Annotated in this window: 111 protein-coding genes and 1 tRNA gene (2 of these 112 only partly in view); 49 read left to right on the top strand and 63 right to left on the bottom strand. The window is 65.6% G+C overall.

Features of this window, described 5'->3' with window-relative positions:
- The 3 genes in view from ctaC to AC4EEV_RS01295 are tightly spaced (at most 10 nt apart) and all read left to right on the top strand, a layout consistent with a single transcriptional unit that may run on beyond the window.
- Positions 1-186 carry the final stretch of an aa3-type cytochrome oxidase subunit II gene (ctaC, locus tag AC4EEV_RS01305; RefSeq protein WP_026264471.1) on the top strand. Its footprint begins 687 nt before the window's first position, so the window shows 186 of its 873 coding nt (coding positions 688-873); its start codon lies off the left edge, out of view; its stop codon occupies positions 184-186.
- 10 nt (positions 187-196) lie between these two features.
- The gene (gene ctaD / locus AC4EEV_RS01300; protein ID WP_018761375.1) at positions 197-1,924 is read left to right on the top strand and encodes an aa3-type cytochrome oxidase subunit I; all 1,728 of its coding nucleotides are present in this window, start codon (positions 197-199) and stop codon (positions 1,922-1,924) included.
- Positions 1,921-2,322: a cytochrome c oxidase subunit 4 gene (locus tag AC4EEV_RS01295; protein WP_018761374.1), complete on the top strand. Its 402-nt coding sequence runs from the start codon at positions 1,921-1,923 to the stop codon at positions 2,320-2,322. Before ctaD ends, AC4EEV_RS01295 begins: the two co-directional genes overlap by 4 nt.
- A 62-nt stretch (positions 2,323-2,384) precedes the next feature.
- Here AC4EEV_RS01295 and AC4EEV_RS01290 read toward each other — a convergent pair whose 3' ends face one another.
- Positions 2,385-2,687, bottom strand: a complete 303-nt coding sequence (locus AC4EEV_RS01290) for an HPr family phosphocarrier protein (RefSeq protein WP_491329972.1) — start codon at positions 2,685-2,687, stop codon at positions 2,385-2,387.
- Positions 2,688-2,847: 160 nt separating this feature from the next.
- Between AC4EEV_RS01290 and AC4EEV_RS01285 the strand changes: the two genes are divergently transcribed.
- Positions 2,848-3,618 (top strand): GntR family transcriptional regulator, encoded by a 771-nt coding sequence (locus tag AC4EEV_RS01285; protein WP_018761372.1) that lies wholly within the window; start codon positions 2,848-2,850, stop codon positions 3,616-3,618.
- Between the two features lie 108 nt (positions 3,619-3,726).
- Here AC4EEV_RS01285 and qcrB read toward each other — a convergent pair whose 3' ends face one another.
- From qcrB to ctaE, 4 genes are all read right to left on the bottom strand, one after another.
- A complete protein-coding gene (gene qcrB, locus AC4EEV_RS01280) occupies positions 3,727-5,397 on the bottom strand; it encodes a cytochrome bc1 complex cytochrome b subunit (RefSeq protein WP_018761371.1) in 1,671 nt (556 codons plus the stop codon).
- The gene (gene qcrA, locus AC4EEV_RS01275) at positions 5,375-6,445 is read right to left on the bottom strand and encodes a cytochrome bc1 complex Rieske iron-sulfur subunit (protein WP_026264469.1); all 1,071 of its coding nucleotides are present in this window, start codon (positions 6,443-6,445) and stop codon (positions 5,375-5,377) included. The genes qcrB and qcrA overlap by 23 nt, the downstream gene beginning before the upstream one ends.
- Before the next feature lie 99 nt (positions 6,446-6,544).
- On the bottom strand, positions 6,545-7,333 hold the full coding sequence (qcrC, locus tag AC4EEV_RS01270; protein ID WP_018761369.1) for a cytochrome bc1 complex diheme cytochrome c subunit: 789 nt from the start codon (positions 7,331-7,333) through the stop codon (positions 6,545-6,547).
- 86 nt (positions 7,334-7,419) lie between these two features.
- Positions 7,420-8,058 (bottom strand): aa3-type cytochrome oxidase subunit III, encoded by a 639-nt coding sequence (gene ctaE / locus AC4EEV_RS01265; RefSeq protein WP_196803315.1) that lies wholly within the window; start codon positions 8,056-8,058, stop codon positions 7,420-7,422.
- A 148-nt stretch (positions 8,059-8,206) separates the two neighbouring features.
- Here ctaE and trpD point away from each other — a divergent pair, with 148 nt between their 5' ends.
- Complete coding sequence (gene trpD / locus AC4EEV_RS01260) at positions 8,207-9,262, top strand: anthranilate phosphoribosyltransferase (RefSeq protein ID WP_491329971.1); 1,056 nt, start codon at positions 8,207-8,209, stop codon at positions 9,260-9,262.
- Positions 9,263-9,268: 6 nt separating this feature from the next.
- Here trpD and AC4EEV_RS01255 read toward each other — a convergent pair whose 3' ends face one another.
- A complete protein-coding gene (locus AC4EEV_RS01255; protein ID WP_018761366.1) occupies positions 9,269-9,550 on the bottom strand; it encodes an Lrp/AsnC family transcriptional regulator in 282 nt (93 codons plus the stop codon).
- 129 nt (positions 9,551-9,679) lie between these two features.
- A complete protein-coding gene (locus AC4EEV_RS01250; RefSeq protein WP_051083435.1) occupies positions 9,680-10,081 on the bottom strand; it encodes a DUF3054 domain-containing protein in 402 nt (133 codons plus the stop codon).
- A gap of 995 nt (positions 10,082-11,076) precedes the next feature.
- On the opposite strand from AC4EEV_RS01250, the gene AC4EEV_RS01245 reads away from it, so the two are divergent.
- The 3 genes from AC4EEV_RS01245 to AC4EEV_RS01235 are packed head-to-tail and all read left to right on the top strand — an operon-like array spanning position 11,077 to position 14,135.
- The gene (locus AC4EEV_RS01245) at positions 11,077-12,276 is read left to right on the top strand and encodes a type III polyketide synthase (protein WP_491329970.1); all 1,200 of its coding nucleotides are present in this window, start codon (positions 11,077-11,079) and stop codon (positions 12,274-12,276) included.
- 22 nt (positions 12,277-12,298) lie between these two features.
- The gene (locus tag AC4EEV_RS01240; protein WP_491330925.1) at positions 12,299-12,985 is read left to right on the top strand and encodes a class I SAM-dependent methyltransferase; all 687 of its coding nucleotides are present in this window, start codon (positions 12,299-12,301) and stop codon (positions 12,983-12,985) included.
- Positions 12,978-14,135 (top strand): FAD-dependent oxidoreductase, encoded by a 1,158-nt coding sequence (locus AC4EEV_RS01235; protein WP_491329969.1) that lies wholly within the window; start codon positions 12,978-12,980, stop codon positions 14,133-14,135. The genes AC4EEV_RS01240 and AC4EEV_RS01235 overlap by 8 nt, the downstream gene beginning before the upstream one ends.
- 23 nt (positions 14,136-14,158) lie before the next feature.
- Here AC4EEV_RS01235 and AC4EEV_RS01230 read toward each other — a convergent pair whose 3' ends face one another.
- Positions 14,159-14,569, bottom strand: coding sequence for a nuclear transport factor 2 family protein (locus AC4EEV_RS01230; protein ID WP_018761361.1), 411 nt, complete (start codon positions 14,567-14,569; stop codon positions 14,159-14,161).
- A 53-nt stretch (positions 14,570-14,622) separates the two neighbouring features.
- Between AC4EEV_RS01230 and AC4EEV_RS01225 the strand changes: the two genes are divergently transcribed.
- From AC4EEV_RS01225 to AC4EEV_RS01205, 5 genes are all read left to right on the top strand, one after another.
- Positions 14,623-15,303, top strand: a complete 681-nt coding sequence (locus AC4EEV_RS01225) for a peptide deformylase (RefSeq protein ID WP_491329968.1) — start codon at positions 14,623-14,625, stop codon at positions 15,301-15,303.
- 68 nt (positions 15,304-15,371) lie between these two features.
- Positions 15,372-16,253 (top strand): putative RNA methyltransferase, encoded by an 882-nt coding sequence (locus AC4EEV_RS01220; RefSeq protein ID WP_018761359.1) that lies wholly within the window; start codon positions 15,372-15,374, stop codon positions 16,251-16,253.
- A gap of 128 nt (positions 16,254-16,381) precedes the next feature.
- Complete coding sequence (locus tag AC4EEV_RS01215; protein ID WP_018761358.1) at positions 16,382-16,855, top strand: NfeD family protein; 474 nt, start codon at positions 16,382-16,384, stop codon at positions 16,853-16,855.
- 22 nt (positions 16,856-16,877) lie between these two features.
- A complete protein-coding gene (locus AC4EEV_RS01210) occupies positions 16,878-17,822 on the top strand; it encodes an SPFH domain-containing protein (RefSeq protein WP_109044588.1) in 945 nt (314 codons plus the stop codon).
- A 237-nt stretch (positions 17,823-18,059) separates the two neighbouring features.
- Positions 18,060-18,407 (top strand): RNA polymerase-binding protein RbpA, encoded by a 348-nt coding sequence (locus tag AC4EEV_RS01205; protein ID WP_018761356.1) that lies wholly within the window; start codon positions 18,060-18,062, stop codon positions 18,405-18,407.
- Positions 18,408-18,480: 73 nt separating this feature from the next.
- Here the strand turns inward: AC4EEV_RS01205 and AC4EEV_RS01200 are convergent, their stop codons facing one another.
- The 18 genes from AC4EEV_RS01200 to AC4EEV_RS01115 all read right to left on the bottom strand — a co-directional run bounded on the left by AC4EEV_RS01200 (position 18,481) and on the right by AC4EEV_RS01115 (position 38,922).
- Positions 18,481-19,224 (bottom strand): polyprenol monophosphomannose synthase, encoded by a 744-nt coding sequence (locus AC4EEV_RS01200; protein WP_018761355.1) that lies wholly within the window; start codon positions 19,222-19,224, stop codon positions 18,481-18,483.
- Positions 19,225-19,319: 95 nt separating this feature from the next.
- Positions 19,320-20,969, bottom strand: a complete 1,650-nt coding sequence (locus AC4EEV_RS01195; protein ID WP_285318073.1) for an amidohydrolase — start codon at positions 20,967-20,969, stop codon at positions 19,320-19,322.
- Positions 20,970-21,026: 57 nt separating this feature from the next.
- Complete coding sequence (locus AC4EEV_RS01190; protein ID WP_109044590.1) at positions 21,027-23,951, bottom strand: DEAD/DEAH box helicase; 2,925 nt, start codon at positions 23,949-23,951, stop codon at positions 21,027-21,029.
- A 20-nt stretch (positions 23,952-23,971) separates the two neighbouring features.
- Positions 23,972-24,766, bottom strand: coding sequence for a twin-arginine translocase subunit TatC (tatC, locus tag AC4EEV_RS01185; RefSeq protein ID WP_018761352.1), 795 nt, complete (start codon positions 24,764-24,766; stop codon positions 23,972-23,974).
- Between the two features lie 48 nt (positions 24,767-24,814).
- The gene (gene tatA, locus AC4EEV_RS01180) at positions 24,815-25,087 is read right to left on the bottom strand and encodes a Sec-independent protein translocase subunit TatA (protein WP_109044591.1); all 273 of its coding nucleotides are present in this window, start codon (positions 25,085-25,087) and stop codon (positions 24,815-24,817) included.
- A 32-nt stretch (positions 25,088-25,119) separates the two neighbouring features.
- Positions 25,120-25,467 carry a hypothetical protein gene (locus tag AC4EEV_RS01175; RefSeq protein WP_018761350.1) on the bottom strand — a complete coding sequence of 116 codons (348 nt, stop codon included), beginning with the start codon at positions 25,465-25,467 and terminating at the stop codon, positions 25,120-25,122.
- Between the two features lie 9 nt (positions 25,468-25,476).
- Entirely contained in the window at positions 25,477-27,462 is a 1,986-nt protein-coding gene (locus AC4EEV_RS01170; RefSeq protein WP_491329967.1) for a helix-turn-helix transcriptional regulator, read from the bottom strand.
- A 103-nt stretch (positions 27,463-27,565) separates the two neighbouring features.
- The gene (locus AC4EEV_RS01165) at positions 27,566-27,961 is read right to left on the bottom strand and encodes an FKBP-type peptidyl-prolyl cis-trans isomerase (RefSeq protein ID WP_018761348.1); all 396 of its coding nucleotides are present in this window, start codon (positions 27,959-27,961) and stop codon (positions 27,566-27,568) included.
- A 66-nt stretch (positions 27,962-28,027) separates the two neighbouring features.
- Complete coding sequence (locus tag AC4EEV_RS01160; RefSeq protein WP_491329966.1) at positions 28,028-28,996, bottom strand: FKBP-type peptidyl-prolyl cis-trans isomerase; 969 nt, start codon at positions 28,994-28,996, stop codon at positions 28,028-28,030.
- A gap of 113 nt (positions 28,997-29,109) precedes the next feature.
- Complete coding sequence (pafA, locus tag AC4EEV_RS01155) at positions 29,110-30,474, bottom strand: Pup--protein ligase (RefSeq protein WP_018761346.1); 1,365 nt, start codon at positions 30,472-30,474, stop codon at positions 29,110-29,112.
- Positions 30,475-30,483: 9 nt separating this feature from the next.
- Entirely contained in the window at positions 30,484-31,194 is a 711-nt protein-coding gene (gene prcA, locus AC4EEV_RS01150) for a proteasome subunit alpha (protein ID WP_491329965.1), read from the bottom strand.
- A 1-nt stretch (position 31,195) separates the two neighbouring features.
- Positions 31,196-32,017, bottom strand: a complete 822-nt coding sequence (prcB, locus tag AC4EEV_RS01145) for a proteasome subunit beta (protein ID WP_491329964.1) — start codon at positions 32,015-32,017, stop codon at positions 31,196-31,198.
- A gap of 80 nt (positions 32,018-32,097) precedes the next feature.
- Positions 32,098-32,301: a ubiquitin-like protein Pup gene (locus tag AC4EEV_RS01140; RefSeq protein WP_018761343.1), complete on the bottom strand. Its 204-nt coding sequence runs from the start codon at positions 32,299-32,301 to the stop codon at positions 32,098-32,100.
- A gap of 84 nt (positions 32,302-32,385) precedes the next feature.
- Positions 32,386-34,005 carry a depupylase/deamidase Dop gene (gene dop / locus AC4EEV_RS01135; protein WP_491330924.1) on the bottom strand — a complete coding sequence of 540 codons (1,620 nt, stop codon included), beginning with the start codon at positions 34,003-34,005 and terminating at the stop codon, positions 32,386-32,388.
- A 50-nt stretch (positions 34,006-34,055) separates the two neighbouring features.
- On the bottom strand, positions 34,056-35,807 hold the full coding sequence (arc, locus tag AC4EEV_RS01130; protein ID WP_018761341.1) for a proteasome ATPase: 1,752 nt from the start codon (positions 35,805-35,807) through the stop codon (positions 34,056-34,058).
- Between the two features lie 82 nt (positions 35,808-35,889).
- Complete coding sequence (locus tag AC4EEV_RS01125) at positions 35,890-36,954, bottom strand: tRNA (adenine-N1)-methyltransferase (protein ID WP_018761340.1); 1,065 nt, start codon at positions 36,952-36,954, stop codon at positions 35,890-35,892.
- Positions 36,955-37,055: 101 nt separating this feature from the next.
- Positions 37,056-38,246 carry a site-2 protease family protein gene (locus tag AC4EEV_RS01120; protein ID WP_491329963.1) on the bottom strand — a complete coding sequence of 397 codons (1,191 nt, stop codon included), beginning with the start codon at positions 38,244-38,246 and terminating at the stop codon, positions 37,056-37,058.
- Positions 38,239-38,922 (bottom strand): HAD family hydrolase, encoded by a 684-nt coding sequence (locus tag AC4EEV_RS01115; protein WP_491330923.1) that lies wholly within the window; start codon positions 38,920-38,922, stop codon positions 38,239-38,241. The genes AC4EEV_RS01120 and AC4EEV_RS01115 overlap by 8 nt, the downstream gene beginning before the upstream one ends.
- Before the next feature lie 199 nt (positions 38,923-39,121).
- Between AC4EEV_RS01115 and AC4EEV_RS01110 the strand changes: the two genes are divergently transcribed.
- The gene (locus AC4EEV_RS01110) at positions 39,122-40,027 is read left to right on the top strand and encodes a PAC2 family protein (RefSeq protein ID WP_018761337.1); all 906 of its coding nucleotides are present in this window, start codon (positions 39,122-39,124) and stop codon (positions 40,025-40,027) included.
- Positions 40,028-40,105: 78 nt separating this feature from the next.
- Here the strand turns inward: AC4EEV_RS01110 and mshC are convergent, their stop codons facing one another.
- Positions 40,106-41,383, bottom strand: coding sequence for a cysteine--1-D-myo-inosityl 2-amino-2-deoxy-alpha-D-glucopyranoside ligase (gene mshC, locus AC4EEV_RS01105; RefSeq protein ID WP_491329962.1), 1,278 nt, complete (start codon positions 41,381-41,383; stop codon positions 40,106-40,108).
- Between the two features lie 15 nt (positions 41,384-41,398).
- Positions 41,399-42,232, bottom strand: coding sequence for an undecaprenyl-diphosphate phosphatase (locus AC4EEV_RS01100; RefSeq protein ID WP_018761335.1), 834 nt, complete (start codon positions 42,230-42,232; stop codon positions 41,399-41,401).
- 51 nt (positions 42,233-42,283) lie between these two features.
- Here AC4EEV_RS01100 and AC4EEV_RS01095 point away from each other — a divergent pair, with 51 nt between their 5' ends.
- Positions 42,284-43,213 (top strand): aldo/keto reductase, encoded by a 930-nt coding sequence (locus AC4EEV_RS01095; protein ID WP_491329961.1) that lies wholly within the window; start codon positions 42,284-42,286, stop codon positions 43,211-43,213.
- 48 nt (positions 43,214-43,261) lie between these two features.
- Here AC4EEV_RS01095 and AC4EEV_RS01090 read toward each other — a convergent pair whose 3' ends face one another.
- A complete protein-coding gene (locus tag AC4EEV_RS01090) occupies positions 43,262-43,525 on the bottom strand; it encodes a hypothetical protein (RefSeq protein ID WP_018761333.1) in 264 nt (87 codons plus the stop codon).
- 40 nt (positions 43,526-43,565) lie between these two features.
- On the opposite strand from AC4EEV_RS01090, the gene AC4EEV_RS01085 reads away from it, so the two are divergent.
- The gene (locus AC4EEV_RS01085) at positions 43,566-43,799 is read left to right on the top strand and encodes a DUF5703 family protein (RefSeq protein WP_018761332.1); all 234 of its coding nucleotides are present in this window, start codon (positions 43,566-43,568) and stop codon (positions 43,797-43,799) included.
- A 63-nt stretch (positions 43,800-43,862) separates the two neighbouring features.
- Here the strand turns inward: AC4EEV_RS01085 and AC4EEV_RS01080 are convergent, their stop codons facing one another.
- Together AC4EEV_RS01080 and AC4EEV_RS01075 are read right to left on the bottom strand one after the other, a co-directional pair.
- Positions 43,863-45,023, bottom strand: a complete 1,161-nt coding sequence (locus tag AC4EEV_RS01080) for an acyl-CoA dehydrogenase family protein (protein ID WP_491329960.1) — start codon at positions 45,021-45,023, stop codon at positions 43,863-43,865.
- Between the two features lie 9 nt (positions 45,024-45,032).
- Complete coding sequence (locus tag AC4EEV_RS01075; RefSeq protein WP_018761330.1) at positions 45,033-46,337, bottom strand: M20/M25/M40 family metallo-hydrolase; 1,305 nt, start codon at positions 46,335-46,337, stop codon at positions 45,033-45,035.
- A 169-nt stretch (positions 46,338-46,506) separates the two neighbouring features.
- Between AC4EEV_RS01075 and AC4EEV_RS01070 the strand changes: the two genes are divergently transcribed.
- Both AC4EEV_RS01070 and AC4EEV_RS01065 read left to right on the top strand, forming a co-directional pair.
- A tRNA-Leu gene (locus AC4EEV_RS01070) sits at positions 46,507-46,589 on the top strand.
- A 119-nt stretch (positions 46,590-46,708) separates the two neighbouring features.
- Entirely contained in the window at positions 46,709-47,626 is a 918-nt protein-coding gene (locus tag AC4EEV_RS01065) for an NmrA family NAD(P)-binding protein (RefSeq protein ID WP_491329959.1), read from the top strand.
- Between the two features lie 129 nt (positions 47,627-47,755).
- Here AC4EEV_RS01065 and AC4EEV_RS01060 read toward each other — a convergent pair whose 3' ends face one another.
- Entirely contained in the window at positions 47,756-48,268 is a 513-nt protein-coding gene (locus tag AC4EEV_RS01060; protein WP_491329958.1) for a DUF805 domain-containing protein, read from the bottom strand.
- Between the two features lie 369 nt (positions 48,269-48,637).
- Between AC4EEV_RS01060 and AC4EEV_RS01055 the strand changes: the two genes are divergently transcribed.
- A complete protein-coding gene (locus tag AC4EEV_RS01055; protein ID WP_491329957.1) occupies positions 48,638-50,089 on the top strand; it encodes a phospholipase D family protein in 1,452 nt (483 codons plus the stop codon).
- Positions 50,090-50,216: 127 nt separating this feature from the next.
- Complete coding sequence (locus tag AC4EEV_RS01050) at positions 50,217-51,236, top strand: NADPH:quinone reductase (RefSeq protein ID WP_491329956.1); 1,020 nt, start codon at positions 50,217-50,219, stop codon at positions 51,234-51,236.
- Between the two features lie 36 nt (positions 51,237-51,272).
- Here the strand turns inward: AC4EEV_RS01050 and AC4EEV_RS01045 are convergent, their stop codons facing one another.
- Together AC4EEV_RS01045 and AC4EEV_RS01040 are read right to left on the bottom strand one after the other, a co-directional pair.
- Positions 51,273-51,464, bottom strand: coding sequence for a three-helix bundle dimerization domain-containing protein (locus AC4EEV_RS01045; protein WP_491329955.1), 192 nt, complete (start codon positions 51,462-51,464; stop codon positions 51,273-51,275).
- A 167-nt stretch (positions 51,465-51,631) separates the two neighbouring features.
- Entirely contained in the window at positions 51,632-51,853 is a 222-nt protein-coding gene (locus tag AC4EEV_RS01040) for a hypothetical protein (RefSeq protein WP_018761324.1), read from the bottom strand.
- 162 nt (positions 51,854-52,015) lie between these two features.
- Between AC4EEV_RS01040 and AC4EEV_RS01035 the strand changes: the two genes are divergently transcribed.
- The 5 genes from AC4EEV_RS01035 to AC4EEV_RS01015 all read left to right on the top strand — a co-directional run bounded on the left by AC4EEV_RS01035 (position 52,016) and on the right by AC4EEV_RS01015 (position 56,639).
- Positions 52,016-52,318 carry a DUF4193 domain-containing protein gene (locus tag AC4EEV_RS01035; RefSeq protein WP_018761323.1) on the top strand — a complete coding sequence of 101 codons (303 nt, stop codon included), beginning with the start codon at positions 52,016-52,018 and terminating at the stop codon, positions 52,316-52,318.
- 160 nt (positions 52,319-52,478) lie between these two features.
- The gene (locus AC4EEV_RS01030; RefSeq protein ID WP_491329954.1) at positions 52,479-53,219 is read left to right on the top strand and encodes a M50 family metallopeptidase; all 741 of its coding nucleotides are present in this window, start codon (positions 52,479-52,481) and stop codon (positions 53,217-53,219) included.
- A gap of 30 nt (positions 53,220-53,249) precedes the next feature.
- Positions 53,250-54,338, top strand: a complete 1,089-nt coding sequence (locus tag AC4EEV_RS01025) for a glutathione S-transferase family protein (RefSeq protein ID WP_018761321.1) — start codon at positions 53,250-53,252, stop codon at positions 54,336-54,338.
- Between the two features lie 46 nt (positions 54,339-54,384).
- Positions 54,385-55,494 (top strand): serine hydrolase domain-containing protein, encoded by a 1,110-nt coding sequence (locus AC4EEV_RS01020; protein ID WP_491329953.1) that lies wholly within the window; start codon positions 54,385-54,387, stop codon positions 55,492-55,494.
- A gap of 92 nt (positions 55,495-55,586) precedes the next feature.
- Complete coding sequence (locus AC4EEV_RS01015; RefSeq protein WP_491329952.1) at positions 55,587-56,639, top strand: FUSC family protein; 1,053 nt, start codon at positions 55,587-55,589, stop codon at positions 56,637-56,639.
- Between the two features lie 21 nt (positions 56,640-56,660).
- Here AC4EEV_RS01015 and AC4EEV_RS01010 read toward each other — a convergent pair whose 3' ends face one another.
- From AC4EEV_RS01010 to AC4EEV_RS01000, 3 genes are read right to left on the bottom strand one after another with little or no spacing between them, the layout of a single operon-like run.
- The gene (locus tag AC4EEV_RS01010; RefSeq protein WP_491329951.1) at positions 56,661-57,572 is read right to left on the bottom strand and encodes a MaoC family dehydratase; all 912 of its coding nucleotides are present in this window, start codon (positions 57,570-57,572) and stop codon (positions 56,661-56,663) included.
- On the bottom strand, positions 57,569-58,909 hold the full coding sequence (locus tag AC4EEV_RS01005; protein ID WP_491329950.1) for a 3-oxoacyl-ACP reductase: 1,341 nt from the start codon (positions 58,907-58,909) through the stop codon (positions 57,569-57,571). The genes AC4EEV_RS01010 and AC4EEV_RS01005 overlap by 4 nt, the downstream gene beginning before the upstream one ends.
- A 9-nt stretch (positions 58,910-58,918) precedes the next feature.
- Positions 58,919-60,274, bottom strand: a complete 1,356-nt coding sequence (locus AC4EEV_RS01000) for an acetyl-CoA C-acetyltransferase (protein ID WP_491329949.1) — start codon at positions 60,272-60,274, stop codon at positions 58,919-58,921.
- A gap of 61 nt (positions 60,275-60,335) precedes the next feature.
- Between AC4EEV_RS01000 and AC4EEV_RS00995 the strand changes: the two genes are divergently transcribed.
- A complete protein-coding gene (locus AC4EEV_RS00995; RefSeq protein WP_491329948.1) occupies positions 60,336-61,064 on the top strand; it encodes a TetR/AcrR family transcriptional regulator in 729 nt (242 codons plus the stop codon).
- Position 61,065: 1 nt separating this feature from the next.
- Complete coding sequence (locus AC4EEV_RS00990) at positions 61,066-63,180, top strand: acyl-CoA dehydrogenase family protein (protein WP_491329947.1); 2,115 nt, start codon at positions 61,066-61,068, stop codon at positions 63,178-63,180.
- Between the two features lie 93 nt (positions 63,181-63,273).
- Here the strand turns inward: AC4EEV_RS00990 and glgA are convergent, their stop codons facing one another.
- Positions 63,274-64,479, bottom strand: a complete 1,206-nt coding sequence (glgA, locus tag AC4EEV_RS00985; RefSeq protein ID WP_491329946.1) for a glycogen synthase — start codon at positions 64,477-64,479, stop codon at positions 63,274-63,276.
- A 101-nt stretch (positions 64,480-64,580) separates the two neighbouring features.
- On the opposite strand from glgA, the gene glgC reads away from it, so the two are divergent.
- The 3 genes from glgC to AC4EEV_RS00970 all read left to right on the top strand — a co-directional run bounded on the left by glgC (position 64,581) and on the right by AC4EEV_RS00970 (position 68,021).
- Positions 64,581-65,993 (top strand): glucose-1-phosphate adenylyltransferase, encoded by a 1,413-nt coding sequence (gene glgC / locus AC4EEV_RS00980; protein ID WP_491329945.1) that lies wholly within the window; start codon positions 64,581-64,583, stop codon positions 65,991-65,993.
- Between the two features lie 87 nt (positions 65,994-66,080).
- A complete protein-coding gene (locus tag AC4EEV_RS00975; RefSeq protein WP_133831539.1) occupies positions 66,081-67,532 on the top strand; it encodes an SDR family NAD(P)-dependent oxidoreductase in 1,452 nt (483 codons plus the stop codon).
- A gap of 18 nt (positions 67,533-67,550) precedes the next feature.
- Positions 67,551-68,021: a pyridoxamine 5'-phosphate oxidase family protein gene (locus AC4EEV_RS00970; protein ID WP_026264461.1), complete on the top strand. Its 471-nt coding sequence runs from the start codon at positions 67,551-67,553 to the stop codon at positions 68,019-68,021.
- A gap of 47 nt (positions 68,022-68,068) precedes the next feature.
- Here the strand turns inward: AC4EEV_RS00970 and AC4EEV_RS00965 are convergent, their stop codons facing one another.
- The 3 genes from AC4EEV_RS00965 to AC4EEV_RS00955 are packed head-to-tail and all read right to left on the bottom strand — an operon-like array spanning position 68,069 to position 71,460.
- Positions 68,069-68,920 (bottom strand): transglutaminase family protein, encoded by an 852-nt coding sequence (locus AC4EEV_RS00965; RefSeq protein ID WP_491329944.1) that lies wholly within the window; start codon positions 68,918-68,920, stop codon positions 68,069-68,071.
- Positions 68,917-69,843, bottom strand: coding sequence for an alpha-E domain-containing protein (locus tag AC4EEV_RS00960; RefSeq protein ID WP_018761308.1), 927 nt, complete (start codon positions 69,841-69,843; stop codon positions 68,917-68,919). Before AC4EEV_RS00960 ends, AC4EEV_RS00965 begins: the two co-directional genes overlap by 4 nt.
- Positions 69,844-69,903: 60 nt before the next feature.
- Positions 69,904-71,460 (bottom strand): circularly permuted type 2 ATP-grasp protein, encoded by a 1,557-nt coding sequence (locus AC4EEV_RS00955; protein ID WP_018761307.1) that lies wholly within the window; start codon positions 71,458-71,460, stop codon positions 69,904-69,906.
- A gap of 113 nt (positions 71,461-71,573) precedes the next feature.
- On the opposite strand from AC4EEV_RS00955, the gene AC4EEV_RS00950 reads away from it, so the two are divergent.
- A complete protein-coding gene (locus tag AC4EEV_RS00950) occupies positions 71,574-72,632 on the top strand; it encodes a YeiH family protein (protein WP_491329943.1) in 1,059 nt (352 codons plus the stop codon).
- Positions 72,633-72,665: 33 nt separating this feature from the next.
- Entirely contained in the window at positions 72,666-75,302 is a 2,637-nt protein-coding gene (gene pepN, locus AC4EEV_RS00945; RefSeq protein WP_491329942.1) for an aminopeptidase N, read from the top strand.
- Between the two features lie 11 nt (positions 75,303-75,313).
- Here the strand turns inward: pepN and lplAB are convergent, their stop codons facing one another.
- The 5 genes from lplAB to AC4EEV_RS00920 all read right to left on the bottom strand — a co-directional run bounded on the left by lplAB (position 75,314) and on the right by AC4EEV_RS00920 (position 79,336).
- Entirely contained in the window at positions 75,314-76,408 is a 1,095-nt protein-coding gene (lplAB, locus tag AC4EEV_RS00940; RefSeq protein ID WP_491329941.1) for a lipoate-protein ligase LplAB, read from the bottom strand.
- A gap of 97 nt (positions 76,409-76,505) precedes the next feature.
- A complete protein-coding gene (locus AC4EEV_RS00935) occupies positions 76,506-76,763 on the bottom strand; it encodes a type B 50S ribosomal protein L31 (RefSeq protein ID WP_018761303.1) in 258 nt (85 codons plus the stop codon).
- Positions 76,764-76,927: 164 nt separating this feature from the next.
- Entirely contained in the window at positions 76,928-77,737 is an 810-nt protein-coding gene (locus tag AC4EEV_RS00930) for a TrmH family RNA methyltransferase (protein ID WP_018761302.1), read from the bottom strand.
- A 7-nt stretch (positions 77,738-77,744) separates the two neighbouring features.
- Positions 77,745-78,530, bottom strand: a complete 786-nt coding sequence (locus AC4EEV_RS00925; protein ID WP_109044609.1) for a sulfite exporter TauE/SafE family protein — start codon at positions 78,528-78,530, stop codon at positions 77,745-77,747.
- 20 nt (positions 78,531-78,550) lie between these two features.
- On the bottom strand, positions 78,551-79,336 hold the full coding sequence (locus AC4EEV_RS00920; protein WP_018761300.1) for an ABC transporter ATP-binding protein: 786 nt from the start codon (positions 79,334-79,336) through the stop codon (positions 78,551-78,553).
- Between the two features lie 124 nt (positions 79,337-79,460).
- On the opposite strand from AC4EEV_RS00920, the gene serB reads away from it, so the two are divergent.
- A complete protein-coding gene (gene serB, locus AC4EEV_RS00915; RefSeq protein ID WP_491329940.1) occupies positions 79,461-80,354 on the top strand; it encodes a phosphoserine phosphatase SerB in 894 nt (297 codons plus the stop codon).
- A gap of 72 nt (positions 80,355-80,426) precedes the next feature.
- Here serB and AC4EEV_RS00910 read toward each other — a convergent pair whose 3' ends face one another.
- Both AC4EEV_RS00910 and AC4EEV_RS00905 read right to left on the bottom strand, forming a co-directional pair.
- Positions 80,427-81,179 carry an SDR family oxidoreductase gene (locus AC4EEV_RS00910; protein WP_109044610.1) on the bottom strand — a complete coding sequence of 251 codons (753 nt, stop codon included), beginning with the start codon at positions 81,177-81,179 and terminating at the stop codon, positions 80,427-80,429.
- 140 nt (positions 81,180-81,319) lie between these two features.
- The gene (locus tag AC4EEV_RS00905) at positions 81,320-82,045 is read right to left on the bottom strand and encodes a beta-ketoacyl-ACP reductase (RefSeq protein ID WP_018761297.1); all 726 of its coding nucleotides are present in this window, start codon (positions 82,043-82,045) and stop codon (positions 81,320-81,322) included.
- A 152-nt stretch (positions 82,046-82,197) separates the two neighbouring features.
- On the opposite strand from AC4EEV_RS00905, the gene AC4EEV_RS00900 reads away from it, so the two are divergent.
- From AC4EEV_RS00900 to AC4EEV_RS00885, 4 genes are read left to right on the top strand one after another with little or no spacing between them, the layout of a single operon-like run.
- The gene (locus tag AC4EEV_RS00900) at positions 82,198-82,626 is read left to right on the top strand and encodes a DUF3099 domain-containing protein (RefSeq protein ID WP_018761296.1); all 429 of its coding nucleotides are present in this window, start codon (positions 82,198-82,200) and stop codon (positions 82,624-82,626) included.
- On the top strand, positions 82,623-82,883 hold the full coding sequence (locus AC4EEV_RS00895; RefSeq protein ID WP_018761295.1) for a hypothetical protein: 261 nt from the start codon (positions 82,623-82,625) through the stop codon (positions 82,881-82,883). Before AC4EEV_RS00900 ends, AC4EEV_RS00895 begins: the two co-directional genes overlap by 4 nt.
- Positions 82,884-83,759, top strand: coding sequence for an SURF1 family cytochrome oxidase biogenesis protein (locus AC4EEV_RS00890; RefSeq protein ID WP_491329939.1), 876 nt, complete (start codon positions 82,884-82,886; stop codon positions 83,757-83,759).
- Between the two features lie 2 nt (positions 83,760-83,761).
- Positions 83,762-84,238, top strand: a complete 477-nt coding sequence (locus tag AC4EEV_RS00885; protein ID WP_491329938.1) for a YbaK/EbsC family protein — start codon at positions 83,762-83,764, stop codon at positions 84,236-84,238.
- Here AC4EEV_RS00885 and AC4EEV_RS00880 read toward each other — a convergent pair.
- Positions 84,235-85,833 carry an ABC-F family ATP-binding cassette domain-containing protein gene (locus tag AC4EEV_RS00880; RefSeq protein WP_018761292.1) on the bottom strand — a complete coding sequence of 533 codons (1,599 nt, stop codon included), beginning with the start codon at positions 85,831-85,833 and terminating at the stop codon, positions 84,235-84,237. The two genes, AC4EEV_RS00885 and AC4EEV_RS00880, sit on opposite strands and share 4 nt — an antisense overlap.
- 209 nt (positions 85,834-86,042) lie before the next feature.
- Here AC4EEV_RS00880 and AC4EEV_RS00875 point away from each other — a divergent pair, with 209 nt between their 5' ends.
- Positions 86,043-87,107 (top strand): spore photoproduct lyase family protein, encoded by a 1,065-nt coding sequence (locus AC4EEV_RS00875; protein ID WP_018761291.1) that lies wholly within the window; start codon positions 86,043-86,045, stop codon positions 87,105-87,107.
- Between the two features lie 26 nt (positions 87,108-87,133).
- Here the strand turns inward: AC4EEV_RS00875 and AC4EEV_RS00870 are convergent, their stop codons facing one another.
- Together AC4EEV_RS00870 and AC4EEV_RS00865 are read right to left on the bottom strand one after the other, a co-directional pair.
- Complete coding sequence (locus tag AC4EEV_RS00870; RefSeq protein WP_018761290.1) at positions 87,134-88,138, bottom strand: DUF808 domain-containing protein; 1,005 nt, start codon at positions 88,136-88,138, stop codon at positions 87,134-87,136.
- A 97-nt stretch (positions 88,139-88,235) separates the two neighbouring features.
- The gene (locus tag AC4EEV_RS00865; protein WP_018761289.1) at positions 88,236-88,673 is read right to left on the bottom strand and encodes a VOC family protein; all 438 of its coding nucleotides are present in this window, start codon (positions 88,671-88,673) and stop codon (positions 88,236-88,238) included.
- A 467-nt stretch (positions 88,674-89,140) separates the two neighbouring features.
- Here AC4EEV_RS00865 and AC4EEV_RS00860 point away from each other — a divergent pair, with 467 nt between their 5' ends.
- The gene (locus AC4EEV_RS00860; protein ID WP_491329937.1) at positions 89,141-89,545 is read left to right on the top strand and encodes a VOC family protein; all 405 of its coding nucleotides are present in this window, start codon (positions 89,141-89,143) and stop codon (positions 89,543-89,545) included.
- A gap of 110 nt (positions 89,546-89,655) precedes the next feature.
- On the opposite strand, the gene AC4EEV_RS00855 is transcribed toward AC4EEV_RS00860, so the two are convergent.
- Complete coding sequence (locus tag AC4EEV_RS00855; protein WP_491329936.1) at positions 89,656-90,222, bottom strand: dihydrofolate reductase family protein; 567 nt, start codon at positions 90,220-90,222, stop codon at positions 89,656-89,658.
- Between the two features lie 133 nt (positions 90,223-90,355).
- Positions 90,356-91,288 carry an NADP-dependent oxidoreductase gene (locus tag AC4EEV_RS00850; protein WP_491329935.1) on the bottom strand — a complete coding sequence of 311 codons (933 nt, stop codon included), beginning with the start codon at positions 91,286-91,288 and terminating at the stop codon, positions 90,356-90,358.
- A gap of 89 nt (positions 91,289-91,377) precedes the next feature.
- Between AC4EEV_RS00850 and AC4EEV_RS00845 the strand changes: the two genes are divergently transcribed.
- The 4 genes from AC4EEV_RS00845 (at position 91,378) to AC4EEV_RS00830 (ending at position 94,023) form a co-directional block, all read left to right on the top strand.
- Positions 91,378-91,878 carry a MarR family winged helix-turn-helix transcriptional regulator gene (locus AC4EEV_RS00845; protein WP_109044617.1) on the top strand — a complete coding sequence of 167 codons (501 nt, stop codon included), beginning with the start codon at positions 91,378-91,380 and terminating at the stop codon, positions 91,876-91,878.
- 131 nt (positions 91,879-92,009) lie between these two features.
- Positions 92,010-92,654, top strand: a complete 645-nt coding sequence (locus tag AC4EEV_RS00840) for a biotin transporter BioY (protein WP_109044618.1) — start codon at positions 92,010-92,012, stop codon at positions 92,652-92,654.
- A gap of 11 nt (positions 92,655-92,665) precedes the next feature.
- Entirely contained in the window at positions 92,666-93,403 is a 738-nt protein-coding gene (locus AC4EEV_RS00835; RefSeq protein ID WP_491329934.1) for an energy-coupling factor ABC transporter ATP-binding protein, read from the top strand.
- Positions 93,400-94,023, top strand: coding sequence for an energy-coupling factor transporter transmembrane component T family protein (locus tag AC4EEV_RS00830; RefSeq protein WP_018761282.1), 624 nt, complete (start codon positions 93,400-93,402; stop codon positions 94,021-94,023). The genes AC4EEV_RS00835 and AC4EEV_RS00830 overlap by 4 nt, the downstream gene beginning before the upstream one ends.
- Before the next feature lie 21 nt (positions 94,024-94,044).
- Here the strand turns inward: AC4EEV_RS00830 and AC4EEV_RS00825 are convergent, their stop codons facing one another.
- Both AC4EEV_RS00825 and AC4EEV_RS00820 read right to left on the bottom strand, forming a co-directional pair.
- Complete coding sequence (locus tag AC4EEV_RS00825; RefSeq protein ID WP_109044620.1) at positions 94,045-95,229, bottom strand: thiolase family protein; 1,185 nt, start codon at positions 95,227-95,229, stop codon at positions 94,045-94,047.
- A complete protein-coding gene (locus tag AC4EEV_RS00820; RefSeq protein WP_109044621.1) occupies positions 95,219-96,625 on the bottom strand; it encodes a class I adenylate-forming enzyme family protein in 1,407 nt (468 codons plus the stop codon). Before AC4EEV_RS00820 ends, AC4EEV_RS00825 begins: the two co-directional genes overlap by 11 nt.
- A gap of 58 nt (positions 96,626-96,683) precedes the next feature.
- Between AC4EEV_RS00820 and ypfJ the strand changes: the two genes are divergently transcribed.
- On the top strand, positions 96,684-97,565 hold the full coding sequence (ypfJ, locus tag AC4EEV_RS00815; protein WP_491329933.1) for a KPN_02809 family neutral zinc metallopeptidase: 882 nt from the start codon (positions 96,684-96,686) through the stop codon (positions 97,563-97,565).
- A 97-nt stretch (positions 97,566-97,662) separates the two neighbouring features.
- On the opposite strand, the gene AC4EEV_RS00810 is transcribed toward ypfJ, so the two are convergent.
- From AC4EEV_RS00810 to AC4EEV_RS00785, 6 genes are read right to left on the bottom strand one after another with little or no spacing between them, the layout of a single operon-like run.
- On the bottom strand, positions 97,663-97,995 hold the full coding sequence (locus AC4EEV_RS00810; protein ID WP_018761278.1) for a metal-sulfur cluster assembly factor: 333 nt from the start codon (positions 97,993-97,995) through the stop codon (positions 97,663-97,665).
- A 12-nt stretch (positions 97,996-98,007) separates the two neighbouring features.
- The gene (gene sufC / locus AC4EEV_RS00805) at positions 98,008-98,802 is read right to left on the bottom strand and encodes a Fe-S cluster assembly ATPase SufC (protein WP_109044623.1); all 795 of its coding nucleotides are present in this window, start codon (positions 98,800-98,802) and stop codon (positions 98,008-98,010) included.
- Positions 98,803-98,845: 43 nt separating this feature from the next.
- Positions 98,846-99,202 (bottom strand): non-heme iron oxygenase ferredoxin subunit, encoded by a 357-nt coding sequence (locus tag AC4EEV_RS00800; protein WP_018761276.1) that lies wholly within the window; start codon positions 99,200-99,202, stop codon positions 98,846-98,848.
- Between the two features lie 19 nt (positions 99,203-99,221).
- Positions 99,222-100,463: a Fe-S cluster assembly protein SufD gene (sufD, locus tag AC4EEV_RS00795; protein ID WP_109044624.1), complete on the bottom strand. Its 1,242-nt coding sequence runs from the start codon at positions 100,461-100,463 to the stop codon at positions 99,222-99,224.
- Positions 100,463-101,926 (bottom strand): Fe-S cluster assembly protein SufB, encoded by a 1,464-nt coding sequence (gene sufB, locus AC4EEV_RS00790; protein WP_018761274.1) that lies wholly within the window; start codon positions 101,924-101,926, stop codon positions 100,463-100,465. Before sufB ends, sufD begins: the two co-directional genes overlap by 1 nt.
- On the bottom strand, positions 101,926-102,717 hold the full coding sequence (locus AC4EEV_RS00785; protein ID WP_081624129.1) for a helix-turn-helix transcriptional regulator: 792 nt from the start codon (positions 102,715-102,717) through the stop codon (positions 101,926-101,928). The genes sufB and AC4EEV_RS00785 overlap by 1 nt, the downstream gene beginning before the upstream one ends.
- A 180-nt stretch (positions 102,718-102,897) precedes the next feature.
- On the opposite strand from AC4EEV_RS00785, the gene AC4EEV_RS00780 reads away from it, so the two are divergent.
- The 3 genes from AC4EEV_RS00780 to AC4EEV_RS00770 are packed head-to-tail and all read left to right on the top strand — an operon-like array spanning position 102,898 to position 105,582.
- A complete protein-coding gene (locus AC4EEV_RS00780; protein ID WP_026264455.1) occupies positions 102,898-103,866 on the top strand; it encodes an ABC transporter ATP-binding protein in 969 nt (322 codons plus the stop codon).
- Positions 103,863-104,630 carry an ABC transporter permease gene (locus AC4EEV_RS00775; RefSeq protein ID WP_018761271.1) on the top strand — a complete coding sequence of 256 codons (768 nt, stop codon included), beginning with the start codon at positions 103,863-103,865 and terminating at the stop codon, positions 104,628-104,630. Before AC4EEV_RS00780 ends, AC4EEV_RS00775 begins: the two co-directional genes overlap by 4 nt.
- Positions 104,631-104,637: 7 nt before the next feature.
- Entirely contained in the window at positions 104,638-105,582 is a 945-nt protein-coding gene (locus AC4EEV_RS00770) for a COX15/CtaA family protein (protein ID WP_018761270.1), read from the top strand.
- 91 nt (positions 105,583-105,673) lie between these two features.
- Here the strand turns inward: AC4EEV_RS00770 and AC4EEV_RS00765 are convergent, their stop codons facing one another.
- Both AC4EEV_RS00765 and AC4EEV_RS00760 read right to left on the bottom strand, forming a co-directional pair.
- On the bottom strand, positions 105,674-107,941 hold the full coding sequence (locus AC4EEV_RS00765; RefSeq protein WP_018761269.1) for a SulP family inorganic anion transporter: 2,268 nt from the start codon (positions 107,939-107,941) through the stop codon (positions 105,674-105,676).
- Positions 107,942-108,160: 219 nt separating this feature from the next.
- A complete protein-coding gene (locus AC4EEV_RS00760; protein WP_018761268.1) occupies positions 108,161-109,120 on the bottom strand; it encodes a heme o synthase in 960 nt (319 codons plus the stop codon).
- Between the two features lie 513 nt (positions 109,121-109,633).
- On the opposite strand from AC4EEV_RS00760, the gene tkt reads away from it, so the two are divergent.
- The gene (gene tkt / locus AC4EEV_RS00755; RefSeq protein WP_109044628.1) at positions 109,634-111,751 is read left to right on the top strand and encodes a transketolase; all 2,118 of its coding nucleotides are present in this window, start codon (positions 109,634-109,636) and stop codon (positions 111,749-111,751) included.
- A gap of 25 nt (positions 111,752-111,776) precedes the next feature.
- Positions 111,777-112,286: the beginning of a transaldolase gene (tal, locus tag AC4EEV_RS00750; RefSeq protein ID WP_491329932.1), read on the top strand. Its footprint extends 606 nt past the window's final position; only the first 510 of its 1,116 coding nucleotides appear in the window; it begins with the start codon at positions 111,777-111,779; its stop codon lies off the right edge, out of view.

The following is a 112,286-nucleotide window of genomic DNA, read 5'->3' as shown; positions in this document are numbered from 1 at the left end:
GAGGGCACCTACGACGGCAAGTGTGCCGAACTCTGCGGCGAGTACCACTCCGAAATGCTGTTCCGCGTCAAGGTGGTGTCGGAAACCGAATTCCAGGCACACATGGACCAGCTCAAGGCTGAAGGCAACACCGGCCTGCTTGGTGCTGAGTACGACCGCAACCCGAACCTGAACGAAACCAAGTAAGGGGAGCGACGTGGCTACGTACACCCAATCCGCACCCGCGGGAGCCCTGTCGGCGCCCGTGGTACCAAAATCCAAGGGACGCATCGTCGTCAACTGGATCACCTCCACAGACCACAAAACCATCGGGTACATGTACCTGATCGCATCGTTTGTGTTCTTCTGCCTCGGCGGCGTGATGGCGCTGCTGATCCGTGCCGAGCTCTTCGAACCCGGCATGCAGATCCTGCAGACCAAGGAACAGTACAACCAGCTGTTCACCATGCACGGCACCGTCATGCTCCTGATGTTCGCCACCCCGCTCTTCGCCGGGTTCGCCAACGTGATCATGCCGCTGCAGATCGGCGCCCCCGACGTCGCGTTCCCGCGCCTGAACGCCCTCGCGTTCTGGTTCTTCCTCTTCGGCTCCACCATCGCAGTGTCGGGCTTCATCACCCCCCAGGGTGCTGCGTCCTTCGGCTGGTTCGCCTACGCGCCGCTCTCCGACACCACGTTCACCCCTGGCATCGGCGGTGACCTGTGGGTATTCGGCCTGGCACTGTCCGGCTTCGGCACCATCCTCGGCGCGGTCAACTTCATCACCACCATCATCTGCATGCGCGCCCCGGGCATGACCATGTGGCGGATGCCCATCTTCACCTGGAACACCCTGATCACGGCGATCCTGGTGCTCATGGCCTTCCCGCCGCTGGCCGCGGCCCTCTTCGCCCTCGGCGCGGACCGGAAGTTCGGTGCGCACATCTTCGATCCCGCGAACGGCGGTGCAGTCCTCTGGCAGCACCTGTTCTGGTTCTTCGGACACCCCGAGGTATACATCATTGCGCTGCCCTTCTTCGGTATCGTCTCTGAGATCTTCCCCGTGTTCAGCCGCAAGCCGATCTTCGGTTACAAGGGCCTGGTTTACGCAACCATCGCCATTGCTGCCCTATCCGTGACCGTCTGGGCCCACCACATGTACGTCACCGGCGCAGTCCTGCTGCCGTTCTTCTCGTTCATGACCATGCTCATCGCGGTGCCCACCGGCGTGAAGTTCTTCAACTGGATCGGTACCATGTGGCGGGGGTCGCTGACCTTCGAGACCCCCATGCTGTGGAGCATCGGCTTCCTCATCACGTTCCTCTTCGGTGGCCTGACAGGCATCATCCTGGCTTCCCCGCCGCTGGACTTCCACGTATCGGACTCCTACTTCGTGGTTGCGCACTTCCACTACGTGGTGTTCGGCACTGTCGTGTTCGCCATGTTCGCCGGGTTCTACTTCTGGTGGCCCAAGTGGACCGGCAAGATGCTCAACGAACGCCTGGGCAAGATCCACTTCTGGCTGCTGTTCCTGGGCTTCCACGGCACCTTCCTGATCCAGCACTGGCTCGGCGTCATGGGCATGCCCCGTCGCTACGCCGACTACCTGCCTGAGGACAACTTCACCTGGATGAACCAGTTCTCCACGGTGGCATCCTTCGTGCTCGGCGCTTCCCTGATTCCGTTCTTCTGGAACGTCTACATCACGTGGCGGAATGCCGAAAAGGTCCAGGTGGATGATCCTTGGGGCTTCGGAGCGTCGCTGGAGTGGGCCACGTCCTGCCCGCCGCCGCGCCACAACTTCACGTCCCTGCCCCGGATCCGCTCAGAGCGTCCTGCTCTGGACCTGCACCACCCGGAACTCCGACAGGTACACACCGTCGATTCGCCTGCCCCCGCAGCCGCAGTGCTCGGCAACGCTGACCAGAAGGACACCGCACAGTGAAAATTGAATCCTGGATCTTTGGCTCTGGAGTCTTCTTCTTCGTCCCCGTCGCCCTGGTCTACGGCTTCCTGACCAACTGGAGCGAATGGGTCGGCATCCTGGGCATTCTCCTCGTCGGCGGCCTGGCAGGCATGATCGGCGCCTACCTCGGATTCACCGGTAAGCGGGTTGGGCTGCGGCCTGAAGACCGCAGCGATGCCGAGATCCACGAGGGTGCCGGCGAGCAGGGACACTTCAGCCCCTGGAGCTGGTGGCCCCTGGTTCTCGGGATTGCGTGCGCCACCGGTTTCCTCGGTATGGCAGTCGGTTTCTGGATCGTCTTCATCGCCGGCGGCATTGCCGTCGTGGCCCTCGTCGGCTGGGTCTACGAATACAGCCGCGGTGACCACGCGCACTAGGCCTCTGCAGTAATAACGACGTCGGGCCCCACCTTTCGGTGGGGCCCGACGTTTTGCATTTCCTAGACGCCCTGGGTGGCCCCCTGGGACTCCAGGAGCCTGCAGAGGTCCCTGAGTGCTTCCAGCGCCCGCCCGTGGTCCTGAGCGCCGTCCAAGGCGTCGTCGCTGACCACCAGTTCCACTTCGCAGCCCTGCCGGAAGTCGGCCGCCATCACCTGGAGCAGGGAACGTGCGTCTACAAGCCCGCCACCGTCCTTTCGAATGGCCAGGGGAAACCCTGTGTCGGTAACGGCACGGACGAACACGGCGGCAGAGCGTGCGTGCAGGCCCTCAAGTGCTGTCACAACGGCCTTCAGTGTTGGCAAAGGGGACTCCTTCGTCACGACGGCCCCATCCGTCGGCGGTCAAATTTTCCTGACTAAATATAGCGGGCGGGCAACCCGCGGCACTAAAAAGGACAGCGGTCACCCACTGGTCTAGACCGTCCTAAAATGAGGGAAGACAACCACGGCAGGAAGAGGGACCATGGCAGCTGGCGCCACCGCTATCACCGGCGAAATTGACCGCACCAGCGGCACCGCGATCTATGTGCAACTCCGCGAGATCCTGAGGGCGTACATAGCCGAATCCTGCCTTCCGGGTTCAGCGCTTCCATCTGAGCGTGACCTTGCCGAACGATTCGGACTTGCCCGGATGACCGTCCGGCAAGCCATCGATGCCTTGGTGGGGGAGGAGGTCATCGAACGTGTAGTCGGGCTGGGAACGTTCGTCCGGCGGCCGAAACTCGACCTTCAGGTTAAGCTGACGTCCTACAGCGAAGAGATGCAGCGCCGCGGCATGGTTCCCGCGGCAAAAGTCCTCAGTTTCGAGCAGATAGGAGCCAGTGCCTTCCTGGCCCGCGAACTCCAGCTCGACGAGGGAACACCGGTGGTACGGTTCCGCCGGCTCCTGCTGGCGGACGGGGAGCCGATGAGTGTCGACGAGAACTTTATTCCTGCCCACCGCGTCCCTGGCCTGCTTGACCACGAACCTCCCACGTCGTTGTACAACGTCCTCAGCGAACAATTCGGCCTGGTGATGGAGTGGGGCGAGGACATGATCGAGGCGACGGCTGCATCGCCCTCCACGGCGCGGTTGCTGAACGTGGAGGTGGGGGCGCCATTGTTGAAGATCCAGCGGCATGCGTTTGTGGCGCGCGCCATGGTCGACTATTCCGTTTCGTACTACCGCGCCGACCGGTACAAGCTGTGGGTTCCTTTGCAGCGGCCTGGTGCCCGCAGGACGCGCAACCACTGAAACAGCCCGGGGGAGTACTGCCGGCGGTGTTCAGGGTACAGAGCCCGGACGACAAAACGAAGGGCCCGATCCGGCATGGATCGGGCCCTTCGTTACAGCTGGAGTTTCCTAGTGCGTCAGGCTCTTGGTGCCCTCTGCAGCTTCGACAGCCTCGTGGCCGTGGCCGTGTGCTGCTTCCAGCTCCGCGGGGGTTGCCGGAGCAACGCGGTCCTCGAAGAACCAGCGGGAGAGCAGCGCGCGCCGCTTTTCCTTCCGGGTGACCACGCCGTGCTCGTTCGGCACAGCCGGCTGTACCTGGGGTGATTCGAAACCAACCAGCTTGTACCGCTTGTATTCATCCAGTGGCGCGTGCACCTCGATGAACTCACCGTGCGGAAGCCGAACAATCCGGCCAGTCTCGCGGCCGTGAAGGGCGATTTCGCGGTCCTTGCGCTGCAGGGCCAAAGCCACGCGCTTGGTGACGATAAACGCGATGATCGGGCCGACGAAGAACAGTGCACGCAGCCAGTAGGTGACATCGTTCAGGGAGACACCGAAGTGGGTTGCGATGAGGTCCGAACCTGCGGCCGCCCACATGACGCAGTACCAGACGAAGCCGGCCATGCCGATGGCGGTACGGGTCGGAGCATTCCTCGGACGGTCGAGGACGTGGTGCTCACGGTCGTCCTTGGTCACCCAGCGCTCGATCCACGGGTAGGTGAACATCACGGTGAAGAGGATCCCGGCCGGTACCAGTGCAGGCAGGAGGACGTTGAACGTGAACACGTGACCAAAGAAGATCTGCTCGACGTGCCAGTTGCCAAGCGTCCCGGGCATGAGCCGGAGGGCGCCGTCAACGAACCCGATGTACCAGTCAGGCTGAGTGCCTGCGGAAACCGGGGAGGGGTCATAAGGTCCGTAGTTCCAGATGGGGTTGATGGTGAAGAACGCGGCCATCAAAGCGATCACGCCGAAGACGATGAAGAAGAATCCACCGGCCTTCGCGGCGTACACGGGTCCGAGGGGGTAGCCGACGACGTTGTTGTCGTTGCGGCCGGGGCCGGGGTACTGGGTGTGCTTGTGGACCACGACCATGAAGAGGTGCATAACGATCATCAGCAGGATGAGTGCCGGCACCAGCAGGATGTGCAGCATGTACAGGCGGCTGATGATGGCCGTGCCCGGGAATTCTCCGCCGAAGAGGAAGAACGAGATGTACGTGCCGATGACCGGAATCGACTTGATCACGCCGTCGATGATGCGCAGGCCGTTGCCGGAGAGCAGGTCGTCGGGAAGCGAGTAGCCGGTGAAGCCGGCGGCCATGGCCAGGATCAGCAGGACACAGCCGACAACCCAGTTCATCTCACGCGGGCGGCGGAACGCGCCGGTAAAGAAGACCCGGAGCATGTGCACGGCCACGGACGCCACGAACAGCAGTGCTGCCCAGTGGTGGACCTGGCGCATGAAGAGCCCGCCACGCACGTCGAACGAGATGTTCAGTGACGAGCTGTACGCCACCGACATTTCCACGCCCTTAAGGGGGACGTAGGACCCGTCGTAGTGGGTCTCCGCCATGGACGGATCGAAGAAGAACGTCAGGAAGGTTCCGGACAGCAGCAGGATGACAAAGGAGTACAGCGCCACTTCGCCGAACATGAATGACCAGTGATCGGGGAAGACCTTGCGGCCGAACTCGCGGAGGATCCCCGAACCGCCGACACGCGAGTCGACGAAGTCGGTGATCCGGCCTGTCTTGGTTTTGGCGACGAAAGCCGGCTCAGCTGTTGATGCTGCGCTCATGCGAATCACGCTCCCAGTAACTTGGTCCTACGGGTTCATGGAAGTCGCTGGTAGCGACGAGGTAGCCCTCGTCATCAACTGCGATCGGCAGCTGGGGGAGAGGACGGCTGGCGGGGCCGAAGATCACCTTGCACTCTTGCGTGAGGTCGAAGGTGGACTGGTGGCACGGGCACAGCAGGTGGTGCGTCTGCTGCTCGTAGAGAGCAACGGGGCAGCCAACGTGGGTGCAGATCTTCGAGTAGGCAACGATGCCGTTGTAACCCCACTCTTCGCGGCCCTTGGACGGGTTCAGCGAGGCGGGATCCAGGCGCATGAGCAACACAACGGACTTTGCCTTCTCGTTGAGCTTGCCTTCCTCGAGTTCGTTGAGTCCCTCGGGGATGACGTGGAACGCCGAGCCGATGGTGACATCCGAAGCCTTGATGGGGGTTCCGTCAGGGTCGCGGGTCAGGCGCTTGCGCTTGCCGTCCTGCGGAGCCCACATGGTATGTGCAAGCTTGTCGTCAGGGCGGGGTCCGAGGTCGCCGAAGATCGCGATTGCAGGAAGCGGAGCCAGGGCCACCGCACCCAGGAGGGTGTTGCGGATCAGCGGGCGGCGCTTGATGCCGGTCTCTTCCACGATGTCGTCGACGATGCGGACCGCAGCCTGGCGGTCTTCCTCGTAACGGATCGCGTGACGCTCTTCGGAGACTTCGTGATCGGGCATCAGGGCTTTGGCCCAGTGCACGATGCCGGTTCCGATACCCAACATGGCAAAGGCAGTGCCAATGCCCAGCAGGGCGTTCTGGAGCCGGATGGTGGCGATGCTGGAGTCGTCACCCAGATCGATGGCGAAGTACGCCACCAGGAAGATCAGGGTGCCAACAACAGAAATGCCAAACAGTAAGGCGACCTGCCGTTCTGCCCGCTTTGCGGCTCTCGGGTCCGTGTCAGCCAGGCGCAAACGATGCGGGGGAATCCCAGGATCCTGGAACTTCTCCACCTCATTCTGACCAGCCGTAGCTACGGTGCCCGAGTGGTTCGGACTGCCGTCACTATGGTTGCCCATAATTCGCCTCATCCTTCTCTCGTCCCGGCAGTTGCCGGGTTAGTTTCTAATTTCAAGCTGCTGACAGGGCAGCAGAAGTATTGTGTGTCCTGCGGGACGTCAGGAAGTCCTGGAGGTCAGCCAGATGGTGAAGGCGATGATGACGCCGAGACCGGCAACCCACACGAACAGGCCTTCAGCTACCGGGCCAAGGGATCCCAGGTCGGCTCCGCCCGGGGATCCGGTGGACTCGATCTGCTTCAGGAAGGTGATGATGTCCTTCTTGCCCTCGGGGGTGATGTTGGCGTCGTTGAACACCGGCATGTTCTGCGGGCCCGTGACCATGGCCTCGTAGATGTGCTTGCCGGTTACGTCGGCAAGAGCAGGAGCAAACTTGCCGCGGGTCAGCGCACCGCCGGCGGCGGCGGCGTTGTGGCACATGGCGCAGTTGGTGCGGAACAGCTCTCCACCGGCAGCAGCGTCGCCGCCGCCATTTGTCAGCTCGTCTGCAGGAATTGCCGGGCCGGCTCCCAGGGAAGCGACATAGGCTGCAAGCTGTGAGGTCTGCTGCTCGTTGAACTGGACAGGCTTCTTCATCGCCTGGGGTCCGTTCATCTGCATCGGCATGCGGCCGGTGCCAACCTGGAAGTCAACAGCTGCGGCGCCGACGCCCACCAGCGAGGGACCATCCTTGGAACCGCTGGCACCCATGCCGTGGCAGGTGGCGCAGTTCGCCGCGAAAAGCTTGCCGCCCTCTTCGACGTCGCTTGCGCTTGCCGTGGTGGTGCTCGCCTTGGCCTCGTTCATGCTGGTGGCCACGGCGTAGAGCCCACCAGTGATGAGGAGCCCCATCAGGAGCAGCGCTATTGCTGCAAGTGGGTGACGCCGCTTTTGTGAGAGTGCCTTCACGTGGTGGTTCCTTTATTCGATCCTGCGCCGGCTCCGGGAGCCGCTACCTGAAATTCTGCCTCTTGTAGAAAAAGAATCAAAGCTGGCTACTTGAGTACGTAGATGACCAGGAAGAGGCCGATCCACACGACGTCAACGAAGTGCCAGTAGTAAGAGGTGACGATTGCGGACGTTGCTTCGAAATGTCCGAACTTCTTCGCGGCGAAGGACCGGCCCATGATGAGCAGGAAGGCAATCAGGCCGCCAATGACGTGCAGGCCGTGGAAGCCGGTGGTCATGTAGAAGGCAGAGCCGTAAGCGTTGGAGGAGAGCGAGACGTGCTCGGAAACCAGCATTGCGTACTCGGTGGTCTGGCCGGCAACGAAGAACGCGCCCATCAGGAACGTCAGGGTGAACCATTCGTTCATTCCCCAGCGGGCGAACTGCAGGGCTCCGCCGGCGCGGCGGGGTTGCAGCCGTTCGGCGGCGAACACGCCCATCTGGCAAGTGAAGGAACTGGCCACGAGGACGATCGTGTTGACGAGCGCAAAGGGGAAGTTGAGCTTGGCTGTCTCTTCCGCCCACATCTGACCGCTCGTTGAGCGCAGCGTGAAGTACATGGCAAAGAGACCGGCGAAGAACATCAACTCGCTGGACAGCCACACTACGGTTCCGACAGAAACCATATTGGGGCGGTTCAGCGTGGGGTGCGCCGGGGTACTGGGGGCATGGGTCGCAGATGTCACATAGACATTATGTCTGCAAAAGTCCGTGCTGCCCAACGCAAACCGCCTTTTCGGGGGACTTTTTCTACAAAGACGCGAATTCGTCCCGAAAAGTTCCGGCCGACGTTCATATTGGTCAGCGCGCACCATCGCTCGATAGCATCAGCAGGTGACTTCACAGGCATCTGCAGCGTCCGGCAACACCTGGCCCCGGCTCATCTCGGCGCTGATCAAGGGCGCCGATCTTACGGCCGACAACACGTCGTGGGCCATGGACACCATCATGTCCGGCGAAGCGACGCCAACCCAGATCGCCGGTTTCCTCGTGGCACTCAGCGCCAAGGGGGAGACAGTGGCCGAGCTCTCCGGCCTGGTGGAAGCCATGCTGGCCCACGCCAAGCCGGTGGCAATCTCCGGGGAGAAGCTCGATATCGTCGGCACCGGTGGTGACCAACTTAACACTGTCAACATCTCGACGATGGCCGCCCTGGTAGCGGCGGGTGCCGGCGCCAAGGTCGTCAAGCACGGCAACCGGGCGGCGTCGTCGTCGTCCGGCTCTGCCGATGTGCTGGAGGCGCTCGGTGTCCGCCTTGACCTGCCTATCGACCGGGTGGCACGCAATGCGGAGGAAGCCGGCATCACGTTCTGCTTTGCCCAGGTCTTCCACCCCTCCTTCCGGCACACGGCCGTTCCCCGGCGCGAGCTGGCGATTCCCACCGCGTTCAACTTCCTGGGGCCTCTGACGAACCCCGCCAACGTACAGGCGTCGGCCGTCGGCGTTGCCAACGCAAGGATGGCGCCCCTCGTGGCCGGCGTCCTGGCGCGGCGGGGGAGCAGGGGATTGGTGTTCCGGGGGAACGACGGCCTCGACGAACTGACGACAACCGGTCCGTCGACCGTGTGGGAAATCCGCGACGGTGCCGTCAGCGAGCTCCGTTTCTCACCTGAAGACCTGGGCATCAGCCTGGCCACCGTGGAACAACTGCGCGGGGGAGACGCCACTGCAAATGCCGGTGTGGTCCGGGATGTGCTCTCCGGGAAGCCAGGTCCGGCCCGGGACGCGGTCCTGGTCAACGCGGCCGCCGGCCTGGTCGCCTTCGATCTCGACGCAAGTGGTCCGTTCCTGGCCCGTATGCAGGCGGCTTTCGTACGGGCGGCGGACTCAATCGATTCCGGTGCAGCCGCTGCGGTGCTGGACCGCTGGGTTTCGCTGTCCCGCGCCTAGGTCCGCCTACTGTTCGAAGCCAAGCGAGAATGCGGCATCCAAGTCGTGCTGCGAGTAGGCGCGGAAGGCAATATGCGTGGTGGTGTGGACCACTGCTGGCACCTTGGAGAGCTTGTCAGCGATGACGTCTGCCAGGTCCTCGTGCCTTGGCACCCTCGCCACGGCGATAAGGTCCCATTCCCCGGTGACGGAGTACACCTCGCTGATGCCCTCAATGGCCGATATTTCCTCGGCCGTCTCCGGAATGCGTGCGGCGTCAGTCTTGATCAGAACAAATGCGGTGACCACGTTTGAACCCCTTCAATCAGTTCCGCCGCGGCTAAGCCCGGCAGCTGTTTCCCTGCTGCCAGCCTATTACACGGGCGGGCATCTTCCGGATGCCTTCCAGGCTGGGGATTTCCCCGTTGAGCTGAGGCTTCACCTGCGACGCAGGCGTACCACGCCGGCAAGCAGCAGCCGGTAGCCCACCAGGAAAACTGCCAAGGCCAATGTGGCCACGATGATGAAGGGGAGGACCACGGTCTGGGCGGTGAGCGCCCGGAGGACCATTCCACCGACCAGGCTGCCAACCCATACGGGAACTCCTGCACGGAGTGCTGACAGTGGATTCCTCCATGCCCGTGCTGCCATCCAGCCGGCGGCTGCGCCGGCAAGGAATGGCCACGCTGTGAGCAAGACACCCAGGACCGGTTCTTCCCGGTGGTGGGCATCGCGTCCAATTGCCGCAAATGCCAGGATGAGGATGAGGTCAGCCGCGGCGGCAAGGATAACGGTTCGCGCCACAACTGATGGTGCAGGCTTCGTCTTGAGGGAATCCATGGCTTTCACTCTAGCTGTCCGGGGCAGCATGAGCAGCTGCCGGGCTGGTAGGCAGGGCCAGGGGAGTGGGGTGGTCAGGGTGCCTCCGGAAGGGGGTCGCCGGCAGGCGCTCGGCGCACCTTGCGGACAAGCCAGCTCGCCTCCCAGCTGAGCTGGTACCCGGCGTCACCATCCCACTCAACGAGGACGTCTGTGACTGTATATGCGATGGCGATGGCCCGCAGTGACCGGACCTTAACCGGGGCCGGCCGCAGTAGCAGGATCGGACGTCCCGGAGCCCGCTTCAGGGCTTCCCCCCGCAAATGGCTATGACACGCCTGCCCGTTCGCGGGGCAGGCTGGGCAATGTTGAAGGCAGGCAAATTCTCGCATCGGGCGTCCTGGGAAACGTAGGGGTGTGGGGCGCCGGCGCCAGCTTCATGAAAAGGGCGGCATCCGAGGAACCGCTCCACCGTGTGGCCCGCAGCAGGCCTTTGGGCTTGCCGCCCTGTGCAACAGGATAGGACCGCAAAGAGCCGCCGCACACTGGTCGCAGCTACCTATTTGCTGCAATGGGGGGTGTTGTCTCTTCGAAGCAGTTATGGGGGCATGCAGTAATGTCGGCAGGGATCGACGTCACTCCCTGCATCCGGAGAGATAGTGAACAAACCGTTATGGATCTGCACGCTGGTCGGGGCCGCTATGGGATTCAGCCTGGGCCTGGCCCTGTTTCAGAGCCCTTTCTGGGGTTGCGCCGTGGGGCTCGCGCTCGGAGGCGTGGTTGGGGCCTCCATACGCCGGCGCCACTGAACGTCCGCCAAATTCGGGAGCCGGGAGAGGGCTGCGAAGCGCTCCAGTCCAGGCTCTCCGAAAACTTTACTTTACATAATGTAGATTATCGGCGCTTTGGGAATCTCCGGGAGCGGGGCGGATCTCCAAGGCCCAATCCCGCGGATCGGCTGGTCAATCGGCTTGGGGCCCATTGTCTTTGGTGCGGCGCGCGTCAAGAATGAACCAATGACGGCCTACGTGTGTTCCCTGGAAACTGCAGTCCCGACGACCAAGCTGATCCAGTCCGAAGCCCGCGATGTCTTCGCTGCGCAGCCGGGATTGTCGCGTTTGGGCTCACGGCTGGTGAACACCTGCTTTGACGGTGCAGCCATCGAGACACGGTTTACCGCCGTAGAGGAAATGACGAACGCATCCCGCTCGGTCAACCCGCAGTTCTACGACCAGGAATCCGGACTCCTGCTGAATCCCAGCACCAGGGTCCGCAACGATATCTTTGCCCGGGAAGCCACGAAGCTCTTCATTCAGGCAGCCCGCGCTGCCCTGGCGGCCGTCCCGGATCTTGGTTTACTTGACATAACTCACCTCATCACTGTTTCATGCACTGGATTCTTCAACCCCGGCCCGGACTACAAGGTGGTCCGGGAGCTGGGGCTGAACCCGGCCGTCCAGCGGTACCACTTGGGCTTCATGGGCTGCTACGCGGCATTTCCCGCATTGCGCGCCGCAAAGTTGTTCTGCGAGGCCGATCCCAAGGCCGTCGTCCTGGTTGTCTGCGCGGAACTGTGTTCCCTGCACGTGCGCACGTCCAACGATCCCGATGCCATCATGGGTTCAGCGCTGTTCGCCGACGGAGCCGCTGCCGCCGTCGTCACGGCCCGGCCCGGAGCCCGCGACACCGCTTTGCTCGCCCTGGACCACTTCGAAACGGTCCTCACCCCTGTCGGCGAAGACTCGATGGCCTGGAACATCGGCGACAACGGGTTCGAAATGGTGCTCGGCAACTACGTGCCCCACATCATCGACGAACACATTGTGGGCGCCCTGGAGCCCCTGCTGGCACGGGAACCGGAACTGGCGGCACTCCCCTACACCTCAATCCCCCACTGGGCCATCCATCCGGGCGGCCGCAGCATCCTGGACAAGGTCGAGTCCCGGCTGGACCTCACGGAGGAGCAGCTGGTGCCCGCCCGCGAAATCCTTCGCAACTACGGGAATATGAGCAGCGCCACGGTGCTTTTCGTCCTCAAGCACATCCTGGAACAACCACTCCGGGACGGAACCGGCGGGGGTGAACGCATTTGTTCCATGGCCTTCGGCCCGGGACTCACCGTGGAAACAGGCCTGTTTACCAAGCTCCGTCAGGCCGTTGCAAGACACGGAAAGACGTCGGATGCGGCCACCGCCGAGGCAGCGGCAGTCGGCTGACCGGGTCCGGGCGATGGATTTCATGCTGGCCCGCCGCGCTGCTGCTGCCGTCGAGCAGATGGACCGCGCCGACTGTGATGCCCGGCTTTTGGACAACACCTACCGCCAGTTCGGCGTCATCAACAGAGTCTTGTCCGGTTGGCGGGGACTGTATGCGAGGGAGCTTCGGCCCATCGTTCCGCCACAGCCGCGCCCGCTGACCATCCTGGATGTCGGATGCGGCGGCGGCGACCTCGCCGTCATGCTCTCCCGCTGGGCCGCCCGGGACGGGAAGAAGATGCACATCACGGGAATCGACCCGGATCCCCGCGCCGCCCGCTTTGCCCGGCAGCGTGCTGCTGCCTCCGGTGTGGACTTCCGGCAGGCCCACAGCAGCGACCTCGTCCGCGAGAAGGCCCGGTTCGACGTCGTCATTTCCAACCATGTCCTGCACCACCTGTCTCCCGAAGAGCTCCGGCACCTGCTGGCAGATTCGGAAATCCTCGCGGAAAGGACATCGCTGCATAACGACCTCATCCGCAGCCCGGCAGCCTTCGCCCTCTTCAGCGTTGCCGCGCTGCCGTTCCGGCACTCCTTCATCCGCGAGGACGGCCTGACCTCCATCCGGCGCAGCTATAAACCCGCTGAATTGTCCGCCGCCGCTCCCCCGGGCTGGTTCGTGGAAAGGTCGTCGGCATTCCATCAAGTCCTGACGTGGCGACATGGCTGAGCTGGCTGCCGATGTTGTCATCGCCGGCGGCGGCCCTGTTGGGCTGTTCCTTGCCGGGCTCCTGCTCCAGGAGGGCGTCACCGTCAAGGTGCTGGAAAAGCGTACGTCACGGAACCAGCACACCCGGGCCATCGGTATCCACCCGCCGGCGCTGCAGGCACTTAGCCGGATCGGCGTGGTACCAACCCTCGTTCGGGAGGGTGTCCGGATCCGTGAAGGCGTCGCCCTGAGCGGGGGAAGAACAGTCGGCACCATGGCTTTCGGCACCGTGTCCGCCAACTTTCCCTTCGTCCTTGCGCTGCCCCAGTTCAGGACGGAGCAAATCCTGGCGGACCGCGTGCTGGCCTTGGACCCGAACGCCCTGGTCAGGGGCGCAACCGTTACGGGGTTCACTGACGACGGCGCCGGGGTCACCGTCGCGTTCGAGTCCCCGGATCAGCCATCGCGGGCGCCGGCCCGGGCCACGGCCGCGCTGCTGGTGGCCGCGGACGGTGCCCGTTCCCGGCTCCGGGGCGCCCTGGGCGTGGCTGCCGCCCGCAGGACGTATCAGGACCATTACCTCATGGGGGATGTCGACGACGACAGCGGACTGGGTGAAAAGGCTGCCCTCTTCCTCGAGCAGCAGGGCATCGTGGAATCGTTCCCGCTCCCGGGCGGAATCCGCCGCTGGGTGGTGCGGCTCGACTGCCCGGCCGGTTCCGCAACGGCCACCGACCTGGCCGGCCTGGTGGGCCGGCGGACCGGAATCGTTCCCGACCCGGCCACCACTTCCATGCTGAGCGCCTTCAGCGTCAGTTCGGCCATCGCCGGCCGTACTGTGGCCGGACGGGTAATCCTGCTGGGCGACGCGGCCCATGAAATCAGCCCCATCGGCGGCCAGGGCATGAACCTGGGCTGGCTTGATGCCGAAGCACTCGCCCCGTTGGTTCTCGAGGCCCTCCCCGGCGGCCCTGCGGACAGCCACTTCAGTGACTTCGAAAGGGCCCGGCGAAGGGCAGCGGTCCGTGCGCGCCGCCAGGCCGAAATCAACATGGCGCTCGGCCGGCCCCTGCCGGCTCCGTTGCTTCGAATCCGTACGGCGGCACTCGGTACTGCCGCCTCCATTCCGGCAGTCAACCGGTGGGCAGCCATGCGGTTCACCATGCAGTGAACCAGTGGTGGGCCGGGGCGTGGCTAGCGGAAATAGCAGTCGTAGCTGTCCTGGCTCACAATAAGGCCGTCTTTCACCTCAAAGACGGAGGACGTCCTGGCCCGGATGGTCTCGCCGCGATCCCAGTACCGCAGATCCATCAGCAGGGTGGCCGACCAATCGGCTTCCACGGCCACGCGGCCGCCCTCGCATGTCGTCCGACGGACCACGAACTCCTGGTCCTCCACTACCTGGCGGCTCTGGTCAGCACCGGAAAGCACGCCCTCCAGCGTCCGGGTGGATCCCTCCGGTGCCAGCAGGTGCGGCGCTTCCGTGAGGACAAATCCGTCCGAGAGGAACGGGCGGATTTCAGCGGCGCCACCCCCCGCTTCAAGGACACGGATAAACTCCAGGACACGCGCCAGCGGCGAGCCGTGCGCCAACTCATCAACCATGCAATCGACCCTAGCCGAGGTTTCCGCAGGCCGTCCCCCAGTAGGCTGTCATCATGATCCAGAGTGCTCCCCCGACGACTGCCGGACCCGACGAAATCCGTGAGGCCGTGGAGCGGATCCTGTCCACCGGTTCCCTGCCGCCGATCGTCCAGGCCGGCCACCCCGCATTGCGCCAGCAGGCCGCAGAGTTCCACGGTCAACTTTCGGCGGAGCAGCTTGGCCGCCTCATCGAGGTCATGCGCCAGGTCATGCACGAAGCCCCCGGTGTCGGCCTGGCCGCGCCCCAGCTTGGCATCCCGTTGCAACTCGCGGTCCTGGAAGACCTGTACGACGTCGACCCCGACGCCGCAGCGCTGCGGCACCGGAGCCCGCTGGAATTCCTGGCAATCCTCAACCCCCGCTACACCCCGCAAGGGTCCGGGCAGGCAGCGTTCTACGAGGGATGCCTTTCCCTCAACGGGCTGCAGGCCGTGGTGTCGCGGCCGGACACCGTGCTGCTGGACTACCTGACGCCCGACGGCGCGGCGGAGCAGCGCGTGTTTTCCGGCTGGCAGGCCCGCATCGTCCAGCACGAGACGGACCACCTCAACGGCATCCTCTATATCGACCGCGCCCAGCTCCGTTCCCTCAGCAGCAATGCGGAATATGCGGCCCACTGGGCGGAACCGGGCATCGGCAGGGCAAGCACCGGGTTGGGGTTCGACGCCGGCCCCGCGGGAATATCCCTCGGCTGACCTCGGGCGGGCCACCCTCTGCCCAGCAACGGGCAGCAGGACGGGCAGGCCACCATAAACTGGTGTCCATGCCATCCGCGGACCTCCCCCTCCTGTGCCCCGTCTGCTCGAATCCGTTGGTACTCCTCGGACCCGGCGCCGGGACGCAACCCCGGCTGGCTTGCGCTGCCGGTCACCACTTTGATGCCGCCCGGCAAGGCTACTTCAACCTGCTGGTTGGCAAGGGAACGTCGTTTGAGGCGGACAGCGCCGCCATGGTGCAGTCCCGCGTCAATTTCCTGGGGAACGGCCATTACCTGCCGCTGGCACGCGCCGTAGCTTCCGCCGTCGTCCCGTATCTCTCGGAAACAGGTGCCGCGGTGCTGGATTCCGGAACCGGAACCGGCCATTACCTCCGCGAGATCCTCGACGCCGCGGACGCTGGCGGGCGGCACGTGGCGGCCATCGGCCTGGATATATCCAAGTTTGCGCTGCGCCGCGCCGCGCGGCTCAACCCGGAAGCCATCAACATGGTCTGCGACATCTGGCAGCCCCTTCCGGTGGCCACCGGCTCGGTGGACGCTGTCACGGTGGTGTTTGCCCCGCGGAACCCGGCCGAATTCGCCCGGGTACTGCGCCCTGCCGGGGCGCTGGTGGTGGTGACTCCCCGGCCCGGCCACCTCGCGGAACTTGCCGCGGTCACCGGGATGCTCGGCATCGAAGAGGGGAAGGATGACCGCCTGGCGGAGGGCATGGCCGGCTATTTCGACCTGGACAGCTCCTCCGACGTCGACATAGCCCTCACGTTGACCCGCGCGGCCGCCGCGGACCTTGCCTTCATGGGACCGGCGGGACACCACCTGGATCCCGGGCACATCGCGGAAAGGCTGGAGAGCCGCCCCGAACCCGTGACGGCCGGCGCACGGTTCAGGCTGATGGTGTTCCGGCCCAGGAAACACGGCGCCGCGTAACGACTTGGCCACTATCCCCGGGCCGGCGCCTGCGTCCGGCGCGCTTGCCCGGTCCCCGGACTAGGATGAAAAGACAGTTGCAGGCGGGTCCGCAGACGCGGCTCCCCCGTGACGAAGGGGGAAACAGGATGTTCGAGTGGCTTGGGGAAAACTGGTGGGCGCTGTGGCTCACGGCGTTCCTGGCGTTTGCCGTGATCGAGATGATCACCCTTGACCTGTTCTTCATCATGCTCGGTGGCGGCGCTCTTGCCGCCCTGGCAGCTGACTTTGCCGGCGCCGAACCCTGGCTCCAGGTGGTGGTCTTTTGCATCGTATCCCTGCTCATGGTCGCGTTCGTGCGGCCGGTGGCACTCTCGCACCTGAAGAAGGGCCCGTCCGAGCAGCGGACCAACGTTGACCGCCTCATCGGCGAACCCGCAATCGTCATGGAGGCCGTGACCTCGGACGGCGGTTTGGTGAAAATCGGCGGCGATATTTGGAGCGCACGCTCCGCGGCGGGAGTTCTTCCCGCAGGCCAGAAAGTGGTCGTCTCGGCCATTGACGGCGCAACAGCAGTGGTTTCGGTGCCGCCGGCGGCGGCCACCGGCCCTGAAACAGCCTGACATTTGGGGGATAAGGAGTTTTATGGAAAACGCAGGCGGAACCGCCCTGGCCGTTGTGTTGGTGGTCCTGATCGTGTTCGTCATCATCGTTTTGGTCCGGTCGGTCCGGATCATCCCGCAGGCACGTGCCGGCGTCGTTGAACGCCTGGGCAAATACCAGCGGACGCTCAACCCGGGGCTGACCATCCTGATTCCTTTTGTGGACCGGCTCCTGCCGTTGCTGGACCTGCGCGAACAGGTGGTTTCCTTTCCACCGCAGCCGGTGATCACGGAAGACAACCTGGTGGTGTCCATCGACACGGTGGTCTATTTCCAGGTCACCGATCCACGCGCCGCCACCTATGAGATCGCCAACTACATCCAGGCGGTGGAGCAGCTCACCACGACAACGCTGCGCAATGTGGTGGGCGGGCTTAACCTCGAGGAGGCCCTGACTTCGCGTGACCAGATCAACGGGCAGCTCCGCGGCGTTCTTGATGAGGCAACGGGCCGCTGGGGCATCCGCGTGTCCCGGGTGGAGCTGAAGGCAATCGATCCGCCCCACTCCATCCAGGACTCGATGGAGAAGCAGATGCGTGCCGAACGCGACCGGCGCGCCGCCATTCTTACCGCCGAGGGGACCAAGCAGTCCGCCATCCTTACCGCTGAAGGACAGCGGCAGGCCGCCATCCTCAAGGCCGAGGGCGAGGCCAAAGCCGCCATCCTCCGGGCAGACGGCGAGTCGCAAGCCATCCAGAAGGTCTTCGATGCGATCCACAAGGGAAACCCGGACCAGAAGCTCCTGGCCTACCAGTACCTCCAGACGCTGCCGAAACTGGCCGAAGGCTCGGCAAACAAGCTGTGGATCATCCCCAGTGAAGTCGGTGAGGCCCTGAAGGGAATCGGAAGCGCCTTGGGAGGCAACGCACCTGAACAGGCGGCGAACGGACTGTTCGACGACGTTCCGGCCCAGCGGACCGAGCCCTAACCAGACCCTGAAACAGGGAGGGACCCGCGCCGCGGGCCCCTCCCTGTTTTGGTTCCGGCGGCAAAAAGCCCGTATAATTGTGTATTTGTCCGGCAGGATACCACCAGCTGGAACAACACAGCTTCGCAATGCGTTGAATCCAATGATGCAGCACAGTGCACACAAGAGTCCGGCGGCGCATCGTCACCACCGGCAGTCGCGGAGTTTTCATCCGCGAACCGACCAGAGGGAGAAATCATGAGCGATCGCAGCCTGCGGGGCATGCGCCTTGGTGCGCAGAGCATGGAGACCGAGTCCGGAGTTGAGCCGGCTCCGCGCCAGCGGGTCGAGTACCGTTGCGAGGATGGCGAGCAGGTCTTCGTCACGTTCTCCTCCGAGGCGGAAATTCCTCCGGTATGGGTCTCCAAGACCGGCAAGGAAGCGCTCCTGGTAGACGGCGAAAAGCCGGATACGAGCAACGACAAAGCAGTCCGCACCCACTGGGACATGCTGCTGGAACGCCGGTCCCTTCCTGAGCTGGAACAGATCCTTGAGGACCGCCTCACCATTCTGCGCGAACGCCGTGGAGAGCGCCGCTCCGCTTAGGCCACGCAAAAACGAGGGGGCGTCCCCGCACTTCCAGTGCGGGGACGCCCCCTTTCTTTAACCGTGGTAAGGGCTACGAGTTTGTGTTTTTCACTTTGCCGGCGAGCGTGTTCCAGCGAGCCGCGAGTCCCCACTTGGTGACGTTGATCATGGCTTCCACCACGATGTTGCCGCTCATCTTCGAGGCGCCCAGTTCGCGTTCGACGAAGGTGATGGGGCGTTCTTCGATACGGAGGCCGAGTTTGGCGACGCGCCAAGCGAGGTCCACCTGGAAGCCGTAGCCCACCGAATCCACCTGGTCCAGGTTGAGCTTTTCCAAAGTGCTTCGGCGGAAGGCGCGGTAGCCGCCGGTGACGTCCTTGATCCGGAGGCCGAGCATCAGCCGGGCGTACGTGCTGCCCACACGGGAGATTGCCTGCCGGTACAGCGGCCAGTTGACCACGCTGCCGCCGGGGACCCAGCGCGAGCCCATGGCCAGGTCTGCGCCCTGCTCAATGGCTTCAAGGAGTTGCGGGAGCTGTTCGGGCTGGTGCGAGCCGTCGGCATCCATTTCGACGAGGACGTCGTAGCCGGCTTCCAGTCCCCACTTGAAACCTGCGATGTAGGCCGCCCCAAGGCCTTCCTTGCCTTTGCGGTGCAGGACGTGGACCTGGGGATCCTCCGCGGCGAAGCCGTCGGCCAGGGTGCCGGTACCGTCGGGGCTGTTGTCATCGACCACCAGTACGTCCGACGCCGGAACAGCCGTCCGCAGGCGCTGGAGCGTCTTGGGCAGCGATTCCAGTTCGTTGTAGGTGGGAATGATCGTAAGGACGCGCACGAAGGGCCTTTCCTGGTGGAAGTGGTCGGAGCACCTGGTGCCGGGCTGGCCGGCGGTGGGCGCAACTACCCATTATAGGGCGGTAGAAACCGGGCTCAGGAACGCAAGGCCGGGCTGGCAAACAGTTCGGCTCCGTCTTTCACGGTTTGGAGGCACACGGGATCCGAACCCGTGTCCAGCGCCGGCAGCAGCGGGGTCCTGGCACGCGGATCCGTACTCCATGATTGGACCCGGCCGTCAGCCACCTGGACCATCAGTTCTTCCACCTCCCATACGGCGAAACTTGCCGGGGCTCCGGGGACGAGTTGCCCGGCCATCGGGTTGGTGTGCCGGGCGGCCCTCCAGCCGGCGCGGGTGTGGCCCAGGAACGCGGCACGTGCGGAAATTCTTTCGCCCTCGTTGTGGTGCTCCACGCACGCGCGGACACTGGACCAAGGACGCAGCGGGGTCACCGGGCTGTCGCTGCCAAAGCAGACTGGGACCCCTGCTGAGTAGAACGAGGCGAACGGATTCATGGACCGGCTCCGCTCCCCCAGTCGTTGCTCGTAAAGCCCGCCGGGTCCGCCCCAGGCTGCGTCGAACGCCGGTTGGGCGCTCACAGTCACCGAATAGGAAGCCAGTTTTTCGACGGCGGCGGCATCCACCATTTCAACATGCTCGAAGCGGTGGCCGGCGGCACGCACCCGCTGTGCGCCGACCACTTGGGCGGCACGGTCGAGCGCCTCCAGGGCAACGTCCAGCCCGGCGTCTCCAATCACGTGGAAACCGCCTTGGATACCGGCCAGAGAACAGGCGGCGAGATGGGCTGCGGCCTGCTCGACGTCCAGGTACGCAGCGCCGCGCTCGTGGCCGGCGTCGCTGTAACCGGCCCGCAGGGCGGCAGTCCGGGAGCCAATCGATCCGTCAATATTCAGGTCCCCGGCGAGCCCGCGGATGCCACCGCCGAACTGCGCAACGAGGGCGCGGGCCTGCTCCTCGGAAGATACCGCCTCGCCCCAGTACGGCAGGATTTCGGGAACCGGCCGGGCCGATGCATCCTGTGCGTTCCATGCGACGGCGCTCTTGAGATCGTCCAGGCCGCCGATGTGGGGCGCCCCCATCTCGGCGAGGGCGACGTACCCGTTGGCGGCAGCCTCGGCCAGGGCGCGGGCCTGGTGCTGCTTCAGGGCCCCGGCCGGCAGCTTCCGTGTGGCCAGCCGCGCTGCGGCGTGGGCTGCCCGGATGACCCTGGCTCCGCCGTCGAACCCGTCCTGGCCCTGAAGGGCCGCGGACCGGGCAAGCGACGGTGAGACGAGCGCCGAGTGCACGTCAACCCTGGAAAGGTAGACCGGCCGGCCTCCGGCCGCCCGCTCCAATTCGTCCGCCGTGGGCAGCGTGGGGTCCGCCCATGTGGTCTCATCCCAGCCGTGCCCCAACACCGTGCCTTCGCCCTTAGCGCCGGCGACGGCGTCCAGGAGCTCCCGGGCAGACGTTGCTGAGCCGAGTTGCAGGGAGTCCAGGGCGATGCCGGTTTCCGTCAGGTGCATGTGCGAGTCCACGAAGCCCGGTGCCACCAGTGCGCCGCGGAGGTCGATGACCTCCATCGAGCTGTCGGCGATGGACGCAGCCGCCTGTTCAGAACCAACCCAGGCGACGGTGTCGCCATCCACCAGCATGGCTGTCGCGAATGGGTCCGCAGCGGTGTAGACGGATCCGTTGCGGTACAGGACCGGAGCGGGGCGGGACGTGGCAGCGGGATTGGGCATGGTGGGCAGGACTCCTGGGGTGTGAACAGGCCGACGCCGGCCGGCGGGGTGGAAAGGTCAGAGAACAGACGAGTAAGCGACGACGCCGCGGCGGATCAGGGTGATGGCTTCAACGCACAGCCGGGACAGGCGTGGATCAAGGCCGGGAATTTTGGCCAGTTGGTCAAGCAGGTCCACAACCTGCTTGACCCAACGGACGAAGTCGCCGGCGGCGAGGTCCGTCCCGCTCAGGACATCCTGCAGATGCCGTCCCCGGGCCCACTTGTACAGCGGCCAGACGAGTCCAAGTTCGGGTTCGCCGGTCAGCGGAAGCTTGTTCTCCTCCTCCACGTCCTCCAGGGCGGACCACTCCCTGACCACGATGTCCACGGAGGTCTCCAGCGAGACGCTGGGCATCCGTGGCCGCAGTCCCCGGTCCTCCCGCTTGGCCTGGTACACCAGGACGCTGGCCAGCGCTGCCACCTCTGTGGCGTCAAGGTCGTCGAAGGCACCCAGCCGCAGGGACTGGGAGATGAGCAGGTCCTTCTCGCCGTAGATCCGGCGCAGCCGCTGCCCGTCGGGACTGATGACAAGCCGGCCGTCTCCCGTGTCTTCCAGGTAGCCGTAAGCGGACAACACGTCGCAGACCCGGTCGAAGGTTTTGGCGATGGTATTGGTACGGCCCTGGATCTGCCGGACCAGGCCATCCGTTTCCCGCCGCAGCTTCCACCAGCGCTCGGACCACCGCGCGTGGTCTTCCCGTTCGCTGCACCCGTGGCAGGGGTGCGCCCGGAGGGCACGCCGGAGATCGGCAATGCGCTTTTCCTGGTTGGGCAGCGCCGCTCCGCGGCCGAAGTCGTGGTTCCGGTTCTGGCCGGGCGCGGGTGGGCGGTTCTCCCGCAGCGCATTCCGCGCCGAGGAGGCGAGGTCCCGGCGTGACTTGGGCACCTTGGCGTTGAAGGACTTGGGGATCCGGATCCTGGTTACGGGCGCGATGGGACCCTCAAGGTCGTCCGTGCCGATCCGCCGGAGCTGGTTGTCCAGCGTGAGGACGGCCGGCCGCGGTTCGCGGCTGCCGTGGTCGGAACTGAGGACGACGGCGGGTCCTGGCGCGCGTCCACCCGGAACGTTGACCACGTCTCCGGGCAGCAACCGGGCCAGCGAGTCGTCGCTCAGCGACTTCTGCACACGGGACTTGGTCCGGGACGTGGCGTTCTCGGCGTCCGACAATTCCCTCCGCAGCCGGGCGTACTCGGTGAAGTCGCCCAGGTGGCAGGTCATGGATTTGGCGTAACCGGCAAGGGATTCTTCCCTGCTTCGGACCTGCCTGGCGAGACCCACCACGGAGCGGTCGGCCTGGAACTGGGCAAAGGACGATTCGAGGATTTCGCGGGCCCGGGACCGGCCAAACTGTGCAAGCAGGTTGATGCTCATGTTGTAGGTGGGCCGGAAACTCGAGTTCAGCGGGTAGGTGCGCCGGGAGGCGAGGCCGGCGACCGCCGTCGGGTCCGTCCCGGGCTGCCACAGCACCACGGCGTGGCCTTCGACGTCGATGCCGCGCCGGCCGGCGCGGCCGGTGAGCTGGGTGTATTCGCCCGCGGTGATGTCCACGTGGGCCTCACCGTTGAACTTGTCCAGCTTCTCCAGCACCACCGAACGCGCGGGCATGTTCACGCCGAGGGCAAGGGTCTCCGTGGCGAAGACGGCTTTGACCAGTCCGTCGGCAAAGAGTTTCTCCACCACCTCTTTGAAAGTGGGCAGCATTCCGGCGTGATGGGCAGCGAAACCCCTGAGCAGTCCGTCGCGCCAGGTCCAAAAGCCCAGGACATCAAGGTCGTCCGGTGGGATGTCCTGCCCGGCTTCGTCTACCCGCTGCGCGATGATCCGCTGTTCGGTCTCCGTGGTAAGCCACAGGCCGGATGCGACGCATTGGGCGACTGCCCCCTCACACCCGGCACGGGAAAAGATGAAGGTGATGGCCGGCAGGAGGTCCATCCGGTCGAGGCTGGCGATCACCTGGGGGCGGCTGGCCCTGCGCACCCCTGCGGGTTCGCTGCCACGGACCGGGCGGTCATCGCCGCGCCGGCCGCGCTGGCCGCGCTTTCCCGGTCCCTGCCGGCTCCGGAAGCTTTGCTGGATTTCGCGGCGTGCCACATCAAGCAGTTCAGGGTTGACGTCAAAGCCGCGGCCCTTGGCGTCTTCGCGGGGTTTGGCCTGCGCGGGCGCCTCATCGATTCCGTCCCCACCGGGCGGGGCGATCTCGTCGAAGGTGGTTTCGCCGGCGAACAGGTCCATGATCCGGCGGCCCACCATGACGTGCTGCCATAACGGTACCGGCCGGTGCTCAGAGACAATGATGTCTGTGTCGCCGCGCACGGTGTCCAGCCACGCCCCGAATTCTTCGGCATTGGAGACGGTGGCGCTCAACGAAGCTACCTGGACCTCGCTGGGCAGATGGATGATGACTTCTTCCCAGACCGCCCCGCGGAACCGGTCGGCCAGGTAGTGCACTTCGTCCATGACCACGTAGCCAAGGTCGCCAAGCGTGGCAGAGTCGGCATACAGCATGTTCCGGAGGACCTCGGTGGTCATCACCACCACCTGCGCGTCGCCGTTGATGCTGGTGTCGCCGGTAAGGAGCCCCACGTTGTCCGCGCCGTACTTCGCGGCGAGCTCGCTGAATTTCTGGTTGCTGAGCGCCTTGATGGGCGTGGTGTAGAACGCCTTCAGGCCACGTTGCAGGGCCAGGTAGATGGCAAACTCGCCAACGATGGTTTTGCCCGCGCCGGTGGGGGCCGCCACCAGGACTCCCCTGCCTTCCTGCAGTGAACGGCAGGCCTGCCGCTGGAAGTCGTCAAGCTCGAACTCGAGGGTTCCGGAAAACTGTCCCAGGTACGTGGCGGCTTCAGCCCTGCGTTCGGCGCTGGCACGGTACCTTTCAGCGGGAGACAGTTCTTCTGAATCGGTGGGCCCGGTGGAGAACGGCCCGGTGTTGGAAGACATATCCCAAGCCTAGCGGCAGGCTAGAGCTTCTTGAGTTCACTGCTCGGGGTGGCTACGTCTGCGGTGGCCTCGGTTTCGGCAACCTGCTTGGCCTGGCGGCGGTCACGCCGCTTGTCATTCATGATGCAGATCCCAATGGCGGCAAAGAACAGCGCCAGCAGGGGCCCGGCGAGCATGAACATCGAGATGGCATCCGCGCCCGGGGCGGCGATAGCTGCCAGGACGAAGACGAGGAACACCGTGATGCGCCACGCTTTGAGGATGGTGCGGCCGGACACAAGGCCTGCCATATTGACGCCGACCAGGACCACCGGAACCAGGAACGCCAGGCCCAGCATCAGCACCATGCGCGTGACGAATTCGATGTAGGTGCGTGCATCGATCACACTTGAGGAGCCTGCGGGGGTGAATTGCGTCAGCGCATGCACCACCTGGGGAACCACCAGCCACCCCACCCAAATGCCGGCAAGGAACAGCGGGATGGCGGCGGCCATGTAGCCCAGGGTGTAGCGGCGTTCCTTGGACGTCAGGCCGGGAGTGATAAACGCCCACAGCTGGTAGATCCAGATCGGGCTGGAGATCACTGCCCCAATGAGGAGCGACATCTGGAGCTTGAAGTCAAAGGGTGAGGCGATGGTCCCGAAGTTGATGGCGGCTAGGCCGCCGGTTTCATCGGAGATCCTGTTGACCGGCTCGGCCAGCGCCTTCAACAGCGGATCGTAAAGTATCCAGCCCCCAATGCCGCCGATAACGACGCCGATGGCCGACTTGATCAGCCGGTTCTTCAGCTCCTTGAGGTGCTCCCAGAGGGACATCCGTCCCTCTGGGTTGGCTTTACGGGCCCGCGACAGTGCCACGGGAGGTCAGGCGCGGGTCGACGGCGGAACGTCAGTGCCGTCTGTCGGCTCACCGGGCTTCGCCTTGGGATGGTTCACGATGGTGCCTTCCACCGGCCCGGAGGGCTCGGGGGGCTCGGCTTTTCCGTCGTTCTTCATTTCCTTTACCTCGGATTTGATAATCCGCATTGACTGGCCCAGGCTGCGGGCCATGGCCGGAAGCTTGGGGGCGGCGAAAAGAAGCAAAGCTACGACGATGATAATGACGATTGGCCAGGGGCCATCAAAGAGTCTTCCCACGGGAAATCCTTTCCTCTAAATACATCCTACTTCTATGTGAAGTCGAGATCTCCGAACGCCTGCGGCTGGCCCCGGTCCTTTTTGCGCTGCACTCGACGGCGGCGGCGTTCTTCCTGCCTGGCCGATTTGGATGCCTCGTAATCATGTCTCATGACAGCGGGCGAGGCAAAAACGGCCGAACCCGGCGCGACACCTAATGGAGCGGCGGGCTCCTCCGGCAATCCGGCCGGACCCAGGCTTCCCAGCCTGGCGGCAGCCTCGCTGAGGTCCCTTACCGTAGCCATGAACTGGCGGTAAAGGCGGATGCCCAACAGGACATAGAACAGCAGGGACACCGCAACAAGCGCTATCCAAATCAGGATCCAGGACCACCAAGGCATGCTGGAAGTCTATCCGTCGTAGGTTGCCAGCGACGCCGCGAGCCACTCGCTTGCCGCCGCGGCAAGTTCCGCCGGCGCCAGGATCCTGGCCGTGCCCCCGTGCTGGGCCACGAACATGGGCAGCCACGCAGTGCTGCCAAACCTGATCTCGGCCACCAGGCCGCCGTCGGGCAATTCCGCGGTGCGCTCCGCGTAATAGTCGTCCGCCAGGCCCCTCCCCTGCCGGGTGAGCTGGATGATCACTGTGGTGTCGTCGTCGTTGGGGGTGAAGAGTTTGGCGGGCACGCCGCCGCCGGGCGTGGCGTGGCGGCCTGCAGGTGCGCCGTTGGGGTGCACCTCCTGCACCCGGTCCAGGCGGAAGTTCCGAAGTCCTGACACGCTGTGGCACCAGGCTTCGAAATACCAGGTGTTGTCCAGCGAATAGAGCCGTAGGGGGTCGACATCCCGGATCGTGACCGCGTCCCGCTGGGGCGAGAGGTAGGTCAGCCGCAGCTGGGAGCGGGTTTCAATGGCCTGCCGGATGGTGGCATGGGTGTCGGCGTCTGCTGGTGCCACCTGGGGTCCGGCAATGGAGGCCGCCTGGAGGCCTTCCTCACCGGCTGCGGCGAGCAGCTTGAGGGTGACCGATTCCAGTGCACCGCCGCCGGGCAGGTCGGGCAGGCCGTTGAGCGTTTCGAGGCCCGTCAGCAGTGCGCAGGCTTCCTCCACGGTGAATCGGACGGGACGCTTCAAGTCCAGATCCTGGGAAATGAAGACGTGGCCGTCTTCCCATTGGATATCAAGCAGGTCATCCGGGTAACCCTCGGGCAGCCCGGAGCAGATGAGGATCTGGAGATCAGCCTCCAGTTCCTCGCGGGTGATCCCGAAATGCTTTGCGACATCCTGGATGTGCAGGCCCTGGTTGTGGACCAGGAAAGGGACCAGTTGGAGCATGCGCTTGAGCTGGTCCTCGGAGGTCCGCTTGCGGGCGGCCCGGGCGTGGACGTCGACGAACGTGTAGGCGGGGATGGGTGCGGCGCTGAAGGCGGCGGCGGCCCTAAGCCGGCGGCGCACGGCAGCGGCGAGGTCTTCCGGGTCCACCACCAGCGCGTCCGGCCCGTAGGAGGCGAGTTCCTCGGCAAGCACTTCCGGATCCCGGTATTCCAGGACAAGCCGGTCAAAGCCGTCGGCGGGCGGTCCGCCCGGCACCTGCGTTGCGGCGGCTCCGGCACGGCTCCGCAAGGCGAGGAGGCGCCCCTTCCTGACGTCCACGACGGCGGCGCGCAGCGGCAGTTCAGGCAGCCGGTCCAATGCGGCGCGGATACTGAAGTCCGCGGGCGGGGCGTACTGGTCTTTGCTTAGTACCGTGACGGCGCTGGTGAACCGGGAAAGACGGAAATGCCGGGGCGCGTTGCGGATGCGGTCCTTCCCCATCAGGTACCACTGGCCAAAGCGGCTGCCAAGGCCCCAGGGTTCCACCACCCGTTCTTCCTCCTTGCCGGTGCTGCCGGCCAGGTAGGTGAAGCTGACCGGATGCCGGGCATGCATGGCGGTGACGATGTCATCAAAGGCTTGTCCGGCGGGCTTGATCCGGGGCTGGACACCGGCGGGCAGTTCAACGTCCGCCAGCTGTCCGGAGGCCTGGATTTTGCGAAGTGCGCTCTGGGCCGCCGCGCCCAGGGCCGCCCGCTCCCAGAGCTGCGAGGCGAGCAGCAGGACGGTCCATTCTTCTGGTGCCAGCTGGACGTCGGGGAGCCTGTTGGATTCCTTGCCGATCCGGTAGCGCGTGGTGGCGGGGTCGTCTTCGCTCCAGCCGGTATCCGTGAGGGTCTCGACGTCGAAGCCCATCGCCCGCAGGTCGTTTTTGTCGCGCTCGAACATCCGTCCAAATGCGACGTCGTTGCCGGAGGCGTCGTGGTAGACCTTCTCCCGCAGTTCACTGCGCCGCAGCCCATAGCGGGTATTCAGGAGCGCGATCAACAGGTTGAGGAGTCGTTCAGTGCGGGATACGGACACCTTGGCTACGTTACTAAACTCCTCCGCCTTAAACCGAAAGCGCGGCAGCACCGGGAAACATCCCCGTGCTGCCGCGCCTGTGGTTGGTGCGGTGTGCTGAAAGTCAGCGGACCCCGACGAGGTCCACAACGAAGATCAGCGCCTCGTTGGGCTTGATCGCTCCACCGGCTCCTCGGGAGCCGTATGCCAGTTCTGAGGGGATCTCGAGGCGGCGGCGGCCGCCGACCTTCATGCCCAGCAGGCCCTGGTCCCAGCCCTGGATGACCTGGCCGACGCCGACACGGAAGTCCAGCGGTGCGCCGCGGCCCCATGAGGCGTCGAACTCTTCGCCCGTGGACCAGGCCACGCCAACATAGTGGGTGGAGACGGTGTCGCCCGCCTGGGCTTCCCGGCCGTCGCCCTCAATGATGTCGGTGATGACCAGTTCCGTGGGGACGTCGCCTTCCGGAAAATCGATCTCGGGCTTCTGGCGGTCGAATTCCCGCTGTCCAAACGACATGCTTGCTCCTCTGCGTGAGTGTACTGGTGGGTGCCGCGAAAGGATGCGGCCTCCTTGTAAGTGTTGCTACTTGACCCCGAGGATGTCCACTACGAAGACAAGGTCACCCTTCGCCTGGCCCTGGCCGGCGTCGCCATAAGCCAGGTCCTTGGGGATGACGAGCAGGACACGGGAGCCGACCGTCTTGCCGGCCAGGCCCTGGGTCCAGCCCTTGATGACACCGGTCAACGGGAAGGTTGCCGGTTGGCCGCGGTCGAAGCTGGAATCAAACTTTGTGCCGTCGGCGAGGTTGACGCCAACGTAGTTCACGGTCAGGGTGTCGGATTCCTTGACGGTGGCGCCCGTGCCCTTGATCAGGTCCTGCGATACGAGGGATGTGGGCGCGGGGGCACCCGCAACGTTGATTTCCGGCTTGCCGTCTTTTTCCGTCACGGTGGGCAGGCCGGGAGGCGGCGTCACGGTCTCGCCTTGGGGCTTGTCCAGGACGGGCGTGGAGTCGGCAGCGGAAATGACTTTGATGATCAGCAACTGGGTGGGATCAGCTGCAGCGCTCGGGCTGGGGCTGGCGCCGTCGGACGGGCTGGGGCTGGCTGACGGGGCACTTTGCTGGCCGGGGACGGCCAAGGCCAGGCTGGATCCGACCTTCGCGCCAACGAAGGCGTTGTAGATGACCGGGCTGCTGGTCTTGAGGTCGTCGGTCAGCTTGAGGCTCTCGGGCTCGCTGGGGAACGTGTCCTCCAGCTGGGATCCGTCGGTGCCGTTCAGGGCCAGGATCGAAATCTTGGCTACCTGGTTTGCCTTGACGGCGTCGCCGCTGCCTTGGGAAACGACCTTGATGGTCGGTTCAGTGACGGACAGGGGCTTGTCGAAGTCCACGCCCGGGGCCTTCTTGTCCCCGTTGTCCGTGAGTTTGAGGGAGTCGAACTTTGCAGTCTCCCCGGCGGACTGGCTGGTGGGCTCAGGCTGTGAAGCTGTGCCTCCACAGGCGGTCAGCAGCAGCAGGCCGGGAAGGAGGATTGCTAGTAGTCGGCGCACGTAGGAAACTTTCGTCGGGGCAAGATGGATACGGCATTCCGCATGGCAGCGGACAATGCCGTGGCAGGTCCCGTTAAAAGGACCTTATCCAGAATAGACCCTGAAGCTGGACGTCAGCCCATAGAGTCGAGCAGGGCATCCACGCGCTCATCCACGCTGCGGAACGGATCCTTGCAGAGAATGGTCTGGTGGGCACGGTCGTTGAGCTTCAGGTGCACCCAGTCCACCGTGTAGTCGCGGCCCAACTCCTGCGCGCGGCGGACAAAGTCGCCCCGCAGCTTGGCGCGCGTGGTTTGCGGCGGCGCGTCCACGGCTCCCTTGATGACGGTATCGTCAACGATCCGGCGCACGGCACCGCGGGACTGCAGCAAATAGTAGATGCCCCGGCTGCGGGAGATGTCGTGGTACGTCAGGTCCAGCTGGGCGATGCGTGGAGCCTCCAGGCCCAGGCCATGGCGTTCGCGGTAGTTGTCCATCAGCTTCTTCTTGATGGCCCAGTCGATTTCGGTGTCGATGCTCCTGGTATCACCGGTCTCGATCGCGTGGAGGGTCCGTTCCCACAAGTCCAGGATTACTGGAACGTGCGGGTTGTGCGCGCCATGTTCCTGGACGAAAGCGGTGACCTTGGTGAGGTACTCCTGCTGGATCTCCAGGGCGGTAAGCTGGCGGCCGTTGGCGAGCCGCACGAGTGCCCTGCCGCTGAGGTCATGGGAAATTTCGCGGATGCTCCGGATGGGGTTTTCCATCCGCATGTCGCGCATGATCACGCCTGCTTCGATCATCCGCAGGACCAGGTCCACGGTGCCCACCTTCATGAGCGCTGTGGCCTCTGACATGTTCGAGTCCCCGACAATGACGTGGAGCCGACGGTAGAACTCGGCATCCGCGTGTGGCTCGTCCCGGGTGTTGATGATGGGGCGTGACCGGGTGGTTGCGGAGGATACGCCCTCCCAAATGTGGTCGGCACGCTGGGAGAACGCGTAGGTGGCTCCGTGCGGCGTCTTGAGGATCTTTCCGGCCCCTGCGATGAGCTGGCGGGTCACCAGGAAAGGGATCAGGATCTCCGCGAGGCGGGAGAATTCCCCGCGCCGCGGGATGAGGTAATTCTCGTGGCTGCCGTAGGAGTTCCCGGCGGAGTCCGTGTTGTTCTTGAACAAATAAACGGTGCCATTGAAGCCCTCCGCCGCGAGCCTGGCTTGGGCTTCGTCCACGAGGTCGTCGAGGATCAGCTCGCCCGCGCGGTCGTGGGCGATCAGCTGGGCAAGGTCATCGCACTCGGCGGTGGCGTACTCGGGGTGGGATCCAACATCGAGGTAGAGCCGGGAACCGTTGGTGAGGAAAACATTGGATGAGCGTCCCCAGCTGACCACCTTCCTGAAGAGGTACCGCGCCACCTCTTCGGGAGCAAGAGGCCTCGAATCGGGGCTTGAATACGAGATCCCGAATTCGGTTTCGATACCGAAGATTCTCTTGTCCATGTGGTCCTCCTAGGCCAGCAATGCCGTAATGTCCGCGTCGTTCAGCCTGCGGAAGGCGCGCCGTGTCCCGCGGGAGCTTTCGGAACGCCTGTCCAGGACCGCCACTTCGAGGGCGCTTGCGGGCAGCGGGGTGGGCGGTTGGTCCGCGTCCGCGGCGGGGGTCAGCCCTTTCAGGGCCAGGCGGACGGCGTCGGCGAACCCCAGGGAGACCTGCCAGCCGGCGTCGATGGCGGAGGAGACTTTCTCGGCCTGCCCACCCATGACGACGAAGCTGTGTTCGTCTGCGATCGAGCCGTCGAAGGTCAGGCGGTACAGGTGGTCGTCGGCCTGGGTGGGGCCCACCTCGGCGACGGCAAGCTCCACCTCGAAGGGCTTTTGCTCGGCGGTGAAGACTGCTCCGAGGCTTTGCGCGTACACGCTGGCCAGCCCGCGGGCGGTGACGTCCTCGCGGTCATAGGAGTAGCCGCGAACGTCGGCGTAGCGGACACCTGCCTGGCGGAGGCTTTCAAATTCGTTGTATTTCCCTACGGCTGCGAAAGCGATCTTGTCGTAAATCTCGCCGATCTTGTGCAGTGACGGGGAAGGGTTCTCCGCGACCAGGGCGATGCCGTCCGCGCAGCTGATCACTACCACCGAGCGGCCGCGGGCGATGCCCTTCCGCGCGAAATCCGCGCGGTCCTTCATCAGCTGTTCAGGCGAGACATAGAACTGCTGCGTCATCTCAGGCCTCCCGTCCGGCGATGGTGCGGGATTCGATGATGTTCCGCGACGCGGCCGATAGTTCGGCGTCCGGAACCCGCCGGGCGCCCGTCCTGTCCACTGTATAGACCACCGGCCACAACTGCCGGACGATATCCGGACCGCCTGTGGCGGAGTCATCGTCCGCCGCGTCGTAGAGGGATTCCACGGCCACGGACAGCGCCTCGGCGGCGGTGAGGTTGGGCCGCCAAAGCTTCTTCAAGGCCCCGCGGGCGAAGACTGAACCCGAGCCCACCGTGTGGTGTTCGTGTTCCTCGTACCTGCCTCCGGTGACGTCATAGGAGAACAACCTGCCCACGTTGGCGCCCGTGTCGAAGCCGGCGAAGAGCGGTACCACTGCCAGGCCCTGCAATGCCATGGGCAGATTGCCCCTGATCATGGCGCCCAGCCGGTTTGCCTTTCCCTCAAGGCTGAGCTGGGTGCCCTCGATCTTTTCGTAGTGCTCAAGTTCAACCTGGAAGAGCCGGGTCAGGTCGATAGCAATTCCTGCGGTTCCGGCGATGCCAAGGACCGAGAAGCGGTCGGCGGGGAAAACCTTCTCAATGTGCCGGCTGGCAATGACATTGCCCATGGTGGCCCGCCGGTCGCCCGCCATCAGGACGCCGTCGGTGTAGCTCATCGCTACGATCGTGGTGGCGTGGGGAACCTGCACGGGGGCAGCCGCTGACGCGCTGCCGGAGAAGGACCGGCTAAAGGGTAATAGCTCCGGCCGGTCACGCTGCAGATGCTCGGTAAAGGACGAGGTGGCGTTGGCGGCTACCTGGTTGGCGGTTGATTCCTGCACTCATCACTCCTTGAACGTGGTACCTCAACGTCGGTACAGATTCCGGCCGGCCGCGGCTTCCGCCACCCATCGGGTCCGGGTTATTGGCCGCCCTTTTGGACGAAGGCCCGGACGAATTCTTCGGCGTTCGATTCCAGCACGCCGTCGATTTCATCCAGGAGGTCGTCCACGCCTTCGGTCGACGCCGATGCCTGCGCCTCGGGCGGTGCCGGGGGTGCCTCGGGAATGTCGTCTTCGACCTGGCTGTCACGTGACTGCGGCTGCTGTTGCTCCTGGCCTGCCATCGGTTTCCCTCCTCGTTCTTCCGGCGGATCCGGCGGATCCTCCGATATCCCCATCCTGCCACGGGACGGGCATTCCGGCGCGGTTTACGCCGCAGGCGGAGTGCTGTTGTGTCCCAGCAGTTCTCCCAGGAACGGTCCGGCTTCCCGGTAGCGCTCAAACAACGCTCCGGTCAGCTCTTTGGTTCCCCTCAAGGGCTCCCGGGTGGGCACGCGTTGGAGCCGTCCGTAACCCGGTACGTCGAAGATCACCGAATCCCAGCTGGCGCCCACGACGTCCTTGCCGAAGCTGCTGATGCACTTGCCGCGGAAGAACGCCCGCGTGTCCTCCGGAGGCTCCGCCACTGCGGCGGCGATGGCGGCGTCATCCACCACACGCTGCATCCGGCCCCTGGCGAGCATGCGGTAGTACAGGCCTTTTTCAGGCCTGATGTCGGACCACTGCAGATCCACCAAGCCGAGCCGGGCATCACTCCATTCCAGTCCATCGCGTTGCCGGTAGCCGTCCAGCAGGGAGAGTTTCGCCAGCCACTCCACCGACCCCGCAGCCGCGGTGCGGTCGTTGTCCAGCTGCGTCAGGACGGTAGCCCACCGTTCCAGGACGTCGTGGGTGTGGCCGTCGCCATCCACGGCGTCACCCACGCCGGTGTCCTGCGCAAGTTTTGCGGCGCCCTCGTGGTACATCCACTGAAGGTCCAGCGCCGTCACCCGACGGCCGTCCAGGAGGCGCAGCTTGGCGGTCAGCGACGTGTCGTGGCTGACCGTCTTCAGTGCGGTAACAGGCTCGTAGACCTCGATTTTTGGTGCCAGCCCGGCTTCGATCAGGCTGAGGACCAGGGCGGTGGTACCGAATTTGAGGTAGCTGGACACCTGGCTGAGGTTGGCATCCCCAATGATCACGTGCAGGCGCCGATACTTGTCCGCGGTGGCGTGCGGCTCGTCCCGGGTGTTGATGATGGGCCTGCGGATGGTGGTTTCCAGCCCGACTTCCGCCTCAAAAAAGTCGGCCCGCTGGCTGACCTGGAAACCGGGGACTGAACTGTCCTGGCCCAGTCCCAAGCGTCCGGCTCCGCACACCACCTGACGGCTGACGAAGAAGGGTGTCAGTCCACGGACAATGTCGCCAAATGGTACGGATCGGGGCATGAGGTAGTTTTCATGCGACCCATAGGAAACGGACTTGTTGTCGGTGTTGTTCTTGTAGAGATTGACCGGAGGAAGGGCAGGGTCGGCTGCCAGGCGCCGGACAGCGGCCAGGACGACCATGTCGCCCGCTGCGTCCCAGGCCACGGCATCGCGCGGGTTGGTGACCTCGGGGCTTGAGTACTCCGGGTGGGCATGGTCAACGTACAGCCGTGCCCCGTTGCCAAGGACCATGTTCATTAACAGGGACCCGGACTCGTCCTGGCCGTCGAGCTCAAGTTCCTCACGGCCGTAGGCCAACGCTACGGACTCGGCGTCAAGCACCGGTGGCTGGTCGGTCAGCTGGCTGGGATGCGCCGATCCGCGGTCTACCGTCCAGCCCCGGGCATCGTGCAGGGGTTCTTCATCCGTGTAGTCCCACCGGGTTTCCGCTCCCCCGGCGGCCCGCTGCCGGGTGACCTGGGCATAGGCCTGGACAACGCGGGCACTCATCATGGTGGCGTTGGCCGAGGGTGCCGAGGGAGCATGGATGCCGTATTCGGTTTCCGCTCCCATCACCCGCATGGCCCCGCCGGCAGGGAGGGCGTCCCCGACGGCGGGTCCTGATGCACCCGTCACAGATACTGTCCCGTGGTGGGCATGGTTTCGATCGACTTCCCGGGCTCCTGCCCGGCTTTGCCTTGGACGATGGTTCGGATGTAGGTGATCCGTTCGCCCTTCTTCCCGGAGATGCGCGCCCAGTCGTCAGGGTTGGTGGTGTTGGGCATGTCCTCGTGTTCGCGGAACTCATCCACCACGGCGCGCAGGAGATGTTCGATCCGCAGTCCCTTCTGGTGCGAGGTCAGCAAATCCTTGATGGCGTACTTCTTGGCCCGGTCCACCACGTTTTGGACCACGGCGCCCGAGTTGAAGTCCTTGAAGTAGAGCATTTCGGTATCACCGTTGGCGTAGGTGACCTCCAGGAACTCGTTGGACTTGTCCGTGGAGTACATGGCTTCGACGGTGCGCTGGACCATGGCGTCTACCGTCGCCTGGACGTCACCGTTGTGTTCGGCCAGGTCCGATTCGTGGAACGGCAGGTCGGGTGTGATGTATTTGTTGAAGATGTCTGCGGCGGCTTCCGCGTCCGGGCGCTGGATCTTGACCTTCACGTCCAGCCGGCCCGGCCGGAGGATCGCGGGGTCGATCATATCTTCACGGTTGGACGCACCGATCACGATCACGTTGTCGAGGCGTTCCACGCCGTCGATCTCGCTGAGGAGCTGGGGCACGATGGTGGTCTCGACGTCGGACGAAATCCCGGTGCCGCGGGTACGGAACAGCGAGTCCATCTCGTCGAAGAAGACCACTACGGGGCTGCCGTCGGAAGCCTTTTCACGGGCGCGGGAAAAGATCAGCCGGATGTGCCGTTCCGTTTCGCCCACATATTTGTCAAGGAGTTCGGGCCCCTTGATGTTGAGGAAGTAGCTCTTGAGATCCACGTTCCCGGACCGCTCTGCCGCCCGGGCGGCGAGGGAATTGGCCACCGCCTTGGCGATCAGCGTTTTGCCACAGCCGGGGGGACCGTAGAGGAGGATGCCCTTGGGGGCCTTCAGCCCGTGCTCCCGGTAGAGGTCCGGATGCAGGAACGGCAGTTCGACTGCGTCGCGGATCTGTTCGATCTGGGGCCCGAGGCCGCCAATGTCCTCGTAGGTGATGTCCGGGACTTCCTCAAGGACCAGGTTCTCCACCTCGGAACGCGGAACCTTTTCCAGCGCATATCCGGTGCGTGAATCGATGGAAAGGGCATCGCCGACCCTGAGCTTTTCGGCCAGGAGGGCGCCGGACAGGCGGACGACGCGTTCTTCGTCCGCACGGCCCACCACCAGGGCGCGGTCGCGTCCCAGCATCTCCTTCAACGTGGCGAGCTCGCCGGCCCGCTCATAGCCGAGCCCGGCGACGATCAGGAGCGCCTCGTTAAGCAGTACTTCCTGCCCGACCGCCAGCTGGTTGATGTTGACCAGGGGGCTGATGCCCACCCGCATCTTCCGGCCGGCATTAAAAATGTCCACTGATTCCTCGGTGGCGGCCTGTCCGCTGCTGCCCGGGGCGGGTTGCCGTTTGGGATTGATCTGCAGGATGGTGCCGAAGCTGTACGGCGGCTGTCCTTCCTGGTCCAGGGCGTTCTTAAGTCGCAGGATTTCCGCTTTCGCGGTCTCAAGCATGGTGACCAGCTTGGTGTTGTTCTGGGTTGCCGCTGCGAGCTGGCGGTCGATGTGCCTGAGCTTGTCCCGAAGTATGTTGACCTGGCGGTCAGCAACCGAGAGGTCGTTGGCGGCAGACTGCTCTGCCGGTGTACGTCCGGAGTCCTGGTTTGGAGTCTCCATGATGTATCAGCCCCTTCCTGCGCTTCTCTTAAGACATTAGTCCCAAGAAGGCGGGTAGGGATGGAGACTCCCGAAATATGGACTAGTTCGTAACCTCGGGGGTGTCCACGACGTTCGTGCCGGCAATGGCGTCGCGGGCGGCCCGGCGGAGTTTCTTGTCCGACACCGCCCGCTCCCCTACGGCACCGGGGGTCCAGGCATTGACGTCTTCTTCGTTGAATTCGGTCTTCGAAGGACGGCGCTTCACGGAGATTCCGGTGACCCCGTCGGCGAGCCGGCGGGTGACCAGGAGGAACCCGGTGTGGGCCACCATGCGGTGGTCGGGGCGTACCGCCAAACCTTCAAGGTGCCAGCCGCGGACCATTGACTCCCAGGCATCGGGTTCCGTGAAGCGCCCGTCGGCGCGGATGGCCTCAGCCGTCCGGGAGAGCTGCGTGACGGTGGCGACGTAGTTGATCCACACGCCGCCGGGGGCGAGGACCGTGGCCACGGCGTCGAGGCATTCCCAAGGTGCCAGCATGTCCAGGACCACCCTGTCGACGGAGCCGGGGGCCTCGGCCTTGACCACTTCCTCCTGGAAGTCGCCGAGCGAAATCTGCCACGCAGGGTGCGGGCCGCCGAAGATGGTTTCCACGTTGCCGCGGGCGATGTCGGCGAATTCCTCGCGGCGTTCGAAGGAGTGGAGGTAGCCGTTGTCGCCGACCGCACGCAGGAGCGAGATGGACAGGGCACCCGACCCGACGCCGGCTTCCACCACGCGGGCGCCGGGGAAGATGTCCGCCATGGTGACGATTTGGCCCGCGTCCTTGGGGTAGACGACGGCGGCGCCGCGCGGCATGGAGAGGACGAAGTCGGAAAGCAGCGGGCGCAGTGTCTGGTACTGCTGGCCCACATTGTTCACCACGACGGAGCCATCCACCTTGCCGATGATCTCGTCGTGATTAAGGAAGCCGCGGTGGGTGTGGAAAGCGCCGCCACGCTCCAGGGTGATGGTGTTCATCCGGCCGCGTTCGTCGGTCAGCTGGACGCGTTCGCCCTCGCGGAAAGGGCCGCGGCGACGGGCGGCTCCCACCGGCTGCGAGCCGCTGGCGGCAACACTGGATGGTGCTGCACCCTTGGCGTCGTTGACGGCAGTTTCGCTGCTCATGATTTTTCCTCGCTCCTGTAAACCTGGTGGTGCCGCGCTCCCCTGGTCCCTCGGGGCGCCAGTTGGCGTTGGCGGCGGCAATGCATGACCGGCAGGTAACTCTACCGGTTCTGGCCCTGAGGGGAGCTATTGTTCCGCGGACTCTTGCCGGTGATGGTTGCGAGGACGGCTTCCTGCGTCAACAGTCCGGTGACCTGTCCATTGTGGTCCACCACCGCATAGTGGCGGCCCGCAACTTGGGACAGGAACTGGACCAGCTCCTGTCCCTTGGACCACTCGGGAACGTACGCGCCGCCCGCGAGCGGGAAGGAAACGGCATCAACCGGCGTCGAATCCGCCGCGGCAGCGGGGACTGACTGGAGTGCCTCCGGGTCCACCACGGCTTGCGGCCGTCCGTCCGGTCCGCAGACCACCACTGCCCTTGCCCCTCCCTCCGAGAGGCGCAGGGCGTCTCCGGCGGTTGCGGTCGCAGGCAGGCCGGCAGCGGGCATGGACAATGCCGCGGCACTGACCAGCGGGAGCCTGCCGCGCAGAGTCCCTTGTTGGATGGACGCCGACGCGCCCATCCACAGGAAGCCGCCAACAAGGATGGTGATCATCAGGAAACTGAAGTCCGGGCTGTCACCGGCAAGGAAGGGGCGTACCAGGAACCAGTAGGCGATGGCGAGGACGATGATCCGCCCGCCCCAGCCGGCGGCAACGGTGCCCTTGGCCTGGCTGCCGGTGGCTTTCCAGACGATGGACTCGACCATCCGGCCCCCGTCCAGCGGAAGGCCAGGAAGGATGTTGAAGACGCCGATGAGGAAGTTGGCCCACATGAAGATGTTCGTCAGGATTTCGGCGACGCTCCCCAGGCTGTTGGTGCCCAGCACCAGCCACGCGCCCCCGGCCAGGACGAAGTTGGCCGCCGGTCCGGCAAGGGCCACCACTACCGAGCGCCCCGGGGAAGCTGTGAAGCTCTCGAACTGGGTGTGGCCGCCCCAGAGGTTCAGGACGATTTTCTGGGTGGGCCAGCCGTAGATTTTCGCGGTGAGGGCGTGGGCCAGTTCATGCACGAGCACAGAGATCAACAGCAGGACGGCGTAGGCGAAAGCGACGAAGTATGCACTGGCGCCCAGCACGGGGTTGTTCCGTGCCAGTACCGGTCCGTACACGATCACCGTGAAGGCCGCAATGACGAACCATGAGTAGGCCAGGACCACGGGGACGCCGGCGATCCGCCCCAGCGGGATCCCTTCGCGGCGCCCGGGGGCCTCCTGGCCGGTGCCAGGCTTCGTGCTGTGCTCAGCCAAGTGGATCACCCGACGCGGGTGCCGCGAGGCCTTGGGGACCCGCACCCACCAGCAGGGCTTCCAGCTCTCCCAGTGACCGGCCGGCCAGGGAGTCCCAGAGCTCGTAGCTCTCATGGTCGGGCAGGGGAACGATGTGCGGCACTGCCACCGTTGCGACCCCGGAGGCAACCGCTGCAGCCACGCCCGGCACGGAATCTTCCAGCGCGACGCAATGGTGGATGCCGAGCTCGGGGTCGGCTTCCTGCAACAACTCCACTGCCGTCAGGTAGGCCTCCGGATGCGGCTTGCCCTGGGTAACGGTGTCACCGGTGACCAGCACGTCGAAGTAGGGCCTGGGAAGGTTGGCCACCACCTCCCGGGCCAGTGGACCTTCGGACATGGTGACCAAGGCGCACCGTACCCCGGCTTGGTGGAGTTCTTCCAACAGCTCACGGGCACCGGGCCGCCACGGCACCTGCTGCTGGACGCTGCTGATGACCTGGGCCGTCAGGGCGTCGATGATGTCGCGGATTTCCAGCTCCACACCCGCCTGCTGCAACAGTCCGGCAGAAAAAGTCAGTGACTGTCCAACCAGCTGCATGGCCTGCTGGTGGCTCCAGGTTCCTCCGTGCGCCTCAACCAGTGCCCGCTCGGCGGCGATCCAGTACGGCTCGGTATCCACGATGGTCCCGTCCATATCCCAGAGGACGGCCTTGAGCGGTGAACTGGCGGCAGGTATTGACATATAGCCAGTCTACGGGGCGTGGCTGGGCGGAGGCTGTGGGCTACGCCCTTGGCGAATATGACGCGGCAGGGGTGCCACAAGGACGGGTTTACGGGGATTTGCGGCGCTTCAATCCATGCACGACCAAGCACCTTGGACGTAGGGTGAAGAAATGAATAGCTTCGAGGGAGCCACGGCGGAAGAGGGTGCCGGACCCGAGCGGGAACGGTTCCTCCAGCCGGTGGCAGACGGACAGCGCGTAACGGTGATGCTTGCCGCCTTTGAAGGGTGGAACGACGCCGGAGAAGCGGCCAGCGATTCGTTGCGCTACCTGAACAAATTGTGGGGCGGCAAGAAAGTCGCCTCCATCGATGCTGACGAGTACTACGACTTTCAGTTCACGCGCCCCACCGTCCGCAGGAACGCGGCAGGCGAACGGAAGATCAAGTGGCCTTCCACCCGGATCTACAAAGCCAGCGCGCCAAATTCCAATGTGGATGTCATCTTTGTGCAGGGCACCGAGCCATCCTATAAATGGCGCGCCTACACCGCTGAGCTGCTGGTTCATGCGGAAGCGCTGCACGTGGATTACGTGGTCCTCGTCGGAGCGCTCCTGGCGGATGTCCCGCACAGCCGCCCGATTCCGGTGAGCACGTCCTCCGACGACGCCCCGCTCCGGGAGCGGATGGACTTGGAAGCGTCCCAATACGAAGGGCCAGTGGGCATTGTCGGCGTGCTGTCCGAGGTGTCCCTGCTGGCAGGCATTCCCACCGTGTCCTTGTGGGCTGCCGTACCGCACTACGTGGCCCAGGCACCCTCGCCCAAGGCCCAGCTCGCCCTCCTGCACCGGATCGAGGAACTCCTCCAGGTGCCCCTGGATACCCATGAGCTGGCCGAGGAGGCCGAGGCGTGGGAGCGCGGGGTGGATGAGTTGGCCACGGAGGACCCGGAGATCGCCGCCTACGTGCGCCAGTTGGAGGAAGCCAAGGACACCGCCGATCTGCCCGAAGCGAGCGGCGAGTCCATTGCCCGGGAATTCGAGCGGTATTTGAAGCGGCGGGGCCAGGACAGGGGCTGAAACCCGCCGGACGCGGAAAGGGCCTGGCCCGGAGGAATCCGGGCCAGGCCCTTTTTGTGCCGCCCGAAGCGGAGTTCGTTACAGCTGGATGCCCAGGAGGGCGTCCACCGCGTCCTTGACCAGGGCGGCGTCGGCGGCGCTGGCAGCAGCGCCGGCATCATTGGCTTTGCGTGCCCACCGGGATACGGCGGCAACCGCTGCGGGCGCGTTGAGGTCCGCTGCCAGCGCTTCGCGCATCTCGGCCAGGAGCGCCGTCCCCGAACCTGCGGGGGCATGCTGCAGGGCAGTCCGCCATGCCGCGAGGTCTGCCTTGGCCGCGGAGAACCCTTCATCCGTCCACGACCAGTCGGAACGGTAATGGTGGGACAGGATCGCCAGCCGGATGGCAGCCGGGTCCTCGCCGGCGGCACGGAGCTTCGAAACCAGCACCAGGTTGCCTTTGGACTTGCTCATCTTCTCGCCGTCCAACCCCACCATGCCGGCGTGTGCGTAGTGCTTCGCCAGGGGGACTCCAGCCAGTGAGTAGGCGTGGCCGGCGCCCATTTCGTGGTGCGGGAAGATCAGGTCGGAGCCGCCGCCCTGCACGGTGAATGGTGACGGGAGGTACTTCTGCGCAATGACGGTGCATTCGATGTGCCAGCCGGGCCGGCCTGGGCCCAGGCTTCCACCGGGCCAGCTTGGTTCGCCGTCCCGCGCCACCCGCCACAGCAACGGATCCAGGGCCTGCCGCTTTCCGGCGCGCCCCGGGTCGCCGCCACGTTCGGCGAAAAGCTCCAGCATGGCGCTTTCACCCAGGTGGGAAATGGCGCCCAGTGCCCACGCGTCAGGTGCGGTTGACTGCTTGCCGGCTGCTTCGACGTCGTAATAGACGTCTCCGTCGGGTTCGCCGTTGCTGCCGCCCACTGTGTAGGCCAGGCCCATGCTCACCAGCCGTTCCACTTCGGGCACGATCAGCCCGATGGACTCAACAGCGCCAACGTAGTGGTCCGGCGCCAGGACGTTGAGGGCTTCCATGTCGGTCTGGAAGAGCTCCACCTGTTGTGCGGCCAAATCGCGCCAGTCAACCCCGGTGGCGGTGGCGCGCTCGAGCAGGGGGTCGTCCACGTCGGTGACGTTCTGGACATAGGACACCTCGCTGCCGGCGTCGCGCCACGAACGGTTCAGCAGGTCGAAGGCGACGTAGCTGGCGGCGTGACCCATGTGGGTTGCGTCGTAGGGGGTGATGCCGCAGACGTACATGGAGGGCCTGGCCTCCGGTTCGAGGGCCACTTCGCGGCCTGCCGCAGTGTCGAACAGCCGGATGGCGGGCATGTTTCCGGGCAGGACGGGAACGGGGCGGGAAGTCCAGGATTTCACAGGTAAAGCCTAGTCCTAGGCGCTGATGACGTTGAAACCGAGGAGGAGGTAGAGGGCGAGGCCAAGGAAGATCCGGTACCAGACAAACAGCCTGTAGCTGCGGGTGGAGACAAACTTCAGGAACCAGCCGATGATCACGTACCCCACCACCAGTGCGATCACGGTGGCCAGGGCGGTCTCCGGCAGACCGAACGGCCCCGTAATGCCTTCCTTGGTGACCACTTTGTAGAGCTGGTAGAGCCCGCTGCCGAAAACGGCGGGGATGGCGAGCAGGAAGGAATACCGGGCGGCGGCCTCACGGGTATAGCCCATCAGGAGTCCGGCGGTAATGGTGCCGCCGGAGCGTGACACGCCCGGGATCAGGGCCATGGCTTGGGCCAGGCCGTAAAAGATGCCGTGCTTGTAGGTCAGGTGGGCCAGGTCCCGCTTCTGGGCGCCGATGGCGTCCGCCACGGCGAGGATGAGGCCAAAGACAATCAGCATGGTGGCAACGATCCACATGCTGCGCAGGACCGATTCGATCTGGTCCTGGAAGAGCAGCCCCAGCACGATGATCGGCAGGCTGCCCAGAATCACCAGCCAGCCCATGCGGGCATCGGGATCCTGCCGCGGCACTTTGCCGGCCAGTGAGCCTGCCCAGGCTTTGACGATGCGGACAATGTCACGCCAGAAGTAGATCAGCACGGCTGTTTCTGTGCCCAGCTGGGTGATGGCCGTAAAAGCTGCACCCGGATCCTGCGCGTTGGGAAGGAATTCCCCCACAATCCGCAGGTGTGCGCTCGATGAAATCGGTAGAAATTCGGTCAGTCCCTGCACTAGGCCCAGCAGGGCCGCTTCAAACCAGTTCACGCTAAGACCCTACGGCATGGCGGTGGCGCTTCTGCCCGTAAGCTTGCTGCTATGCAGCAGCGTTACGTCGGCAACAGTGGATTGCGAGTTTCAGCCCTCTCCCTGGGCACCCGTTCCTGGGGCCGGGAGACCGACGAGCAGGACGCCTCCGAGATGCTGCGGACGTTCCTTGGTGCGGGCGGCCGGCATGTGGACACGTCCGCGTCCTACGCTGGCGGGGGCTCCGAAGCGATCCTGGGCGCGCTGCTGGGCGACGTGGTATCCCGCACGGAAATTTCCATCTCCACCAAAGCGGGAATGACGACGCCGGATGGCCGGCGCGCCGTGGATACCTCACGGAATGCGATGCTCACCGGGCTGGACGCCAGCCTGGCCAGGCTGGGCACGGATTACGTGGACCTCTGGTTCGCCGAAGAGTGGGATGGAAACGTTCCCCTCGAGGAGACGCTGGCAGCACTGGAGTTCGCTGTCCGGTCGGGCCGGGCCCGTTACGCCGGAATCTCCAATTTCAAAGGCTGGCAGGCGGCTAAGGCTGCGGCGATCAGCAGCGTTCCGCTCGTGGCCGCCCAGGCCGAGTATTCGTTCCTTAACAGGTCGGCGGAATCGGAACTCATGCCGGCCCTCGAAGACGCCGGGCTGGGCCTGATGGCCTGGGGCCCTCTGGGCAGGGGTGTCCTCACGGGCAAATACCGGGGCAGCATTCCGGCCGGTTCGCGCGGCGCCTCCGCGGGCGAGGCCGATTACGTGGAGCCCTACCTGGAAGAGAAGCCGTCCCGCATCGTGGACGCCGTGTGCATGGCAGCCAACGGGTTGGGACGTTCACCGCAGGATGTCTCATTGTCCTGGCTGCTGTCCCAGCACGGCGTCGCCACAGTTGTTGTCGGGGCCCGCACGAACGTGCAGTTGAAAGAGATCCTCGACGCCCAGCTCTCCCCGCTGCCGCCCCAAATTGCCAGGGCGCTCGAAGACGTTTCCGCCTAGCGACCCACCACCGGGATCCCGCGGGCTCCAGAGTCTTTCCCCGCTGCGCTATTCCTCGACAATCTCCAGGTCTTCGTCGTCGTCCACGTCGGCTTCATCATCGTCGTCTTCATCGTCGAACACCTGCAACGGGGTAACTTCGTTGTAGGCCTCATAGAGGGCGTCTTCATAAACTTCGAACGCATCTGCAACTGCAAAAAAGGCTGCCTCCACGGAGGGGTCACCGTCCCCGCGCCGGTTCGATGCTGCTATAAGGTGTTCTTCCAAAGCGGTGGTCAGGGACGAAAGCGCGACACGCGGATCGATGCTCATGACTTCACGTTAGCCGGAAAAGGACGAAAATGGAGAGCAAATGAAGGAGCAATTTCTCACCAGCTCAGTCCAGCGGGAGCGGGACTATTTACGGCAGTACGAATACCTCGTACTGACGCTCAGCCCTGAGGATTCCCTGCCGGAGGCGCGGCGCCGCCTGGTGGAACACTCCGAGTACGGCAAATGGGAATTGGAACGCAGCAAGCTTTACATGGGCGGCGGCCGGCGGTTTTGGCTGCGCCGCCGGGTCATGCAGGTCCAACGCACCGTGTAGGGCGGGCTTTGGGGAACCAGCGGCCCTTGGGGGAACGAACGGGAGCAGGTGCCCCGCGCCGGGTTACTCCTCCAGGGGACCGAGCCAGGCGTTGGCGACGGTGTTGTGGGCTGACTCATCGTCGGAAGGGTGGAACATGCCGGCCAGCACGTCCCTGTACAGCCGCTCCAGTTCGGAGCCCCTGAAATAGCTGGATCCGCCGCTGACCCGGATGGCCAGGTCCACTACCCGCCTGGCGGTTTCGGTCGCATTAACCTTCAGCCCCACCAGCTTGGGGAACCACTGGGACCCGTGATCAGCCAGCGCGTCGACGTCCGCCGCCACGGCGTCCAGCTGGGGGTAGAGCGCATCCATGGCCATGGCCGCTTCGGCGACTTTCCAGCGGATATCGGGGTCCTGGGCGTAGCTGCGTCCGCCGTTCTTGAACGATGTGCGCCGCTTTGCCGTCTCCACGCCCACTGTCAGGGCACGCTCCCCCAGCCCCGTATAGACGGCGGCGAGGAGCGTCTCGAAGCAGGCGAAGATGGCGAAGATGAGGGGGTCGGCGTTGGGCCCCACCGGCAGCTTCCGAAAGATCCGGTCCGCCGGTACTGCCGCGCCTTCCAGCACCGTGGTGGCGGACTGGCTGGCCCGCATGCCCAGCGTGTTCCAATCGTCAAGGATCCGGTAGCCCGGCGATCCGCGGCGGATGAATCCATGGACAAGCTCTCCCGCTCCATCCCTGGCCGCAGGGTCCTTGCCGAAGATCCCGAGGCGGGTCCAGGCAGGCGACAAGCTCGTGAAGATTTTCGTTCCGGTAAACGTGTACCCGCCGTCCGCGGCCGGCGCCGCGATGGTCCGTGAGTCAAAGAGGACGGAGTCGTTGCCCGCCTCGGAGTTGCCGAACGCAAACACTTCGCCCTGCGCGGCTTCTTCCAGGACAAAGGACAAGGAGTCGTCGCCCCGGGCGGCCAGGACATGTGCGACGCCGGTCCAGACCAGGTGCATATTGACTGCCAGTGCGGTGGCGGGGGCAGCCGTTGCCAGCCTGCGCTGGCACTGCGCCGCCGCCCGGAGCCCAAGGCCCGGACCGCCGTCGGACGCCGGCACGAAGAGCTTCAGGTATCCCGCAGCCGCCAACTCCTCCAAATCCTCGTGGAAGAAGGCGTTGTCCCGGTCGTAACCGGCCGCGCGTTGCCGGATCCGCTCCAGGAGAGCGTCCGGCAGCAGCTGTTCCGGAGTCACAGCCGTCCCCTAGTAGTTGGTCAGCAGGGTGTTCAGCACCCGTGCGCCGAATTTGAGGGAATCGGCCGGGACCCGCTCGTCCACCCCATGGAACATACCAGTGAAGTCGAGCTCGTCCGGAAGCATCAACGGTGCGAAGCCGTAGCCGGTGATCCCCAGCCGGCTGAGCGACTTGTTGTCCGTGCCACCGGAGAGGGTGTAGGGCAGCACTTTGGCGCCCGGGTCCTCCTTGTGGAGGGCATCGATCATGGAGTCCACCAAATTCCCGGCGAAGGGAACCTCCAATGAGACGTCGTTGTGGACATAGCTCACATCCACGCCGGTGCCGGCGAGCTCGCGGACGATTTCCAGGACCTGCTGTTCCTGGCCGGGCAGCGTGCGGCAGTCGACAAGGGCTTCGGCTGACTCCGGAATGACGTTGTGCTTGTAACCGCCCTTGAGGAGGGTGGGGTTGGTGGTGTTCTGCAGGGTGGCGCCGACGAAGCGGGCCACGGTGCCAAGCTGGTCCAGCAAGAGGTCCGGGTTGTCGGCGTCGAACTCCACTCCGGTGAGTTCAGTCACTCCGTCAAGGAACTGGCGGGTCGTGGGGGTGAGCTCGATGGGCCATTTGTACTCGCCGATGCGGGTGACAGCCGCGGCCAGTCGGGTGATGGCGTTGTCCGTGTTGATCTGCGAGCCGTGGCCGGCCCTGCCATGGGCCACCAGCCGAAGCCAGGAGATCCCCTTCTCGGCGGTTTGCAGCAAGTAGGTGCGCTGGCCGCCGATGGTGGCGGAGAAACCGCCCACCTCCGAGATTGCCTCGGTGGCGCCCTCGAAGAGTTCGGGACGGTTGTCCACGGCGTACCGGGCGCCGTAGACGCCGCCGGCCTCCTCATCGGCGAAAAACGCAAAGATGATGTCGCGCTTGGGCTTCCTGCCGTCCCGGGCGAAGCTGCGCATGACGGACAGGATCATGGCATCCATGTCCTTCATGTCGACGGCGCCGCGTCCCCAGATAAGCCCGTCCTTCAGTTCCGCGCCGAACGGGTCCACTGACCACTGGTCACGCAGGGCGGGCACGACGTCCAAGTGGCCGTGGACCACCAGGGCACTTGCCGAAGGGTCCTCCCCCGCCAAGCGGCTCACAACACTGGCGCGGCCCGGGGCGGATTCGAAGATCTCCGCGTCCAATCCCACTTCCTCGATCAGCCCTGCGGTGTATTCAGCAGCTGCCCGCTCGCCCGGACCCGATCCGTCACCGTAGTTGGACGTGTCGATCCGGATGAGTTCCTGGCAAATCCGGACAACTTCATCCTCGGGCAGGACGTCAGGCATTGGTATCTCCTTGGTAGGGAATGACTGGGTGGCACGAGCTGAACCGCTGTCCTCAGCCTACCCATTCGGCCCGATTCGTTCTTCCCGAAAAGTCATGTTAGAGTTTTTCTCGCTGCTTCGGAGAGGCGCGAAACGCTGAAAGGCGGGACGGCTTCCCGAAATACCACCTGCGCGGGTGGCGGAATGGCAGACGCGCTAGCTTGAGGTGCTAGTCCTCGAAAGGGGGTGGGGGTTCAAGTCCCCCTCCGCGCACATTGGGAAACCTCGGAAAATCAATGATTTTCCGGGGTTTTTCTGTATCCGGGCAACCCCAGGCGATCCCCGGGGTTCCTTCCCGGCGTCGCACCACCAATCCCACCGGGAAGGCAGCCATGACTACCAGTACCGTCCTTGTCGCCGGAGCCACCGGCGATCTCGGCCAACGTATTGTTCGTGAGCTGCTGCGCCACGACACGCTCGTCCGGGTCCTTACCCGTCCCGGGAGCGGCAGGGCGCAGAAAGTCTTCGGCGGGGCGGATCGCGTGCAGGTCCGCGAGGCCGTCTACACGGACCACGCCGGCCTCGTCTCTGCCCTGTCCGGCGTCGACACGGTCATCTCGGCTGTCAGCGGGGCGCGTCCGGTCATCATCGACGCGCAAAGGTCGCTCCTCGCAGCCGCCATCGAGGCAGGTGTGGCGCGGTTCATCCCGTCGGATTACTCCGCCGACTACCGTCGCGTCACTCCCGGCAGCAACCGGAACTTCGAGCTCCGCCGTGATTTCGCCGCGGAACTCGACGCCGCTCCCCTCCGCGTGACGTCCGTCCTGAACGGTGCGTTTGCGGACATGCTCACCGGGCAGGCGCCCATGATCCTGTTCTCGCGCCGCCGGGTCCTCTACTGGTCCTCAGCCGACCAAATCCTCGACTTCACCACCAAAGATGATGTGGCACGCGTCGTCGCGCTTGTCGCGCTCGACAAGGACGCGCCCCGGGTTGTCGAAGTGGCCGGTGACCGGGTCACTGCCCGTTCCGTTGCCCGGACCATGACCGAACTCACGGGAAAGCCCTTTGCGCTGCAGTGGGCCGGAACCACCGGGACCCTGTCGGCGATGGGCAGGATCGGCCGCCGCTTCTCGAAGGACAGGGAGGGAACCTTTCCGGCCTGGCAGGGCATGCAGTATTTCTTCAGCATGTTCAGCGGCCAGGCCGAACTCCGCCATGTCGACAACCACCGGTACGGGCCGCACCGGTGGACTTCGGTCCGCGATGTCCTCCAAGGTCACCTGGCACGGACAACGGCCGATCGCTGATCCCAAACGCTGCAGCCGCTACCTGCCGCCACCCGGGAATGCGACGGGCCCAAGACATGAAAGAGGGGAAGACCATGGTGGTCTTCCCCTCTTCCTTACCCCTGCCTTTCCGGCGGGCCGGCAGCTGGGTTATTGAGTGGGCTGGTCGAACCGCTGCCCGGCCGGGTCCGGCCCCATGAGGGTGAAGACCAGCAGGACGATCGCTCCCGCGAACGGAATGAGTCCCAGCAGGATCAGCCAGCCGCTCTTGTTGCTGTCATGCAGGCGGCGGACCGTCAGGGCCAGCGACGGGACGATGGTGGCCAGGCCCCAGATCATGCCCAGGATCAGTCCGACAACTGCACCAGGACCCAGCTGCGGAGCGCTGCCGTAAGTCGACGTTGACGCCACCATGCCGGAGCTGATGATGATGTTCAGGACGATGCCGACGATGATGGCGACGAGCGTCCACCACCAGTATTCGCTCCTGCTGGCCCGGCCGGAGAAGGCTGCATACTTCTTGAAGAACCGCTTGACCGCCACCGGGAACGGGGCGCCATAGTAAGGGGCCCAGAGAGGGGGTTCCCCGCCGGGCCAGGACTGCTGGGACGGATACTGCTGCGGCGGATAGGGCTGCTGCGACGGGTATTGCGGATAGCTCAAGGTTTCCCCCAGGTGTCAGAAGTGACTGGAACGTGCTCATCGTACTGTCGATGCGGTCGAAATAGCCTGCACAGGGGTAACAATTTTCCCAATTTTCCCCGGAACAACAAGGAAACGGCCGCTCCCGGAGATACCGCCGCGGGCCGCGTCCATGGGCTAGTTTGGGAACGAAGCGGCCTGCCCCGGGGCCCCGACAAGGAGCGCCGATTGGACAACATCGCCCGCAAGTGGTTTTTGAGCAGGTCCGAGCGCGGAAATCCTGCCAGTGCCGTGCAAGCGTTGAACGACGGATCACCAGCGTGGTCAGAGGGAAACCTGGTGCGGCCCTTGATTCACGGGGCGTCCTACTTTTCCCGCTTGCACGGGGAATTGTCGGCTCTCAAGGCCGGTGACCGGGTGTGGTTCACGGACTGGCGGGGGGATGCCGATGAGCGGCTTTCCGCTGACGGCCCAACGATTGGCACGCTGCTGGCGGAGCTGGCCCGGGCAGGGGTGGAAGTCCGTGGACTCGTTTGGCGGTCCCATGGAGAGCGGATATCGGCCCCCATCAGTGGACGCTCCAACGAACTGCTCAGCAGGCGAATCAACGATGCAGGCGGCGAAGCGCTGCTGGACCAGCGGGTGCGCCTCTTCGGTTCCCATCACCAGAAACTGGTGGTGATCCGCCGTCGCGACGACCCATCGAAGGACGTCGCTTTCGTTGGCGGGCTGGACCTCTCACACAGCCGCCGGGATGACGCCCGCCATGGCGGTGACCCGCAGGCGGTGAAGATGGACCCCAAGTACGGTCAGCGGCCCCCCTGGCACGACGCCGCGCTGGAGCTGCGTGGCCCCGTAGTGGCTGATGTCCTGGCGGTCTTCGCTGAACGCTGGAACGATCCCCACCCGTTGGACCGGCACACGCCATACCGCATGTTGCTGCAGCGCCTGGCCCGGATGCCCCGTCACCCCCGGCCCCTGCCTGACGCTGCCCCACCCCCGCCGCCGGCGGGCCCGCACGCAGTCCAGCTGCTGCGTACGTACGGCCGGAAGCATCCACCCTTCCCGTTCGCTCCCAACGGCGAGCGCAGCATTGCCCGCGCCTACGCGAAAGCCTTCTCGCAGGCCCGTTCCCTCATCTACATCGAGGACCAGTATTTGTGGTCAACAGATGTCGCGGCCGGAATCGCAACCGCGTTGGAGCGCAACCCTTCGCTCCAGGTGATCATCGTCGTCCCTCGCTATCCGGACTCTGACGGTCGGCTGGGCGGCCCGCCCAGGCGGCTGGGCCAACAGCGTGCCGTCTCCATGATCCGGCGGGCCGCACCGGACCGGGTTGGCGTCTTCGACCTGGAGAACAGCGACAGCACGCCGATCTACGTCCACGCCAAAATCTGCATTATCGACGACACCTGGTTTACCTGCGGATCGGACAATTTCAACCGCCGGTCCTGGACCACTGACAGCGAACTGACGTGCGCCGTCGTCGATACCTCCCAACCGGAAAGAGGCAGCCCCGGCGAGGCCGGCCAACCTGCCCGACCCGGGCCGTTGGCCAGGGAGCTACGGATCCAGCTGTGGACCGAGCACCTGGGGCTGGACCCCGACGACCCGCGGCTCCTTGAGCCGACGGCCGGCCTGGACTTGTGGAACAGCACTGCCGATGCCCTTGCGCAGTGGCACCGAAACGGGCGCCGCGCTCCTCGGCCTCCCGGACAGGTGCAGCGCCACACCATGGAGCCCCTGCCGCCCCTCCACCGGCTCTGGGCCGATCCCCTGTACCGGCTTGTCGTGGACCCGGACGGGCGCCCTCGGTCCCTCCGCGGCACAGACCGGTTCTAGGCGCCGGAAGCAGGAAGGTTTCGCGCCACGCAACGGGGGCCACGCGGCACGAACAACCTGCAGTGGCACTGTGCGGGCGCGGTAAGTTGGAGCGGTACTTACAGCCGAGCGTGGATAGGGAGAAGACATGAAGGCCATCGTGTACGAAGAGACGGGCCCATCGGCGGTCCTGAAGCTCCGCGACAGGCCCTTGGTGGACCCCGGCCAGGACGAGGTCAGGGTCCGGCTGCTGGTGTCCGGAGTGAACCCTACTGACTGGAAGTCACGCTCCGGCGGCGGGAGCAGGAAACTGGACGCGCCCAAGGTTCCCAACCAGGACGGAGCCGGGGTGATCGATGCCGTAGGTGCCGGGGTAGCCGGGTTCGGCGTCGGGGACCGTGTCTGGCTCTGGGATGTCGCGTGGGGCGGCAACGAAGGCACCGCACAGGAGTACGTCACTGTCCCGGCCGGAAAGGTTGTGCCTCTTCCGGACGGAGAGTCCTTTGACGCCGGCGCCTCACTCGGCATCCCTGCTTTGACTGCCCACCGGGCCCTCACCTTAAGCGAAGGCGGACCGTCCCGGCTCTCCCCCGGGGCCCTGGCCGGACGGACCGTCCTTGTCACCGGCGGCGCGGGGGCAGTGGGTCATGCAGCCATCCAGTTGGCACGATGGGCCGGGGCAACCGTCATCACCACCGTCAGCGGCGACCACAAAGCGGAACTGGCCCGGCGGGCGGGAGCAGGCACGGTCATCAATTACCGGACCGACGACGTGGTGCGTGCTGTCCGCGACGCGGCCCCGGACGGTGTGGACACCATTGTGGAGGTTAACGCTCCGGCAAACATCGAGGCAGGCCTGGAGGTGCTCAAGCCGGGCGGGACGATCTCCGTCTACGCCGCAAACCCCGGGGAGTCACTGACCGTGCCCATCCGCGAGGGCATGACGAAAAACGTCCGGCTGCAATTCATCCTCACCTACACGGTGACTGACGAACAGAAACGGGATGCGGTTGCTGCGGTCTCCGGAGCCCTTGAGGCCGGCGCGCTCCGGGTCGGCGAAGACTACGGGCTGCCGCTGACCCGCTTCCCCCTTGAAGAGACCGCCGCTGCGCACGACGCCGTTGAACAGGGCATCGTCGGAAAGGTGCTCATCGACGTCGCGCCGTAACCGGCGGGGACCGGCGGCGGCGACGCCGCCTGGGCACTATTGCGAAAGCCGGTCCCTCGCCGCATGCTCGACAAGCACCGGTATGAAAGCGCGCACCCTCCCGGTATCAAGGATGCTGTGCTCCTGCTGCACCACGTCTTCGATCTGCTCCCTGGACAGCGTAGGAAACCTCGCTGCCAACCGGTCAACCACTTGGCCGAGGGCCCGCAATTCTTCGCTTACTCCCATCGTGAAAGTGTCAGCGGCGTTGAGAACCCCGTCAAGACTTGACTATGCAGCCGGCTTTGCGGTGTGTGGAGGGCTCCCAGGGAGCGTGTTCAACGGCGGGCGCCGAGCCGCACCGGGCAGCCTCGCCGCCCGCCTGGTCGCCGTGCGCCCACCTGCCCCCCAAGCCGTCAGTGCGGATGCAACCTGCGGGGACGGGAGTGGCGGTGGATACGCGAACCGGCCACGGCAGGCCGGTACTCGATCCGACGTTTCTCCGTCCGGACATCACGCCGTTCCTGGCGCCGCGCTTTGCGTTCCGGACGGTCAATGGCGGACAGGATGGTCAGCGTCACCGCCATCCACAGGAGTGCGGTCCCCAACACCAAAGCGATCTCCAGCTCCGTGCTCATAGTCCCAATTTTAGGGCCCCACGGCTCCGGCTGACCCTGCGCAGATCCACATCGAAGCCGCCTAAATCCACAGCGTCCGCGGCGCTTCCTATTGGGGAATACGGGCCGGATGCTGTACGTTTCATACCCGACAGCCAATCAAAGAAAAGAGAAGCACCTAAAGTGGCAACCGATTACGATGAACTGCGTTCCGACGTCAAGGAATCGCAGGACAACTCACTTGAGCAGCTCCAGTCAGCAAATGCTCCCGACGCCCGCAGTGTTGTGCAGGAGTTGGACGAAGCTGACGGGCTGGACGGCGCCGGCGTCCCTGGCGGCGAATTCGTCGCTGAGGAACTCGTAGTCCAGGTCATTCCGCAGGCAGAGGACGAATTCACCTGCTACTCCTGTTTCCTGGTCCGGCACCGGTCCCAGATTGCGCGCCAGAAAGACGGCCACAGCTACTGCACTGAGTGCGAAGGCTAGGAAGAAACAGTTCCGGGCGAAACACCTGGACCCTCGTGAAAACCATCCGGAAGGCACGCCGCACAAGGCGTGCCTTCCGGTTTTAAGCGTTCACCCAGACAAAGTGGGTAACGTGACGTCAAGGAACTTACGACGACGACCCGGCAGCCAGGAGGCAGCGTTGGACAGCCCAGCTGGCGTATGGAACACCTTCGCGACGGCCTTCTCCCAGGCACCCGTGCCCAACATCACCTGGGTAGAGATGTTGCTGTCCCTGGCAGCAGCCACGGCGCTGTCCATCCCGCGCCGTTCCTGGCGCTACTTTGGACTCCTTGCCACCGCAACTCACGAACTGGGCCACGCGGTTGCCGCCTTAACCTCGGGCCAGCGGCTGTCCGGGATCCGGCTCCGTCTGGACCACTCCGGAACAACGACTGCCTACAGCCGGAGCCGTGTTGCCGCTGCCTGGTCGTGTTTCTGGGGCTATCCGGTCCCGGCACTCGTTGGTGCGGCGTTCGTGTGGTGCGGAGTCACCGGGTGGGGTGCCGCAGCCATGGCGGCAAGCGTGGTGGTCCTGGCCGCGTCAATACTGTTCCTCCGCAACGTTGCCGGATTCCTCATCACCCTGACCGCCATGGCCGGCGCCGCTGCCCTCACGTTCCTGGCAACGGCCTCGGCTGCCGGACATGCCGCCGTCATCTTCGGCCTCGCCTTGCTCGTGGCCGCAGTCCGGGACCTGGCCAAACTCACCCACGTCCACCTCCGGCGTCGCGACCGCCTGGAAAGTTCCGACGCATACCTGCTGTACCGCGCCACCTCCGTGCCGTCCGCCGTCTGGATCACCATCTTCAGCGCGCTCGTGGCCGGCTCATGGCTTGCGGCCTGGCTGCCCGTCTCCCGGATCCTGCTTGGCGGCGCCTGAATTGTTGAGCCGGACGCATACGCTAGTGCCATGAGCCAGGAAACCGACAGCAGTCCCACAGCGACGGACCACAGCACCGAGCACAGCACCCGAGGCGCATATGTGACCGGCGGTGCGGAGTTCACCCGTGACACCAACTACATCGAAGACCGCATTACCAGGGATGCCGCCCCCGGCAGCAACGGTGAACCCGGCTGGCCGGTGGAAGCGGGACGGTACCGGCTCATTGCAGCCAGGGCTTGCCCGTGGGCCAACCGAACGGTCATAGTCCGCAGGCTGCTGGGCCTTGAAGACGTCATCTCGCTGGGCCAGCCCGGACCTACCCACGATGCCCGGTCCTGGACGTTCGACCTCGATCCCGGTGGCGTTGATCCCGTCCTGGGCATTGAGCGCATCCAGGAGGCCTATTTCAAGCGTTTCCCTGACTATCCACGGGGCATCACCGTCCCCGCCGTCGTGGATATACCAACCGGCGAAGTCGTGACCAACAACTTCCCGCAGATCACACTCGACTTTTCCACCGAATGGGTGGATTTCCACCGGCCGGGCGCACCGGAACTCTACCCGGAGCACCTCCGCGGGGAGATCGACCGGATCAACAAGCGCGTCTTCACCGAAGTCAACAACGGCGTCTACCGCTGCGGTTTCGCCGGTTCGCAGGAGGCCTACGACGCCGCGTACGACCGGCTCTGGACCGCCCTGGACTGGCTCGAAGAGCGGCTCTCACGCCAGCGGTACCTCGTCGGCGATACCATCACCGAAGCGGACGTCAGGCTCTTCACCACGCTGGCCCGCTTCGACGCCGTCTACCACGGCCACTTCAAGTGCAACCGGCAAAAGCTCAGTGAGATGCCCGCGCTCTGGGGCTACGCCCGGGACCTGTTCCAAACTCCAGGCTTCGGTGATACCACCGACTTCGTCCAGATCAAGCAGCATTACTACATCGTCCACGAGGACATCAACCCCACCGGGATCGTACCGAAGGGGCCGGACCTGGCTGGCTGGCTGACCCCGCATGGCCGCGAAGCGCTTGGCGGCCGGCCCTTCGGAGACGGCACGCCGCCGGGTCCGGTACGGCCGGGCGAAGAAGTGGCTGCCGGACACGGAGCCGTGGGCTAGTCCGCAAAGTCCGGGCAGGAAATCGCTTTCCCCTATGCTGGGAGGCATGCAGACTTCCCTTGGCTTCGTCGCCCCCGGATACGAGAACGTGCTGGCCTTGTTCGAGACCCTGCTCGCTGAGGACCCCCGGTACAGCGCCCAACTGGCGGCCTACCAGGGATCCCGGCAGGTGGTCCGGCTGACTGGAGGCCCGGACATGGCGCCGGACACCCTGACGGGGGCGTACTCCTGTTCAAAGGGCGTCGGTGCGATGGTCATCGCACTGCTGGTCCAGGACGGCCTCCTCGATTTGGACCGTCCGGTGGCCCACTACTGGCCGGAGTTCGCCGCCCACGGCAAAGACAGGCTACTGGTCCGGGAAGCCCTGTCCCATCAGGCCGGATTATTGGGTATCGACGGCGGGTTCGGGCTCACCGAGTTCACCACGCCCGAGGCTGCGGCGCGGCTCGCCGCGTCACCGCCCCTCTGGGAGCCGGGGCGGCAGTTCGGATATCACGCCCTCACTATTGGAATTCTGATGGAGGAGCTGTGCCGACGCACCGCCGGCGAGCCATTGCAGGCTGTCTACGAAGCAAGGATCCGCGCGCCCCACGGCGTGGACTTCTTCCTCGGCCTGCCGGAAGAACTGGAACCGCGGTACCGGGACGTCCTCTACCAGGACACCCCCGACCAGGGATGGGTGGACCCGCTGAGCCTGGAAGGGATTAACGGCAACGCACCCGTCAGCACCATCATGGAGCTGCCGAACATCCGCGCAATCCGGGCAGCAGGCATGTCCGCGGCCGGAGGAGTGGGATCCGCCGAGGGGCTGGCCCGCCTCTACGCCGCCGCAACCACCGGCGTCGACGGCGGCCGTCCCTTCCTCGAGGCCACAACCATCGAAGCAATGTCACGGGAACAGGTGTGGGGCCTTGACCGGTCCTCTGGGCTCGATAATGCGTTCGCCGTCGTCTTCATGAAACCGCACCCGTCAAGGAACTTCGGCAGCCACCGCGCATTCGGGCATGAGGGAGCGAACGCTGCCCTTGGCTTTGCGGATCCCTCCTACGCCCTTGGCTTCGGATATGTCCCCCGCCGCCAGGAGGAAGGGCGGACCCCGGGCAGGGCCCACCGGCTGGCCTCCGAAGTGCGGCGTTCCGCGGCCGGCTTGTCCTGACGGGATGCCGGCCTTACTGTGGCCGGATGGGCAATACTCAAGCACGACCGGACGCACGGTGGGCTCGGGGGACCCAACTTCTCAAACAATCGGTGGAAGGAATTTCCGCTGCCTTTGCAGCGCAACGGCTGCAACTGGCGGCGAAAGCCGCGCTCGCAGCGGGCCTGGCTTTCACAATCGCTCCGCTGATGCCCGGGGCGGCGTCGCACTACACGTATTATGCGCCGCTGGGCGCCCTGGTGGCCATGTACCGCAACGTCGCGGGCTCGGTCCGGAACGGACTCCAGGCCATCGCGGGACTTGCCGTGGGGATCGGTTTGGCGTTCATCCTGGTCAGCATTTCCGATCCCTCACCGTTGACGGTGGCTCTCTTCATGGGCGTCGGAGTGCTGTTGGGCGGGCTGCCAGGCATCGGCTCCGGCAGTGACTGGATTCCAACGGCCGCGCTCCTGGTCCTGCTGGTCGGCGGCAGGAATGCCGAGGACTTCTCCTACGGCTACCTCCTGCAAATGGCCGCTGGAGTGGCAGTGGGCATCGCCGTGAACTTCCTGATCTTTCCACCCCTGCACCTGAACGCGGCCGCCACCAGCCTGGCCGAACTCAGGCGCGCCCTTGGCAGGCAACTGACCGACATGGGTGCGGCCCTGACGGAAAAATGGCCGCCGGAACACGAGGAATGGTCGCGCAGGTCGGAGGAGCTGTCCGACGCGGCAAGATCGGTACGCCACCTGGTCAAGGAAGCTGATGCCAGCCGGCGCGCCAACCCGCGGCGAAAGCTGCATCCGAGGGACATCGACCAGGACTACCGCGAGTTGCAGAACCTGGAGCAGGTGACATTCCATATCCAGGACATGACCGATGTTCTTTCCGACGTGATCTGGAACAACGACCTGCCGTATGAGATTCCCCTCGAGGACACCGAACCCCTGGCCGCTGCGATCACGGCCACTGGAGAATTGCTGTCTATCGATTCCGAAGGTGAAGACAACAATCACCAGGACCGCTATGCCGCGGCCAAGGCGGCAGTGGAAGCCTGCATGGCCGCCACCACCGCCAGGCAAGCCGAGGAGGGCACCGTCCCGGCCTCCGAATCGGTCCTCCTGAGCCTGCACCGCATCCTGCGCGCCGCCAAGCCGAAGGACTGATCCGGCGCACCGTCATACTGCCTAAAGCGCTGAGACTGTGCCGTGGAAGTGGCGCCGCCCCGAACGTGGGTTCCAGGCCACATAGCGCGAATGTTTCCACGCACCGGACGAGGCCTGGTCCGTGCTGATCTCCAAAGCCACCCGGCACGGCAGGAAAACCGGCGCTTCAAACTCCACGTCCCAGCTGAAGGCGTCGCCCCGGGCGGGACCGACGTCGGCGAGCGCACGCGAGGCGAGGTACATTCCGTGGGCTATCGACCGGCGCATCCCCAGCGCCTTGGCCGAGAGGACGCTCAGGTGGATTGGATTAAAGTCACCTGACACGGCGGCGTACGCCCGTCCTGTGTCCACCCCCAAGTGCCACAGCGCCGTCGGTGCCGGAGCAGTGAATTCCGGTTTCGGCGCCGCGGCGGTTGGTTTGTCGATGCCGGGAAGGAACAACCCCTTGGCCAGGTAGGTGGAAACTCCGCGCCAGTGAATGTCCGCCGAGCCCGCGCGTCGCACCTCAGCCACGACGTCCACCTGCGTCCCTGCCCGGTGGCCTCGAAGATTTTCCACCCTGGCGGTCATGTCAAGCACGTCCGTGAAGACCAACGGCGTTCTCTGCTCAACGCTGTTGCGCAGGTGGATCATCCCCAGCAGCGGCAGTGGGAAGTCGTCGCGGTTCATGACGCTCATGGCGAGGGGAAAGGCCAGGGCATGGATGAAGCCGGCAGGCAGGACGTCACTGGCGGTCTCACCAATGAGGTGCTGGTACGCCGTGAGGTTTCCAACGTCCACGGTGACGCCCCTGACGTCGTGGCTCTCGGCCGGAAGATCGGCGGAATCATGCGTTCCCAGGAGCCTGCGACGTGCTGCCTGGGCGGCGGCGTTGACATACAGCTTGGACAGCGAGGGCATCTCCGCCAGGATCAAAGGTTGCTGGAGTGTCATGCCCCCACCAGGTTTTGACCGCACACCCGCAACACCTCCCCGTTGATACCACCTGCGGCGTCGCTGGCCAGGAAGGCAATGGTTTCGGCCACGTCCGCGGGAAGGCCTCCCTGTTGCAGCGAGTTGAGCCGGCGCGCCACCTCACGGACCGCAAAAGGGATCCGCGCAGTCATCTCGGTCTCAATGAACCCGGGCGCGACGGCATTGATGGTGCCGCCACTGGCGGCGAGCAGCGGTGCCGTGGCCCGCACCATTCCCATCACGCCTGCTTTGGAGGCGGCGTAGTTGGTTTGGCCCCTGTTGCCGGCAATGCCACTCGTGGAGGCAACTGACACGATCCGCGGTGACGAGCGGAAGTGGTCCGCGGCGAGGAGGGCTTCGTTGATCCGAAGCTGGGCTGCGATGTTGATGTTGATGACCGCGTTCCACCGGGAATGGTCCATGTTGGCCAGCATTTTGTCCCGGGTAATCCCGGCATTGTGCACCACGATATCCAGGCGGCCATGCCGCTGCGCTGCATGCTCAAGGATCCGCACCCCGGCGTCTGCGCCGCTGATGTCCAGCTGCAGCGCCGTACCCCTCACCTCGTTGGCCACGGCCGCCAGCTGGTCACCCGCCGCCGGAATGTCAACCAGGACCAGCATGGCACCGTCGCGGTGCAGGGTCCGGGCAATCTGCGCGCCGATACCCCTGGCTGCGCCTGTCACCACAGCGACCTTGCCCTCCAGCGGCCGGTCTGTGTTGGCGGGAAGCGCACCGTCCGGGGAAGAGACCGTCAGGAACTGCCCGTCTACAAATGCCGAGCGGCTGGAAAGGAAGAACCTGATGGCGCCCAGTGCGCTGGGACTCGTGGTGGTGGTGCCGTCCGAGAGGAGGACACCGTTGGCCGTGGCGCCCGCCCGCAGCTCTTTGGCCAGGGAACGCAGGAAACCATCCACGCCCTGGCGGGCAGCCGCTGCTGCAGGGGAAGAAACGCCCGCCGCGGGCCGGGACACCGCAATGACCCGACCTCCGGCCTGCAGGTCCCGCAACGAACCTGCAGCGGAGAGTACCGGCTGTTCCAAATCCGCGGGATGCTCCAGCTCGTCGAGGACCAGGATGATGGCGCCCAGCTTTTCGGCCGGAACGGCGTGCCTCCGGACATCGAGGTCCCACGACAGCAGTTCGGTGGCGAGGCTGTCCGCCGCAGGACTGTTTCCGACGACGACGACCGGGCCAACGACCAGCGGTTGTCCTGGCTGGTAGCGCCGAAGCACTGCGGGCTGCGGGAGTCCGAGCTTTCTGGCCAGGTTGCGGCCCGCACCGCTGTTGACCAGCTGGGTATATGTATCCGTCATGACTGCCCCCTACACCGATTCCAGGATCGCGACGACGCCCTGGCCGCCCGCCGCGCACACAGACACCAGGCCGCGGACGGGCCGGCCCTCCGCGTCCGCCTTGGCGTGCAGCATCTTGGCCAGCGAACCCACGATCCGTCCGCCGGTGGCGGCGAAGGGATGACCCGCCGCGAGCGAAGATCCGTTGACGTTGAGGCGTGAACGGTCGACGCTGCCGAACGCGCCGTCAAGCCCGAGACGGGTCCGGCAGAATTCCTCGTCCTCCCAGGCGGCCAGCGTGCTGAGGACCGTGGCGGCGAAGGCTTCATGGATTTCGAAGAAGTCGAAGTCTCCCAGTGTCAGGTTCTGCCTGGCCAGGAGCCGCGGCACGGCGAAGACCGGGGCCATCAACAGGCCATCCTTGCCGTGTACAAAGTCCACTGCTGCGGCTTCGGCGTCCACCACGGCGGCGAGTTTGGGCAGGTCGCGGGCATCGGCCCAGTCGTCGGAGGCAAGAAGGACGGTTGAGGCGCCGTCGGTCAACGGGGTGGAGTTGCCTGCTGTCATGGTGGCGCCGGCGCCCAGGTTCCTGCCGAACACCGGCTTCAGCGATGCCAGTTTTTCCAAGGAAGTATCAGCGCGGAGGTTGGCGTCCCGCGTCAGTCCCCGGTAGGGAGTCAGCAGGTCGTCGAAGAAGCCTGAATCATAGGCGGTTGCGAGGTTACGGTGGCTGTTCAGTGCCAGTTCGTCCTGCGCTTCGCGGGAAATCTGCCACTGCGCCGTGGTCAGCGCCTGGTGCTCCCCCATGGACAGGCCGGTGCGCGGTTCCGCGGTACCGGGTGCCAGCGGGGCCAGGTCCTTTGGCCGGAGGCGGCTCAGGATCTGGAGCCGCTGTGGAAGCGACTTGGCGCGGTTGAGGTCAAGGATGATGTCGCGGAGCCCCTCGCTGACCACCACGGGGGCATCAGAGGCTGAGTCCACGCCGCCGGCGATGGCGGAATCGATCTGTCCCAGCTTGATCTTGTTGGCCAGCCCCACCACGGTTTCGAGCCCGGTGGCGCATGCCTGCTGGAGGTCGTACACCGGGGTTTCGGCGGACAGTGCAGACCCCAGGACGGCTTCCCGGGTGAGGTTGAAGTCCCTGGAGTGCTTCAGGACGGCTCCTGCGGCAACCTGTCCGATCCGTTCGTCCTGGAGGCCGAACCGTGCGATCAGGCCGTCAAGGGCTGCGGTCAGCATGTCCTGGTTGGAGGACTTTGCGTAGGCGCCGCCGGCGCGCGCGAAGGGAATCCTGTTGCCGCCAACAATCACCGCCTTGCGCGGCGCAGAAACTGCTGGTCGAACTGATTCGTCAGGTGCTGGCGTGGACTGTCCGTCGATGGACATGGGTGGCTCCTCTGCTCACATGCGGTTACCGATACCCAGCGTACCTGATACGCTGGGTATCGTGAACTTCCACACTTCCAGCCTTCCGCTTACCGTCGAGCTCCCGCCTGCCGCCAGTTCAGACGGCCGCTCGGCACGCTGGCAGAGTCACCGCGAGGAACGCCGCCGGGAGCTGATCAAGCAGGCCCGCAGAGCGGTCCATGCCCTCGGAAGCGATGCGTCCATGGAGGAGATCGCCACCGCGGCAGGAACCTCCAAGTCCGTTTTCTACCGCTACTTCGGGGACAAAGCCGGCCTGCAACAGGCGGTGGGGGAAGTGGTCCTGAGCCAGATGCAGAACCGCATCAAGGAAGCCGCGCAGAGTGCCGTGACGCCGCGGGAAGGCTTGCTCGCGATGGTCTCGGCCTACCTGCAGATGGCGGACACCAGCCCCAGCGTCTATGCATTCGTCACCAGCTACACCCCCGCCGAGCCCACGGAACCCACATCTCCCGCGACGTCGGCCGGCGCCCTGGGCCACTTCTTCGATGCCATTGCGGACATGATCGCTGCGCCCATGCGCTCCCACCTGGGTGATGTGGGGGAAACGGTCATCGGGTTCTGGCCCCGGGCCGCGATCGGCCTGGTACGGAACGCTGGAGAGCAATGGCTCAACACTCCGGACTCCCCCACCAAGCCCAGCCAGGAAGCCATGGCCCGCCACATTACGGCGTGGCTGTGTGTTGGCATAGCACCCGAACTCACCCCCGCCCCACCGACCACCAAGTTATCCGCCAAAGAAGGACTGTGACATGACTGACGTAGTGGACCGCACCGCCCGAAAAGGGCTCCGCTCCCCGGCAACCCCGGCAGCCAACCCCGTAGCCGACACCCCTGCACCCGCCGTCGACGTCGCGGCCCTGGGCCGGCAGCTCCTGGGAAAGTGGGCCGATGTCCGGCTCCAAGCCCGGGACCTGGCTGCACGGCCGGAATTGCACAAGGTCGAAGGCCTGACACATACGGACCATCGCCAACGGGTATTCGGCCAGCTGCAATACCTCGTGGACAACAACGCCGTCCACCGCGCATTCCCGGCGGAACTGGGCGGCTCCGACGACCACGGCGGAAACATCGCCGGGTTCGAGGAACTCGTGGTGGCGGATCCTTCACTGCAGATCAAGGCCGGGGTCCAGTGGGGGCTGTTCGGTTCGGCCGTCATGCACCTGGGCACGGCCGAACACCACGCCAAGTGGCTGCCGGGCATCATGAGCCTGGCCATCCCCGGTTGCTTCGCCATGACGGAAACAGGGCACGGCTCGGATGTTGCCAGCATCGCCACCACGGCCACCTATGACCCCGATACCGAGGAATTCATCATCCACACCCCGTTCCGTGCAGCGTGGAAGGACTATATCGGCAACGCTGCCACGGACGGACTGGGAGCAGTGGTGTTCGCCCAGCTTGTCACCAGGGGAGTCAACCACGGCGTCCACGCACTCTATGTTGACCTCCGGGACCCGGACACCAAGGAGTTCCTGCCCGGCATCGGCGGCGAGGATGATGGCATCAAGGGCGGCCTGAACGGGATCGACAACGGCCGCCTGCACTTCACGAACGTCCGCGTCCCGCGCACCAACCTCCTGAACCGGTACGGCAACGTGGACGCCGATGGCGTCTACACGTCCCCCATTGCGAGTCCCGGCCGCCGCTTCTTCACGATGCTGGGAACGCTGGTCCAAGGCCGCGTGTCCCTGGACGGCGCTGCCGTTGCCGCGTCCAAGCTGGCGTTGAAGGCGGCCATCCAGTACGCCACCGAACGCCGCCAGTTCAACGCTTCGTCCCACACCGACGAGGAAGTCCTGCTGGACTACCAGCGGCACCAGCGGAGGCTTTTCACCCGCCTCGCCACCACCTATGCTGCCGGCTTTGCCCATGAACAGCTGCTGCAGAAGTTCGACGACGTCTTCTCCGGCGCGCACGACACCGACGCGGACCGCCAGGACCTCGAAACCCTGGCGGCGGCGCTTAAGCCGCTGAGCACCTGGCACGCGCTGGATACCCTGCAGGAGTGCCGGGAGGCATGCGGCGGTGCCGGATTCCTGATCGAGAACCGGTTCGCCTCGCTCCGGGCCGACCTTGACGTCTATGCCACGTTCGAGGGCGACAACACCGTGCTGCTGCAGCTTGTGGCCAAGCGCCTGCTCGCCGACTACGCCAAGGAGTTCCGGAACGTGGACTTCGGCGTGCTGGCGCGCTACGTGGTAAACCAGGCGGCCGGCGCCGCGGTCCACCGCACCGGCCTGCGCCAGGTGGCGCAGTTCGTGGCGGACACCGGGTCGGTCCAGAAGGCTGCGATCGCCCTCCGCGACGAGGAGGGCCAGCGCGCGCTCCTGACCGACAGGGTGCAGACCATGGTGGCTGAGGCGGGTGCCGCACTCAAGGGCAGCAAGCGCCTCTCGCAGGACAAGGGCGCCGCCTTGTTCAACAGGCACCAGAACGAACTAATCGACGCTGCCCAGGCACACGCAGAGCTGCTGCAGTGGGAGGCCTTTACCGAGGCGCTCCAGCAGGTGGCCGACCCGGGCACCAGGAAGGTCCTGACCTGGCTGCGGGACCTCTTTGGCCTGTCCCTGATCGAGAAGAATCTGTCCTGGTACCTCATGAACGGCCGCCTCTCCATGCAGCGGGCACGGACAGTGGGCGGCTACATCAACCGGCTGCTGGAGAGGATCCGTCCCCACGCCGTGGACCTGGTGGACGCTTTCGGCTACGGGGAGGACCATGTCCGCGCCGCCATCGCCACGGGTGCCGAAAAGGTGCGCCAGGACGAGGCCCGTGCGCACTTCCGGAATGAGCGTGCCAGTGGCCAGGCTCCGGTGGACGAGAAGGTCCTGATCGCTAAGACCGCGGCCGGCCGCAACGGCTGAGACACACGGGCCGCCCCCTCGGGTGGCATAACGACGACGGCGCCGCTCCCCTTCCACGGGGGCGGCGCCGGCGTCGTTTTCTGCGTGGAACGCTCAGCTGGTGGCGGTCAGCACCGAACGGTAGACCTCAAGGGTGGTCTCGGTGATGGATTCCCAGGAGAAGTGTTTTTCGGCACGTTCCCGGCCGGCCTGTCCCATGGCGCGGGCACGCTCGGGATCTGACACCACTTCGGTGAGGGCTGCTGCGAACTCCTTGACGAACTTCTCCGGATCCAGCGGCGTTCCTGTACCGTCGGTCACCTGCTCCAGGTCCACCAGGAGCCCGGTCGTGCCGTGCTCCACCACTTCGGGGATGCCGCCGGTGGCGCTGGCCACCACGGCTGCCCCGCAGGCCATCGCCTCGAGGTTGACGATTCCGAGGGGTTCGTAGATGGAGGGGCACGCGAACGCTGTGGCGTGGCTGAGCACCTGGATCAGCTCATGGCGCGGCAGCATCCGCTCGATGAGGACAACGCCCGTGCGCTGCTTCTGCAGGTCCTCGATCAGTGCGGCGGTTTCCGCTGCCAGCTCGGGGGTGTCGGCCGCGCCCAGGCACAGGACCAGCTGAACGTCGGCGGGAAGCTTCGCGGCGGCCCGCAGGAGGTAGGGGACGCCCTTTTGCCGCGTGTTTCTTCCCACAAAAACGACGCTAGGTTTGGCTGGATCGATGCCCAGGGCGCGGACGGCGTCGTCATTCTCGTCACGCTGCCACAGCGCAACATCGATGCCGTTGTGGACCACCCGGACCTTCTCCGGGTCCACGTTGGGGTAGCTGCGCAGGATGTCCTGCCGCATGCCCTCCGAAACGGCGATGATGGCGGCCGCAGCTTCGTACGCCGTCTTCTCCACCCAGGACGAAAGGGCGTAGCCACCGCCGAGCTGCTCAGCCTTCCAAGGACGCAGCGGCTCGAGGCTGTGGGCACTGAGAACGTGCGGAATTCCGTGAAGCAGCGACGCCAGATGCCCCGCCATGTTGGCGTACCAGGTGTGCGAATGGACCACGTCGGCGCCTTGGACATCCGGCACGATGCGGAGGTCCACGCCCAGGGTCTGGACCGCGGCATTGGCCCCGCCGAGGTCCTCCGGCACCTGGTAGGACGTCACCGTCGCCCCGTGGTAGTCAGCGTCCCGCGGCGCCCCGAAAGCACGAACCTGCAGGTCAACATGCTTACTAAGCACCCTGCTCAATTCGGCGACGTGCACCCCGGCGCCACCGTAGATCTCCGGCGGAAACTCTTTAGTCACAATGTCTATACGCACAAGACCCAAGGTAGTCCTTCACGCATAACTGTTCTAGTGTGAAGGAGTCCGGGTGCACCGGACTGTCTTGGGAGTTACGAAGGCGTACAGGAGCGACCACCATGCCGTTAAATAAGAAAGTCCTGGCCATTGTCCTCGCAGGCGGCGAGGGAAACAGGCTGATGCCACTGACGGCAGACCGGGCCAAACCCGCCGTGCCCTTTGCCGGCAGCTACCGCCTTATCGATTTCGCGTTATCCAACCTTGTGAATTCCCGCTACCTGCAGATCGTCGTCCTGACCCAGTACAAGTCGCACAGCCTTGACCGCCACATCTCCGAGACCTGGCGCATGTCCACCCAGTTGGGCAACTACATCGCTTCCGTTCCCGCCCAGCAGCGCGTGGGCAAGAGCTGGTTCCTTGGCAGCGCCAACGCCATCTACCAATCCCTGAACCTCATCCATGACGCCAACCCCGACATCGTCGTCGTGGTCGGCGCGGACCACGTCTACCGCATGGACTTTGCCCAGATGGTGGCCCAGCACGTCCACAGCGGCGCCAAGGCCACGGTCGCGGCCGTACGGCAGCCGCTGCACATGGCCGATCAGTTCGGCGTCATCGAAGTGGACCAGAACGACTCGCAGAAGATCGCCGCGTTCGTCGAAAAGCCGGCCAGCACGCCGGGCCTGGCGGCGGACCCGTCCCAGTTCCTGGCCTCCATGGGCAACTACGTATTCGACGCTGACGCCCTGGTGGCAGCCCTGCATGTGGATGCCGAGCGGCTGGACACCAAACACGACATGGGCGGCGACATCATCCCCTACTTCGTCAACCGTGGTGAAGCAGGTGTCTACGACTTCACGCTCAACGACATTCCCGGCTCCACCGACCGTGACCGCACCTACTGGCGCGACGTGGGCACCATCGACTCCTTCTACGATGCCCACATGGACCTCATCTCCCCGATGCCGGTGTTCAACCTCTACAACTCCGAGTGGCCCATCTACACCCGGCAAAGCATCTCGCCGCCCGCGAAGTTCGTCCGGGGCGACAACAACACGGTGGGAACGGCCCTGGACTCGATCGTGGCCAGCGGCGTGGTCATCTCCGGCGGCATCGTTGAAGGCTCCGTCCTTTCCAACGACGTCTACGTGGCCACGAGCGCCAGGATCACGGACTCGGTCCTGATGGACAAGGTTCAGGTTGGAGCGGGCGCCGTGATCAACCGGGCCATCCTGGACAAGAATGTCAAGGTGCCGGCAGGGGCTGCCATCGGCCTGGACCCGGACCTGGACCGGGCGCGTGGTTTCAAGGTCACCGAATCCGGCATCACCGTCCTGGCCAAAGGCCAGCAGGTACCGGAACCCGGCGACGACGAACGGCAGCTGGCCGCCCGACACCTGGGGCTCATGCCAAACGCCGTCAAGGCTGCGGCTGACCAGTACCCCGAGGTCCGCGAGACCGTGGGCAAGGTGGCCGGGACGCACGCGGCCGCCGCGGCGCAGGCCTCACCGGACGGCGCCAGGGTGTCCTGACCTAGTACTGACGGCAAGAGCATACGGCGCGGGCCGGAGCACCTGGACGGTCCTCCGGCCCGCGCCGTACGCTGTAAAATTTGGCTAATGAGCTCCCCCGATCTGACCCCTGAGGAAATCCAGGCCTGCCTCAAGGTCCTGAATACGATCCACGCGTACGACGAGGAGCACCCCGACTACGTTTCGGTGCGCCGCGCCACCGGCAAGATGTTCAAGGCCGTCAAGCGCCACCGCAGGGTCACCAAACGCGATTCCATTGCCGAAGCCGACCGGGCAGTCATCGCCCAAACCGCCACCGCTGCCCCGGACCGGATCGACGACGAAACCCGCGGCAACAAACTGGCCCCGTCCGCCACCGGAAACATCGCCGGCCACCTCATCCGGTCACGTCCGTGCTACATCTGCAAGCAGCATTACACCCAGGTGGATGCCTTCTACCACCAGCTCTGCCCCGAATGCGCGGCCTTCAGCCACAGCAAGCGCGACGCACGCGCTGACCTCACCGGCCGGCGTGCGCTGCTCACCGGCGGCCGCGCCAAGATCGGGATGTACATCGCCCTCCGGCTGCTCCGGGACGGTGCCCATACCACCATCACCACCCGCTTCCCCAAGGACGCCGCCCGCCGGTTCGCCGCCATGGAGGACAGCGCCGACTGGCTGCACCGGCTCCGGATCGTCGGCATCGACCTCCGTGATCCGGCCCAGGTGATGGCATTGACCGATTCGCTGGACGAGGCCGGGCCGCTGGACATCATCATTAACAACGCGGCCCAGACCGTCCGCCGGTCAGGCAACGCCTACAAGCCGCTGGTGGATGCCGAGGATGAGCCGTTGCCCCCGGCCCTGGAACACGCCAACGGTGGTCCCGAGTTGCTGACCTTCGGCCACGCCCATGACAAGCACCCCCTGGCCCTGGCCGGCAGCGTGACCGAACACCCGGTCCTGGCCGGCGATGCGATCACGTCGCTCGCCCTGTCCACCGGCTCGGCGTCACTGGAACGGATTGCGTCCGGGACGGCCATCGACGCCGGGGGGCTGGTCCCGGACCTGGCCACCATCAACAGCTGGACCCAGGTGGTGGACGAAGTGGATCCGCTGGAAATGCTCGAAGTCCAGCTCTGCAACGTCACGGCCCCGTTCCTGCTGGTCAGCCGCCTTCGCGGGGCCATGAAACGGTCCACGGCGCGACGAAAGTACATCGTGAACGTCTCCGCCATGGAAGGCCAGTTCTCCCGGGCCTACAAGGGGCCGGGACACCCGCACACCAATATGGCCAAGGCAGCGCTGAACATGATGACCCGCACCAGCGCCCAGGAGATGCTGGACACCGACGGCATCCTGATGACGGCCGTGGACACCGGGTGGATCACCGACGAACGGCCCCACTTCACCAAGGTCCGGCTCATGGAGGAAGGCTTCCACGCTCCCCTGGACCTGGTGGACGGCGCGGCCCGCGTCTATGATCCGATCGTCATGGGCGAAAACGGTGAGGACCAGTACGGTGTCTTCCTCAAGGACTACAAGCCCAGCCCCTGGTGATGGGCGTATGCTCACGGCATGAGCAACGAGTCATCAACCCAAGTGGAGAACCTGGAACACCACGATTGCTGGGCATTGCTGCGGACCGTCTCCGTGGGCAGGCTCGCGGTACTGGTGGACGGGCGGCCGGACATTTTTCCGGTCAACTACACAGTGGACGGGGGCACCCTGGTGTTCCGCACCGGCCAGGGCACCAAGCTCTCCGCCGCAACCGGTGAGGACGCCGCCGTCGCCGTGGAGGCAGACGGCGTGGACCCGGCCACTGGCCTGGCGTGGAGCGTGGTGATCAAGGGGACCGCCGCACTGGTCACCAGCACCGAGGAGGTCCTCGATACCTCCCGCCTCTACCTGTTCCCCTGGCAGGCAGGACGCAAGGATGCGTTCGTGCGCGTCACCCCGGAGTCCATGACCGGGCGCCGCTTCAAAGTCACCGATCCGATGACCTGGTGGACGCAGATCAGCAGTTCGGCCAGGTCAGCACCGGAATAGGACGACGCCGGCACCTCCCCCGGCCGCGAGGGCCGGGGGCGCCGTGGTCAGGCGAGCTGGGTGATCTCGACGCTTACGTTGAGGGCGGACCCTCCACCGCCGGACAGGATGCCCTTCAGCGGAGGCACGTCCCGGTAGTCCCGGCCACGCGCCACCGTGACGTGGAAGTCCCCGGCCGGTTTGTGGTTGGTGGGGTCCCAGCTGCGCCAGTCCCCGTCCCACCATTCCAGCCAGGCGTGCGACTGCCCGGCCACGGTTTCGCCGATCCCGGCACCGGACCGCGGGTGCAGGTAGCCGGAAACATACCGGGCCGGAATGCCGCAGCTCCGCAGTGCACCGATGGCAAGGTGGGCCAAGTCCTGGCAGACACCCTGGCGCTGGCCCCAGGCCTCTTCCGCATTGGTGGTGACGGCGGTGGAGCCGGACATATACGTCATCTCGCCCCGCATCCAGGCAAAGACCGCCATGGCCGCCTCGTGCGGGTTCTTGCCGGCCACCACGCCGGGAACGATGCCCAGGACTTCCTCACCGGGGCCGCTCAGCCGGGACTGCGGCAGCCAGTCGCTGAACGTGTTCAGGGTGTCCGGCGACGCCAGGACGTCCCAGCCCACGATGTCCGCCTCGGTGGGGATCTTTTCCGCCCGGTGCACCTCCACAGTGATGTTGGAGACCACTTCGAGGTTGTCGTGCGGCATCTGCATGTCAAAGGCCGTCACCCGGGTGCCCCAGTAGTCACGGTAGGTGCTGACGGCTGCCTGGGACGGGGACACCTTGACCACGGATTCCAGCACTACCTGCTGGGAGTCCGTCAGCGGCGTCATCCGGGCTTCGTTGTAGGACAGCGTCACCCGCTTGTTGTATTTGTAGGCCGTCCTGTGGACGATGCTCAACCGGGTCATGACACTTCTCCCACCCAGGCAAGTTCGTCCGCCTGATTGAAGTACTTACGGGAAATGGCATCCGAGGCCTGGGAAACCGCCTTCTGCACCCGCTCCATGTGCTCTGGCAGTTCGGACATGAGGTCATCCGTCCGGTGGAACTCGAGGAAGGTCCGGGCCTGGCCAACGATGCGGCGGGCGTCGTTGATGAAGCCAACCCGCTGCGCGGACGGATCCAGCTTGGCAAGGCACTCGTCGGCGTCGCGCAGTGCGTAGACAATCGACCGCGGGAACAACCGGTCCAGGAGCAGGAATTCGGCCGCGTGCTGGTCGCCGAACGCTGCCCGCCGGGTCCGCAGGAACGATTCGTAGGCACCGGCGCAGCGGAGCATGTTGACCCAGGACATGCCCGCAGAGAGCACGTCGCGGGTCGAGAGCATCCGGGCCGTCATGTCGGCGCGTTCCAGGGATCGGCCCAGGACCAGGAAGAGCCAGCTTTCGTCGTGGCTGACCGTGGTGTCGGCCAGGCCGCTGACCATGGCCGTCCGCTCCAGGGTCCAGTTGCAGAAGCGGTAGGTGCCCACCACATCCTTGCGGTGCTGGCTGAGCCCGTAGTACGTGGTGTTCAGGCTCTCCCACAAACCGGACGAGACGGTTTCCCTTGCACGGCGGGCGTTTTCCCGGGCTGCCCCGAGGGACCCGGCGATGGACGTGGCGCTCGTCTTGTCGTAGGCCAGGGCGTGCAGCAGTTCGGGCAGGCCAAAGTCTTCGCTTTGCGGCCGGGCTCCCATTACCGCCAGGAGTTCCTGGGCAACGCTTCGGCGTTCCTCCATCGGGAGGTGGTTCAGGCGCTCCAGGTGCACGTCGAGGATGCGGGCGGTGCCGTCCGCCCGCTCCACATAGCGGCCGATCCAAAACAAGGACTCGGCAATACGGCTAAGCATTCGCGGCTACCTCCTGCGCGTCCGGAACGTTGAAAGAAAAATGCCCGACGGCGGCGCGGCTCACTGCTGCTGCTCCGACTGGCGGTCCCGCCAGTTGCTTTCCACGGGCCACACGGAGACCCGCTCGCGGACCGTGACCGACTGGCGGGGAACAGTTTCCACCGGCATCTGGGGTGAATCGGCGAGGACCCAGGTGTCCTTGGATCCGCCGCCCTGGCTGGAATTGACGATCAGGGACCCTTCCTTCAGCGCCACCCGGGTGAGCCCGCCGGGGAGCACCCAGACATTCTCGCCGTCGTTCACGGCAAAGGGCCTCAGGTCCACGTGCCGGGGACCGAATTTGTCCCCGCCGAGGGTGGGAACGGTGGATAGCTGCAGCACGGGCTGGGCGATCCAGCCGCGCGGATCTGCGATGATCCGCTGGCGGAGGGCGTCCAGTTCATCTTTGGAAGCGTCCGGGCCGATGACCAGTCCTTTGCCGCCGGACCCGTCCACCGGCTTGACCACCAGTTCGGCAAGGTTGTCCAGGGTGTACTCCCTGGCCTCCTTCTCCTCGAGGCGGAAGGTGTCCACGTTCGCGATGATGGGTTCCTCGCTGAGGTAGTAGCGGATCAGGTCAGGGACGTAACTGTAAACCAGTTTGTCGTCCGCCACGCCATTGCCCACGGCATTGGCGATGGTGACACCGCCGGCGCGGGCGGCGTTGACCAGGCCGGGGCAGCCGAGCATGGAATCGGAGCGGAATTGCAGCGGGTCCAGGAAGTCGTCGTCGATCCGCTTGTAGATGACGTCCACGCGCTGTTCGCCCGCGGTGGTGCGCATGTAGACACGGTTGCCGCGGCAGATGAGGTCGCGGCCTTCCACCAGTTCCACGCCCATGAGCCCGGCCAGGAGCGTGTGTTCGAAGTAGGCGCTGTTGAACACGCCGGGGGTGAGGACGACGACGGTGGGGTCGTCGACGCCGGCCGGCGCGGTCTTGCGCAGGGCCGAGAGCAGCCGGCGGGGATACTCCTCGACGGGCCTGATGAGCTGCTGGCCGAAGGCTTCGGGCAGGCCCTTGGCCATCGCGCGCCGGTTCTCCAGCACATAGCTCACGCCGGAGGGAACACGGACGTTGTCCTCCAGGACGCGGAACGTGCCGGCGGCGTCGCGGACGACGTCGATGCCGGAAATGTGGACCCGGACCCCGCCGGCCGGTTCAAAGCCGTGGACCTGGCGGTGGAAGTGTGCACTGGTGGTCACGAGCTGGCGCGGGATGACGCCGTCGGAGACCACCGTCATCTTGTCGTAGACGTCGTTCAGGAAAGCCTCGAGGGCGCGCACACGCTGGGCGACGCCGCGTTCCAGGACGCTCCACTCGGCGGCCGGGATGACGCGGGGAACGATGTCCAGCGGAAAGGGCCGTTCCTCGCCCGCGTAGTCGAACGTGACACCGCGGTCCAGGAAGGTGCGGGCCATCGAGTCCGCGCGCGCACTCACGTCCGCCAGCGAGAGTTTCCGGAGGGCGTCGGCCACCTGCCCGTACGAGTCCCTGGCCTGCTGGCCGGGGGCGAACATCTCGTCGTAGGCCCCGGTGCGGCCCGCGGCCTCGGAGTAATCCTGGAATAGGTCTGACATGTCCAATAGCCAACCATCTTTTTGTTTCGAATTCATTACTGCCATCCATTCTGGCGTGTTGGCACCGATGGCCCGGTTCGTACTTTACGGGCCTCTTCGGGCACAGTAGGTGAGTGCCAGACAGCAGAAGCCTCCCAGCGCCGGGCCACGGCGGTTCCCGTCGCCCGCTGGTCCGGCTCATGGCAGGCTTACTGACCGCGGCAGCCGCCGTTGCCGCCGCGTTTCTCGTGCACGGACTGGTTCCTGCCCTGCCGGCCATGACCGTTGCCGTGGTCCTGGGCGTCCTCGCCGCCAACCTGCCTGGATCGGGAGCGTGGACGGCCGGCCGTGCCAGGCCGGGTCTGGATTTCGCCGGCAAGCACCTGATGCGCGGCGGGATCGTGGTCCTGGGCCTGAAGGTCAGCGTCATGGACGTCCTGGGCCTGGGCTGGCCGGCGCTGGTCCTGATCGTGGGCGTCGTGGCTGCCAGCTTCGGCGGGACCTACGCGATCTGCCGCCTGTTCCGCCTGCCGCCGGTGACATCGCTGCTGGTGGCCACCGGGTTCTCCATCTGCGGCGCCTCGGCAATCGGCGCCATGGCCGCCGTCCGCCGCATCCGGCACGCGGATACGGTCCTGCCGGTGGCCCTGGTGACCCTCTGCGGAACCCTGGCCATTGGTGTCCTTCCCCTGCTTTCCCATCCGCTGGGGCTTTCCGCGGCCGTCTTCGGCGCCTGGACGGGTGCCTCGGTGCACGACGTCGGCCAGGTGGTGGCCACGGCGCAAACCGCCGGCACCGCGGCGCTGGCGATCGCCGTCGTCGTCAAGCTCACCCGGGTCCTGCTGCTGGCCCCGGTTGCCGCGCTGGCGGGGGCGCACCACCGCAGCGGCGCCCGGCCCCCGGCCGGGCCGGACGGTTCCACCGCGAAAAGGCCGCCGCTGGTGCCGTTGTTTGTCCTGGGGTTCGTTGCCATGGTGGCGCTTAGGTCAACGGGCTGGCTGGGTCCCGGCTGGCTCGAGGCCGGTGCCACCCTGCAGGACATCCTCCTGGGCGCAGCCTTGTTCGGGCTGGGCTCCGCGGTGCGGATCCGCACCCTGCTGCACACGGGCGGGCCGGCGCTCCTCGCGGCCCTCGCCTCCTGGCTCCTGATTGCCGTGCTGGGCCTTGCAGCCGCCTTCGTGATCGCGGGCTGAGTCAATCAAACGGCACCATGATTAGATAGCCGGGTGTCACATGAGAATCTGCAGCGCCGCGAAGCCGCTGAACGTTCAGTCCTGATCAGCACCACCAGTTACGACATCTCGCTGGATGTGCGGCAAGCGGCGGATCCGGCCGTCGCAGGGTATACGAGCCGCAGCGTCATCAACTTCACGGCTTCAGAGCCCGGCGCCAGCACGTTCCTGGATTTCATCGGCGGCGAAGTGCACAGCGTGTTCCTCAACGGCAAGGGCCTGCCGGTGGCGGAGGTGGTGGATGGCGCCCGGATCCGGCTGGACAACCTGCGGGCCGAGAACCAGGTGACCGTTACCGGCACGGCGTTGTACAGCCGCTCGGGCGAAGGCATGCACCGCTTCGTGGATCCGGCCGACGGCCAGTGCTACCTCTACACCCAGTACGAGCCGGCCGACGCCCGCCGGGTCTTCGCCAACTTCGAGCAGCCGGACCTCAAAGCCGCCTACACCTTCCATGTGACGGCGCCGGCCCACTGGCAGGTGGCATCCAACGGGGCAGAGGTGAACCGCACCCTGCTCACCAGCGATCCGGCTACCGCCCGGTGGGACTTCGCCACCACGCTGCCCCTGTCCACGTACATCACCACGGTCCTCGCCGGCCCCTACTTCAAGGCAGAAGACCGCTGGGAGGCAACGCTCGACGACGGCACCCGGCTGGACGTGCCGCTCGCCCTCTACTGCCGGGCGTCCATGGCGGCGTCCTTTGACCCGGAGGCGCTGTTCGGGCTCACCAAGGCGGGCCTGGACTTCTTCAACCGCCTCTTCGACTTCCCCTACCCTTGGGGGAAGTACGACCAGGCATTCGTGCCCGAGTACAACCTGGGCGCCATGGAAAATCCCGGCCTGGTCACCTTCACGGAAAGCTACGTCTTCACGTCCCGTGCCACGGATGCGCAGTACCAGGCCCGGGCCAACACCCTGATGCACGAGATGGCGCACATGTGGTTCGGCGACCTGGTGACCATGCAGTGGTGGGACGATCTTTGGCTCAAGGAGTCGTTCGCCGACTACATGGGCACCCTGGGCGTGGACCAGGCCACCGGCTGGGGCACCGCCTGGGTCAACTTCGCCAACAAGCGCAAGGCCTGGGCCTATGTGCAGGACCAGCTCCCCACTACCCACCCGATCGTGGCGGACATCCCCGACCTCGAAGCCGCCAAGCAGAACTTCGACGGCATTACCTACGCCAAGGGCGCCTCGGTGCTGAAGCAGCTGGTGGCCTACGTCGGCTTTGACGCCTTCATCGCCGGATCGCGGGAGTATTTCCGCAACCACGCCTATGGAAACACCACGCTGGCCGATCTCCTTGAGGCCCTGCAGGCCGCTTCCGGCCGGGATTTGACCGATTGGGCCCACCAGTGGCTGCAGACCTCCGGGATCTCCACCTTGTCCGTTCAGGTAGGCGCCGGCGGTTCCGGCGACGGCCTGCCGGCAGGGGTGGCCATCGTCCAGGAAGCAGTGGACCCGGCCACCGGACGCGAAGAGCTGCGGCCGCACCGCCTTCGGGTCGGCTCCTACGATTTCGACGGCGAGGGCGCGCTGGTCCGTACCAGGAGCTTTGAGACCGACGTGGCGGGCGCCAGGACGGAACTCCCCCAGCTTGCCGCACAGCCACGGCCTGCCCTCATCCTGGTCAACGATGACGACCTGACGTACGCCAAGGTACGGCTGGACCCGGACTCCCTGGCGACTGTCCGCGCCGCCCTGGACCGGATCACCGACCCCATGGCCCGCGCCCTCTGCTGGACGGCCTTGTGGAACTCTGCCCGCGACGCGCAAAGCCCAGCCGCCCTCTATGTGGACGCCGTAGCCGCGTTTGCCCCCGCCGAGACCGGAATCGGCGTCCTGTTGAACGTCCTCGACAACGCGGCCACCGCCGTCGAACACTATGTCCCGCCGGCAGCCAGGGACTCGGTCCGCGCGTCCTTCCTCGCCACCGCGGCAACCGAACTGGACCGGGCCACACCGGGTTCAGACCAGCAACTGGCCTGGGCGCGGACCTTGGCGGGCTTCAGCAGGCACGATCCCGCCCTGCTCCCGCGGCTCCGCGGCCTGCTGGACGGCTCAGCTCCCGTGCCAGGCCTGGCCGTCGACGCTGAACTGCGCTGGCAACTGTGGCACGCGCTGGCCGCCAACGGACAGGCCACCGCCGCCGAACTCGATGCCGAACTCGCCCGGGACACCACGGCCTCCGGCCGCGCCGGCCACGCAACGGCGATGGCGGCCCGTCCCGAAGCCCACGTGAAAGCGGCAGCCTGGGACGCCGCCGTGAAGAAAGACGAGCTTTCCAACCAGTTGCTGTCAGCCACCATCAATGGTTTCAGCACGGCACCGGCACAGTTGCTTGACCCGTACGTCGGCCCGTACTTCGATTGCCTGCGGACCGTTTGGGCTGAGCGGAGCATCGAAATCGCCAGCCGGATCGTGCGCGGGCTCTACCCGTCATCGCAGGACTTGGCGCAGGGCGCGGCTCCTGAACAGCATGCAGTGGTCCGGCGGACGGATGACTGGCTGGCGGCCAACGGGGATGCACCGCGAGCCCTGCGCCGGATCATCATCGAACAGCGAAGCCACCTGGTGCGGGCGCTCACGGCGCAGGCCGCCGGCGTTTCGTCATCGGTCGGCGGGTAACCGCCGTGAGGCTACGGAACCCGGTAGAGCCACTCCTCGGTGCCGAATTTCGCAGCCACGCGTTCCTCGGCGGCTGCGAGCTCGTGCCCGGCCAGCTGTGACGGGGCGGCCCCGTAGCGCTCGCTGAACACCTCGATCATGGCTTCGATGATCGCCATCCGGGCAAGGCCCGTCTGCCGGCGGAGCGGATCGACGCGCTTCTTTGCGCTGCGGGTGCCCTTGTCAGAGAGTTTTTCCTTGCCGATCCGCAGCACCTCGACCATCTTGTCGGCGTCGATGTCATAGCTCATGGTCACGTGGTGCAGCATTCCCCCGTTGGCCAGGCGTTTTTGCGCGGCGCCGCCGATCTTTCCCTGATCCGTGGCGATGTCGTTGAGAGGGACGTAGAAGGCGTTGATACCGAGCTTCTCCAGTGCCGCCATGACCCAGGCGTCCAGGAACGGGTAGGAGTCGGCGAAGCTCAGCCCGTCCACCAGCGTCTGCGGCAGGTAGAGCGAGTACGTGATGCAGTTGCCGGCTTCCATGAACATCGCGCCGCCGCCGCTGATCCGCCGCACCACGTTGATGCCGTGCTTGGCCACGCCGTCGGGATCCACCTCGTTCTGGACGGACTGGAAGCTGCCGATCACCACGGACGGTTCCTGCCAGTCCCAGAACCGCAGGGTGGGAGTCCGCTCCCCCGCTCCGACGGCCTCGGTGAGAACCTCGTCCAGGGCAACGTTGATTTCCGTGGGGAGCACCGTGGGCGCAATGACGTTCCAGTGGTGGTCCGTCCAGGAGGTCGCCTTGGCAAGCGCGCGGCGGACCGTCACGGCCACGGCGTCGGCCGAAAAGCCGAACAGGACGGCCCCGGCCGGGAGGGCGGCCGTGACGGCAGCAGCAAGGTCCGCGGCCGTCGTCGTCTCCGGCAGTCCGGTCAATGCCCGGTTGATGTCTTCCAAGGCTTCGTCGGGTTCGAGAAAGAAGTCGCCGCTGACGGAGACCTCCGCCAGAGCCCCGTCCTCGACGTAAAGGTCGACCACGACGAGCTTGCCGCCCGGGACCTTGTATTCGCCGTGCAGTCGCGGGGTGCCGGCAGGATCAGTGGCAGGAAAGGGCTGGCTCATGCTTCCCATCCTGCCCCAAAAAACGGGTGCACGGTTAAAGCAGAACGCCCGCACCGTTTCCGGTGCGGGCGTCCAGCAACAAGCTTGGGCGAAGGAATTACTTCTTGCCGCCGAAGCCCTTGAAGCGAGCGTTGAAGCGCTCGACGCGGCCTGCGGAGTCCATGATGCGCTGCTTGCCCGTGTAGAACGGGTGGGACTCGGACGAGATTTCGACGTCGATGACCGGGTAGGTGTTGCCGTCTTCCCACTCGATGGTCTTGGAGGAAGACACGGTGGAGCGGGTCAGGAACTTCGTGCCGGAGGCCAGGTCGTTGAAGACAACAGCTTCGTACTTCGGGTGGGTATCAGACTTCATAATTGGACCTTTGTTCGCGCAACTGGATTTTGCCAGTTGCCAGGTATGAATGGGATGGCTGGGATCTGTCGGATCAGCCGAAGCTGAAAAAGCAGGACAACCAGCTATCCATCATAGACCAAGCCGAGGGGGCTGACGAACCGGCGCCCCTGTGAAGGTGCAGGTCACCCCCGTGCGCGCAACTCCCAGAACGCCACGGCTGAGGCCGCGGCCACGTTGAGGGAATCCACGCCGTTGCGCATCGGGATTTTGACGGCGAGGTCGACGGCGGCCAGGGTGCCGGCGCTCATGCCTGCACCTTCGGTGCCGAGCACCAGAGCGAGCTTGTCCGGATTGCGGGCTGCCACGGCGTCGACGTCCTCGGCGTCCGGCGTCAGCTCCAGCGCGGCGACCGTGAATCCGTGGTCCTTGAGTACCTGCAGGTCCCCGGGCCAGTCCTGCAGGCGCGCCCAGGGCACCTGGAAGACGGTGCCCATACTGACCCGGACGCTCCGGCGGTAGAGCGGATCGCCGCACCTCGGCGAGACGAGCACCGCGTCAATATCCAAGGCTGCGGCAGAGCGGAAGATAGCGCCCACGTTGGTGTGGTCCACGATGTCCTCCAGCACGGCCACGCGGCGGGCACCGGCGAGGAGCTCCGGCAGGGGCACCGGGGCCGGGCGCTGCATCGCCGCCATCGCGCCGCGGTGGAGGTGGAAGCCGGTGATTTCCTCCAGCAAGGCGGCCGAGCCAATGTACGCGGGAACGTCAGGGTAGGCCTGGAAGACGTCGTCGAGGTCCGCCATCCATTTCTCTGCCAGGAAGAATGAGCGCGGCGCATGGCCTGCCGCCAGCGCGCGGCGGAGCACCCGCGACGATTCGGCGATATACATCCCCTCGGCGGGCTCGCGGAGCTTGCGCAAGTGGACATCGGTCAGCGTGGTGTAGTCGCTTACGCGCGGGTCATCGGCGGATTCGAGGTAGTGGAAGGTCACCCGGTGATTATTTCAGCAGGTTGGCGATCATAACGCCCAGGGCCACGATGCCCAGGCTGAAGATGACCGCCCGGAGGACGCGCGGCGAGAGCTTCCGGCCCACCTTGGATCCCATCAGGCCGCCGATGGTGGAACTGACGGCGATCAGCAGCACCACCAGCCAGTTGATCCGGTCGAAGGCGAAGACCAGGTAGGAGATGGCGGCCACCATGTTCACGCCGAGGACCAGGATGTTCTTCATGGCGTTCGCGTTCTGGATGGTCCCGGTGAGGAACACCCCGAGGATTCCTACCAGCAGGATTCCCTGTGCCGCGACGAAATAGCCACCGTACACGCCGGCCAGGTACACGAGCACCACCAGGAGGATCCCGTGGCGCTTGTCCCGTACGGCGTGTTCGGGATTGGCCTCGCGGTTGCGGACCCAGTCCTGGAGCCTGGGCTGGAAAACCACCATCAGCAGCGCCAATACCAAGAGCACGGGAGCGACATAATGGAAAACCTGTTCGGGCAGGTGCAGCAGCAGCCACGCCCCGGTGATCCCGCCGAGGACCGACGCCGGCAGGAGCCGGAGCACCTGGCGGCCCCGCCCTGCGAGCTCCCGGCGGTAGCCGAACGCACCGGCCGCGGTACCGGCCACGAGGCCCATGGCGTTGCTCATGGAAGCTACAACCGGGGCCACCCCCAGGGCGATGAGGACCGGGAAGGTGACCAGGGTCCCGGAGCCAACTACTGCATTGATGGTGCCGGCCCACAGGCCGGCGACGAACACAATGGTGCTGCTGAAAAATTCCACAACGGTTCGGCAGGCGTGGCTTAGCGGCGTGCTGTAGCTGTGTAACGGCCCGCGTTTTCGGACACATCCAAGGGAAGGCCGAAAGTAGTGCTCAGGTGTTCTTCGGTGAGGACCTCGGTGATGGGGCCGGCGGCCACCACGCCTCCGTCCCGGAGCAACATGGCGTGCGTGAAGCCGGGGGGCACTTCTTCGAGGTGGTGCGTGACCAGGACCATGGCCGGAGCGGCCTCGTCGCGGGCGAGCTCGCCAAGCTTGTGCACCAGTTCTTCACGTCCCCCAAGATCCAGGCCTGCGCCCGGCTCATCCAGCAGCAGCAGCTCGGGATCGGTCATCAGGGCGCGGGCGATCTGGACGCGCTTCCGCTCCCCCTCGGACAGGGTGGCGAAGGTCCGGTTGAGCAGCGGTCCCATGCCCCAGTCGTTCAAAAGCCGGAAGGCGCGCCGTTCGTCGTCGCGCTCGTACCCTTCCCGCCAGCGTCCGGTGACACCGTACGCCGCGGTGACCACCACGTTGAGGACATTCTCATGCTCAGGGATCTGGGTGGCCAAGGCCGCCGATGACAGGCCAATGCGTGGCCGGAGCTCGAAGACGTCCACCCGGCCAAGGACTTCGTCAAGGATGCCGGCCGTGCCGCTGCTGGGGTGGAGCCGTGCTGCGGCAATCTGGAGGAGGGTGGTTTTGCCGGCACCGTTCGGGCCAAGGATGACCCACCGCTCGCCCTCGTTGACCTGCCAGTCGACCTTGTCCAGCAGGGTCTTCTTACCACGGACAACGCTGACGGAGTCCAGTTCCAGAACATCACTCATAGGAATAGACACTAGGACAAAAAAGATGATGACTGATAACCGGCGTGAAGGTCCCCGGGAACCCCCGAAGGCGGGTGCGCAACGAATGCAGGGGACCTTGTTGCCGCTCGATAAGATTGCAGGCATGACTTCGAACGTTACTGCGGTCAGCTATGGCCAAAATTTGACCCCCGACGGGCTGGAGCAGCTGCGTTCCGTCCTTGCTGCACAGGGCGCCGAGGTGCTGTCCGAGAGCGGCCTGGGCGATGACCGCTACCAGGTGTCCCTGGCCGAACTCGCCTTTCCCGACAACACGGCGGCCGGGCTCGCGTCCCTGCGGCGGGCCGTGGCAGAGGCCGCGATCGAGGGTTTTGACACCGCCCTGGTGCCGGCCGGGCTGCGCGCCGCCGAACGGAAGCTGCTGATCATGGACGTCGATTCCACCCTGATCCGGCAGGAGGTTATCGAACTCCTGGCCGCGTACGCCGGCAAGCGGGAAGAAGTGGCCGCCGTGACCGAGGCCGCCATGCGCGGCGAACTGGATTTCGCGCAGTCCCTCCACGCCCGGGTGGCTGTCCTCGCGGGGCTGCCGGCCGACGTCGTCAATTCCGTCCGCCACGAAGTGCAACTCAGCGAAGGGGCCGCCGAACTGGTTGCCGCGTTCAAGGCCGCAGGCCACGTGGTGGCTGTGGTCTCCGGTGGCTTCAACCAGATCCTCGCACCGATCGCCGCGGACCTTGGCCTGGACTACTGGCAGGCCAACGAACTGGAAATCGTGGACGGTGCGCTGACCGGCAAGGTGCTCGGCGCGGTGGTGGACCGGGCCGCGAAGGAGAAGTACCTGCGCGAGTGGGCCGCGGCGGAGGGCATTGCCCTGGAACACACCGTTGCCGTAGGCGATGGCGCCAACGACCTGGACATGCTCGGCGCCGCCGGCATCGGGGTGGCGTTCAACGCCAAGCCGGCCGTCAGGGCGGTAGCGGATGCCGCAGTGAACATGCCTAACCTGGATGCCGTCCGCTACATCGCTGGGGTCTGAGTCCCTGCAAACAACTGATGGGCTCCGCTTGGCGGAGCCCATCAGGGGTTTAAGGGGTACAACAGCGGGCGGCTACTGGACGCCCTTGCCGAAGTAGTCTGCGCCGCCGGCATACTCGGTGTGGCCGGACTCGACGTCGGCCGTTGCCATACCGGCCACAACCTGGGCGAATTCCTCCACGGAGTACAGCTTCCCGGCTTCGGCGCGGCGTGCCTCGATGGCACCTGGCGTGGAGCGGTCCAGGAGCGTGGCGGTGACGGTGCCTTCGATCATGTCCCCGGAGACCACCACGAGGGAGATGCCCTTCTCCGCGAGGTTGGGGATCAGTTCCCGGAGGGCGTCCTCACCGGCGCGCTTGCTGCGGGCAACGGGCTCGTAGGCTTCCATGGTGGGAACGGTGTTGATGAAGTGGGCCTGGTGGCTGGTGACAAACACCACGCGGGAGCCTTCCCGCATGAGAGGCACGGCGGCGTTGAGCATGTTCACCTGCGCGTCGCGGTTCAGTTTGAGCGCGTAGTCCTCCCCCATCCCCGTTTCCATGCCGCCGGAGGCGTTCAGGACCAGGATGTCCAGGGACCCGAAGTTTTCCATGGCCGCGCTGGCCAGCGCCTGCACGCCTTCCTGCGTGGTGAGGTCGGCACCGACGGCTACCGCCCGGCCGCCGTCGGCCTCGATTCCCTGTACCACTTTGTTGGCGCGGGGCGCCTTCTGGCGGTAATTGACGACGACGGCGGCGCCTTCCGAGGCGAGGATCTTGGCTACGTCCGCGCCGATGCCCCGCGATGATCCGGTGACGATGGCCGTCTTGTTGTCCAGCAGTCCCATACGAGCTTCCTTTGTTCGAAACATCCAAATCGTTGTGGCCTGCAGTCCATCATGCCAGCGGCTGTTCCCAATGCCTTTGTCCGACCTCGACAAATAAGGGCCACCGGCCTAGTGCACTGCAGGGCCGTGGGCGGGGCCGGTCAGTGCCCCATGCCCAGGCCGCCGTCCACCGGGATGACGGCCCCGGAGATGTAGGCGGCTTCGTCGCTGGCGATCCAGCGGACCACATTGGCAACCTCTGACGCTTCGGCGAAGCGGCCGGCCGGAATGCTGGCCAGGTAGTCCTTCTGGGTTGCTTCGGGGAGTTCGGCGGTCATGTCGGTATTGATGAAACCGGGGGCCACCACGTTGGCGGTGATGCCGCGTGAACCAAGTTCGCGGGTGAGGGACCGGGCGATGCCCACCAGTCCGGCCTTGGACGCGGAGTAGTTGATCTGGCCCGGAGCGCCATACAGGCCGGACACCGAGGAGATCAGGACGACGCGGCCCTTGCGCAGCCGGATCATCCCTTTGGACGCACGCTTGATGACGCGGAACGCGCCGGTGAGGTTGGTGTCGATCACGGAGGTGAAGTCGTCCTCGCTCATGCGCAGCAGCAGCGTGTCCTTGGTGATGCCGGCATTGGCCACCAGGACTTCGACGGGGCCGTGGGCGGCTTCCACTGCCTTGAAGGCTGCGTCCACGGAGGCCTCGTCGGTCACGTCGGCCTTGACGCCGAGGATTCCCTCCGGCAGCTGCGATTCACTGCGGTAGGTCACGGCCACTTTGTCGCCGTTGGCCAGGAATGCCTGTGCGATTGCCAGGCCGATACCGCGGTTTCCGCCGGTGATCAGGACGCTGCGGGCTGCGGAAACTGCTTCAGTCATAGAGGGCTCCGGTTTTCTGCGGCAGGCTGGGCCGCGGTTGCAGTGAGTGGTTTGGGCTGCCTCCGATCTTAGCGGCAGCCCCGGTACGGGTTTGGGCAGCACTGCCGATGGTGCGAGAATTGAGGGAAGCCTTTGGAGCGTGATTATTCACCGTGACCCTTGAAAACCATGCGGGACATTCCGCGCCCGGAGAACCGGGCCGGTTCTCCGGCGATACCGAGGTACACAGCATTACCGAAGCTGCTGGAGCGCACTCGGAGGACATGCGACAGCGGATGATCAAGTACGCCCTGGCAATGGGCATCCGTATGGTTTGCCTGGTCATGATTTTCGTGGTGGACGGCTGGTTCAAGATCATTGCGGTGGCCGGCGCGGTGTTCCTTCCCTGGGTGGCGGTGGTCATAGCCAACGGCAACGACAAGGCCGAAGGGCACAGCGACCTGCTGATCGATTCCGCGCCCCTGGCGGAGCTCGAAAGCCCGGCTCCCCCGGCCGAGGACGAAGAAGCAGGGAGCGCGGTGCTCCAGGGCGAACTGGTAGCAGACGACGAGGAACAGGGAGAGGAGCGGCAGGCGCCATGAGCCTTTTCGATTTCGCAGCAGGATCGGACATGGCATCGGAGTCAACGGCTCTCTGCTCGCGGAAGGCCTGCAGGTCCGAAGCGTCCTGGCAACTCCTCTGGAACAATCCCAAGATCCACGCTCCCGAGCGGCGGAAGACCTGGCTGGCCTGCGCGGAGCACCGGGTATGGCTTGAGGACTATCTGCAAACGCGGGGACTCTGGAAGGAAACCCTTCCCCTGCAGGCGGACGCGGTCCCCCTGGAGCAGGACATCTGAATGTACCGCTTCCTCTTCTCCAGCAAGTGGCTGGGCTATCTCCTGCTGGCCGCCATCTTTGCCACGGCCTGCGTCTTCCTGGGCCGCTGGCAAATGGACCGCCGCGCCGAAACCATTGCCGAAATCAACAGGGTCGTCAACAACTATTCGGCAACCCCCATCCCTTTCTCCCAGGCGAAGGACCAGTTCGCGCAGCTGGACCCGGCCAAGGAATGGACCCAGGTTGAGCTCAAGGGAACCTACGATGCTGCCGGCCAGCGCGTGGTGAGGAACCGGCCCCTCAACGGCCAACCGGGGTACGAGGTTGTTGTCCCGTTCCGGCTGGACAGCGGCGAAACCGTGGTGATCGACCGGGGTTGGCTGCCCATCGGAAACAAGAATCCCGGCAGTCCGGATTCGGTGCCGGCGCCCCCGGCCGGTGAGGTGACCGCCGTCGTGCGCTTGAAGCACAGCGAGCCCGAGCTGCAGCGCGGGGCACCCACGGGACAATTGGCGTCCATCGACCTGCAAACTTATGCGGCGCAACTGGGCTATCCGGTGTTCACGGGCGCGTACGGCCAGCTGGCCTCGGAAACGCCCGCTGTTGCCGACATGCCCGTGGCGTTCCCCAAGCCGTCCACGGACGAGGGGACGCACCTGTCCTACTCCCTGCAGTGGTTCGCGTTCGGCGTGCTCATGTTCGTCGGCTTTGGCTATGCGGCGCGGCAGCAGGCGCGCAACGCCGCGATTGACGCCGAGGATGAGGAGACGCCCGCCGACGGGGCCGTCCACTCCGCCGTCCCGGCCGCCCGCCGTCGGCCGGCACCAGCGCGGAAGCGCACCAAGGCGACGGCCGAGGAAGAAGAAGACGCCCTCCTGGACGCGCAGGGGTTCTAAGAATGAGCGGGTACGACGCCGGCCCGGTCGCCTTGGTGCGCTCGGCACTGCTCGAAGCAGGGTTACCGGATACGGTGCGGACTTTTGCCGCCGGCGTCCCCACCGCCCTGGCAGCGGCGGAAGCGCTGGGGTGCGACGTTGCGGCCATTACCAACAGCCTGGTTTTTGAGCTGGACGGCCGGCCGCTGCTGATCCTCGCCAGCGGCGCGGCGCGGGTGGACACGAAGCTGGTGTCCGGGCAGCTGGGCCACGGCAGGATCCGCCGGGCCTCCCCCGACTTTGTCCTGGAACACACGGGCCAGCAGGTGGGCGGCGTGGCACCGGTGGGCCACCCCGCGCCCATCAGGAGCCTCCTGGATACCAGCCTGCGGGAACACGAAGTGCTCTGGGCCGGAGCAGGCGACCATAACTCCATGTTCAGCATCACCTACCAGCAGCTGCTCCGCATGACCGCGGCCCGGGAGCTGACCGTCCGCTAGGCCAGGGTGATCAGGTCCAGGTAGTCCTCGTTCCAGAGGTCCTCCACACCGTCCGGGAGCATGACGACGCGTTCGGGGTTGAGGGCCTCCACCGCGCCCTCGTCGTGGCTGACCAGGACGACGGCGCCGGTGTAGTTCCGCAGGGCGCCCAGGATTTCGGCGCGGCTGGCGGGGTCCAGGTTGTTGGTAGGTTCATCGAGGAGCAGGACGTTGGCGCTGGAAGCCACGATGGTGGCCAGGGCCAGGCGGGTCTTCTCTCCGCCGGAGAGGACGCCGGCGGGCTTGTCGACGTCGTCGCCGGAGAACAGGAACGAGCCCAGGATGCCGCGGACCTCGGCGTCCTTCATGTCCGGCGCGGAGGAGCGCATGTTCTCCAGCACGGTGCGGTCGTGGTCCAGGGTTTCGTGTTCCTGGGCGTAGTAGCCCACCTTGAGCCCGTGGCCCGGGATGACCTCGCCGGTGTCCGGTGCGTCCACGCCGGCGAGCATGCGCAGCAGGGTGGTCTTGCCGGCGCCGTTGAGCCCCAGGATGACCACCTTGGAACCGCGGTCGATCGCCAGGTCCACGTCGGTGAAGATTTCCAGCGAACCGTAGGATTTGCTGAGCCCGTCCGCGGTGAGCGGGGTCTTGCCGCAGGGCGACGGATCGGGGAAACGAAGCGCTGCCACGCGGTCCTGCTCGCGGACCGCTTCCAGGCCGCTGAGCAGCCGTTCGGCACGCTTGGCCATGTTCTGCGCGGCGACGGCCTTGGTGGCCTTGGCCCGCATCTTGTTGGCCTGGTCCATGAGGACCTGTGCCTTCTTTTCGGCATTGGCGCGTTCACGCTTGCGGGCGCGCTCATCCGTCTCGCGCTGCTGGAGGTAGCGCTTCCAGTCCATGTTGTAGAAGTCGATCTGGGCACGGTTGGCGTCCAGCAGGAACACCTTGTTGACGGTGGCTTCCAGCAGGTCCGTGTCGTGGCTGATGACGATCAGGCCGCCCTGGTGGTTCTTCAGGAAGTCACGCAGCCAGGCGATGGAGTCGGCGTCGAGGTGGTTGGTGGGCTCGTCCAGCAGCATCGTCTCGGCATCGGAGTACAGGATGCGGGCCAACTCCACGCGGCGCCGCTGCCCGCCGGAGAGCGTCTTCAGCGGCTGGTTCAGCAGGCGGTCGGGGAGTGCGAGGTTGGAACAGATCGACGCCGCTTCAGCCTCGGCCGCGTAGCCGCCCGCGGCCAGGAACTCCGATTCCAGCCGGTCGTAGCGGTTCATGGCCTTCCGCTGGACCTCGGGGTCCTCGCTGGCCATCTCATCGTGCGCCTTGCGGAGTTTGCCGACGACGATATCGAGGCCACGGGCAGAGAGGATCCGGTCCCGGGCCAGCTGTTCCATGTCAGGGGTCCGCGGATCCTGGGGAAGGTAGCCGATTTCGCCGCTGCGGGTGACCTTGCCGGCAGCCGGAAGCCCCTCCCCTGCAAGGACGCGGGTCAGCGTGGTCTTGCCGGCCCCGTTCCGGCCCACCAGTCCGATCTTGTCCCCTTTGTCGATGCGGAAGCTCACCTGGTCCATGAGGAGCCGGGCGCCGGCACGCAGTTCAAGATCCTGGACAGTAATCACAGCAGGTAAGGCCTTTCACAAACAGGGATAAGCCGCGGCCCGGAGCGTCTGTGGTTGGGCGGGGCGGTAAACGGCCGGAGAACGGCACAGTCCAGTCTACCGTCCAGCGGGCCACCGCAATTTCAACGTCCGGGCCAGTGGACTATCGGTGCCGGCATCGGCCGTGGCGTGCGGATGCCGGCTTCCTGCACCCATGGAGAATGGGGTGCATGGAATTTGACCGTCTCCTCCAGGTCCGGCGCATCTATGCCCAGCCTGAAGCTTTGGAGCTGCCCCGTGGCCAGGAGATCGTGGCACGCTGGCCGGATGCGGACGTTGTGCTGGTGGAGAACCATTGGAACATTCCGGACGTGCACGGTGACGAAACGAACGTCCCGCGCTGGTCACGGATCAAGACGGAGGCGCTGGTACTCGGCGTGAAGAAGTCGCTGGCCGTCAAGCCCAATGGGCGTTCGGCGGACTTCATCGCACCCTCGACCGCCAACGGGTGCGCCATGGCGTGCGCCTACTGCTATGTTCCCCGCCACAAGGGCTACAGCAACCCGGTCACCGTGTTCGCCAACATCGGGCAGATCGCCGGAGCCATCGAACGGCATGCCGCCCGCCAGGGGATCAAGCTGGAGCCCAACCAGTGCGACGCTGAGCTCTGGGTCTATGACATCGGAGAAAACAGCGACTGCTCCGTAGACGCCCTGATCAGCGACAACGTGGAAGAGCTGGTCGCGTTGTTCCGCGAACTGCCCAACGCCAAGCTGTCCTTCGCCACGAAGTTCGTCAACCCCGCGATGCTGGAATGGGACCATGGCGGCCACACCAGGATCCGCTTTTCATTGATGCCCGCGGACCTGGCAAAGTCCATCGATGTCCGCACATCGCCGGTTGCCGACAGGATGGCCGCCATCAACGATTTTGTTGCAGCCGGCTACGAAGTGCACGTGAATTTCTCCCCGGTCATCATCACGGATACCTGGCTTGCGGACTGGGAACAACTGCTGCGCCAACTCGACGCAACCCTGACCCCCGAAGCCAAAGCCCAACTGGCGGCGGAGGTCATCTTCCTCACCCATAATGAGCAGCTGCATAAGGTCAACCTTGGCTGGCACCCGCAGGCAGAGGAGGTGCTGTGGCGTCCCGGCCTGCAGGAAGCCAAGGTCTCGTCGAACGGCTTCAGCAACGTCAGGTACCGCGCCCGGGCGAAGGCCGGTTACGTGCGGCAGCTCTCCACACTCGTCGCCGACATAGCGCCGTACTGCCGGATCCGCTACGCGTTCTAGCGGAGGCTGTTGTTCGCCGCGCGGCGTCAGCCCTGGTGATTCTCCGACTGCCGGCGGGCGGCCGCGTCATGGCCGTCCTTGGCTTCTTTGGCCTTGCCAAACGGCAGCACTTTCATCAGCGGGCCCACGACGGCCAGGACCACCAGGCCCCAGGCAAGTCCCAGTACCGCCGAGCACAAAGTGTTGACGAGCCACGCGAGGAGGCCGCCGACGGCTGGAACGGATTCCACCGGGTGCTCCAGGGCGTGGACGAGGTCGTAGGGTGCGTGCCAGCCGAGATCGTGGGCCCCCTGCAGCATGATGTGGCCGCCAACCCACAGCATGGCAATCGTGCCGACGAACGTGATGGCCGCCAGGACGGCCGGCATCCCCCTGACGAGCAGTTCACCGATGCGCTTGGAACGTGACGAGTCCTTGTCCATCAGGTGCAGCCCGATATCGTCCATTTTGACGATGAGGGCCACCGCACCGTAAACCAGCACCGTGATGGCAAACGCCACCAGCACCAGAATGAACGCCCGGACCCAAATGGATTCCGTTGCGACCTCATTCATGGAGATGACCATGATTTCGCAGGACAGGATGAAGTCGGTGGTGATGGCGCCCTTGACCACTTTTGCTTCGGCATCGTGCCCGCGCTCCACGGCCGGAGCCTCCCCGGCGTCATGATGGCCGCCACGGAACTTGTGCCAGACCTTCTCCGCTCCTTCATAGCAGAGGTAGGTACCGCCGAGCATGAGGATGAAGGGGATGATCCCGGGAACGAACGCACTGATGAGCAGCAGGGCCGGGAGGATGATCAAGAGCTTGTTGCGAATCGAGCCCCAGAAGATCTTTTTGATCATTGGCAGTTCCCGGGCCGGGTCCGCACCTGAGACGTACTGCGGGGTGACGGCGGCGTCGTCGATGACCACGCCCGCGGCCTTGGCTCCGGCCTTTGCGGCGCCGGCCGCGACGTCGTCCACCGAGGCGGCCGCGATCCGGGCCAGCGCTGCCACGTCGTCGAGCAGGGCGACGAGACCGCCGCTCACAGCCGGCCTCCGCGCAGTGTGCTATTGCGGCGGTGGGGATTTGGGGCAGGGTGCGTGATGGGCATGTTCGGAGTATATTGCAGGCCGCCGGGCGTCCTCAGCCCTTCTGCAGTTCCTCGGCGAACATCACAATGATTCCGCTGGGGCCGCGCACATAGGAGAGTTTGTAGACGTCGCCATACGTTGCGACGCCGCGCAGCGGGTGGCAGCCGTGCCTGGCAGCAATGCCAAGGGCATCCTCGATGCTGTCAACGGAGAAGGCCACTCGATGCATGCCGATTTCGTTGGGCAGGGTGGGCTCTGTGGGGATTGCATCGGGGTGGATGTATTCGAACAGTTCGAGGCGGCCGTTGCCGTCCGGGGTCTGGAGGAGGGCAATTTTGGCGTGGTTGCCGTCCAGGCCCACAGCCGTGTCTGCCCAGTCGCCGCTGACCGTGTCCCGGCCCAGGACGGTGAGGCCGAGGTCGGTGAAGAACGCGATTGTTGCTTCCAGATCGCTGACGGCGATGCCGACGTTTTCAAGTTTGATGGGCATACGGCACAGGGTACCAAGCAGGCGCTTCCCGCAAACCCCTCTGTTTTGGTGCGCAGTCTGCTGCCTGAGTCCCGCTCATGGCGGCAGACAGATGTGCCGACATGTCGTGTGACAGTGCGAGGTGAGGGCCGTCACGCGACGCCGAGTGCATGGATGCGCGAGGATCTCACCGATCTCAAAGGCGTACGCCGCCGACACCGCATCGGCCCGATCGGCGTGCCGAGATGCGAAAGATTCACCCACCTATTCCAGGAGCTGGCACCGCTGGGACAGTCCTTAAACCGGCGTAACCAGTATTCGGCTGGGTTGGGGTCGTCCAGTGGTCGAGCGATTGTCCGGCTGGAAGTCAGTGGCGAAGCCACAGCGTACCCGGGCGGGACGCCTCGGCAATGCGGCAGCGCCCAGCCCAGTTGCGGACCGCCGCTGGGATCTTGACCTCATACTTGCATCTTGCAACTATGAGCCGCATGAGCCTCTTCATCACCTGCCCGGTTGACAGCGTTGAACGCGCAACCGCTTTCTACACCGCACTGGGCTGGACTCTCCAACCGGAAATGTCCAATCAGAACGTGTCATGTTTCGCGATCGCACCAGAGCAGTTCGTCATGCTCGGCAGCCGCGAGATGTATGCGAGCGTCGGCGGCGCCGAGGAGCTGGTAGGCGGACCCGATACGCCGTCAAAGGTCACTGTCTCGTTTGATGTCGGGAGCCGTGAGGCGGTCGATGAGCTCGTTGAGCGCGCCGGTGCCGCCGGCGGGCGGATCGGTGATACCGACGACTACCCCTTCATGTACCAGCGCCAGTTCGACGATCCTGACGGTTACCACTACTCGCCGTTTTGGATGAAACCGGACGCCGATCCGGCCGAGTGAGTGATCCGCCGCGGCCCGGCGTGGCGCGGGATCTTCCCTGCAGGCGAACTGACACTGATGAGCATCCATCTGATCTCAGCTTCAGCTAATACTGGTCCCGTTCAGACCATCTACGAACCCGTGGGCCCTGGCAGCACAGTCGGGATGTATTCAACCAGCTGGATGCGTCCATCGAAGGTCCGGCTGCCGATCATGTCGAGGGCGACGTCGGGGTACCCGTCGTAGATCCTCTCTCGGCCGGTGCTCCCGGTGATGACGGGGAAGACGACCACGCGGAAGCGGTCCACGAGACCTGCCTTCAGTAGCGACCGGCACAGCCTGAGGCTGCCTATCGTGCGCATTGACGTCGTCCCGGCTGCCTTCATCTCTCGCACGGCCTCAACGGCGTCCCGCGCGACGAGTTGAGCGTTCGCCCACGCGAGGGGTTCGCGCAATGTCTTCGAGAACACGATCGTCGACAGACCGGCCAGGGGTTCGGTACCGGGTTCGCCGGCAGCGGAGAGGCCTGACATGACGCGGTACGTCGTTGCCCCCATCAGCACGGTGTAGTCGACTTCGGGGGTATCTCCGAGCCATGCCAGGTATTCGGGCCCTTCAAGTCCCCACCAGCCCGGCCAACCGTCCGCAGCGGCGTAGCCGTCGAGCGAGGTGATGAAGTCGATGAGGAGTTCGGGCATCGTCGGGTCCTTGTCCGAGAATTTCAGCTGGTGCGTTCATCCTCTCTCCGATGTAAGGCGGCTACAACGCCTGCTTGCCTGCCCGAATGCCGGAAGCGTTCGCCATCCCCGAAACCGACGTTCGGGCAGCAGGTCAGCCCGCCAGGACAATGACCTTGCCGGGCACGCGGCCAACGCTCGCCTCCGCGTGGAGGGCAGGCAGTTCCGCGAGGGGAATGCGTCGGGTGACTTCGACGGTGAGTTGCCCGTCGTCGACCAGGGATACCAACTCTGAGAGGCGTTCGCGGTTGGGACGGACGTAGACGGTGGCAGCACGCACACCACGCGTCTCGTCGCCCGGCGTCTGCATGAATGCCGTGGTGCTGACCACCGCGCCGCCATCGCGTACCAGGGCCACCAGCGCGGCAAATTGCTCCGGCTCGATCGGAGCCAGGTTGAGCAGCACATCCACCTGCCCGTCGACGGCGCCGAGCAGGTCGGCGGCCGTATGGTCGATGACCTCATCCGCGCCTGCCGCACGGACAGCGTCGATACTGCGTGGACTTGCGGTTGCCACCACGTGCACGCCGGCGCGCTTCGCGAGTTGGATGGCGTATTTGCCCACCACACCGCCCGCCCCGACAATGAGCAGCCGCTGTCCCGCCTCCAGCTGCCCCTCGTCAACGAGGGCTTGCCAGGCCGTCAATGCCACTGAAGGCAGCGCCGCTGCATCAGCCAGTGGAATGGTCGCCGGGGCGGCCACGACCGCATCGGCGGGGGCAATGACGTAGTCCGCGGCGCCGCCGTCCTGTTCCATGGGCAGGAACCCGATGACCGGATCGCCTGCCGAAATACCCTCGACGCCTTTGCCTACCGCATCGACGATGCCGGATACGTCATAGCCGGGAACGTGCGGCAGCACCACCGGGATCGGCAGGAATCCCGCCCGCATTCCGTTATCGGCCGCATTGAAGGCGGACGCGGCTACACGCAGCCGGACCTCTCCTGCGGCCGGCACCGGCTGCTCGATCTCCGTGAGCTGAAGCACCTCGGGGCCGCCTACCTCGTGAAACTGCACTGCCTTCATGATTGTCCCCTCAGTTGATGCTTCGAATTTGAAGCAATGGAATGAAGGTAGCATTGCTTCGAACTCGAATCAACCCCTAGGATGGAACCATGGACGAAGCACCCTCGAACCTGACCCCCACCCAGCTCGGGGCGTATTTCGCGTTCACGGAGGTCAGCAGCCTGCTCCGCCACGCAGTGGAGAAACAGCTCCGCGATGCCGGTGACCTCAGCTACGTCCAGTTCCAGCTCCTGGCCCGCCTCGGAGACGCCCCGGACGGGCAGCTGCGCATGACGGACCTCGCCGACGGCGTTGTCTACAGCCGCAGCGGGCTGACCTACCAGGCGCAATCGCTCGAACAGCGCGGCCTCGTCTCCCGCTCCCCCTCCCCCGAGGACGAACGCAGCACCGTCCTGACACTCACCGACGCCGGCCGCACCGTACTCGGGGCCGTGTTCCCCGGCCATATCAACGCCGTGCGGAGCTTGCTGTTCGCGGCCCTGTCAGACAGCGACGTTGACGACCTCGCGCGCATCCTCGGCCGGGCATCCGCGCACCTCCGCGCAGCTCCGCCGCGCTCAGCCGCACCCCGCCGTCGGAAGGCAACCTAGGAGCCAATTTGTGCCCAGCCCAACGCAGCCCGCACCCGGCGTAGTAGACCCCCTACAAAATAGGCACCGTTCCACCCCGGTAACGTCGGCGGTACATTAGATTCCGCTTGTACAACCCCGACAGGACCGCCATGAGCAACACCCGCACCACTACACCGAACAGCCAACCGACAGGACGCCGCCGCTGGAACGGCACCGACCTGGGGCTTATTGCCGTCTTCGCCGCCCTCGTCGCCGGCGCAGCACTCGTGCCGGGGTTGGCCCTGAACGGTTTCGGCGTCCCCATTACCTTCCAGACCCTCGCCGTGATGCTCACAGGCCTGGTGCTCGGTCCCGCCCGCGGACTTGCCGCCGTCGGGCTCTACACCCTCCTGGGGCTCGCCGGCCTGCCCATCTTCAGCCAGGGCCGCAGCGGCCTGGGCATCCTTGCCGGCCCCTCAGCCGGCTACATCATCGCTTTCCCCATCGCGGCGGGAGTGGTGGGCTGGCTGGCCACCATCATCATCAAACGCACCAGCAAGGCCCGCGCGCTCTGGTTCTTCCTCGCCGCCACCGCCACCAGCGTTGTGGTGGTCCACACCCTGGGCATTTTGGGCATCGCCCTGAACTCGAAGGCAACCCTGGAACAGGCCTTCGTGGGCGACCTTGTCTTCTACCCCGGCGACGTCATCAAGAACATCCTTGCGGCGGCCATAGCCGTCGCGCTGCACCGCGCCTTCCCCGATGTCCTGGTCCGCCGGGTACGGCGGCAGGCCGCCACCCCTGCAACGGCGTAGGACTGCAAGCCATGCCCACCGTGACATTCGACAAGGTAACCGTTGCGGTCCAACAAGAGGACTCCCCGCAGCCGAAGGTCCTCCTTGATGACGTCAACCTCCGGCTGGACGAACCACGCGTGGGCGTCATCGGCGCCAACGGCTCCGGCAAGTCCACGCTGCTGCGGCTGGTCAACGGGCTGGTCCAGCCCACCACGGGCACGGTGGCGGTCGACGGCGACGACACAGAACGTGCCGTGCGGAAAGTCAGGCGGAACGTCGGCTTTGTCTTCACCGACCCTCTCTCCCAGCTGGTGATGCCCACCGGCCGGGAGGACGTGGAGCTGTCACTGCGCCGCTCGGTGAAGAACGGAGCCGAGCGGCGCAGCCGGGCCGAGACTGCCCTGGGGCGGCTCGGCCTCCTGACGCTGGCAGACCAAAGCATCTACGAACTCTCCGGCGGCGAACGGCAGCTGATGGCCCTCGCTGCCGTCCTGGCCATTGACCCCAAGGTCCTGGTCCTGGACGAACCGTCAACACTGCTGGACCTGCGCAACCGCGAGCTGCTCCGGAGGACCCTGGCGGGCCTGGACCAGCAGATCATCATGTCCACCCACGACCTGGACCTTGCCCTGGAAATGGACCGGGTGCTGGTTATCGAACAGGGGCGTGTGGCTTTCGATGGCGCACCGGCCGACGCCGTGGCAGCCTACCGTTCCTGGTGCATGGACGGGCTCAACAGGATCAACACCGCAACGGACACGCCATGAGGGGCCACGGATTCCTCCTGGCCAATTACGTGCCGGGGACCTCGTTCCTCCACCGGTCACCGCTGGCGCTGAAGTTCCTCCTCGTGGTTGGGTGCGGCCTGGCATCCTTCGTCATCGTGGACTGGGGCGTCTCTGCTGCGGTCCTGGCAGTTCTTGGCGGACTCTTCCTGGGGGCAGGCGCCGGGGGGAAGAGGCTTTGGGGGGCTGTCCGGCCGCTTGTCCCCGTGCTCCTGGTGGTGGGACTCTTCCAGGCGTGGCAGCTGGGCGCACCCACCGGCGCAAGGATTGTGCTGAACATCCTGGTGTGCGTCGTTGCTGCGTCCCTGCTCACCGCCACCACTCCGGTGCAGCAGCTGCTCGACGGCGTCGTCCGGCTGGCACGACCCTTCGAAAGGTTCGGTGCCGACCCTGAGCGTTTCGCCCTGACCATCGGCATCATGCTCCGCAGCATTCCGTACATCGCGGGAACATTCGCTGACGTACGGGACTCCGCGCGGGCAAGGGGCCTGGAACGCAATCCGCGGGCCCTGGTCCTGCCGGTGTTCATCACCTCCGTGGCCTACGCACGGCAAACCGGGGAAGCGCTCGCCGCCCGCGGCCTGGGCGAGGCCGAGGACTGACGGGGCACGCTAAAACCCGGCTCAGCAGCCCAGGCGCCGGTACTCCAGGAGCGCGGCCGTTCCCATGCCGCCCGCCATGCTGATCATCGCCATCGCCAAGGTGCCATCGACTCCCGATTTCCGTGCCTGCGCGAACAGCCGGGTCACCAGGACGGCCCCGGAGGCCCCGTAGGCGTGCCCCAGGGCCAAAGCACCGCCATCCAGGTTCACCCCCGCCGGATCGATCCCCAGCTCATCGAGGCATGCGAGCGTTTGCGAGGCGAACGCTTCGTTGAATTCCACGAGGTCCAGGTCCCCGGCCGCGACACCGGCCCCGGCCAGCACCTGTCGGGCCGCGCTCGCGGCACCGATCCCCAGCACCCCCGGAGCAACCCCGGCGGTGTGGGTACCGCGCACCAGCAGCGCGTCCCGGGCGCCCAGTTCGCGTGCACGTTGCAGCGAGGTCATGACGACGGCGGACGCTGCGTCCGCGTCGAAGCACGAGTTCCCGGCGGTGACCGTGCCCCCGGCGACGAAGGCGGCAGGGAACCGCGCCATGATTGCCGGGGTGAGGCCGGCCCGCGGTCCGTCATCGGTGGCGACGGTGCCTCCCGGGGTGGGCAGGGCCACGATTTCGCCCTCAAAGGTCCCGTCCCGCCCTGCTGCAAGGGCTTTCCGGTGGCTGGCCAGCGCAAACGCATCCTGCCGGTCGCGGCCGACACCATATTCCTGCGCCACCGTCTCGGCGGCCACGCCCATGTCCGGATCGCCGAAGCTGTGCGGCACAAACTGGGCGCGATGGTAGAACTCCGGACCGCCGTCGTCGTTCCGGTGCGCCCGCAACGGCGCCGTGCTGGTGCTTTCCACTCCGCCGGCAAGGTACACCTGGTTGCCGCCGCCGGCCACCAGCCGTGCGGCGAGGACGATGGCGTCCAGGCCGGATCCGCACTGCCGGTCCACGGTGAGCCCCGGAACGGTGACCGGCAGCCCGGCTTCCAGGAGGGCAAGACGGGCCACGTTTCCGCCGCCCCCCACAGCATTGCCGATGACGACGTCGTCAACGGCGGACGGCTCCAGGGCGGCCTGGCCGACCAGCTCCCGCAAGACCGGGGCCAGGAGTTCATGGGAGCGCAGGGCCCGCAAAGGCCCGTTGATCCGGCAGACCGGTGTCCGGAGGGCGGCGATGATGACCGGCTGCCGCTCCGCCGGGAGATCCTCAGCCACCAAGGCTGCGCACCCGCGGGTCCCTGGCGTTGATCCATTCCAGCAGCAGGCTGCGGCTGACCTTGCCGCGGTCCGTGGTGGGGAGTTCGGGCAGGACGTAGTACTGCAGCGGCCGTTTGTCCCTGGCCAGGATCTCCTCCAGCCCGGCCCGCAGCTGGGTGGCGGTGATTCCGCCCTGGGACGGGACCACGCCGGCCACCACACGCTGCCCGCGCAGGTCGTCCGGCATGCCGGCAGCCACCGCTGCGGCCACCCCTGGAACGGCGGCCAACGCCAGTTCAACCTCATGCGGGTAGACATTCCGCCCGGCGGTAAGGATCATGTCCGCACGCCGGCCCAGGATGTGCAGCTCCCCGTCCGCCAGATAGCCCTGGTCCCCCACCGTGAACCAGCTCCCGAACGAGCGCAGGGCCTCGCCGTCGTCCCCCCACAAATAGCCGTTGCTGACCATGCCGCTGCGCACGCAGATATTGCCGTAACTGCCCTCCGGCACCCCGGCGCCGGCGTCATCCCGGATGCTGACCTCGACGCCGGGAAAAGGCCGGCCAATGCCGGTCCCACCCGGCGTGCCGGCCTGACCGGCCGCCAGTCCGAGTCCGGAGACGAAGCTGAGCTCGGACGCACCGTAGTACTCGTAGATCGTCGCGTTGGGCGCCCAGCGCCGCGCGGCTTCAAGGGTCCTGGCATCGAGTTTGGAACCGGCACAGATGATGGTCCGGATCCCCGATGCGTCAACGCATCCGGTCATGCCGCGTTCACTGAGCATCCGCAGCATGGTGGGCACCAGCACCAGCCGGGTTACCCGGTCGTGCGTAATAGCCGCATGGACGTCGCCGACGTCGAACGACTCCAGCGTTTGGAACTCGGAGCCGGCATAAAGGCATTCGGCCAGGGCATACAGGTTCAGGCTGGCCGCCAGCGGGCCGGGCGCGAGGGTCACATCATCCTGGCGCAAGCCGAAGAACTCGATGGACGCGTCAAAAGACTGCTGCCACGAGTGCCGGGAGCGGGTAAAAGCCTTGGGCACCGAAGTGGTTCCCGAGGTAAGGCCAATGAGGAATCCGGTGTCCGGCGGCCCGTCGGCCAGGGCGTCGTCCGGGTCCACCTGGGCAGGAACCGCGCACGCCTCAACCCGGCGGACAATGTCCTCCTGCAGGGAGGCGGGCCAGGAGGGGTCGAGGACCGCGCACTGCCGGGTGCCGGCGACCGCCGCAGCGAACCTCACCGCGAAATCCACCGAATTGGCCTCGCAGAGGGTGGTCACCGACTTTGTCTCCGCCACCAGCTCTGCGGCAGCGTCCCGCAGCTCCGCCCAGTCCAGCCGGCGCCCGGCGACCACGACGGCGGTGTGGTGCGGCCGCTGCTCCGCCCAGCGCTGGATCTTGTTCAGGAAAGGCACGGACCAACTTTACCGGCAGGCACGGATTGAGCCTCCGGGCCGCGGGTATTGTGACGTTATGAGTTTCAACGACAATGCGCAGCTGGATCCGTCCCAGGTCCAGGACCGGCGGGGCATGGGCACCGGGGTCAAGGTTGGGGGCGGGATTGGCGGCGGATTGGTGCTGCTCATTGCGCTGCTCTTGGGCATCAACCCCAACCTCCTTGGCGGGTTGACCGACGGCGGGACTGCCGGACAATCCCAGGGCACCGCACCTGCCTGCACCACCGGTGCGGACGCGGATGCCCGCCTCGACTGCCGGATCACCGGTACGGTCAACAGCCTCAACGCCTTTTGGCCCGGCTACCTTAAGAAGTACAACGTGCAGTATCCCCGCCCCGAAGCAGTGATCTTCAGCGGCGGCACCAATACCGCCTGCGGGGCCGCCACCTCGGAGGTGGGTCCGTTCTACTGCCCCACCGATACCACCGCGTACTTCGACCCAGGGTTCTTCCAGGAACTCGTGGACCGGTTTGGCTCCTCCGGCGGCCCGCTGGCGCAGGAATATGTGGTGGCCCACGAGTTTGGCCACCACATCCAAAACCTCCTGGGCGACCTGGGGCGGGCCCAGCAGGACCCCCAGGGACCCGAATCCGGTTCCGTGCGGACCGAGCTGCAGGCTGACTGCTACGCAGGATTGTGGGCCAAGTATGCCTCCAGCACTCCGGACCCGGCCACCGGCCAGCCCTACCTGGAACCGCTCACCCAGCAGGATGTCAACGATGCCCTCTCGGCGGCCGCGTCCGTGGGTGACGACCGGATCCAGAAGGCGGCCACGGGGCGCGTCTCCCCGGAGGGCTGGACGCACGGGTCCAGCGAGGAACGCCAGCGCTGGTTTGCCCGCGGCTACCAGTCCGGGGACATCAAGCAGTGCGACACCTTCAGCGCCGCCACCCTTTAACTGGGCCCACGCTACCGAGGGGCGTAAAGGGCCGGTGGGGACGACGACGGCGGGCCACCTTCCCCTGGGGAAGGTGGCCCGCCGTCGTCGTACTTATTCAGATGTTGAAGCCGAGGGCCCGCATCTGGTCCTTGCCGTCGTCGGTGATCCGCTCGGGACCCCAGGGCGGCATCCATACCCAGTTCAGGCGCCAGTCGTCCACAACGCCGTCCAGGGCCTGTCCCACCTGCTCCTCGAGAACATCGGTGAGCGGGCAGGCAGCAGTGGTGAGCGTCATGTCGATCAGCAGGGCGCCGTCGTCGTCGGAGTACTTGAGGCCGTACAGCAGACCCAGGTCCACCACGTTGACGCCAAGCTCAGGGTCGATGACGTCCTTGAGCGCCTCTTCGACGTCCTCCAGGGCCGTTCGGCCCGGCTTGATTTCGGTCATGACAAGTCCTTACTAGGCCTGTGCTGCGGCAGCAGCCGCGATGGTGGCTGCACCGGCGCCCGTGGCGTAACGGTCGTAGCCCTCTTCCTCGAGGCGGTCGGCCAGTTCGGGGCCGCCTTCCTCGACGACCTGGCCGTCCACGAACACGTGGACGAAGTCAGGCTTGATGTAGCGCAGGATGCGCGTGTAGTGAGTGATCAGCAGGGTGCCCATGTTGCCTTCGGCGTGGGCGCGGTTGACGCCCTCCGAGACGATCTTGAGGGCATCGACGTCCAGGCCGGAGTCAGTCTCGTCGAGGACGGCGAACTTGGGCTTGAAGAGCTCGAGCTGCAGGATCTCCACGCGCTTCTTCTCGCCGCCGGAGAAGCCTTCGTTGACGTTGCGCTGGGCGAAGTCGGCGTCGATCCGCAGCTTCTCCATCGCGGCCTTGACGTCCTTGGTCCAGGTGCGCAGGGCCGGCGCCTGGCCGTCAATGGCGGTCTTGGCGGTGCGGAGGAAGTTGGTCATGGTGACACCGGGAACCTCGACCGGGTACTGCATGGCCAGGAAGACACCGGCGCGGGCGCGCTCGTCGACGCTCATGGCCAGGACGTCTTCGCCATCCAGCGTGATGGTGCCGCTGGTCACGGTGTAGCGGGGGTGGCCGGCGATGGTGGATGCCAGCGTGGACTTGCCGGAGCCGTTGGGGCCCATGATGGCGTGCGTTTCGCCGGTCCTGATGGTCAGGCTGACGCCCTTCAGGATCTCCTTGGTGCCCTGCTCCGTGTCAATGCTGACGTGCAGGTCCTTGATCTCAAGAGTTGACATGCTCTTCTTTCTTCTTCGTTCGTAAGTCCGGTGCTGCGGGCGCTCAGTAGTTGTTTACTGCCGCGCCGTTCAAAACGTTGGTGACGTCCACGTAGACGTCGTCGCCATCGAGTTCGACGGCAAAGACGGGCACGGGATCGTAGGCGGGGAGCTGGAGGGGCTGGCCGCTGCGCAGGTCGAACTGGGAGCCGTGCCCCCAGCACTCGATGGCGCAGCCTTCCACGTCGCCCTCGGACAGTGAGATGTCCGCGTGCGAGCAGGTGTCGCCGATGGCGTGGATGTCGCCCATCGAGTCCCTGACGACTGCCACAGGATAGCCGTCCACCAGGATACGCAGCGCCTGCTTGACCTTGATGTCATTGGCGCTGCACACCAGCTCGCCCTTGGGAGTCCCGTTCATGCGTTCGTGCCCGTCCGTCCTAGTAGTCGATTGCGGTGAGTTCGCGTTCCACAGCCTCGGTCAGGCGCTCTTCGAGGGCCGGAACCTTGATCTGCTGGATGATCTCGTTCAGGAAGCCGCGCACCACCAGCCGGCGGGCAACATCCTCGGGGATGCCGCGCGCCATCAGGTAGAACAGGTGCTCGTCGTCGAAGCGGCCGGTGGCACTTGCGTGGCCGGCGCCTTCGATCAGGCCGGTTTCGATCTCGAGGTTCGGAACGGAGTCCGCGCGGCAGCCCTCGGTCAGGACCAGGTTCTGGTTCTTTTCGTAGGAGTCGGTGCCTTCGGCCTGCTTCTGGATGAGGACGTCGCCAACCCAGACCGTGTGCGCACCCTTGCCCTGCAGCGCGCCCTTGTACAGGACGTTGGACTTGCAATTGGCCACGTTGTGGTCCACGAAGGAGCGGTGCTCGAGGTGCTGGCCGGCGTCGGCGAAGTAGAGGCCCAGGAGCTCGGCCTCGGCGCCTTCACCGGCGAAGCGGACGTTGGAGTTCATCCGCACGATCTTCCCGCCGAGGGAGACGGCAATGTGCTTGTAGACCGCATCCTTGGCGACCTCGGCGTCGTGCTGGGCCAGGTGCTTGGCGTCGTCGCCCCACAGCTGCAGTGAAACGACAGTGAGGTGGGCGCCTTCGCGGACCAGGATCTCCACGTTGCCGTTGTGGTCGGCCGAGCCGTCGTGTTCGATGATCACCACCGCACGGCTGTTCACCCCGGCTTCGATCACATGGTGGGAGTTGGTGCGCAGTCCCGCCCCGTTGCCGGTCAGGACGAGCCGGACCGGGGCGTCCAGTTCGGTGTTGGCCGGGATCGAGATGAACTGGGCCTCTTCCGAGTTGGCGGAGCCGACGACGGCGGCCCGGTCGGCCGGGACCAGGGTGGCACCGCGGGGGGCCTCACCGGCCCGCAGGGTTCCCTGGCGGACAGCCTCGGGCGCTTCGACGGAGACGCCCAGGGCGCCGGCTTCCGCGGCCGTGTCGGAAAGCAGGTTCGCCAGTTCGCGCACCGGAGTGAAGCGCCACTCCTCTTCGCGGCCGTTCGGCAGCGCGAAATCGGCCACCTTGTGGCTGGTGAGGCGCTCGGCGCGGGAGGCCATGACCTGTACGCCATGGCTGTGGTGGCGGTCCACCTTGGAGGCAACGAGGTGTTCGCCCTCCTCGGTGAAACCGGCGATCGACGGTGCGCCGATGCGCGCCTTTTCAGTAGTAGCTTCGGCAGTCATTAACCGACGGATCCTTCCATCTGGAGTTCGATGAGGCGGTTCAGCTCAAGGGCGTATTCCATGGGCAGTTCACGGGCGATCGGCTCAATGAAGCCGCGCACGATCATGGCCATGGCCTCGTCCTCGGGCATGCCGCGGGACATGAGGTAGAACAGCTGCTCCTCGCTGACGCGGGAGACTGTGGCCTCGTGTCCCAGCTGGACATCGTCCTCGCGGATGTCGATGTACGGGTAGGTGTCAGACCGGGAGATGGTGTCCACCAGGAGCGCGTCGCAGCGCACGGTGTTGGCCGAGTGCTTGGCGCCTTCCCGGACCTGGACCAGGCCGCGGTAGGCGGCGCGGCCGCCGCCACGGGCAACGGACTTGGAGATGATGGAGCTCTTGGTGTTCGGCGCGATGTGGACCATCTTCGAACCGGTGTCCTGGTGCTGGCCTTCGCCCGCAAACGCGATGGACAGGGTTTCGCCCTTGGCGTGCTCGCCCACCAGGTAGACGGCCGGGTACTTCATGGTGACCTTGGAGCCGATGTTGCCATCGATCCATTCCATGGTGGCGCCGGCTTCGCAGATGGCGCGCTTGGTCACCAGGTTGTAGACGTTGTTCGACCAGTTCTGGATGGTGGTGTAGCGGACGCGGGCGCCCTTCTTGACGATGATTTCCACCACGGCGGAGTGCAGCGAGTCCGAGGTGTAGATCGGCGCGGTGCAGCCTTCGATGTAGTGGACGTAGGAGTCCTCGTCGGCAATGATCAGCGTGCGCTCGAACTGGCCCATGTTTTCCGTGTTGATGCGGAAGTAGGCCTGCAGCGGGATCTCCACATGGACGCCCTTGGGCACGTACACGAAGGAGCCGCCGGACCAGACGGCGGTGTTCAGCGAGGCGAACTTGTTGTCGCCCACCGGGATAACCGTGCCGAAGTACTCCTGGAAGATCTCCGGGTGCTCTTTCAGGGCAGTATCGGTGTCCAGGAAGATGACACCCTGCCGTTCGAGGTCCTCACGCAGCTGGTGGTAGACAACCTCGGACTCGTACTGGGCGGCGACACCGGAAACAAGGCGCTGCTTTTCGGCCTCGGGGATGCCCAGCTTGTCGTAGGTGTTCTTGATGTCTTCGGGCAGGTCATCCCAGGTGGCAGCCTGCTTCTCGGTGGACCGTACGAAGTACTTGATGTTGTCGAAGTCGATGCCGGACAGGTCCGCGCCCCAGGTGGGCATGGGCTTGCGGTCGAAGTACTTCAGGCCCTTGAGGCGCAGGTCAAGCATCCATTCCGGCTCGCTCTTCTTCGCCGAAATGTCCCGGACAACCTCTTCGTTGAGCCCACGGCGCGCATTGGCGCCGACATCGTTCTTGTCAGCCCAGCCGTACTCGTAGTTGCCGATGCCGTGGAGCTCGGGATTCTTTTCCAGAATCTCCGAGATCACAGTGTTTTCGGCTACTGCTTTCTCTGATAGTTGGTCCGTCATCACGGCCTTTCTTGCTGATGGTTGATTACTTCGTCCAGGCCGGCGGGGGCTGCGGCCGGCACGGTGGCCGGTTTGGCAGGCAGCCTGCCTGTAGGAATGTGGGTGGTGCAGACGTGGCCGCCGCGGGCCAGGGTGGACAGGCGGCGGACGTCCACTCCGACCAGTCGTGAGAACACTTCGGTTTCGACGTCGCAGAAGACGGGGAAGCGGGAGGCGAGCTGCTGGATGGGGCAGTGCCCCTGGCAGAGCTGCACGCTGGACAGCGCGGCGGGCAGCGGCGCCTTCGCTTCGATGGCGGCGGCGGAAGCCACGAAGTTGTCCCGGCTCAGAGCGGCCGAAAGTGCCGTGGCGCGGTCCCGGATGTCCGGGCCTGCTTCCTCGATTTCGGGTGCGTAGCGCCGCTCCATGTCCGCGAATCGTTCTTCCGCGAAGGCGCGCACCGCGTCCGGGCCGGCAACCTTCTGCAGCTGCTGGAGGGCCAAGGCGGCGATGTCCAGGTAGTCATTGCCCAAGCTCGATTGGCCCTGTGAACTCAGGACGTAGCGGCGGGCGGGACGGCCTGCACCCGCGCCGGGCTTCGCCACCCTTTTGACCTCGATGACGCCTGCACGGGAGAGGTGGTCCAGGTGCCGGCGGACAGCCGCCGGGGTGAATCCCAGCATGTCTCCGAGCTCGGCGGCGCTGACGGGTCCGTGTTCCAGGACGGCAGCGAGCACCCGGTCACGGGTACGCTCGTCGGCATCAGCCACGGGAGCCGGCCCCGCCAAGGGCACAGCGGCAGCATTGGTCATGGAATACACAACACAATCATGTCGTAATTTAGTCCACGACTCCAGTAAGGGCAGGCTGACCTTGGGTCCTGCCGGAATGTGACCGCGCGCTTCCCGTGCCACCCGGGAGTGCCGCCCGGCGCCGGACGCGCGAGCCGCAGCAAGGACGGCACTGAATACTACATCCCGTAGAATACTGTGGTGCGATCCCCCAAGTCCCCTGTCCTGTCCATTAATGGGCTCATCAAGGACGTAGGCCCCCTGTCCAACCTGGACGGAAAGATGCTTCGGGTGGTGAGCGGCGTTTCACTCATCGCCGAGCGGGGGGAAGTGACCGCGTTGCTGGGCGCCAACGGTGCCGGCAAGACAACCACCCTCGAATGCGCCCAAGGCCTGCAGAAACGCAGCGGCGGCAGCATCTCGCTGCTGGGCCAGGACCCGGCCGCGGCCGGGTCCGGCCTCCGCGCCCGCGTTGGCGTCATGCTCCAGGATGGCGGGCTCCCGCCGTCAGCAAGGCCACTGCCGCTGCTGCGGCACATCGCCGGCCTCTACGCCGACCCCTGGCCCCTTGAAGACCTGGTGGGCAGGCTGGGTATCGATACCTTCAGCCGGACCAGCGTCCGCAGGCTGTCCGGCGGCCAAAAGCAGCGCCTTGCCCTGGCCGCCGCCCTGATTGGCCGTCCCGAAGTACTGTTCCTCGACGAGCCAAGCGCCGGCCTGGATCCCCAGTCCCGCCAGCTGGTGTTCGACCTGATTGCCGAACTTCGCGACGGCGGCATGGGCATCATCCTCACGACACACCTGATGGACGATGCCCAGCGCCTTGCCGATTACGTCTACATCATCGACGGCGGCCGCAACGTGGCAGAGGGAACGGTCCAGGAACTGCTGCAGCGCAGCCCGGTGGCGGACCCGGGCGCCGAACACGTCCGGACCCTGGTCTTCGAGGCACCGGCCGGCCTGGACGTGGCCGCCGTGCTGCCCGCCGGCGTCGACGTCTCCGAAGCACGCGCCGGGAGCTACACGGTGACCGGCACCCTGACACCGCGCCATCTGGCCGCCCTGGCGCAGTGGTGGGAAGCGAAGGGAATCATGCCGGCCTCGATGAGCCTTCAGGCGCGTAGCCTTGAAGACGTCTTTTTGGATATCTCGGGAAAGGACATCCGATGAGCGCCGCAGCACCGCAGGAGCACCAGCAGCCCGCTCCCCTGCTTCGCCGCGTGCTGCTGCAGGGCAAGTACGAGGCACTGACGATGCTCCGGAACGGAGAACAGCTGATCCTTGCAGTGGTGCTTCCGCTCCTTGCCCTGGTTGGCCTGACGGTGACCCCGTTCCTGGACGGCATGGGCTCCAGCCGCGTGAACGTGGCGGTCCCCGGCATCCTGGCCCTCTGCGCGATGTCAACCGCCTTCACCGGCCAGGGCATCGCCACCGGGTTTGACCGCCGGTACGGCGTTCTGCGGTTCCTTTCCACCACGCCGCTCGGCCGTGGCGGCCTGATCGCCGGCAAGGTCCTTTCCGTCCTGGCCGTCCTCTGCCTGCAGGTGGTTGTGGTGGGCCTCGTGGCGCTGGCCCTGGGCTGGCAGCCGACGGCGGCCGGCTGGCTTCCCGGCCTGGGACTGCTGGCGCTTGGCGCCGCAGCCTTCACGTCGCTGGGGCTGCTGGTGGCCGGAACGGTGCGGCCGGAAGCGACCCTGGCCATCACCAACCTGCTGTGGATCCTCCTGGGCGCCATGGGCGGCATCGTCATCCCTGCCGAACGGCTGCCCGCCGCAGCCCAGGCCGTCATCCACTTCCTGCCCTCCGGCGCGCTCGGCGAATCCATGCGCGCCGCTTTCCTGGGCGGGGCCGTCAATGGCGGCGCCGCCCTCATCCTGCTGCTCTGGACCGTCATCGCCGGGGCCGCAGCCATCCGTTGGTTCAAGTGGAATTGAGAAAATCGTGACCACGGCTTCCCGCCTCCCCCAGCTCGCCAGCCGCCTGGCGTCCCGGCTGCCCCGCACCGTGGACGTCCGCGTCCGCCGCCTCGCTGTCGCGTCGCTGATTGGCCAGACACTCCTGGTGGTCACCGGCGGCGCCGTCCGGCTGACGGCGTCCGGGCTTGGCTGCCCCACGTGGCCGCGCTGCACTTCCGATTCGCTGGTGAACACCCCGGAAATGGGCATTCACGGTTTCATCGAATTCGGGAACAGGCTCCTGACGTTTGTCCTGGCCGCGGTTGCCGTGCTGTTGCTGGTGTACCTGTGGAACCTGCGGAAGGAACGCAAGGACCTCTTCCTGCTGGCCCTGGGCCTGCTGGCCAGCATCCCGGCGCAGGCCGTGATCGGCGGCATCACCGTGCTGACCAACCTCAACCCATGGGTGGTGGGCCTGCACTTCCTGGTGTCCATGGCCCTGGTGGTGTTCTCCACCTTGCTGGTGAACCGCGCTTTCGGCCGGACCGGCCGTTTCCTGGCGGCCCGGCCGGCCGTGCTCCCCGCTGTCCTGCGCCCGGTGACGGCCGCCGTCGCCCTCTTCTCTGCCGTGGCCGTCATGCTTGGCGTGGTGGTGACCGGGGCCGGGCCGCACGCCGGTGACGCCGACGCGCCCCGCAACAACCTCGACTGGGACCTTGTGTCGCACATCCATGCCGTACCCGCCTACCTGGTGACTGCCGGCACGGTGGTGGCCCTCGTCCTGGTGGTGCGCCGGCGGATCACCGGCCCGTTCCGGACCGCCGTGCTGGCCCTCCTCGGAGTCACGGTCCTGCAGGCTGTCATCGGGTTCACGCAGTACTACAACGGCATTCCCGCATTGCTGGTGGCGGCCCATATGCTCGGTGCCGCGTTGCTGATGGCCGCATCGACGAACGCCTGGGATCTCGCCCGCTCGAGCACAGCCACGTAGGTTCAGGCACCGCCACGAAGAAGGCGCCCCGGTCCGTCTATGGACCGGGGCGCCTTTCCTCTATTCGCAGGCCGTGCCGCAGGTGCCCGGACTAACCGGACGCCAAGGCGCCGTCCTGCAGCCTGGACCCGAGCGCCGGGTCGAGGTCCGCTATGCCGTCCGGCGTCACTTCGAGGACCCGCGCGGTGGCAATGTCGTAGAACAGGCCGGTTGCCTGGACCTGCCCGCCGGCCAGGGCCGGCCCCGCGTGCGGATGGTTGTGGAGCTTGCCCAGCTGCACGGCGACGTTGACCATCGCCAACTGGTCCACCGTGCTGTACCCGGCGGCGGCGGCCTGCCTCCCCACCGGGTGGCCCGCCAGCAGTTCGGCATGGCTTTGCCGGGCGTGCCCCAGCCAACGCCCGAACGCCGGGCCCAGGGAAGCGTGGTCCGCGCCGTCCGCCTCGGCGATCAGCGCCTTCATGGCGCCACAGTTTGAATGCCCGCAGATCACCAGCGACTTCACGCCCAGGCCCGTGACGGCGAAGGACAGGGCCGAGTCGATCGAGGAATCCTGGCCGTGGTTGCACACAACGTTGCCGATGTTCCGCAGGGTGAGCAGATCGCCCGGACCACTGCTGGTGATCAGGTTGGGGTTGACGCGCGAGTCAACGCAGGCCACGAACAGGCTGTCCGGGTTCTGCACTTCGGCCAGGTCGTGCACCAGGGGACGCACCTGGTCCGCGAACCGGCGGTGATACTTGTTGATTCCCTGCAGCAGGGATTCCTTCCGGGGTGGCAGCGGCAGCTCGCTGGCTTCTCCGCGGCGGGGCGATTGGTGGGCCGCGTCCCGGAACAGGGTGTTCCCGTGCTCTTCGAGGTTCACGGTGCCGCCTGTGGCCTGGTGCTGGACCTGCCAGGCCAGCAGGGCTTCGCGGAACGAATGGTCTACGTAGTCCGCATTCAGCTCCACCACGACGTCCACGGCGGCGGGGATTGACTGCAGCGTCCCGTTCAGCCGCGGCAGGGCGAAGAAGCTGCAGGATCCGGCAACGGTCACCCGCCAGGGCGACGACGCGGCGGCGGGCGGGTGGGCCTGGATCGGGGCGCGCAGGACCCGCCACAGCACGCACGCGGCGGCCAGGGCGAGCCCGATCATGACGCCCTCCAACAGGTTCAGGAAGACGACGCAGCCAAGGGTCACGGCGTAGATCAGGAGGTCACCGGTCCGCAGGCTGGTGCGGATATCGGCCACCTTGATCAGGCGTGCACCGATGACCACCAGCAGGCCGGCGAGGACGGCCAGGGGGATGAGCTGGATCAGTCCGGCGAAGAGCGCCGAGAAGGCGAGGACCCAGATGCCATGCAGCACGGCGGACGTGCGGGTGGCCGCGCCGGCTTCCACGTTGGTGGCGCTGCGGACGATCACACCCGTGACGGGAAGGCCGCCCAGTGATCCGGAGACGATGTTTGCGGCGCCTTGGCCGACGAGTTCCTTGTTGAGGTTGGTTCGCGGTCCGGTGTGCATTTTGTCCACTGCAACCGCGGAAAGGAGGGATTCGATGCTCGCGATCAGGGCCATGGTCAGGACTGCGAAAGCGAACGCCCGCCAGTTTCCGTCGGGAAGCTGCGGCAGGGCGATCGCATCGAAGATCGAACCGTCGAGGGAGATGCGTTCCACCCCCGGGGCAAAGGCGACCGCCAACGCGGTACCGGCGGCAACTGCTGCCAGCGGGCCGGGCACCCGGCGGACAATGGCGGGAAGGAACCGCCAACACAGCAGGATCACGATGACCGCCAGGCCCAGCAGGGCGGCATGCAGTTCCAGGTTGATAATGGCGGCGGGCAGTCCTGCGAGGTTCTCAAGCGCAGAGCCTGCGGGCCGCGATCCCAGCAGCACGTGCAGCTGCTGCAGGATGATGGTGACGCCGATGCCGGCGAGCATGGCTTTGACCACCACGGGGGAAACGGCCAGGGCTGCCCGGCCGACACGGCTGATGCCCAGCAGCAGCTGCACGACGCCGGCGGCCACGGTGATGGCGCACGTCACCTGCCAGCCGAACTCCTGCACCAGGCCGGCCACGACGACGGTCAGCCCGGCGGCGGGACCACTCACCTGAAGCGGCGAGCCGCCAAGGCTGCCGGCCACGATGCCGCCGATGGCGGCGGCGATCAATCCCGCCATGATCGGGGCACCGGATGCGGCCGCAATGCCAAGCGAGAGCGGGAGCGCGACGAGGAACACCACCAGTGAAGCGGGAATGTCGGCACCGAGATGGGAGGCAAACCCGGGGATGCCGGGTTTTTTCCGGAGCGGATTCCAGTTTCCACCCGGTGGGCTGTGGCTGGGAGCGGGGACGGCTGTGGGACGGGCTTCCATGGGCTCTTTCCTTTGCTTGCGGGAAGGGTCCGGTCCACCGTAAGCAGCTGGTCATGTTCAATGACAGTTAACGTGACAGATATGACAAAGATGGCATATTGTTCGCCAAGGCAACGAATCAGTGGCTTACCCCACGCTTGCCGCCCAACAAGGCTCAACAACAAAAAGCGGCCCCCACCGTGAGGTGGGGGCCGCCGGCAGGTTGGAGCGGCGTTTCAGCTAGCCGCCTGCCACCGCCCGGCCAATGAAGGGATCGACGGCGAGGGCGATAAAGAGCAGGGTCAGGTAGCTGATGGAGCCGTGGAACACCTTCATGGCCCGCTTGTCGGGGATGTCCTCCCGCTGCGCACGCGCATACAGGGCATGGGATTCATAAAGGAACCATGCGCCCGCCAGGACGGCGGTGGCCGTGTAGACCCAACCGGCACCGCCTGCGGGAATCATCAGCAGCGAGCAGGCGACCATGGCCCAGGCATAGAGGACAACCTGGACGGAAACCACCTTGGCGCCGGCGATGGCGCCGAGCATCGGGACATTGGCGTTGCGGTAGTCCTCGCCGTAGCGCATGGACAGCGGCCAGTAGTGCGGCGGTGTCCACAGGAAGATCACCATGAAGAGGATGACCGCCGGCCACTCCACCGAATTGGTCACCGCAGCCCAGGCAATCAGGACCGGGAAGCACCCTGCCGCGCCGCCCCACACAATGTTCTGTGCGGTACGGCGCTTCAGGATCATGGTGTAGACCACCACGTAGAAGAAGATGGCGCCCAGGCCGAGCCAGGCTGACAGCGGGTTGGCACCAAACCAGAGGATCACGATCGCCGCCGCACCCAGCAGCCACGAGAAGACCAGCGCTTCGCGGGGCGTGACTTCGCCCGTCACCAGCGGCCGGTTTTCGGTGCGGTGCATAAGCTTGTCGATATCCCGGTCGATGTAGCAGTTGAATGCCCCGGCACTTCCGGCGGCGAAGGCGCCCCCCACCAGGGTGGCAAGGATCAGGCCGATGGGCGGGAAGCCCCGCTCGGCGTAGATCATGGTGGGCAGGGTGCTCACCAGGAGCAGTTCGATCACGCGGGGCTTGGTGAGGGCGAGATACGCCTTTGCCTTGCGGGCATACCCGGCGCCGGAGGCCCGGGATGCGTTTAGCGGCGTATCTGTTGTGCTCACGGTGGCAGTCACCCGTTCTGTGTGGCAGTTGAGGCTGGCTGTGCAGCTCCGGTCGTGCGGCCCCGCCCCGGGCATGGCACGACGAAAAGAAATTGCCATGTGCCTGCATCTGCCGGGAGACTCCGGCTGCAGTGGTGCCCACCGGTGTTGGCCTCCGAATATCATACCGTGCCGGCACCCCCGTCCGGGGCCTGCCCTATGCGCAGTTGATCGCTCGCAGGCCCATTCGAGCAGATTAACTCAGCCTTCCGCCGGAGCCTTTCACAAAAGGGGAAATTGCGTCCAAAACGTGAGATTCGGGCCGCCCGGACTATGGATAAGAGCTAAGCTGTCACCAGATCAGCACGCAGCAAGTAAGCGGTGGAAAACGCATTCCCACTTGCTGTTCGTGACTGAATGCAAAGATCAACGTTTCGATGGTGAACGGCTGGTACACACCAAAGCGGCGCCACAGAGCGCGCCCTTAGCCGGATCCGGTGTACCACTGCCACCAGCACAGAGAGGGGCCCGGTTTTCGTGCCACATTTGGAAGAGCAAGAACTGTCATGGACCAGCCTGGACCAGCGCGCCGTGGATACCATCCGCGTGCTGGCAGCGGATGCCGTAGAAAAGGTGGGCAACGGCCACCCGGGTACGGCGATGAGCCTGGCCCCGGCCGCGTACCTTCTTTTCCAGAAGCTGATGCGCCACGATCCGCGTGATCCGCACTGGCTGGGCCGCGACCGCTTCATCCTGTCCCCCGGCCACACCTCCCTCACGCTCTACATCCAGCTGTTCCTTTCCGGCTATGGGCTGGAACTGAAGGACCTGGAAGCGCTCCGCACCTGGGGTTCACTCACCCCGGGCCACCCTGAGTACAAGCACACGGCCGGCGTGGAAATCACTACCGGCCCGCTGGGCCAGGGCTTGGCGTCCTCCGTGGGCTTTGCGTACTCGCAGCGCCGCCAGCGCGGTCTTTTTGACGCCGACGCTCCCGCGGGCGAATCGCCGTTCGACCACACCATCTGGGTTATCGCCTCCGACGGCGACCTCCAGGAAGGCGTGACCTCCGAGGCATCCTCGCTTGCCGGCCACCAGGAGCTTGGCAACCTCGTGGTGATCTACGACGAGAACCACATTTCCATCGAGGACGACACCGACATCGCGTTCACCGAGGATGTCCTGAAGCGCTACGAGGCCTACGGCTGGCACACCCAGCGCGTGGACTGGACCCGCACGGGCGAATACAAGGAAGACGTCCAGGAGCTCTACTCGGCCCTGCTCGCCGCGAAGGCCGAAACCTCCAAGCCGTCAATCATCTCGCTGCGCACCGTCATCGGCTACCCGGCACCCAAGAAGCAGAACACCGGCAAGATCCACGGCTCGGCCCTGGGCGCCGAGGAAGTCGCCGCGCTGAAGGAAGTCCTGGGCTTCGACCCCGCCAAGTCGTTCGACGTGGACCAGGAAGTGCTCGAACACGCCCGTGCGGTGGTTGAACGCGGCGCTGCCGAACACAAAGAGTGGGAAGAGTCGTTCAACGCCTGGCAGGCAGCCAACCCGGAAGGGGCAGCACTGCTGCAGCGCATCGAAGCCCGCGAACTTCCCGAGGGCATCGACGACGCCCTGCCGGTGTTCCCCGCAGGCAAGGACGTTTCCACCCGCGCGGCGTCCGGCAAGGTTCTCAATGCGCTGGGCCCGGTCATGCCCGAACTCTGGGGCGGCTCCGCCGACCTCGCCGAGTCCAACAACACCACCATCGAGGGCTCGCCGTCTTTCGTGCCGGCCTCCAAGCAGACCGACGCGTGGTCCGGCAACCCGTACGGCCGGGTGCTGCACTTCGGCATCCGCGAGCACGCTGCCGCGTCGATCGTCAACGGCATCAGCCTGGCAGGAAACACCCGGGCGTTCTCGGGCACCTTCCTGATCTTCAGCGACTACCAGCGGCCCGCCATCCGCCTCGGCGCCCTGATGGGTGTGCCGTCCCTGTACGTCTGGACGCACGACTCCATCGGCCTGGGCGAGGACGGCCCCACCCACCAGCCGGTGGAACAGCTGGCCTCACTGCGCGCCATCGTGGGACTGGACGTGGTCCGCCCCGGCGACGCCAACGAGGTTGCTGCCGCCTGGAAGACCATGCTGGAAAACCACGCCAACCCCGCAGGCATCGTCCTGACCCGCCAGAACATCCCCACGTGGGAACGCGGTGCGGGCGACGCCGACGGCGACACCTTCGGTTCCACGGCCGGGGTTGCGAAGGGCGGCTACGTCCTGGCCGAGGCTTCGAAAGACGGCGCCACGGTACCTGCCGACGTGATCCTCATTGCCACCGGTTCCGAGGTCCAGCTGGCCGTCCAGGCACGCGAAGCGCTGCAGGCCGACGGTATCGCCGCCCGCGTCGTCTCCATGCCGTGCGTCGAGTGGTTCAAGAAGCAGGATGCCGCCTACCGCGAATCCGTCCTGCCGGCCGCCGTCAAGGCACGCGTCTCGGTTGAAGCCGGACTGGCCTTGGGCTGGCGGGAATTCGTCGGCGACGCCGGCCGTTCCATCAGCCTCGAGCACTACGGCGCTTCCGCCGACTACAAGCGCCTTTTCCAGGAATTCGGCATAACGGCAGAAGCAGTTGCTGCCGCCGCCAAGGATTCCCTCTCCAGCCTCCAGGGCTAAACCTCATCTTTTAGGAGATACAGAAATGACTACTCCCACCCAGCAGCTCTCCGACGCCGGAGTCTCCATCTGGCTCGACGACCTCTCCCGCGGACGCCTGGAAACCGGCACCCTCCGCAAGCTCATTGAAGAGAAGAACGTGGTTGGCGTGACCACCAACCCGTCCATCTTCCACGCAGCCATCACCTCCGGCACGGACTACGACGCCATCATTGCCGGCAAGGCAGCAGAGGGCGCCAGCGTGGAAGACACGATCTTCGAGATCACCACCACCGACGTCGCCGACGCCTGCGACCTCTTCGCCCCGCTGGCCGCAGCCACCAAGGGCGTCGACGGCCGCGTGTCCATCGAAGTCGACCCCCGCCTGGCCTGGGACACCGCAGGCACCATCGCCGAGGCCAAGCACCTCTACCAGCGGGTCAACAAGGACAACGTCCACATCAAGATCCCGGCAACCCTGGAAGGCCTCGAGGCCATCACCGCCACCCTGGCCGAGGGCATCAGCGTCAACGTAACGCTGATCTTCTCCCTGGAG

It is taken from the genome of Pseudarthrobacter sp. MOO14, assembly GCF_058267675.1.
Note: the sequence above shows the minus strand (reverse complement) of the source record. Positions and strands in the feature narration are given on the sequence as shown.

Coding starts and splice junctions, on each gene's coding strand:
- AC4EEV_RS01000 (WP_491329949.1), bottom strand. CDS start 60,274: ATGTCCATCGACGGACAGTCCACGCCAGCACCTGACGAATCAGTTCGA.
- AC4EEV_RS00850 (WP_491329935.1), bottom strand. CDS start 91,288: ATGAAGGCAGTGCAGTTTCACGAGGTAGGCGGCCCCGAGGTGCTTCAG.
- AC4EEV_RS00885 (WP_491329938.1), top strand. CDS start 83,762: ATGAGCGGGTACGACGCCGGCCCGGTCGCCTTGGTGCGCTCGGCACTG.
- AC4EEV_RS00955 (WP_018761307.1), bottom strand. CDS start 71,460: ATGTCAGACCTATTCCAGGATTACTCCGAGGCCGCGGGCCGCACCGGG.
- pafA (WP_018761346.1), bottom strand. CDS start 30,474: ATGGACAAGAGAATCTTCGGTATCGAAACCGAATTCGGGATCTCGTAT.
- AC4EEV_RS00875 (WP_018761291.1), top strand. CDS start 86,043: ATGGAATTTGACCGTCTCCTCCAGGTCCGGCGCATCTATGCCCAGCCT.
- AC4EEV_RS01115 (WP_491330923.1), bottom strand. CDS start 38,922: ATGGACGGGACCATCGTGGATACCGAGCCGTACTGGATCGCCGCCGAG.
- AC4EEV_RS00860 (WP_491329937.1), top strand. CDS start 89,141: ATGAGCCTCTTCATCACCTGCCCGGTTGACAGCGTTGAACGCGCAACC.
- AC4EEV_RS01220 (WP_018761359.1), top strand. CDS start 15,372: ATGCCATCCGCGGACCTCCCCCTCCTGTGCCCCGTCTGCTCGAATCCG.
- sufD (WP_109044624.1), bottom strand. CDS start 100,463: ATGACTGCCGAAGCTACTACTGAAAAGGCGCGCATCGGCGCACCGTCG.
- AC4EEV_RS00865 (WP_018761289.1), bottom strand. CDS start 88,673: ATGCCCATCAAACTTGAAAACGTCGGCATCGCCGTCAGCGATCTGGAA.
- lplAB (WP_491329941.1), bottom strand. CDS start 76,408: ATGAGCCAGCCCTTTCCTGCCACTGATCCTGCCGGCACCCCGCGACTG.
- AC4EEV_RS01240 (WP_491330925.1), top strand. CDS start 12,299: ATGCTGGCCCGCCGCGCTGCTGCTGCCGTCGAGCAGATGGACCGCGCC.
- AC4EEV_RS01190 (WP_109044590.1), bottom strand. CDS start 23,951: ATGTCTTCCAACACCGGGCCGTTCTCCACCGGGCCCACCGATTCAGAA.
- AC4EEV_RS00910 (WP_109044610.1), bottom strand. CDS start 81,179: ATGGGACTGCTGGACAACAAGACGGCCATCGTCACCGGATCATCGCGG.
- AC4EEV_RS00970 (WP_026264461.1), top strand. CDS start 67,551: ATGAGCAACGAGTCATCAACCCAAGTGGAGAACCTGGAACACCACGAT.
- prcA (WP_491329965.1), bottom strand. CDS start 31,194: ATGACGCAGCAGTTCTATGTCTCGCCTGAACAGCTGATGAAGGACCGC.
- AC4EEV_RS01250 (WP_051083435.1), bottom strand. CDS start 10,081: ATGGATTCCCTCAAGACGAAGCCTGCACCATCAGTTGTGGCGCGAACC.
- AC4EEV_RS01235 (WP_491329969.1), top strand. CDS start 12,978: ATGGCTGAGCTGGCTGCCGATGTTGTCATCGCCGGCGGCGGCCCTGTT.
- AC4EEV_RS00920 (WP_018761300.1), bottom strand. CDS start 79,336: ATGAGTGATGTTCTGGAACTGGACTCCGTCAGCGTTGTCCGTGGTAAG.
- AC4EEV_RS01110 (WP_018761337.1), top strand. CDS start 39,122: ATGAATAGCTTCGAGGGAGCCACGGCGGAAGAGGGTGCCGGACCCGAG.
- AC4EEV_RS01175 (WP_018761350.1), bottom strand. CDS start 25,467: ATGCCTTGGTGGTCCTGGATCCTGATTTGGATAGCGCTTGTTGCGGTG.
- AC4EEV_RS01205 (WP_018761356.1), top strand. CDS start 18,060: ATGAGCGATCGCAGCCTGCGGGGCATGCGCCTTGGTGCGCAGAGCATG.
- AC4EEV_RS01210 (WP_109044588.1), top strand. CDS start 16,878: ATGGAAAACGCAGGCGGAACCGCCCTGGCCGTTGTGTTGGTGGTCCTG.
- AC4EEV_RS01230 (WP_018761361.1), bottom strand. CDS start 14,569: ATGGTTGATGAGTTGGCGCACGGCTCGCCGCTGGCGCGTGTCCTGGAG.
- AC4EEV_RS00785 (WP_081624129.1), bottom strand. CDS start 102,717: ATGACCAATGCTGCCGCTGTGCCCTTGGCGGGGCCGGCTCCCGTGGCT.
- qcrB (WP_018761371.1), bottom strand. CDS start 5,397: ATGAGCGCAGCATCAACAGCTGAGCCGGCTTTCGTCGCCAAAACCAAG.
- AC4EEV_RS00990 (WP_491329947.1), top strand. CDS start 61,066: ATGACTGACGTAGTGGACCGCACCGCCCGAAAAGGGCTCCGCTCCCCG.
- sufC (WP_109044623.1), bottom strand. CDS start 98,802: ATGTCAACTCTTGAGATCAAGGACCTGCACGTCAGCATTGACACGGAG.
- AC4EEV_RS01075 (WP_018761330.1), bottom strand. CDS start 46,337: ATGCCTGACGTCCTGCCCGAGGATGAAGTTGTCCGGATTTGCCAGGAA.
- AC4EEV_RS01125 (WP_018761340.1), bottom strand. CDS start 36,954: ATGAGCAGCGAAACTGCCGTCAACGACGCCAAGGGTGCAGCACCATCC.
- sufB (WP_018761274.1), bottom strand. CDS start 101,926: ATGACGGACCAACTATCAGAGAAAGCAGTAGCCGAAAACACTGTGATC.
- qcrA (WP_026264469.1), bottom strand. CDS start 6,445: ATGGGCAACCATAGTGACGGCAGTCCGAACCACTCGGGCACCGTAGCT.
- AC4EEV_RS00765 (WP_018761269.1), bottom strand. CDS start 107,941: ATGGAAGCCCGTCCCACAGCCGTCCCCGCTCCCAGCCACAGCCCACCG.
- arc (WP_018761341.1), bottom strand. CDS start 35,807: ATGGAGACTCCAAACCAGGACTCCGGACGTACACCGGCAGAGCAGTCT.
- AC4EEV_RS00810 (WP_018761278.1), bottom strand. CDS start 97,995: ATGACCGAAATCAAGCCGGGCCGAACGGCCCTGGAGGACGTCGAAGAG.
- AC4EEV_RS01140 (WP_018761343.1), bottom strand. CDS start 32,301: ATGGCAGGCCAGGAGCAACAGCAGCCGCAGTCACGTGACAGCCAGGTC.
- AC4EEV_RS01020 (WP_491329953.1), top strand. CDS start 54,385: ATGCAGACTTCCCTTGGCTTCGTCGCCCCCGGATACGAGAACGTGCTG.
- dop (WP_491330924.1), bottom strand. CDS start 34,005: ATGCGGGTGATGGGAGCGGAAACCGAATACGGCATCCATGCTCCCTCG.
- AC4EEV_RS01010 (WP_491329951.1), bottom strand. CDS start 57,572: ATGACACTCCAGCAACCTTTGATCCTGGCGGAGATGCCCTCGCTGTCC.
- AC4EEV_RS00965 (WP_491329944.1), bottom strand. CDS start 68,920: ATGACCCGGTTGAGCATCGTCCACAGGACGGCCTACAAATACAACAAG.
- AC4EEV_RS00800 (WP_018761276.1), bottom strand. CDS start 99,202: ATGAACGGGACTCCCAAGGGCGAGCTGGTGTGCAGCGCCAATGACATC.
- AC4EEV_RS01040 (WP_018761324.1), bottom strand. CDS start 51,853: ATGAGCACGGAGCTGGAGATCGCTTTGGTGTTGGGGACCGCACTCCTG.
- serB (WP_491329940.1), top strand. CDS start 79,461: ATGACTTCGAACGTTACTGCGGTCAGCTATGGCCAAAATTTGACCCCC.
- AC4EEV_RS01005 (WP_491329950.1), bottom strand. CDS start 58,909: ATGACGGATACATATACCCAGCTGGTCAACAGCGGTGCGGGCCGCAAC.
- AC4EEV_RS01245 (WP_491329970.1), top strand. CDS start 11,077: ATGACGGCCTACGTGTGTTCCCTGGAAACTGCAGTCCCGACGACCAAG.
- AC4EEV_RS01215 (WP_018761358.1), top strand. CDS start 16,382: ATGTTCGAGTGGCTTGGGGAAAACTGGTGGGCGCTGTGGCTCACGGCG.
- AC4EEV_RS01285 (WP_018761372.1), top strand. CDS start 2,848: ATGGCAGCTGGCGCCACCGCTATCACCGGCGAAATTGACCGCACCAGC.
- AC4EEV_RS00890 (WP_491329939.1), top strand. CDS start 82,884: ATGTACCGCTTCCTCTTCTCCAGCAAGTGGCTGGGCTATCTCCTGCTG.
- AC4EEV_RS01225 (WP_491329968.1), top strand. CDS start 14,623: ATGATCCAGAGTGCTCCCCCGACGACTGCCGGACCCGACGAAATCCGT.
- ypfJ (WP_491329933.1), top strand. CDS start 96,684: ATGAGTTTCAACGACAATGCGCAGCTGGATCCGTCCCAGGTCCAGGAC.
- AC4EEV_RS01085 (WP_018761332.1), top strand. CDS start 43,566: ATGAAGGAGCAATTTCTCACCAGCTCAGTCCAGCGGGAGCGGGACTAT.
- AC4EEV_RS00840 (WP_109044618.1), top strand. CDS start 92,010: ATGAGCAACACCCGCACCACTACACCGAACAGCCAACCGACAGGACGC.
- AC4EEV_RS01195 (WP_285318073.1), bottom strand. CDS start 20,969: ATGCCCAATCCCGCTGCCACGTCCCGCCCCGCTCCGGTCCTGTACCGC.
- AC4EEV_RS00960 (WP_018761308.1), bottom strand. CDS start 69,843: ATGCTTAGCCGTATTGCCGAGTCCTTGTTTTGGATCGGCCGCTATGTG.
- AC4EEV_RS00975 (WP_133831539.1), top strand. CDS start 66,081: ATGAGCTCCCCCGATCTGACCCCTGAGGAAATCCAGGCCTGCCTCAAG.
- AC4EEV_RS00835 (WP_491329934.1), top strand. CDS start 92,666: ATGCCCACCGTGACATTCGACAAGGTAACCGTTGCGGTCCAACAAGAG.
- AC4EEV_RS01165 (WP_018761348.1), bottom strand. CDS start 27,961: ATGTCGTTTGGACAGCGGGAATTCGACCGCCAGAAGCCCGAGATCGAT.
- AC4EEV_RS01025 (WP_018761321.1), top strand. CDS start 53,250: ATGAGCCAGGAAACCGACAGCAGTCCCACAGCGACGGACCACAGCACC.
- AC4EEV_RS01045 (WP_491329955.1), bottom strand. CDS start 51,464: ATGGGAGTAAGCGAAGAATTGCGGGCCCTCGGCCAAGTGGTTGACCGG.
- glgC (WP_491329945.1), top strand. CDS start 64,581: ATGCCGTTAAATAAGAAAGTCCTGGCCATTGTCCTCGCAGGCGGCGAG.
- AC4EEV_RS01065 (WP_491329959.1), top strand. CDS start 46,709: ATGACTACCAGTACCGTCCTTGTCGCCGGAGCCACCGGCGATCTCGGC.
- AC4EEV_RS00935 (WP_018761303.1), bottom strand. CDS start 76,763: ATGAAGTCTGATACCCACCCGAAGTACGAAGCTGTTGTCTTCAACGAC.
- AC4EEV_RS00895 (WP_018761295.1), top strand. CDS start 82,623: ATGAGCCTTTTCGATTTCGCAGCAGGATCGGACATGGCATCGGAGTCA.
- AC4EEV_RS00830 (WP_018761282.1), top strand. CDS start 93,400: ATGAGGGGCCACGGATTCCTCCTGGCCAATTACGTGCCGGGGACCTCG.
- AC4EEV_RS01050 (WP_491329956.1), top strand. CDS start 50,217: ATGAAGGCCATCGTGTACGAAGAGACGGGCCCATCGGCGGTCCTGAAG.
- AC4EEV_RS01090 (WP_018761333.1), bottom strand. CDS start 43,525: ATGAGCATCGATCCGCGTGTCGCGCTTTCGTCCCTGACCACCGCTTTG.
- AC4EEV_RS00905 (WP_018761297.1), bottom strand. CDS start 82,045: ATGACTGAAGCAGTTTCCGCAGCCCGCAGCGTCCTGATCACCGGCGGA.
- AC4EEV_RS01095 (WP_491329961.1), top strand. CDS start 42,284: ATGCAGCAGCGTTACGTCGGCAACAGTGGATTGCGAGTTTCAGCCCTC.
- AC4EEV_RS00775 (WP_018761271.1), top strand. CDS start 103,863: ATGAGCGCCGCAGCACCGCAGGAGCACCAGCAGCCCGCTCCCCTGCTT.
- tatC (WP_018761352.1), bottom strand. CDS start 24,766: ATGTCCCTCTGGGAGCACCTCAAGGAGCTGAAGAACCGGCTGATCAAG.
- AC4EEV_RS00845 (WP_109044617.1), top strand. CDS start 91,378: ATGGACGAAGCACCCTCGAACCTGACCCCCACCCAGCTCGGGGCGTAT.
- AC4EEV_RS00855 (WP_491329936.1), bottom strand. CDS start 90,222: ATGCCCGAACTCCTCATCGACTTCATCACCTCGCTCGACGGCTACGCC.